The sequence below is a fragment of the Micromonospora sp. D93 genome (assembly GCF_018070365.1).
In the GTDB taxonomy this organism is placed as follows: Bacteria; Actinomycetota; Actinomycetes; order Mycobacteriales; family Micromonosporaceae; genus Micromonospora; species Micromonospora ureilytica.
The window spans coordinates 54,569-165,665 of the sequence record NZ_JAGPXW010000011.1; the positions used below are offsets into that span (position 1 = coordinate 54,569).

Genomic DNA, 111,097 nt, shown 5'->3' on the forward strand with positions numbered 1-111,097 from the left:
AGTGCGGCTGGCCCCGGGCGAGACCTGCCTGCTCTACAGCGACGGCGTGACCGAGGCCCGGGGCGGCCGGCGCGGCGGCGAGCAGTTCGGGCCCGAGCGGCTGATCACGGCGCTGACCGGCTGTCAGCGGATGCCCGCGCCGGCGCTGGCCGAACGGGTCGAGCAGGTCACCTGCGACTGGCTGGCACAGGGCGACCACGACGACATCGCCGTGCTGGCGCTGCGGGCGGTCGGCCTGAGCGGGCGCGGGGCGCGGCACCTGCACTCGGTGCCCGCCGGCATCGGGGAGACAGAGGGAGCTGACGCGTGACCGCCGCCACGGCCACCACCGACCTCGGCGACGCGTACTCCGGCTATCTGGACCACCTCGCCGACGCCGACGAGTACGCCGCGACCGACCTGGCGATCGGCCTGCTCGACGCGGGCGTCCCGGCGGAACGGGTGCTGCTCGACCTGGTCGCGCCCGCCCAGGCCGAGGTGGGCGAACGGTGGGCACGCAACGAGTGGAGCGTCGCCCAGGAGCACGCGGCCACCCACATCAGCGAGCAGGTGGTGGCGGCGGTGTCCGCGCACGTCAAACCGCGGCCGACCGGCGGCCGGGTCGTGGTCGCCTGCATGGACGGCGAGTGGCACGCGCTTCCGCCCCGGCTGGTGGCCGAGGTGTTGCGGTTACGCGGGTGGCAGGTGACCTTCCTGGGCGCCAGCGTGCCCGCGGCGCACCTCGTGTCGTACCTGCACCGCTACGACGCGCACGCGGTCGCGCTGGCGTGCGCGCTGCCGATGCGCCTGCCGTACGCCCATCGGATGATCGAGGCATGCCGCCGCTCGGACGTGCCGGTGGTGGTCGGCGGGCGCGGCTTTGGCGCGGATGGCCGGTGGGCGCGCCGGCTCGGGGTGGCGTGGGCGCCGGACGCGCCCTCGGCGGCCGAGCTGATCGCCGACGAGCGGGCGCTGCGCGGGGTGCCGCCGGCGCGACTGGCCCACCTGACCGACGACGAGTACGCCAGCCTGGTGCGCCGTCGCGGTGAGCTGATCGACAGCGCGTTGGCGGAGCTGCGGGAGCGGGTGCCGGCGGCACGCGCGTACACCGCCGCGCAGCTCGATGCGACAGTCAGCGACCTGGGCCACATAGTGGATTTTCTGGCCGCGGCGGTCTACGTCGACGACGCCTCCTTGTTCAGCGAGTTCGTGGAGTGGCTGTCGGGGATTCTGAGCAGTCGTGGGGTGCCTGTCGGGGCGATCGCCCTGCCGCTGGAGCACTACGCTGCCGCGTTGCGGGATTTCCCCCGGGCGGCTCGGACGCTTGCGCTGGGAAGCGCGGCCCTGCTCGGCATGCACCGCTGACCGACCCGCCGGTGGCACCCGGATCGATCACCGCGCTCGGCGGCGGCGCGGTCAGCTCTGCGTATACTTGCCGGACTGCAAACGTCCCACCCAAGGGTGGAGCGAGGGGGAGAACGGTGACGTTCAGCGTCAGCTACGTCGAGTTCGACGGTGGTGGCGCCGCCTGCCTGCGGCTCGCGGGTGAGCTGGACCTGGGCACCGCCCCCGAGCTGACCGCCGCGATCGACCGGCTCACCGCGGCGGGCGAGACCCGGGTGCTGCTCGACCTCACCGACCTCACGTTCTGCGACTCCACCGGGATGGCCGTGTTCGTCCGGGGCGACAACCAGGCGGCTGCCGACGGGGGGTGGCTCCGCCTCACCGGCGCCAACGGGCGGGTCGAGCGGGTCCTGCGGGTGACCGGCCTCGCCGACGTGTTGCGCTACGAACCGGAGTCGGTCGACCCCGCGTCCCGCAGTGCGTCCTGATGGGCTAGATTTCCCCGCCAGCATTTCCCCGCCAACGCGGTGACCGTCAGGGTCCCGTCCCCGCCGACTCCGAGGCAGGTAGTGATGGGCGCAGACAGCCCCCAGCCGGTACGCATCCTGGTGGTCGACGACGACCCCGGCGACGTGCTGATGATCGAGGAGGCGTTGGCGGACTCCGACGTCGACAAGATCATCGACGTGGTCAGCGACGGCGAGGAGGCGATGGAGTTTCTCCGCGCCGAGGGCCGGCACGAGCAGGCCCGCCGACCGGACGTGATCCTGCTGGATCTGAACATGCCGCGGATGGACGGCCGGCAGGTACTCGGGGCGGTCAAGCAGGACGAGGATCTGCGGACCATCCCGATCGTCGTGCTGACCACCTCCAACGCCGACACCGACATCGTCGGGAGCTACACGTTGCAGGCCAACGCGTACGTCACCAAGCCGATCGACCTGGACGACTTCAACGACGTGGTCCGCCGCATCGACGAGTTCTTCGGCCGGGTCGTGGTGCTGCCCAAGCGGGGCTGACGCCGGCGCCGCCCGCGCGCATGCTGAACATTTTTCCCGAACCCCCTCGGCGCGAGCGGTCGCGGCCGAGGATCCAGGTGGGGAAGTAACAGCAGCTGCCTGGGGGGCGACAGTATGAGGTTCTCCGTCGTGGAAACCGGTTACGACCAGCGGCAGGTGGATTACTGCCTGGACGAGTTGGGGATCCGGTTGTCCCGGCTCGCGGCGCGGGCCGAGGGCGCGGCCGGGGCGGCCCGGGAATGGGACGAGATCCGCCAGGAGGCCGCCTGGCTCGGCGGGCTGCTGCAACGGCTCGACCTGGGCGACGCCGCCGTCGGCCGGCACGCCGATGACGCGGTGCGGCGCGAGGCCGCCGACATCCTGGCCCAGGCCCGCGTCGAACTCGACGAGGCCCGCGAGGAGGCACGGCGGGTGCGGGAGCGGGCGTACGCGGAGGCCGTGCGGGCCCGACGTGACTTCGAGGCGGCGTTGGACGCCCGTCGACGGCGCGAGGTGCGGGTGGACGAGATCCTCAGCCAGGTGACTGTCGACCAGGTGCCCGCCGACACCCCGACCGCGGCTGCCGGCGTACCGGGTGGTCGCGTCGGAGTCGGCGGCCCGGACGCGGGCGCGGAGCCGCCGCCCGGCCGTCGCTGAGACGCGCGGGCACCGGCGCCCGGCTCAGACGGTGAGCGCCGCCGCGACGGTGGTCGCCCGGTCCTCGTGCTGGGCGTACGCGTCGGGGTAGGCGGAGATCTGCACGGCCTGGGCGGCGCCGGTGACGCTCATGTCCTGCCAGCCGGGGATCTCGTTGAGCGCGCTGTAGAAGGCCCGCGCGGCGTACGAGGGGCGCATCAGTTGGGCCACGGTGCCCCAGCCGCTGCTCGGCCGCTGCTGGAACAGCCCCACCGAGTCGTGGTCGGAGCCGCTGCCCTGGTTCGGGTACTCCGCCGACTCCGGAAGGACGTCGCTGGCCAGGTTGTAGAGGTTGCTCTCCTGCATGGCGGTGGACAGTGCCACCACCAGGGCGCGCCGCGGCATCTTCATCTCCACGCCGACGTCCACGATGATCTTCGCGTTGTCCATCTGTGCCTGGTCGAGGCCGGCGACCGGCCGGGGGCGGCGGGGCTTGACCGGCTTCTTGGGCGCCTTGCGGACGGCGGTGGGAGTCGGCGTGGGCTTCGCCGTCGGGCTGGGCAGGATCCGGGCGGGGGCGGCGTCGCGGTCCAGCGACCGGGAGGCGCGCTCGTCGGCGATGGCGGCACGGTCGGCCAGCGCCTCGGCGAGCGGCTCGACCGTACGGGGGGTGTCGTCGTTGCCCCGCGCGGTGGCGACCGCGACGAGGCTGAGGCAGCAGGTGACACCGGTTGCCAGCGCCACCCGCACCGGGGTCGAGCGCAGCAGGGCCCGCCGGGGCGGTTCGGGAACGCGGTGACGGCCGATCGTCCGTTCGGTTGATGCGGCGTCGTCCGAGAGGGTGGTCGGGCGCGCGTCGGTCAGCTTCTGGGCGGAGGGGTCGTCGGGGTGCACCTGACGAGGCTAAAGAGCTGAATGCCCGATGCCACCAGCCCGTAGGGTGGCATGCGCCACAATTTGCCCTGATCATGCCGACTTTAATGGGCAAAACCTGAGCGAAGCTGATCAACCTCGCGGATCACACCAGACGGTTATTCCCGACTTGCCGGGATAATGCGCTCGCACCGCCGTCGGCCGCCCACAAACCCGCCCACCTTCTAGCCTCACCCGAACAGCCGACCCCGAACTCCGCCGAACACCCCCCAGGTCCACTCGTCTAACCGTCCCCGCACCTCTTGCCCCGCGATCTTGCACTTTCTGCCCCGACACATCGGGCTATCCCGCCGATATCGACAACCGAAACCGCAAGATCGGCGAGGTGGGGGCGGGTGAGGTGGGCAGGCGGCGTTAGTGTCGGCCGTTCTCGGCCGGGGTGACGGTCAGTCGGTGTCGGCTGGCGTCGCTGCTGGAGAACGGCCAGAGCCGGTCGGCGTACTCGACCAGGTCGGCCAGTTGATCCCGGCTCAGGCCGGCTGAGGAGATCTCCGCGTGCACGTCGGCCCGGTATCGGCCGTCGTTGTCCCGCCCCAGCTTCGCCTCCGCCCGGACCTGCACGGTGTGCGCCTCGTCGGTGATCTCCCCGGCCACCTCCACCGCGGCGTGGTGCAGGCAGGAGGCGAAGGCCGCGGCCAGCAACTGTTCCGGGGTCAGCCCGGTGCAGTGCGGCGCCAGCGGTGAGGCCAGCGCGGTGGAGAGCCCGCCATCGTCGGTGCGTACGTGACCGCCCTCGGCGGTCGCTGTGGCCTCACGCAGCCAGGAACTCTGATCCGGCATCGCGTTTCTCCCGTCGCTCACCAGGCCGGCTACCCCTTCGCCGCCCGGCGAAACGCCGTTGGCCGCCCGGCGAAACGGCCGAGGGCGGCACGGTCAGCGCCCGGAGGGCAGCTTCGGCTCGTGGGCCACCGCCACCGCCTCGGTGGCCTCCGCGGCGGCCCGTTCGGTCCACGGCGAGGTCGGGGCCGGCCGGCGGGTCGTCGGGATCGTCATCGGCACGTACACCCGGGCGTCCACGGCCTCGGCCAGCAGCAGCGCGGCGACCAGGCTGGTCGGACGCTGCTCGGGGTCGTCGGCGAGGCAGGAGTGGCACAGCTCGGCGACCTCCGGCGGGAGCCCGGCGATGTCGGGCAGCGGCTCCGGTGGTTGACGGCGGCGTACGAGCAGCAGTTCGCTGGCGGTCGCCGCGCGGTAGGGCAGGCGGGCGGTGAGGCTGTAGTAGAGCAGCACGCCGAGGGCGTACATGTCGGCGGCCGGGGTGGCCGGCACCTCGTCCAACTGTTCGGGGGCCAGGTACGCCGGGGTGCCGAGCACCATCCCGGTCGGCATCGGGTCCGGTTCCCCGGCGGCGATGGCGATGCCGAAGTCGAGCACCTTCACCCCGGCCGGGGTGAGCATGACGTTGGCGGGTTTGACGTCCCGGTGCACGATGCCCTCGGCGTGCGCGGCGGCCAGCGCGGCGGCGACCTCCGCGCAGACCCGCACCGCGATCCGCCAGTCCAGCGGCCCGGCGCGCAGGTGCACGGCGAGCGTCTCACCCTCGGCCAACTCCATCACGATGTAGGGCACCGGCCGACCGGGCCACGTCGAGGAGGTGCCGAAGTCGTGCACGCTCGCCACGTTCGGGTGTTCCAGGCGGGCCGCCGACCGGGCCTCGGCGCGGATCCGGTCCACCGGGCCGTCCCGGTCGCCGCGACCGGGCGAGATGAGCTTCACCGCGACCGGCCGTTCCAGCACCTGGTCGTACGCCCGCCACACCTCGGACATCCCACCCACACCGATGCGCTGTTCGAGCCGATACCGCCCGTCCAGCGTCCGCATCGACCACTCCTCGCCCTCGCCCCGCCGACGGCCGGGTGCACCGATCGCGGTACCCGCCCTCCGAGCTGGGCAAACCGGAGCCCGACTCGGGGGCGGACGGCGCTGCGCACCTCGCTGCGCCGGGGCGGTGGGTGCGGTAGCTTGCGAGCCAGAGCCGGTGTCACCGATTGTGCCGGCACGGTCACCCGAGGGGACGCCCCGATGAGCGAGGTCACCGTACGCTTCGTCGGCGGGCCCGCGGACGGCCTGGTCCGGCTGCTGCCGGCCGGGTCGGACGGCGCCCCACCCCCACGTTGGATCATGCGGCACCCGGACGGCACGGGCCCGGTGCAGCCCGGCCCCGATCACCTCTACGAACGCGACAGACCCGACGAGGCGGGCGGCTGGAGCATGCGTTTCGTGCGCACCGACGCGTACGGGGTGTCCGAGTGACCACGAGGCGGGGCTGACCGGTGGCGACGCCGGCGTCGCGTCGGCCCGACCGCACAGCTGGCGCACAGCTTTCCCAGGGGCGTGGCACAGGCGTCGCGGCCACGATGGGGCGCATGGTCATGAACGGGCAGGCCGCGCCGAGCCGGATCGAGCTGCGTCGCCCCGACGGTGAACCCGTCCGGGTGCTGGTGGTCGACGACGAACCCACGCTCACCGACCTGCTGTCGATGGCCCTGCGCTACGAGGGCTGGCAGGTCCGTACCGCCGGCAACGGCATGGCGGCGTTGAGCACCGCCCGACAGTTCCAGCCGGACGCTGTGGTCCTCGACGTGATGTTGCCCGACCTGGACGGTTTCCAGGTGCTGCGCCGGCTGCGCGAACACGCCCCCACCGTGCCGGTGCTCTTCCTGACCGCCCGCGACGCGGTCGAGGAACGCATCGCCGGGTTGACCGTCGGCGGCGACGACTACGTCACCAAACCGTTCAGCCTGGAGGAGGTGATCGCCCGGCTGCGCGCGCTGCTGCGCCGCTCCGGGCTCGCGATCGCCGCCCGGGAGGAGGCGGTGCTGACCGTCGGTGACCTCAGCCTCGACGAGGACAGCCACGAGGTCCGCCGGGCCGGCCAGCTCGTCACCCTCACCGCGACCGAGTTCGAGCTGCTGCGCTATCTGATGCGCAACCCGCGTCGGGTGCTCAGCAAGGCGCAGATCCTCGACCGGGTGTGGAACTACGACTTCGGTGGCCAGGCCAACGTGGTGGAGCTGTACATCTCGTACCTGCGCAAGAAGATCGACGCCGGCCGGGCACCGATGATCCACACGCTGCGTGGTGCGGGCTATGTCCTCAAACCCGCCGAGTAGGCGCCGCCCGCTGCGCGCCGCCCGGGGGTGGCTGGCCGGGCGCTCCCTGCGTACCCGACTGGTGTTTGCCCTGCTCGCGCTGCTGGCGTTGGTCAGCGTCGCGATCGGTGGCCTGACCACCGTGGCGCTGCGGCACTTCCTGATCGACCGGCTCGACGCGCAGTTGGCCCCGGCAACGGGCATGCGGGGCGAGCGGCCGGGACGGCCGGCCTTCCCCGGTGACGGACCGGGCATCCCACCCGGGCTGCCGTCCGGCACGGTGGTCGCCGAGATCAGCGACGGCCGCGTGACCAGCGCCCGGACCCTGACCAACAGCGTCTCCAACGCGTTCCCCGACCCGCAGCCCGTCCAGGTGGGAGAGGTCGCCGCGTTGGCGGACCTGCCGGTCGACGGCAGAACGCGGACCGTCGACCTCGGCGACCGCGGCGACTACCGGGCCGTCGCCCGGCAGTACAGGGACGGCCCGGTACGCGTCGTCGCCATTCCCCTCTCCGGCGTGCAGGAGACCATCTGGGCGCTGGTCGCCGCGCAGGCCGGGGTGGCCGCGGTCGGGCTGCTGCTCGCCGGTGTGGCGGGCGCGCTGATCGTGCGGGCGACCCTGCGACCGCTCAACCGGGTCGCCGCCACCGCCACCCGGGTGACCGAGCTGCCCCTGGACCGGGGGGAGGTGGCGCTCGCCGTCCGGGTCCCGACCGCCGACACTGACCCACGTACCGAGGTCGGTCAGGTCGGCGCGGCCCTGAACCGGATGCTGGGCCACGTCGCCGACGCGCTCTCCGCCCGGCAGGCCAGCGAGACCCGGGTACGCCAGTTCGTCGCCGACGCCAGCCACGAGTTGCGGACACCTCTCGCGGCGATCCGCGGCTACGCCGAGGTGGCCCGGCGGGGCCGCGACGAGGTTCCCACCGACGTGGCACACGCGCTGCGCCGGGTGGAGTCGGAGAGCACCCGGATGACCAGCCTCGTGGACGACCTGCTGCTGCTGGCCCGCCTCGACACCGGCCGGCCGCTCGCTGTCGAACCGGTCGACCTGACCGCCCTGGTGGTGGACGCGGTCAGTGACGCGCACGTCGCCGGTCCCGAGCACCGCTGGCAGCTCGAACTGCCCGAGGTGGCGATCCGGGTGCCCGGCGACGCCGCCCGGCTGCACCAGGTGGTGGCGAACCTGCTCACCAACGCCCGGGTGCACACGCCGCCCGGCAGCACTGTCACCACCACGCTGGCCGTCGACGCCGTCAGCGCCGTGCTCACCGTCGCCGACGACGGGCCGGGGGTGCCGGTGGAGCTGCAACCAGAGATGTTCGAGCGGTTCGCCCGGGGCGACAGCTCCCGGTCCCGCGCGCACGGCAGCACCGGCCTCGGCCTCGCGATCGTCGCGGCCGTGGTGGAGGCCCACCACGGCACGGTCGGCGTGCAGAGCCGTCCAGGCCGGACAATGGTCACCGTCCGGCTGCCGAATCCCACAGCTGACGCATAGTCGGCGCACGGCGTCGCGCCAGCCCCGCCGCCGAGGCTGGCCGCATGGACAGAACAGAGACCCTGCCGACGGCACCCGCCGCACCCGAGCCGCCAACTGCCACACGCCCCGACGAGCACTCGCCGCCGACGCCCCGCTCGCCGGCCTGGGCCCGGCCCGCACTGGCGGTCCTGCTGCTCGCCACCGGCCTGCTCTACCTGTGGGGCCTGGGCGCGTCCGGCTGGGCGAACTCGTTCTACGCGGCGGCCGTGCAGGCCGGCTCGGTGAGCTGGAAGGCGTTCCTCTACGGCTCGTCCGACGCCGCCAACTCCATCACCGTCGACAAGACACCCGCGTCGCTGTGGCTGATGGCCCTGTCCGTGCGCGTCTTCGGGCTGAACAGTTGGGCGATGCTCGTGCCGCAGGCGCTCTGCGGGGTCGCCTCGGTCGGCGTGCTGCACGCGACGGTGAAGCGCTGGTACGGGCCGGCCGCCGGTCTGATCGCCGGCGCGGTCCTCGCGGTCACCCCGGTGGCGACGCTGATGTTCCGGTTCAACAACCCGGACGCGCTGCTGGTCCTGCTGCTGGTCGCCGGGGCGTACGCCACAGTGCGCGCCCTGGAGACGGCCAGCACCCGGTGGATCGTGCTGGTCGGCGTGCTTGTCGGCTTCGGCTTCCTCACCAAGATGTTGCAGGCGTTCCTGGTGGTGCCGGTCTTCGCCGGCGTCTACCTGCTGGCCGCGCCGACCGGGCTGTGGCGACGGGTCCGGCAGCTACTGCTGGCCGGGCTGGCGGTGGTGGTCTCGGCCGGCTGGTGGGTGGCGCTCGTCGAGCTGGTTCCGGCCAGCGCCCGCCCGTACATCGGCGGCTCGCAGGGCAACAGCATCCTGGAACTCACCCTCGGCTACAACGGCCTCGGCCGGATCACCGGCGAGGAGATCGGCAGCGTCGGCGGCGGTGGCGCGCGGCCCGGCGGCGCTGGCGGCGGCCCGTTCTCCGGGCAGAGCGGTGTGCTGCGGATGTTCGGCGGCGAGATCGGTGGTCAGGTCTCCTGGCTGCTGCCGGCCGCGCTGATCCTGCTGGTCGCCGGCCTGCTGCTGGCCGGGCGGGCGGCCCGCACCGACCGTACCCGGGCCGGGCTGCTGCTCTGGGGCGGCTGGCTGCTGGTCACCGGCCTGATCTTCAGCTTCATGTCCGGGATCTTCCACGCCTACTACACGGTGGCGCTCGCACCGGCGATCGGCGCGCTGGTCGGCATCGGCGTGACGCTGCTCTGGCGCGAGCGACGACCGGCCGTGGAGTCGGCTTCGGCCGTGGCGCCGGCTTCGGCCGCGGTCGCCGGGACACCAGTCGGCGATCCGTTGCCCGCGTCCGCCGACGGTGCCGCTGTCGGCACACGTTGGCAGCGGTGGCGCCCACTGGCCGCCACGGCGACGCTCGCCGGCACACTCGCGGTCACCGTCTGGTGGGCGTGGGTGCTGCTCGGACGCAGTCCCGACTGGTACCCGTGGCTGCGGACCACGGTGCTCGTCGCCGGCCTGGTCGGCGCGGCGCTGTTCCTGCTGGTCACCCGACTGCCCCACCGGTTGGTGCCGGTGGTGCTGGGCCTTGGCGCGGCGGCGGCACTCGCGGGCCCGGTGGCGTATGCGGTGCAGACCGCCGCGACCCCGCACACCGGGTCGATCCCGAGCGCCGGACCGTTCGTGGTGGGCGGGTTCGGCCGGGGCGGCTTCCCCGGCGGGCGACCGCCCGCCGGTATGGAACTGCCGGGCGGCGGTCAACTCCCCGGCGGCGGCCAGTTCCCGGGTGGCGGCCAGTTCCCGGGCGGGGGCCAGAACGGCGGTGGTCAGAACGGTGGTCAGGGGCCCGGCTTCCCCGGCGGGGGTCGAAACGGCGCCACCGGCGGCCAGGGACGCCCGGCCGGTGGGGGAATGGGCGGGCTGCTCGACGCCCGTGAGCCCAGCGCCGCGCTACGCGAGCTGCTGGAGCGCGACGGCGCCGACTACACCTGGGTGGCGGCGACCATCGGCTCGAACAACGCCTCCGGCTATCAGCTCGCCACCGGCGAACCGGTGATGCCGATCGGCGGGTTCAACGGCAGCGACCCGTCGCCGACGCTCGCGCAGTTCCAGCGGTACGTGGCCGACGGGAAGATCCACTACTTCGTCGGTGGCGGTGGCTTCCGGGCCAACGGCGGCAGCTCGGCGTCCCAGGAGATCGCCGCCTGGGTCGCGGAGACGTTCACGGCGCAGACCGTCGACGGGGTCACCCTCTACGACCTCAGCACCGGTACGGAGGCGTCGTGACCGTGCTGGGCGGCCCCCGGGCCGCCGTCCAGGCCCGACCCACCGCCACCGTGCTGGACGTGGTGATCCCGGTCTACAACGAGGAGGCTGACCTCGGGCCGTGCGTACGGCGGCTGCACGCCCACCTGAGCGCCCACTTCCCGTACCCGTTCCAGATCACCATCGCCGACAACGCCAGTGTCGACGACACCCTGAAGGTGGCCGACGGCCTCGCCGGCGAGTTGCCCGGCGTCGAGGTGCTGCACCTGGACGCCAAGGGGCGGGGGAGGGCGCTCTCCGCCGCCTGGTCGGCGTCGTCCGCGCCGGTGCTCGCCTACATGGACGTGGACCTCTCCACCGACCTGGCGGCGTTGCTGCCACTTGTCGCGCCACTCATCTCCGGCCACTCCGACCTGGCGATCGGCACCCGGCTGGCGCGTACCTCCCGGGTGGTGCGCGGCGCCAAACGGGAGGTGATCTCGCGGGCCTACAACCTGCTGCTGCGCGGCGCGTTGGCGGCGCGGTTCTCCGACGCGCAGTGCGGGTTCAAGGCGATCCGCGCCGACGTGGCCGCGGAGTTGCTGCCGTTGGTGCGGGACACCGGCTGGTTCTTCGACACCGAGCTGCTGGTGCTGGCCCAGCGGGCCGGGCTGCGCATCCACGAGGTGCCGGTGGACTGGGTCGACGACCCGGACAGCCGCGTCGACATCGTCGCCACGGCCCTGGCCGACCTACGCGGCGTGGGCCGGCTGGGCCGGGCGTTGCTGACCGGCGCGCTGCCCCTGGCCGACCTGCGCGCACAGCTCGGCCGGGCACCGCTCACCGGGCCGCGTGCCCAGCCGGGGGAGACGCCGCCGATCGGGCCGGGTGCCCCGCCCGGCCAGGCGCTGCGGGGGCAGGTGCCGGTCGGGTTGCCCCGGCAGCTGGTCCGGTTCGCGGCGGTGGGGGTGGCGAGCACGCTCGCGTACCTGCTGCTGTTCGTGGCCACCCGGGGCCTGCTCGGCGCGCAGCCGGCGAACCTGCTGGCGTTGCTGGTGACCGCGGTGGCGAACACGGCCGCGAACCGGCGGCTCACGTTCGGCATCAGCGGACGCCGGCACGCCGCCCGACATCACGCGCAGGGGCTGCTGGCCTTCGCCCTCGGTCTGGCGTTGACAAGCGGCGCGTTGGCAGTGCTGCACGCCGTCTCCGCCGTACCGGCCCGGCCGGTGGAGCTGGCCGTGCTGGTGGCCGCGAACCTGGCCGCCACCGTGCTGAGGTTCGTGCTGCTGCGCCTCGGCATGCATCACAGGCGTACCTGAGGCACCGACCGGTCAGCCGACCAGGATCTCGGTGAGGACCTCGACGACGCGGCGCGTGTGCCGCCCGTCGGGGTCCTCGTCGGTGTTCAGGTCGGTCACGCTCATCCCGAGCAGCCGGTCGGCGCGGGCCAACGGCGTGACCAGCGCGATCAGGTCCGCCCAGCGCGGCCCGTCCGGCTCGGGATAGGTCACCGCGGGCAGGTCTCGCGGGTCCACCACGTCCAGGTCGAGATGCAGCCAGGCCGGCCCGTCCCCGTCGGCGGCGAGGCCCGCTCCGACCGTCGCCGCGCCCCGGCATAGCAGCTCGGCGACGTTGATCTGGCGGATCGCCGGGTCGATCCGGGCCGCCTCGACCCGGCTGCTCTCGTCGGTGGCCGGGCGGTGCCCGAGCAGGTGGACGCGGCTCGGCTCGATCAGCGTGCCGGTCGGGCCGACGGCGGCGGCGGGGCCGTTCCCGGTGACCACCGAGAGGTCCATGTCGGCGGCCTCACCGGTCGGGGAGGTCGTGCCGTCGAGGAAGTCCGGGTGGGCGTCGACGAACCACAGGTCGGTCGCTGCGGGCAGGGCGCGGCAGATGCCGGGCAGGATCGCGCAGTCCCCACCGAGCACCAGTGGTCGGTGGCCGTCCGCGATGAGCGCGCCGATCCGCGCGGCGATGGCGCCGCCGGCCCGGACCAGGCCCGCCGCGCCGATCACCCCACTCGCCGGGTCACGGTTCGGGTCGCGCAACCGCGCCTCGTCGATCTGCCCGTCGTCGTCGGCGGACAGGGCCTCACGCAGGCCGGCCCGGCGCAGCGCGGCCGGGGCCCGCTCCTCGCCGCGCCCGGCGCCGGAGGAGTCCAGCGGCGCGTCCACGATCATCCAGCGCACGTCCGCAGCGTACCGGCGCGACCCGCCGTCCCGGCCGCATTCTGTGGTGAGGCTGGGAGTACGCCGATGTGCCCGCGACGGCGACAGGGTCCGGCGTACGGTGATGGACAAGTCCGGCTTTCTGGGTTAAAAGCCTCATCGGTGTACGCCTGGGACGCCGGTGTCGAGGCGGCGAGGCAAGGAGCGATCGGTGGAACATCTGGCCTACCTGGATGCGGGGTCCGGCAGCCTGATCGTGCAGGCGGTCGTCGGCGGGGTGGCCGGCGTAGCGGTCGCCGCGAAGCTCTACTGGCGACGGCTGGTCGACAGGTTCCGCCGGCAACCCACCGACCCGCGCTGAGCTGGCCAGTCCGACGATGGCGATCTCACCCATCGAGGCGCGGCCCGAGCCGGCCTCCTTCCGCGACCCGGCCAACCGGGTCTTCCACGTCGGCGACGAGGTGCTGCGCGGGCTGGACTCCCAGGCCGCCGAGCACTGGCGGGCACTGACCGGCAGCACGTTCTTCCCGGCGCTCGTCGCCGCGCGCAAGGTCTGCGCCACCGAGGACGCCCCGCCCGCCCTGGTGCCCGCCGCGACCGGGACGCCGTGGGCCGCCGTGCTGCGCCACGAGCGCATCCCGTTCGTCTCCCACCCGTACGAGTGGTCGTTCAGCATGCTGCGCGACGCCGCCCTGCTGCACCTGGAGATCCTGAACGCCGCGCTCGGCGAGGGTTTCACCACCAAGGACGGCTCGGCGTACAACCTGCAGTGGCGCGGCGCCGAACCGGTCTTCATCGACATCGGCTCCTTCGAGCCGGTCCGCGACGGCGAACCGTGGGCCGGCTACCGGCAGTTCTGCCAGACCGTGCTCTACCCGCTGATGCTCACCGCCCACCTGGGCGTCGACTTCCAACCGTGGTTGCGCGCCCGGGTCGACGGCATCGAGGCCGACGAGCTACGGCCGCTGTTCAACGGGGCCCGCCGACTGCGCCCCGGCGTGCTGACCCACCTGCACCTGCACGGGGCCATGCAGCAACGCAACGCCGCCGCCAGCACCAGCGACGTACGCGACCAACTGCGGGCCGCCGGCTTCTCCCGGGAGTTGCTGCTCGCCACCGTCCGCGGCATCGAGAAACTGGTCCGCAAGCTGGACCGCCGCCCGCCCGAGAGCCACTGGTCGGACTACCAGCGCACCTGCGGCTACTCGGCCCGCGACCGGGTGGCGAAGGAGCAGTTCGTGGCCGTCGCGGTGGCCGCCGGCACCCGTCCCCGCCTGGTGCTCGACCTCGGCGCCAACGACGGCCGGTACTCCCGGCTGGCGGCCGGGCACGCCGACTACGTGGTCGCCGTCGAGCAGGACCCGACAGTCGTCGACGAGCTGTACCGACAGCTGCGCTCCGAGGGGCAGCGCCGCATCCTCCCGCTGGTACTGGACCTGGCCGACCCCTCGCCGGGTGGCGGCTGGCGGGGCGTCGAGCGGGCCGGCTTCGCCGAGCGGGCGTCCGCCGACGTCGTCCTCGCCCTGGCCGTGGTGCACCACCTGGCGATCGGGCGCAACGTGCCGCTGCCGGAGGTCATCGACTGGCTGGCCGGGCTGACCGCGCCGGGCGGGGCGGTGGTGGTGGAGTTCGTCCACCCGGAGGACCCGATGGCGACCCGGCTGCTGGCCAACAAGCCCGCCGGTCTCTTCCCGGACTACCGACGCGACACCTTCGAGGCGTTGCTCGCCGCCCGGGGCCGGATCACCGACCGGCTGGAACTTCCCTCGGGCACCCGCACGCTCTACCGGACGGTGATGGGTGGCTGAACGGCGATGGTTCCACGGCTGGCGCGGCGAGCTGGGGCGGGTGCTGGAGATCGTCGCGCTGGTCGGCCTCGTGGTCACCCAGCCGCTGCTGGACGTGCTCGGCCGCAGCCCCGACTTCTTCCTCTTCCACCGCGCCGACCCGGCCCAGATCCTGCTGTTGGTCGCCCTGGTGACGGTGGTCCCCACGGCCGGGGTGGCGCTGCTCGGCGCGCTCAGCCGCCTCGCCGGCCGGACCGCCCGCGCCATCACCCACACCGGGCTGGTCGGGCTGCTGATCGCCGCACTCGCCGTGCAGGTGGGCCGGCACGTGACGCCACTTCGGGGCGTACCGCTGCTGCTGGTGGCCGTGCTGGCCGGAGCCGCCGGCGCGGCCGCACACCGGCGGTGGCGGGCGCCGGGCCGGGTGCTGCGACTGGCCGCCGCCGGCCCGGTGGCCTTCGTGATGCTCTTCCTGCTCGTCTCACCCACCTCGGCGGTGGTCCTGCCGCGCGGCGACGGCGGTGCGGCCGGCACCGCGCAGGGCGCGGCCGTGCACCCGCCGGTGGTCATGCTGATCCTCGACGAGCTGCCGCTGGTCAGCCTGCTCGGCGCGGACGGAAAGATCGACGCCGGGCGGTACCCGCACTTCGCCGAGCTGGCCGGCGGCTCCACCTGGTACCGCAACTCCACAGGCGTCAGCGGGTGGACGCCCAACGCGCTGCCGGCGATGCTCACCGGCCGCTACCCGGCGCGGTCGGTCGCCCCGCACTACTCGCAGTACCCGGACAACATCTTCACCGCCTTCGGCGGCCTGTACGACATCCGCGCCGAGGAGAGCATCACCCGACTCTGCCCACCGAGCCGTTGCGAGCAGCCGGTCACCCCGGAGCAGGGGCTCGGCGTGCTGGTCCGGGAGACCGGCAAACTACTCGGCCGGGTCGCCGGGCCGACGGAGAGCGCCGTCGACCCGGAAGACTCCTACCGCGAGCAGACCCGGGCCGAGGCCGGCCTGGACGCCGCCGAACCGGTGCCGGCCGACCCGAAGTTCCGCTGGGACAGCCTGGACGACAACCAACCCGCCCGGTTCACCAGCTTCCTGGCCGGGCTGAAACCGACAAACCGGCCCACGCTGCACTTCCTGCACCTGCTGATGCCGCACTCACCGTGGGCGTACCTGCCGTCCGGGGCGCGCTACGACGCCCCCGAGGACCTGCCCAACGACGGCGCCGGGTGGGTCGACCTGGCCCGGCAGCGGCACCTCGCCCAACTCGGCTACACCGACCGGCTGATCGGCGAGACGCTGCGGACGCTGCGCGCCAACGGCCTCTACGACCAGGCCCTCGTCGTGGTGACCGCCGACCACGGGGTCAGCTTCCGCCCCGGCGCCCAGGGCCGGGGCATGGACGCCATCAAGGCCGCCGCCGGCGAGGTCGCCTGGGTGCCGACGTTCGTGAAGGAGCCCCGACAGCAGGCCGGCCGGGTGGACGACCGCAACTGGGAACACGTCGACCTGCTGCCGACAGTGGCCGACGAGGCCGGCGTCCGGCTGCCCTGGCGTGTCGACGGGCGCTCCGCCCGACAGGCCCCCCGCACCGACGGCACGAAGCACTTCTACGACCGCCCCGGCGAACCCGTCACCTTCCCCGGTGGCGTGCCCGCCCCGCCGCCCCTGCCGACACCGCACCCCCTGGTCGGCACCGAGGTGAGCGCCGCCCCGGCCGCCGGAAGCGCCCGGGTCGCCGATTTGGCCGCGTTCACCGCCACGGACCCGGACACCGGCACCCTCCCGGCGCTCGTCTGGGGCGACGTCCCGGACCGGATCCCGGACGGCACACTGCTCGCCGTCGCCGTGAACGGCCGCATCGGGGCCGTCGTCCCGGTGGTGCCGGCCGACCCCGGCGGACGCCGCTTCGCCGCGCTGCTCGCCGACGACAAGCTGTTCCACGCCGGCACCAACAAGCTCGACGTCTTCCAGGTCGCGACGGACGGTACGCTGCGACGCCTCGCCCTGTCCTGACCTGGCTTCCGGGTTGGGTCCGGCCTGGCTTGCCTGGTCGGTCTGGTCTGGTCCCGGCTGGCGGGATGCCGGGTTTCCCGGGCGCCCGGTCGGGAATCGGGTGACGCATACCTCACCGCCGAACCACGGCGGGCGTTGTCCCCCGAGCCGCAATTACGGTAGAAGCGAAGGCAATTCAACGTAGATCTGCCGGCGAAGCGAGGAACCACATGACGGAAGTCAAGCTCGATCACCCCGGTGGGCAGCTGTCGATGCCGGTGCATCCTGCGGTCGAGGGCCCCGCCGGTATCGGGGTGAGCAAGCTGCTGAAGGAAACCGGGATGACCACGTACGACCCCGGTTTCGTCAACACCGCCGCTGCCTCATCCGCGATCACCTACATCGACGGCGACGCGGGGATCCTGCGTTACCGGGGGTACCCGATCGAGCAGCTGGCCGAGAAGTCCTCCTTCCTGGAGGTCTCCTACCTGCTCATCTACGGTGAGCTGCCGACCGAGCAGCAGCTGACCGAGTTCACCGAGTGGATTCGGCGGCACTCGCTGCTGCACGAGGAGATGCGCCGCTTCTTCGACGGCTTCCCCCGGGACGCCCACCCGATGGCGGTGCTCTCGTCCGCGGTGAGCGCCCTGTCCACCTTTTACCAGGACAGCCTGGACCCGTTCGACTCCGAGCACGTGGAGATCTCCACGGTCCGGCTGATGGCGAAGGTCCCCACCATCGCGTCGTACGCGTACAAGAAGTCCATCGGTCAGCCACTGCTGTACCCGGACAACTCGCTGGGGTACGTGGACAACCTGCTGCGGATGACGTTCGGCGTGCCGGCGGAGCCGTACGAGGTCGACCCGGTGATGTCGAAGGTGCTGGACATGCTCTTCGTCCTGCACGCCGACCACGAGCAGAACTGCTCCACGTCGACAGTCCGTCTGGTCGGCTCCAGCAACGCCAACCTGTTCGCCTCGGTCTCGGCCGGCGTGAACGCGCTGTTCGGCCCCCTGCACGGTGGCGCCAACCAGGCGGTGCTGGAGATGCTCCAGCAGATCCACGCCGGCGACGGCGACGTCCGGTCCTTCGTCCGCAAGGTCAAGGACAAGCAGGACGGCGTCAAGCTGATGGGCTTCGGCCACCGGGTCTACAAGAACTACGACCCGCGGGCGGCGATCGTCAAGAAGGCCGCGCAGGACGTGCTGGGCCGGATGGCCAAGCCCGACCCGCTGCTGGACATCGCCATGGAGCTGGAGGAGATCGCCCTCGCCGACGACTTCTTCGTCTCCCGTCGGCTCTACCCGAACGTGGACTTCTACACCGGCCTGATCTACAAGGCCATGGGTTTCCCGACCAAGATGTTCACGGTGCTCTTCGCGCTCGGCCGGCTCCCCGGCTGGATCGCCCAGTGGCGCGAGATGATCAGCGACCCGGAGACCAAGATCGGCCGTCCGCGGCAGGTCTACGTCGGCTCCGCCGAGCGGGACTACGTCCCCTTCGGCGAGCGCTGACCCGCTCCTCGCTTCACCAGCAGGCCGTCGACCCGACCGGGGTCGGCGGCCTGCGTCGTTCCCGCCCCGCGATCCCTGATGAGGGTGATGCCTGTGAGTCATGACGATGACTCACAGGCATCAGGCTCACCAGGACGAGGCCCGCTGGCCGGGGAGGGCTGTTCCGGCTCCGAAGGCGGCGTCAGCGCGCGGCGTGCACCTCAGCGCAGGCCGGCGGCGGCGAGCAGGTTGCCCTCGGGGAGTGCCGGGAGCGCGCGACCCTGCGACATCCGCTGTTCGGCGCGCTCGGCGGTGAACGCGGTGTCGTGGTGGATGGCGGCGGCGTAGCTGGCGGCGGTGCGCTGGGCGATGGCGGCCCAGCCGTACTGGTCGTGAACCATCCGGCGGGCGCGGCGGGCCATGACGCGGGCGCGGTCGGGGTCCGACAGCAGCGCGTCCACGGCGTCGGTCAGGCTCTCCGGGTCGTGCGGGCGGAAGGTCATCCCGGCGACGCCCGGTTCGACGATCTCGCCGAGGCCACCGGTGGCGGCGACGGCGAGGGGAGCGCCGGCTGCGGCGCCTTCGAGGGCGACCATGCCGAACGGCTCGTAGATGCTCGGCACGGCGAAGCAGTCGGACGCGGCCATCAGCGCGGGCAGGTCGGTGCCGCCGAGGAAGCCCGGCATGGTGACCATGCCCCCGAGGCCGTGACGGTGCACCTCGGCCTCCAGTTCGGCACGGTACGGGCCGTCGCCGGCGATCACGGCACGCAGCCCGGGGTGCCGCTCGCGCAGCCGGGGCAGCGCGGCGATCAGGTGCTGCACGCCCTTCTCGTACACGAGGCGGCCGGCGAAGGTGACGAGCGGGCCGTCCGCGGCGAAGCGGGCGCGGGCGGCGGCCACGGCGCGCGCGGGCACCTGCCAGCGGTGCGGCTCCACGCCGTTGGCGACCACGTCGACCCGCCCGGCCGGTACGCCGAACAGCGCGTTCACCTCGTCGCGCATGTACCCGGAGCAGACGATCACCCGGTTGGACTCGCTGCTGAGCCACTGCTCGACGCCGTGGATGGTGCGGTTCATCTCCTCCGGCAGCCAGCCCTGGTGCCGACCGGCCTCGGTGGCGTGGATCGTGCTGACCAGCGGGATGTCCAGGTGGTCGCGCAACGTCATAGCGGTGTGCGCGACGAGCCAGTCGTGGGCGTGGATGACGTCGTACGAGCCGGCCTGGGTGGCGCGCAGCGCGGTGCGGGTGAGGCTGTGGTTGAAGGCCATCGTCCAGGCCAGCAGCGAGCCGGTGGCGAGCGGGAAGGTGACCGGGTCCTCGGGGGCGCGCAGGATGCGCACGCCGTCGGCGTACTCCTCCAGGGGTGCGCCTTCGCAGTGGCGGGTGACGACGGTGACCTCGTGGCCGGCGGCGGCGAGGGCGACGGAGAGGGCGTGCACGTGTCGACCGAGGCCGCCGACGAGCACCGGCGGGTACTCCCAGGACAGCATGAGGATGCGGCGGGTCTGCGGGGGCACCCCGGGGCCCGGCTGCGCCGGCACGGGCGTGCCGGGCTGCGCGGTGGGACCGGACGGTGCCGTGGGACCGGGCTGCGCGGGGGGCCGGGAGGTCAGTGTGGGCCGGTGGGCCCGGTCCTTGGTGGCAGCGAGCTGCTCGTCGACCCGCAGTGTCACATCAATCTCCGTCCATGCATGGTGGCGCGCGCCGGCATCAGTGGCGGCGGAGCGAGAGGTGTAAGGGGTGGCCGAGGGCCTGGCGGGCACACGCGAACGCTTGTCCCCGATCAAGGAAAGTCCATCGGACCCAAGAACGCATCTTGAAAAGGGCCATCGTGACGGAGGACACCCGAGTGGTGTAGCGCGCATCAGACAGGTGGTTTCCGGGCGGTGCTGCAAGGATGGATTGGCGTGCCCGGTCGGGGGGCAATACCCGCGTGCGCGCGGGCGGAAATCGGCCGGGGCGCACATGACCATGGTCTGAAGGAGCGACATGCAGGTCTGGCCGGGCGAGCGGTACCCCCTTGGTGCCACCTACGACGGGATGGGCACCAACTTCGCCATCTTCTCCGAGGTAGCCGAGCGGATCGAGCTGTGCCTCTTCGACGAGTGGGACACCGGCGCGGAGCGCCGCGTCGAGCTGCGCGAGGTGGACGCGTACGTGTGGCACGCGTACCTGCCGGGCATCGAGCCGGGCCAACGGTACGGCTACCGGGTGTACGGCCCGTACGACCAGGCGAACGGGTTGCGCTGCAACCCGCACAAGCTCCTGATCGACCCGTACGCGAAGGCCATCGACGGTGACGTGGAGTGGGACCCGGCGGTCTACGACTACGACCTGAACGAGCCGGAGCGGATGTCGGAGACCGACTCGGCGCCGTTCATGCCGAAGTCGGTGGTGGTCAACCCGTACTTCGACTGGGGCAACGACCGGCCGCCGCGCACTCCTTACCACCACTCGGTGATCTACGAGGCGCACGTGCGCGGGCTGACCATGCGCCACCCGGACATCCCGGAGGAGCTGCGCGGCACGTACGCGGGCATCGCCTCCCCGCCGATGATCGACTATCTGACCCGGCTCGGGGTGACGGCGATCGAGCTGATGCCGGTGCACCAGTTCATCCACGACAACCGCCTCGTCGACCTGGGGCTGAAGAACTACTGGGGTTACAACAGCATCGGCTTCTTCGCCCCGCACCACGGCTACTCGGCGCTGGGCCGGACCGGCCAGCAGGTGCAGGAGTTCCGGGGCATGGTGAAGGCCCTGCACGCGGCCGGCATCGAGGTCATCCTCGACGTGGTCTACAACCACACCGCCGAGGGCAACCACCTCGGGCCGACGCTGAGCTTCAAGGGCGTGGACGCGCCGAGCTACTACCGGCTCAGCGAGGAGGACCGCCGCTACTTCGTCGACTACACCGGCACCGGCAACAGCCTCAACGTGCGCAGCCCGCACTCACTGCAACTGATCATGGATTCGCTGCGGTACTGGGTGACCGAGATGCACGTCGACGGCTTCCGGTTCGACCTGGCGGCCACCCTGGCCCGCGAGTTCTACGAGGTGGATCGGCTCTCCACGTTCTTCGAGGTGGTGCAGCAGGACCCGGTGGTCAGCCAGGTGAAGCTGATCGCCGAACCGTGGGACGTCGGCCCCGGCGGCTACCAGGTGGGCAACTTCCCGCCGCTGTGGACGGAGTGGAACGGCAAGTACCGCGACACCGTTCGGGACTTCTGGCGCGGTGAGCCGGCCACCCTCGCCGAGTTCGCGTCCCGGATCTCCGGCTCCGCCGACCTCTACCAGGACGACGGCCGCCGCCCCTTCCACAGCATCAACTTCGTCACCGTGCACGACGGGTTCACCCTCAACGACCTGGTGTCGTACAACGACAAGCACAACGAGGCCAACGGCGAGGAGAACCGCGACGGCGAGAGCCACAACCGGTCCTGGAACTGCGGGGTCGAGGGCGACACCGCCGACGAGGCGGTCCTCGCCCTGCGGGCCAAGCAGCGGCGTAACTTCCTGGCCACCCTGATGCTGTCGCAGGGCGTGCCGATGATCGGTCACGGTGACGAGCTGGGCCGCACCCAGCACGGCAACAACAACGTCTACTGCCAGGACAGCGAGCTGGCCTGGGTCGACTGGGACAACGCCGACGAGCAGCTGCTGGAGTTCGTGCAGACGCTCACCGCGTTTCGCAAACGTCACCAGGTGTTCCGGCGTCGCCGCTTCTTCACCGGCCTGCCGGTCAACGGGCGCGGCATCGACGAGCCGCTGCCCGACCTGGCCTGGCACACCCCGGACGGGCGGGAGATGACCGGCGAAGACTGGGGCAATGACTTCGGCCGCTCGGTGGCGCTGTTCGTCAACGGCGAGGGCATCCGCGAGCGCGGCCAGTACGGCCAGAAGCACCACGACGCGTCGTTCCTGCTCTGCTTCAACGCCCACGACGCGCCGCTGGACTTCATCCTGCCCGGCAGCGAGTACGGCCAGAAGTGGGAACGGGTGATCAGCACCGCCGAACCCGAGCCGGGCGACGCCACGGTGATCAGCGCGGGCGGCACCATCCGGGTGCCGGACCGCTCCCTCGTCGTGCTGGAGAGGACGATCTGACATGCCGGCCACCCCTCCCAAGGCCACCTACCGCATCCAGGTCCGTCCCGGCTTCGACCTGGACGCCACGGCCGCGATCGTCGACTACCTGGACGACCTCGGCGTCAGCCACCTCTACAGCGCCCCGCTGCTGACCGCCACCCCCGGCTCCCAGCACGGCTACGACGTGGTCGACCACCGGGCCGTCAACCCGGAACTGGGCGGGGAGGCCGCCCGGCAGCGGCTGCTGCGCGCGCTACGCGACAGGCAGCTCGGCCTCGTCGTCGACATCGTGCCCAACCACGCCGGGGTCGCCGTTCCGGCCGCCAACCCGGCCTGGTGGGACGTGCTGCGCCGGGGGCGCGACTCGGCGTACGCCGACTGGTTCGACATCGACTGGGACCGGGGCCGGCTGCTGCTGCCGGTGCTGGGCGACGACCCGGCCGCCCTCGACGACCTCAAGCTCGTCGACGGGGAACTGCGCTACCACGAGCACCGCTTCCCGGTCGCCGACGGCACCGGCGACGGCAGCGCCCGGGAGGTGCACGACCGGCAGCACTACGAGCTGGTCTCCTGGCGGCGCGGTGACGCCGAGCTGACGTACCGCCGATTCTTCGCCATCGCGGGCCTGGCGGGCCTGCGCGTGGAGGACCCGGCGGTCTTCGCCGCCACCCACGAGCTGATCCTGCGCTGGGCCGCCGCCGGGGAGGTCGACGGCATCCGCGTCGACCACCCGGACGGCCTGCGCGACCCGGCCGGCTACCTGGCCCGGTTGCGGGCCGCCGCACCCGACGCCTGGCTCGTGGTGGAGAAGATCCTGGAGTACGGCGAGGAGCTGCCGGACTGGCCGGTGGACGGCACCACCGGCTACGACGCTCTGGCCGCGGTCGGCGGGCTCTTCGTCGACACCGACGCCGAGGGTGACTTCACCGCGTTGGACAACCGCATCACCGGGCAGCACACCTCCTGGGAGGACCTGACCCACACCACGAAGCTGGCCGCCGCCACCCAACTGCTCGCCGCCGAGCTGACCCGGCTGGCCGCCCTCGCCCCCGAGGTGCCCACCGAGCAGGCCCGCGCGGCGCTCGCCGAGCTGGCCGCCGCGTTCGCCGTCTACCGGGGCTACCCGCCGCACGGCGCCCGGCACCTCGCCGCCGCCCGTTCCGAGGCCGGCCGCCGCCGCCCCCACCTGGCCGCCGCCCTGGACGCTGTCACCCGCCGACTGCGTAACCCCGACGACGAGCTGGCCCGACGGTTCCCGCAGCTCACCGGCGCGGTGATGGCCAAGGGCGTGGAGGACACCGCGTTCTACCGGTGGAGCCGGTTCGTGGCACTCAACGAGGTCGGCGACAACCCCGCCCACTTCGGGGTGCCGCCGGCGGAGTTCCACCGCTTCGCCACGGCCCAACAGGTCCGCTGGCCCGCCAGCATGACCACCCTCTCCACCCACGACACCAAACGCGGCGAGGACGTCCGCGCCCGCCTCGCCGTGCTCAGCGAACTGCCGGGCCGCTGGGCCGAGCAGGTCAAGACCTGGATGGAGTACGCGCCGCTGCCCGACCCGGCCTTCGCCCACCTGCTCTGGCAGACCGCCGTCGGCGCGTGGCCGATCGAACGGGAACGGCTGCACGCGTACGTCGAGAAGGCCGCCCGGGAGGCCGGGGCCTCGACCAGTTGGGCGGACCCCGACCCGGCCTTCGAGCAGGCAGTGCACGCCGTGGTCGACCTGATGTACGACGACCCGAGCCTGCACGACGAGCTGACCGAACTCGCCGCCGCCATCGCCCCGGCCGGCTGGTGCAACTCCCTCGGGCAGAAGCTGATCCAACTCACCATGCCCGGGGTGCCGGACACCTACCAGGGCACCGAGCTGTGGGACAACTCCCTCGTCGACCCGGACAACCGCCGCCCGGTCGACTTCGACGTACGCCGAGAAATGCTGGCACGCATCGACGGCGGCTGGCGTCCCCCGGTCGACACCGACGGAGCGGCGAAGCTGCTCGTCGTGTCGCGGACCCTGCGGTTGCGGCGGGCGCACCCGGAGCTGTTCACCACCTACCGCCCGGTGCCCGCGCACGGGCCGGTGGGCCGACACGTGGTGGCCTTCGACCGCGGCGGCGTGATCGCCGTGGCGACCCGACTGCCGCTCGGGCTGGCACGCGCCGGTGGGTGGTGCGACACAGCCCTGTCACTTCCCGTTAACGAGGTGAAGGACCTGTTCACCGGCCGGGTCTACAGTGGCGGGGAGACCGCACTGGACGACCTTCTGGCCGACTATCCCGTGGCTCTGCTGGCTCCTCTCACCGCTGCCGAGGAGGCCCTCTCATGACCGAATTCTCCGTCTGGGCACCGGACGCCACCCGGGTACGGCTGCGCCTGGCCGGCGACACAGACCACGAGATGCGCGCCGCCGCCGACGGCTGGTGGCGGGTCGACGTGCCCGACGCCGGCCTCGACTACTCCTTTCTGCTGAACGACGACGAAACCCCACTGCCCGACCCCCGGTCACCGTGGCAGCCTGCGGGAGTGCACGGGCCCAGCCGCCGCTACGACCATCTTGCGTTCCAGTGGAGTGATTCCTCGTGGACGGGCCGGCAGCTGCCCGGGAGCATCCTCTACGAGCTGCACATCGGCACCTTCACCCCGGAAGGCACCTTCGACGCGGCCATCGACCGCCTCGACCACCTCGTGTCCCTGGGCATCGACCTGATCGAGCTGCTCCCGATCAACGCCTTCAACGGCGAACACAACTGGGGGTACGACGGTGTCTGCTGGTACGCCCCACACGAGCCCTACGGTGGCCCCGACGGCCTGAAACGGTTCGTCGACGCCGCCCACGCTCGCGGTCTGGGGGTGATCCTCGACGTTGTCTACAACCATTTCGGGCCCTCCGGGGCCTACGCGCCGCAGTTCGGGCCCTACCTCGCCGAGCAGAGCAACAGTTGGGGCCGCTCGGTCAACCTGGACGGCCCGCACTCCGACGAGGTACGCCGCTACATCATCGACAGCGTGCTCATGTGGCTGCGCGACTACCACGTCGACGGGCTGCGGTTGGATGCTGTGCACGCCCTGCCGGACTCGCGGGCGGTTCCTCTGCTCGAAGAGATGGCGGTTTCCGTCGAGTCCCTGTCGACGCACCTGGGGCGGCCGTTGTCGCTCATCGCCGAATCGGACCTCAACGACCCGCGGCTCATCACGCCGCGCGAGGCGGGCGGGTTCGGACTGCACGCGCAGTGGAACGACGACGCGCACCACGCCCTGCACACGTTGCTGACGGGGGAGCGGCAGGGGTACTACGGGGACTTCGGCTCTTTGGAGACGTTGTCTGATGTGCTGACCGGGGGGTTCTTCCACGCGGGGACCTGGTCCAGCTTCCGGAATCGGCATCATGGGCGGCCTCTGGATTCCCGCGTCCCTGGTCATCGGCTCGTGGCTTATTTGCAGAACCACGACCAGATCGGGAACCGGGCTACCGGGGATCGGATCTCGGCTTCGCTGTCGCCTTCGCTGCTGCGCGTTGGGGCTACGTTGCTGCTGACGGCACCGTTCACTCCCATGCTGTTCATGGGAGAGGAGTGGGCTGCCTCAACGCCGTGGCAGTTCTTCACCTCGCACCCGGAGCCGGAGCTGGCCTCTGCGGTGCGGACCGGGCGGCGGCGGGAGTTCGCGTCGCACGGGTGGCCGGAGGGGGACGTGCCCGATCCGCAGGACCCGGAGACGTTCGTGCGGTCGCGGTTGGACTGGGCGGAGCTGGACAAGCCTGAGCATGCTTCGATGCTGGCGTTTTACCAGCGGTTGATCTCCTTGCGCCGGTCGTTGCCTGACCTGTCTGATCCTCGGTTGAACGCTGTCTCTGTGCAGCATGGGGATCAGTTCCTGGTGATGCGGCGGGGGGACACGCTTGTGGTGGCGAACCTGGCTGGGCGGGGGCAGGGAGTGTCGCTGCCTGGGGTGGCTCGGCGGGTGCTGCTGGCTACGGGGGAGGGGGTCACCGTGATGCGGGACCGGATCCAGTTGCCGGCAGAAACTGCGGCGATTGTGGCACTCTGAAGCCCTTCGACTTGACGATCTTGGAGATGTCACTCAGGCGGCACGCGATCTGTTGCTGGCGAGCCCTCGCTTGACGGTACTTTGAACTCTTTTAGGCTGACATCCAGCTGCCAATGATGCTCACCATGGCGGTTTCTTCGACGGTTCGTCGATGCGCCAGTATTGTGCTGGCGAAGCGCTATTTTATCGATAAACTTCTGCATCTCGAATATCGAGGGCTGGCCGGAACGCCGGGTGTACGGTGAATCCTGTTACTGACCGAAGATTGCTGATGTGATCCGGGAAGCTTGGGTCATCGTAATTGTAAATTGCCGGGTCGTCGACCATTACGGTCGGGTCGTATGTATCGGGGTTCGAAACGATACAGCCAATGAAGCCGAGGTTGTGTAGCAGTCGAACAAGCCCCTGGCAGGCTATGGTTGGATCGTCTGATGACGACGCAAGATACATGGGCTCGCTAATACTCTCTAGCCACGCCCTGCCGATGTATTCCTGATCGGCAATGAGAAGCGCGCACTCGACCAAACGTGCTTCCATCTCCTTCCAGTCAAGGGTGTGGGGAGATCCCGAGAACTTCTTGAAAACCTGATCGATGCCCGGGAAGGTTGGTTTCCATTCATCTCGGAGAGCAAGTAGCCGATCTTTTGAGTACTCTGATTCAGCCGTTTTGATCCCGTTCCAGGTCAATTTTTCCTTCCCATTGGCCCTTTCGAAACATTTATTTAAGAAGATGATGGCGTCACGGGGTCGGAGTAGTGTGCGATTCAAGACATAGTCCAGAGGGTCCTTCCTCTTGTCGTTCATCCGGGGCAGCAGATCGGCCACCGAGCTGATGTTCCCCAAGCCGTGCCGGCCGGCGGCAAGAACAGCCCGGTTGTCAAGTAATTCTCGAAGCTCGTGCTTCGTCCATTTGATGTGGTGGCTGACGTCCCGGAACTTCTCCTCCTGGCCGCCGGTGCGCCCGAAGTCGAGAGCTTCGAAGATGTTCGTCCGCAGTGCTACGATGATCTTGAGGTTAGCAACTCTATTCAGGTCGGATACGGCTCGGAACAGGCAGCGGATTAGATCGTTGATAACCTCCTGGTCCGCCCAGTCTCGATCTAGATCATCGATAACTATATATGTATAGTGCTGTACATTGTCAAGGATGTCTTCGTTTAGTACGCGCTCCATTTTATTGAGGCGCGGTATTTGTGTTTCATTAATTAAGCGTTGAAATCGATTTACAAGCTCAGAGCGTCTCTCTGTCGATTCTGTCGATGAATCCCCTCCATTAAGTGAAAGTGCGCCGATGCCTGCTGCGAGCTTGCCGCCTGCCTCAGCCTTCACTTGGCTTTCAAACTTCTCTATTATTTCGGTAACTCTCTTATCCGTCTCCTGCCAGAACTTACCTTCAAATTCTTCAAGGTATTTCAGCGCTTCTTGCTTGCTTCGGTCGCGCTTTATCTTCTCCATTAGAAGTGCCATAAATCGCTGCTTGGCGTCGAGAGAGTCGACTCTGTAGCGGTGTTTGATGATCTCAATAATCAGAACGTGCTTCCAGAGTGCTATGAAGAGTGAGTCCAAATGGACGTTCAGTGCCTTGAGGAATTGAATGGCTTGCGTCTCGGTGATGTATGTCAGTGCCAGGTCTTCTGGGATGAGGCGAATCAGGTGTTCCCGTTGATCGATTTCTAGCTGACGGAAGAGCGCTGACTTGCCGCTGCCGGTACGGCCAATAATAAAGCATCGTTCGTCCTCTTTTGAGAGGATTGCCCGATACAGCCAGGTTTCATAAAAGGCGTCGAGAAACTGACCGTCGTGTTCGGCGGCGCCCCGGCCCAAGGTGAAGTCGTTGCGGATGCGTTGCTTCGGGTGTCGACTAGGCATAAGGGCTCCTTCTGGTCAGGGGCCAAATAGAAGGGCTCACCCTATACAAGGACATTGCCTAAGGGGGCCAGGCTGGGAGCTAAGGTCAACATTCAGACAACCGCCTTGCGCCGCCCGGCCCCGTAGGGCACTGCAAGGACGTTTGGCGAGAGGCGCGACCCTCTCGAGCTGGGGCCTGGGCGCCCTGCTGCTCACCCCGGCATCGTCGAAGTTGGCCCACGGGTGCCAAATGAGTTGAGGTAGTACTTGTTGATCTATGTTTCGATACCACGGTGGTTGCCGCGAGTCCTGAAGGCCGGCCGGTGCTAGTCGTAGCGGCCGGTCACCCGCTGCTGCCTTAAGGCGCCCGCGCCTGTAGGGACTCGTCCGAAATGGTCACGTGTCCGGCCAGTAGACGGATAGCCCGGACGCAAGCAGTTGAAATAGCATGCTGAGTTTGGTGATAAGCATTCCAGCTGTCCGAACATCGATGGCTGCTGGGGTTGTCCGAGAGTCATTTTCGCGCGTATAGTGCGTTGCTTGTGGATGAACTCAGCAACATTGCTCTTGCACTTGCCATTGGCGTGCTGGCAGCACTGCTACCGTCAGTTTCCGTAGTCTTAGATCGCATCCGAGGAAAAGTATCTGCACCTCTGCCGGAGTTGACGCTAGAAAGGCGCTTGGCTGATCTGGGCGAGCTAATGCGATCTTCTTCGGTTTTGTTGGAAGAGGTTCAAGCTGAGATTCAGGCTCGGATTAGCCTCGCCGATAAAGCTAAGCGTGATGCAGCAGAAGCCGAGAGTTTGGCTCAGATGAACGACGCCCAACGGATTGCTGTGGCCCGGTTGGTTAGGGCAGAATTGGCGGTTGAGGTTAGGAAAAGCTCTACCCGATCTTTCTGGCAGGGATTCGCCGCGAATTTCGTTTTCTTCGCTCTGGGTGTAATCGCGAGCATCGTCACCACGATGTACTTGGAAAAATGATCTTGCGCCTGGCCATCAGGTGTACCTTGCTAGCATTCCGGAGGTCAAGACTTGGTCTTGTTGCATGGGTGTTGCGGGGCTAGCCGGAGCGGCCTCTTGTGGTCGATCGAGTATTGATGACGGCGGCTGTGACGGCGCGAAAGGCGCCAGGGGGCGCGAGGCATCGGAATCGGCCCACGTCATGCCAAGGAGGGTAGTCGTGCCGACACAGCAGATTGGACGTGCGCCAGGGGCCACGGTGGAGCTTCATCGGTGTACCGTCCCAAACTGCGGGGACAGCAGAACATGGCCGCTGTCCTGGTCCTCTACCTTCAGGTTGGCGAAGGCATGGTGATGAAGCCGGATACCATCGGTGCCAGGATCCGGTACTGGCGGATGCGCCGTGGCGGCATGACTCAGGCCGTCCTCGCTGGGCTTGCTGGTGTTACTCAGTCATACGTGTCGCAGGTCGAGTCGGGTCGGAAGACCATCGACCGCCGCTCCACTCTGGTCGCTTTCGCGGCAGCCCTCCAGGTCACAGTGGCCGACCTGCTCGGCCAGGGCACCGAACCCGGTGATCCGGCCCGCGAGAGCGCTGCCGAGTGTGTGCCTGCGATCTGGTCGGCCTTGATCGAGATCGAGGACGGCGAGCGCCGTCCGTCGACCTACACAACGGAACACCTGACAGCCGAGATCGCCCGAGCCGAGCAGCTTCGTACCTCGTGCAACTACCCGCGCATGGCCTGCATGCTTCCGGGCCTACTGCTCGAAGCCGCCGCAGTAGGCGGCAGCGTGCTCGTCCAGGTCGCCTACCAAGCAGCCACCTGCCTGCGGAACCTCGGCTACCGCCACCTGGCCCTCAACGCCGCCCGGCTCGCTGGGGCGGTCGCCGAAGACACCGAGGATCCGGCATGGATCGCAGCCTCTCGCTTCGCCTATGCGCAAAGCCTTCCGATCGAGTCCGCATCGGTCGCGGCCCGTGCCGCCGACCGGTCGCTGACCGAGCTGCAAGCCGCCGCCGACGACGAGCGAGTGCGACAGATGCTCGGACAGCTCCATCTTTCGGCAGCGTTGACGTCGACGGTAGGCGGTCGTTTGGACGTGGCTCGCGATCACCTCGCCGAGGCAGCCCGCGAGGCGGCAACGCTCGGGGATCCGGTCGACGGCGCCGGCTTCAACGGCTGCGGGTTCGGTCCGACCAACGTCGGGCTCTGGGAAATGTCCATCGCCGCCGAGCAGGGCGAGTCCGGCCGGGTCATCGAGCTGTCTCGGAAGGTTCGACCGCAGGTGCTCGCAGCGTCGATCCGCCAGCAGTCCTACTGGCTCGACCTCGGTCGGGCCCTGGCCGACGGCGGTCGCCGAGATGTTGAGGCCCTGGCTGCATTCGTACAGGCCGAGCGGGCCGCCCCGATTCCGTTCGCCATCAACCCCCTCGCCCGCGACGCCGTGGTGACACTGGCGCAGCGCGCCCAGCGCCGAGCCATCCCCGACGACCTGCGGCTGCTCGCCGGCCGCATCGGCATCAACCTGGCCGCATAACTTCCAGTAATCACCGCATCACTAATCCGCTCTACTGTCCGGTTTGGGACGTGAGCACGTCCTGGCCTGGGAGGGCAGCGAGCCTCCCGGAACTATGACGGAGGAGGCGGGGATGAGCGGGCAGGACGACAACGCTCCGGATAACAAGGGTGAGGCGGCCGAGCGGGAGGCCGCCAAGCAGCGTCTCCTGGCGCAGGCCGAGGCGGAGCGCGTACCGGTGGAGGACACGACCCGCGCGGTCCCGGACCGGCGGTGGCGGCGTGACCAACGATGACCTTCCAATTGGCCGGCGAGTGGCGCGGTGGCGGGTGCGGCGGTCGATGACGCAGCAGATGCTCGCCGACCGGCTGCGCAGGTCGAAGAGTTGGGTGGACAAGGTGGAGCGGGGTGTACGCGCCCTGGACCGGTACTCGGTGATCCAGGAGTTGGCTGATGTCCTGCGGGTCGACCCGGAGGTGCTGCTCGGCCAGCAGCGCAGCGCCTCGGCGGGCACGCCGGACTGGGTGGACGACATCCGGGCCGCTCTCGCCCGCTACGAGACCCCGCAAGTCCCAGCGCAGACGGACGAGCTGCGGAGGCAGGTCGGGTATGCCTGGCTGAGCTACCAGCACGCGCACTACGGGCAGTTGGTGCGGGTGGTGCCGGGTCTGCTCGACGCCGTCCAGGGCGCCCGGACACCGGAGTTGCTGGTGCAGGCGAACCGGATCACCTCGTCGTTGCTGGTGAAGCTCGGCGAGGCCGACCTCGCCTGGCTGGCCGCCGACCGGGCGATGTCCGCCGCCGCCGACGACCCGATCCTGGCGGCAACGGCGGCCATCTCGGTAGCCCAAGCGATCCGCGCGTCGGGCCGCGACCGCCTCGCACTGACCGCGACGCTCGCCGCCGCGAACCGCATCCTCCCGGCCCCCTCCCACCTGACTGATCATGAGGTTGACGGGCCGCGTGGAGATCAAACCGCCCGTCAACCTCATGATCAACGGGGCGAGGGTGCGCTTGCGCGGCAGCGGTCGGTGGGGGAGTGGGCCGTGGGTGGGACGTTGCTGCTCCAGGCCGCACTGGCCGCCGCCGGCTGCGGCGACACTCGCCGCGCCGATGAGCTGATCGATCGGGCCGCGGGGGTCGCCGCCGGGCTCAGGGGGTACGACGATGTGTACCGGACCAGCTTTGGGCCGGTCGCCGTCGAGTTGGCGCGGGTGCTGGTGGCGGCGCAACGGGGTGATGCCGTCGAGGCGCTCCAAAGGCATTCGACAGTTGTGCGGCGGGAGTCGTGGCGGCGGTTGCCGGCCGAGTATCGGGGTGCGTACCTGGTGGACGTCGCACGGGCGTACCTCCAGGTGGGTGACCTGCGCGGGGCGGCACGGGCCCTGGTGGACGCGGACAGTGTCGCGCCGGCCGAGGTTCGGTGTCGGCCTCTGGCGCGTACGGTGATCGCCGATGTTGCCCGCGCGCAGCCGGCGCCGGCCGGCGTGGCGCGACTGGCGGCGCTGGTCGGCCTCACCCGCTGACTGGACTGTCTCGACCCGGTGTTGCCTGCCTTCCATACCGTGTCTCCCAGCGGGCGTAGTCACCTGGCGACAGTGAGGGCAGACTCATGTCCACGATGCGATGGCGGACAGGCGGTCGGAATATGCGCGTCATCCCGATGCGTGACATGGATGATCTGCACCGCTATGTGCACGAACACGGGACGACCGACCTGATCCTGGATGTGGAACCGTGGCTCGTCCACTGGTCCGAACCGACCGAGGCGCTGGTTCCCCGCTTGGCCAGTTGGCATAACCCGGCCTTTCCGCAGTGCACCGTCCGGCTGTGTACCAACTCGACTCGCTTCAGGTCGCTGGATGTACCCGTGCGTCTGATCAGTGCGGCCCGCAAACCCCGCACCGCTCGATGTCACCTCGACCGGCTGGGCGAGCGCCCGTTGGTGGCCGGTGATCTGCTACTACTCGACGGCCTGCTGGCCCGCCGGGTGCCGGCCGACTTCGCCTGGCTGCAGTGGCGCGGCGTGAGCCCGCCATGGCCGCGTGCGCTGCGGGTTGCGGACCGGTTGGCGGCGTCGCTGTTGCTCGTGGGCAGGTGACCGGGTGTCGATGCCAAGCCGCACGCTGGACGCCCTGATGCTGGACTACAGCGAGGCCCGCGACGACGAACGGAGTTTCGCTGCCGTACAGGGGTCGGTGGTTGCCCTCGCCCTGACGGGCGTGGCCCTGCTCGGAGCGCTCGCGAACGAGGTCGCCGACGGGAAGCGTGTACCGCCCCCGCTGGTCGCCGGAGCGCCACTGATCATCTTGTGCATTCTGGCGTACGGCCAGGCGATGGGTGCGCTGGCTGTGCTGCGCAGCTTCTACCTGCGCTCGCTGGAGCGGGAGATTCGCGGCCAGCTGGAACTGCGCGACCTGGCCGGCTACCCAGCGCTGCAACCGCTGAGTTATGCCGAGCTGACGGTCTCGTACACCACCTTGGCCAGGGGCCGGGGATTCGGCAGATTCATGGCACTGATGATCTTTGTGTCCCTGTGGTTGGTGTTCGGTGGCCTAACCCTGTTCCTTGCTCTCTGGCTTACCCCGCCCTGGCAGATCGCCATGGCGGTCGTGTACGGCGGCGGGGCGCTGACCATCTTCACCGACACGGTTCAGACAAACATGCGCGGGCGCTCCTTCTTTCACAGGCAAGTCGCGCTGACCAGCCGACGACAAAGCGGCTCGATGCTGCCCAGCGGCTCGCCGACGCCAGCCCTCAGCAAGAAACTCCTCCGGTACTTGGTCTTGCCCCGCCCCGACGACCTCGTCAAGGCGCTGTTCGTGGTGGCCGGCATCGCCGTAGCGCTGACCGTCGGTCGAGACGGGCGGCCGGCCCCGACTGCCGGCGCATTGGTGCTCTTCGTCATCGCCGTGGAATGGCTCGTCTACCAATCTCGGTACCAGTGGAACGACATACGGGGCATCGCCGAAGATGCTCAGGCGCCAAGCAGTGCCCAGCGGGGCCGACTGCCGGGCGGTGCGGCAAGCGTCCCGGCGTCGCTACTGACAATGCTGCTGCGCATGATCGCGATGAGCTGGGTCGTAGCGCTCGGCTGGCCGGGCGAGCCGCGGGTGTCCCGCGCGGATCTTGTGCTGCTGATCGCAGTGCCCTTGATCTATGGCGTGGGCATCGCGTACGAGACGATTCGGCACACCGCCCGACTTGCCAAAGACTCGAGGTGGTCGAATCTGCTGTTGACACTCGGGGTGGTCGGTATCGGATACCCGGTTCGGTTCGCGCTCGGGTGGTGGGCCGCGGGTGGGCCGACGTGGAACCTGTCGCTCGGCTGGCTGTTGGTCGCCTGCTGGGGCCTCGGCCTGCTCTTCGTGTCGCTCACCTGGATCTTGGAATTCGCCGACCACATTAACTCGTACGTCGACGGAGACCGCTCTGCCTATCGCGTGAGCCCAACGATTCTGAGTAAGCCCCACCTGCTTCGCCTCGCGACGCTGTGTGGCATTCGATCCGAAACCTCGGACCTGACTGGCTCGGACCCGGTCGACGGCGGCGACTTGCGCATCATCTCGCGTACCAGGTTCCGGCCATGGTGCCCGTGGAGGTTCGGCGGCGCGGTCTGGTACATCGCGGTATCGCTGTCCCTGAGCGACCTTCTCGACGCCGCCGAGTTGCGACTGTGGCCGTGGGGTCTCGCCGCCGCCGTGATGCTCGCGCTCCCCATCAACAGGAGAGGCGGCCTCCTGTCCAACCTGGCCGCGAGCCTGGTCCTCACCACCGGGGTGGTGTGGTCTCTGTGGATCACCGCACCGACCGGCGGCCTCGCGGACCGGCCAGCAGCCGTCGTCACCCTGTTCGTGGTTGCCCTCCTACCGTCGGTGCTGTATCTCAACTTCTACTTCTCGACCTACCGAAGCACTCGTGCGGTAGCAGAACGAGTGATCCTCACGGCCGTTGGCGTCCTGCGGTGGCTGGCGCTGTGGTTCGTCGGCGCACCACGCCGCGCCACAGCTCCTTCGATGGACGTCCGAACAGATCCGAAGCCCTCGACTCCCACGACTCCACCGGACAGCGGGAGTGCCGCAGGGGCTATGGCTGATACGGCGGCGCCCGCAGATGATCAGCCGGTTGGCGACGCCGTTCCCGTGCCACGGCAGGCCGGGAACCAATCGCTGGATTAGCGGATCAACGATGCGATCCGTCAGCTCAGCACTTGGCGGGCCTCACCCGCTGACTGGACGGCTGCGCGACAATACTCTCACAGGCCGTGCTTGTGATCATCCCGCCAACGGGCACCGAGACCACCACCATGCTTGATGCGCATCCTCTTACCCGAGGGCGGATCCTGATGATGCGCTGATGCGCGGTCCTGACCCCGATGCCCGGCATCGCGGTCAGGACCGCAGCCCGGTTCCTGCTCGACCGGCGACGGAAGCAGCTTCGCCGCCCCGGCCACCTTGCCCACTGTAGGGCCCGCCCCGGTGATCCCACGGCCCTGCCACCGGTTCAGGCCTCGGCGGGTCAATCCCGCCGCGGACTCACAGAATCGTTGTCAGCACGCCTCCATCGACGCGTACCGCCGATCCGTTGATTGCGGACGCGGCGGGACTGGCGAGGAAGGTCACGGTGTTTGCGATCTCACTCGGCTCGATGAAGCGTCCCAGCAGGGAGGTCTGGTTGGCGCCGATGATCGCCACTTTCAGGTCGTCCTCCAGCAGGGATTGGGCATCGGCCAATGACCTGACCGTTTCGGCGACGCCGGCGGAATATGTGGGGCCGCCCAGCACCGAGTTGACTGTCACCGCAGTGCCCTTCGTGAGCTTCGCCAGGCCGTTGCCCACTGCGAGCATCGCCGTCTTGGACGTGCCGTAGTGGAGCATGTCGGCGGGAATGTTGACGCCCGACTCGCTGCTCACGAACACGATCCGGCCCCACCCCCGATCGAGCATTGCCGGCATGAGGTGCCGCGCGAGCCGGACCCCGCTGAGCACGTTCACCTCGAAGTAGAGCCGCCACTCCTCGTCGGAGATGAGTTCGAAAGGTTTGAGCTCGAAGAGCCCGACGTTGTTGATGAGAATGTCGACGCTGGGCAGTTCGTCGCACAGCCTGTCGACGTCATCGACAACCGAGAAGTCGGCTTGGATGCCAGTGACGGATACGTGGGGCGCCTCCCGACGCAACACGTCGACAGCCTCGGCCAGCTTTGCCGGGTCGCGGCCGTTGAGGACCACGTTGACACCCTCGCCGGCCAGGGCCTTCGCGGTTGCGAAACCGATGCCTTGACTGGATCCGCTGATGAATGCGGTCTTGCCACTGAGCTGTAGGTCCACGTGCTGTTCTCCTAGTGAGTGGTCGCCGATCGGTGCACCTGCCGGACGTCGGCAGGCGTTCCTCTCGACCTTGCCGCAGACCGATGAGCATCTGATGAGCACCGCGTCAGTGGCTGACGCTCATGTGGTCGGACCGTTGGTACCTGCGGCCACGGCCGATTGATCTGACTGCGAGGAAAGTCCCGCCTCGGGGTTCCTGGGTCTTTCGTGCCGGTCCGTGGTGTTGACCCACCCCAACCGGGCGCTTCGCACGGCGGCCGTGGATACCGCCACCGCACTCCACATTCTGGGTCGGAGCCGCTGTGCACGACGCCGGTTCGGCCGGATCGATCATCGCTGGCCGCTGCCGGCGGCGACCCGATCCTGGCGGCAACGGCAACCATCTCGGTAGCCCAGGCATTTACGCGCCTCCGCCTGGGACCGGCGATCGTGGCGGTGGTCGCCGCACCCTGATGGGAGATGCATAAAGAACTAATATAAATCTGCTATGCTTCAGCCGTGAGTCGCCGAGACGCCGCGTACGGCGCTTCCGATGCCATCGGGTCAGCCCTCTACGGTCTGGCCACCAGGGCGGTGAGACGCCTTCCCCGCGACATGAGCCTGACGTCCGCCGCCACCCTGGCCACCCTGGACAAGACCGGACCCCGACGGATCACCGATCTGGCGGTGGCCGAGGGCGTCACCCAGCCCGCGATGACCGTCCTGGTCCGGGTGATGGAGGAATCCGGGCTGGTCGAGCGAAAGGGCGATCCGTCCGACAAACGGGTCACGCTGGTGTGCCTGACCGAGGCCGGCGCGTCGTACGTCCGGGCGCGACGCCAGGCGGGCGTCGACGCGTACGCGCGGTTGATCGACGAGCTAACCGGTGACGAGGTCGAGGCGTTGGCAGCAGCCCTTCCGGCGCTGCTGCATCTGGCGGAGCTGGAAAGCCGCGCCGGAGAGGAGTCGGAACGGTGACCGCGGCCGCGCCCCATGACCAGCCCATGAGCACTGCCCTGAAACGTTCCGAGGCACGTCTGCTGGTTCCCGCCTTGATGTTCATCGCCCTGGTCGTTGCGGCGGTCGCCAGCCTCGGGACGCCGCTCATCACCAGCGTGGCGACCACGTTCCACGTCTCCCTCGACAGCGCGCAGTGGACGCTGACCATCGCCCTGCTCAGCGGCGCCGTCGCCACACCCGTCCTCGGCCGGCTCGGAGCCGGTCCGCACCGCCGGGCCACGATTCTCGCCACGCTGGCGATCGTCGTCGTCGGCAGCGCGCTCACCGTGCTGCCGCTGCCGTTCGCCTGGTTGCTCGTGGGCAGAGCAGCCCAAGGCGTCGGACTCGGTCTCACCGCGCTGATGATGGGCGTGGCCCGCGACCATCTTCCCGAGGAGCGCAGCGCCGCCACGATCGCCCTGATCTCAGTGGTCTCCATCATTGGAGCCGGCGTCGGCTACCCGCTGGCCGCACTGTTCGCCGAGTTCGGCGGAGTGCGGGCCGCCTACGGCCTCGGCCTGCTCGTCACCGCCATCGCCTTCGTGACCGCGTGGCGCTCCATGCCCGCAGCTCCCGAAGGCCGCTCCGCTCACGTGAACCTGGCCGGCGCGCTCGTCCTGGCGGGCGGACTGCTCATCGTCCTGTTCCTGGCCGGCGAGAGGAGCCTGTGGAGCCGACACCTCGCCGTGGCGGTGACCCTTGCCGTCGCCGCCGTCCTCCTGCTCTGCGTCTGGACCGTTTCCGAACTGCGAACCAAGACGCCTCTGGTCGACGTCCGGGCGGTACGGCACCCGGCGGTCGCCGGCGCGAACATCGCCATGTTCGTCGGCGGGTGCGGCATGTACCTCCTGCTCACGCTCATCACCCGCTACGCGCAGACGCCGCACAGCGCCGGCTACGGCTTCGGACTGACCACCTTCGTGGCGGGGCTGGTCCTCATCCCGTTCTCCGTCCTGGGGTTCGTCGCCGGCAAGCTCACGCCGTGGGTCCGCGAACGGATCGACGGCCCCCTGCTCCTGGCCGGCAGCGCCGCCATCGTCGGCGGCGGGTTCGTCCTGTTCGCCACCGCCCGGTCCAACCTGGCCGAACTGCTCGCGGCCATGGGCGTGCTGGGCTTCGGCGTCGGCAGCTTCTCGGCCGCCATGCCCGGCGTCATCCTGGCCGTCACCCCCAAGAGCGAGACGTCGAGCGCCATGAGCTTCAACTACGTCGTCCGCAGCGTCGGGTACTCCCTGGGCAGCGCCATCGGCGGTCTGGTCCTGGCCGCCGGCACCGCCACGGGCCGCCTCTTTCCGAACGACGACGCCTACACGACCGCGGCGCTGGTCGGCGTCGCCGCGATGGCGATCACGACGATGGCCAGCCTCGCCCTCGCCCGCCGACGCTCACCCGAGACCAATCCGAGCACAGCCCCAGTCGGTGTGCCGGGCCTGGGCCGGTCGAATCGAACCGGAACCTGAGGATCGAAGCCGTCCGACTTCGACACCGTCCTCGTCGGCTCGCTGACCCACAGCGTGCCGGCCATCGGATCCGAGCATATTCCTGAGCATCAATTCCCAACACAGGAGGTACCGTGGCCAAGGGCTACTGGGTCAGCGCCTACCGCACCATTTCCGACCCCGAGAAGCTAGCCGCCTACAACAAGCTGGCCCCTGCGGCCGTCAAGGCCGGGGGCGGGCGGGTGCTTGCCCGCGACGGTCGCGTCGTCGCACACGACGCCGGAATCGCCGGGCGCACCATCCTGATCGAGTTCGACAGCTTCGAACAGGCGGTCGCCGCACATGCGAGTGCGGCCTACCAGGAGGCGCTGGCCGCACTTGCTGACGGCGTCGAGCGCGACTTCCGCATCATCGAAGGCCTCGACTGACGATCGAGGCTGCATCGGTGATGCCGGATCACCTCGTCGCTGCTGGTGAAGCTCGGCGAGGCTGACCTCGGGTGGCTGGCCGCCGACCGGGCGACGTCCGCCGCCTGACCCTGGCCGCAACGCTCGCCGCCGCGATCCACATCCTCCCAGCCCCCTCCTACCCGGGTGATCATGAGGTTGGCGGGCTTCGTGGAGATCAAAGCGTCCGTCAACCTCATGATCACCGGGGCGGGGGCAGGGTTGCGGCTGAGGTTCGGTGTCGGCCTCCGGCGCGTACCGTGATCGCCGATGTTGCCCGCGCGCAGCCGGCGCCGGGCGGTGTGGCGCGACCGGCGACGTTGGTCGGCCCCACCCGCTGACGGCCGCTGGCCTCGGCACCGGCCTCGCTCTGGGACTACCGGGCGTTGCGCCGAAGGCGTGCCCGCTCGAAATCGGCGACATTCGACATCCAGGGACCGTGCTGTTCGAGTGCGGCGCAGCCGCCGCCGACGAAGGCGCTCACCAGGTTCCGGTATCCGCCGATCCCGTCAACCAGGCTGTACTCGACCTGGTACTGCGGATCCGACCCGGCTTCCCGGTGTCGCACCGTCGTGATCCGGGCGATGGAGTCCGCGGAGAAGTGCAGCTGAATCCCCTCGCCCATCTCCTCGTCCTCAATGGTGAACACCTCGTTGTCTCCGGCAGAGCGATCGGCGACTGCTATCAGCTGTTCTACAACGGCTGGGCGCCACAGCGCGGGGAGTGTTTCCGCTACGGCGGGCCGCACGTTCCGGACCCGGGCGCGTTCCACTTCGCCATCCCCGTCTCCAGCTACCAATAGTCCTCCGTGGTGCCGCGGTCGTACCGCCGGTTTGCTTCGGCCTGAGCCGACAACTACTCGGCTTCGACCTCGGTGCGGTAGACAGTTATGCCGCGTCGCTGATAGTTGCGTGGAGCATTCGGATGGTCCAACGAGCAGGTGTGCAGCCACCCCCTGCGCACGGCCGGAGAGCCCAGGGCCTCAGTGTCCCAGGCTTGCCGGATGGTCAGCGTCAGCGCATGGCCGCCGAGACCCTTTCCGACATGTTCCGGCATCAGTCCGAAGGCGGTGATCTCCACCTCTCCGTCCGGGTGGGGTTCCACATTCGCCACCCCCACGGTCTCGTCCCTGAGGGTGATGAACCGGTACTGGCGCAGCGGACGAGACTGCATCAGCTCCTGCCACTCTTCGCTCGTGCGAGCCGCGCAACGCCACCCGTGGGGCGCCCATCGACGTGCCCGATGGCGTCGCTTCGACACCATCCCGCGACCGGTCGAGGCCGGAGCGGGGTTTCCGGGAACGTGAGATTCGGGCATGTACCTGGGCACTGCTGGAGGGGAGACACAGCAATGCTGGTAACTGGTTATCTCGGCGCGGTGCTCATCGGTGCCCTCGTCGGCCTGCTCGGCCGACTCATCCTGCCGGGGCGGCAACGGATCGGCTTCTTCGCCACGTTCGTCATCGGCGTCGGCTCGGCCGTGCTGGGCACAGTGGTCGCCAGGGCGCTTGATATCGACGACGGCGCCGGCGTGGAGGTGTGGGTGCTGCGCTGGGACTGGGTCGTGCTCGCGATCCAGGTCGGCGTCGCGATCATCGCCGTGGCGCTGGCGAACATGCTCACCTTCACCCGGCTTGCCGGCGGCGACGACAAGCCCCGTCGGCGGGCCCGTCGCAGCCAGGCCAAGAGCTGAAGAAGCCCCCGGCTGGAACACGTCAGGTGCCCAGACTGGACAGGATCTCCGCTATGGCTTGTTGGGAATCGCGGCGGCCGGTGCTGTCATGCAGTTGGAGGGCGCGAGTGAGGTCGGCACGGGAGCGGGCTGGGGACGCTGATAGGCCCCACCCGCTGACCGACGGGTGTCTCTAGACTGTCCCTGATGCTTCCCCTGAATGACTGCGGGCCGCTTGGCCGCCGGCCGTCCGAGTCCGGGCCGAACTGCCGCCTGAATATGGTGCGCGATGAGTGCTGTGAGGGCTGACGTGGAGATCGTTTCATTGGAGGCCGCGACGGCGGTTGGCGTCGAAACGGTGGGCGGCAAGGCTTTCGCCCTCGCCAGGTTGATGCAGCACGAAGTTCGGGTACCGCCGGGGTTCTGCGTCACCGTGCGGGGTATGGAGCGCTTGGAGTCCGCCCAGGTCGCGGCCGAGCTTGCCGAGGCCCTCACCGCGCTCGGCGAGGGCAAGGTCGCCGTGCGTTCGTCCGCCGTCGCGGAGGACGGCAAGCACGAGTCGTACGCAGGGGTGTTCCGCACCGTTCTCGACGTGGCACCGGAGCCGGACGGCGTCCGCCAGGCGTTGCACGCGGTGTACCGGTCGCTGAATGAGGGACCTGCCAACTCCTACCGCCAGGCCATGGGCCTCGCGCCATCGAGGATGTCCGCGATCGTCCAGCCCATGATCCGTGGTGAGTGTGCCGGCGTCATGTTCACCCGTGACCCGGTGACCGGTGACCGACAAGTCGTCATCGAAGCTGTCGTGCCCGGTGCCGGGGCCGGTCCGGCCGACTACGTCGTTCTGGAGCCGAGCGGAGCCCTCGTCACCCCCGACGTCGAGGACGTGTCGCCCGCCCTTGCGCCGCTGCTCCCCGAGCTCGCCAGCGTGGCGCGAACCTGCGACGAGGTTCTCGGTGAGGGGCAGGACATCGAGTGGGCCGCGCGCGACGGCGACCTGTGGATCCTGCAGAGCAGACCCATCTCATTCCTCAGCTGACACCGGCTCGCCGCCCTCACTCGCTGAGGAGGCGGATGAACACCGACGAGAAGAGCAGCGCGAGCAGCATCGCCGCGAGGAAGAAGTAGACCAGCGAGATCAGATCCATGATTCCGTACGCGGTATAGCGCTGTGGATCCGGAGTGACAGTGGACAGCAGGGTGTAGTGCAGTGTGCGTCCGTACTGGACGTTCGGCTTACCGATGTCCACGACGGATGGTGCCGTTTGCGGCGCCGCGACCCGGGCGGCTGCGGTCACCGCCGGGCGGGTGGGCGTCGTGTAGAGCACCCCATTCGAGCTAGACGTGGCTCCGATGATGGTGGTGGCGATGGTGAAGATCAGCCACAGCACAACAAGATTGCGTACGATCCTGCCGGGCCGCACACCGTACCCGCTGATCACCTCGGCGAGGTATGCCCCGGCGGTGCGGACGGCCGTCTTCACCATGCTCTCTCGAAAGCGACCCAGTGTCAGGGGACTGAGCCGGTAGTAGGAGCGGGTCAGCCAGTACCGCTCCTGGTAGAGACAATGCAGGGCGGCTTCGCCGTTCTGATTCTCCCGGTACAGCCGCTTGAGGCGGTTGTAGACCTGCGATTTCTGGAGTGCCGCTTCCTGCGGTTCCAACTCTGTGAACGTGTGTCGATAGTTGCCAACCTGGTAGTCCTGCTGACACAGATCCGCCGTCGGGCCGATCTGCTGACCGAAGGCGATGGCCCTGATGTAGTCGGGGTGGGTTTCGCTGACGATGACCGTCCGCCTCCGCTCCTCAATGGAGAAGTTCAGGAGCTGGGCGTACGTGACGTTGGCGGTGGAGTTCAGCAGCCATCCGTAGATGAAGCTGTGCGTGAAGTTGGCCCGGGTCAGGTTGGCGTTGTCCAACTCGGCGGCGTACAGCACGGAGCGCGAGAAGTTACATCGATAGAGGTCGGCCCCGGTGAAGTTGGCATGGCTGAGGTCGCTGTTCGAGAAGTCGCAGTCCTTGAGAACTGCCTCCGTGAAGTCGACGCCTACCAGACATCGGTTGGAGAAGTCCACGCCGACGAGTGTCTTGCCGCGGAACTGGTCGGGCGACCAGGTGCCGGTATAGGGGTGTGTCGTCACGCTGTCAGGTCCCCCACCTGTGTTGGGTGGTGTAGCGGAAATCGCCGACGATAATCCATTGGGTTTGGTGCCTTGCGGGGCGAGGAGAGGCGGTACAGGAGAAGGAAGCAGTATGGCGTAGTGGGGGAGAAGCCCCGTGTCAGTTTCTTGACAGAGATCTCGAAGACAAGCGGTGCCTCGCCGGTGGAGCCGAAACCGGGGACGACGAAGTTCGACGACCCCAGCAGCTCCAGCCCGAGCCGCGCGTAGCGCGACCGGGTGTGCAACGACGCGGCGAGGCCGCCGCCGAGAACAAACCTCTCCCTCGTGATGCCGAGATAGAAGGACCCCGGATCGAGGCAGAGATCGGTGGGATCCAGCGGGTCGGACGACGCCGCATTCGTGTCACGCAGATCGACCTCGTCGGTGAGCCGGTGAATATCCGCGATGTGCAGTCCGAGTCGGTGTTCGTCGAGGAAAACCGGCTCGACGCCGTCGGGCGTCGACAGGCTCAGCTCACCGGATTGCCTCAGCCGTGCGAAGTCCTCCCGGCTGCACAGGTGCATGGACGTCTCCTCGCCGCTGGGCTCCTTCGGGTCTGTCTATCGAATGATATGGATCAGGGCAGCACCCGGACCAGCCCGGCGTCCGCATTGACTTCGATCATCGCGCCGTCAGGAATGATCTCCGTTGCGTTGGTGGTGCCGACAACGCATGGAATGGCCAGCTCACGGCACACGATCGAGGCGTGGCTCAACACCCCGCCACGGTCGGCTACCAACCCACCGGCTTTGGCGAGGAGGGGCACCATGTCCGGGGTGGGTTCGACGCAGACGAGCACTTCCCCGGGGGTGAGCTGGGCCGAAGCGACGTCCTCGAACACCACGACCCGCGCCCTTCCGGTGACGCTGCCCCGACTGGCGGTCCGGCCGCGAACGTCACCGCCGCTGCCGCCCTGGTCCATCATGAGGTGCACGAACGCCGCGGGGACCTGGTCGCCGAGGGAGATGTTGTAGTCGATGAACCTGATGTCGCCATCCGGGGTGACGATCGCCTCGAAGTATCCACACAGGTGAAGATCGCGGGCGAACTCGCAGTTCAATGTGCTTTGCAGTCGCGCGCGAACGTCGGCGTCGGGCACCGTCGTGTACGCCACCGCGGCGGCAGCTGTCTGCAGCCACTCCGGGGTCGGTGCCTCCATCTTCCAGTTCTGGAAGTCGTGGACGTAGCTGACCGACGGCGCCGTGCCGGGGCCACCCTGAGTCAGCTGGCGCAGACTGCCCCGGACGATCTCGCCGATCACCCCGTCGCTGTTGACCACAAAAATGGTGGCCCAATGGTTGGGTAGGTGCTGACTGATCTCGATCTCGTAGGAGTTGAGGTCGAGGTCCTGCTGGGTCAGCCAGTCGACGAGCGCGGGCAAAGGGAGGTTGCGGTTCCGGTGCACCTGCCCGCCATCCTCCCGCCGCGGGAAGGCACGCACGGCGTAGCGGCCCTGGGCGGAGCCGGCGAAGCTCGTGAACCTCTCGGACCTGCTCGCCACCTCGCTGCCGTCGAACGTGATCGCCTCGATGATGGGCAACCCCATGAGCTGAGAAAGCAACTCGAGGCGGCCGGAGCGGGTGGAGTCCTCGGCGAGGATGGTGTTTCGCGCCTCGGCGCGAACAGCTCTCAACCAGTCCGCCAGTGCCGAGTGTTGGCGAAAGTATTCCACCGGCCGGTTCGAGGTCACTGGGCTCTCCTGTCGATTGTTGGCAGTGCTGCCGCGTGGCCCGCCTGCCTGGCGGTTATGAATTCTTTGTCGAAGATGCAACCGATTGTGCAATCTGCGGCTTCGGCCGACCTCGGAAGAGTCTCGTTCACGAATGAGACGGCGGGGCAGTGCCCCGATGGCCCGGCGGTCAGGCGGTAGCGTTGACGGAAATCTTCGTTGCGAATCAGGGCACCGTCGCTCCACCGGTGCGCATTGCCGTCGGGAAGGCCCACGAACATTGTGCAGGAGTAGACCCGTTGGTCCGGGAAGAGCATCAGCATCGACTCTTGTTCGGCCGCGCAGGTGAGGGGACGGCCAGCCGGTCGGAAGGTCCCTTCGAAACGCACGTCAGGGAGCCCTGGCGAACCGACGATCTCGTCTCGCAGGTGACGCCACTCTTCTGGGCTCGCGAGCATGTCCGCTGTGGCGAACCCACGGTCTGTGACGTAGTGGACGTTGACGTGATCGACGTCGAGGCTGCCCAGCAGGAGCAAGGTGTCGAGTGCTTGGTCGAGGTTGTGCCGCCCCACCGAGAGGATCGCGGACACCCGGCGCCCCTGTTGACGTCCAACAATGATGGACTCCACCGCCGTGCGGAAGGAGCCGGGCCGCCGCAGCGCGTCGTGTCGGGCCTGTGTGGCGGCGTCCAGGCTCACCGCCAGATCGAAATCCTCCGCGCCGTGACGCCTCATGAGACGGAGCAGCGAGGACCCTCCATTTGACACGAGCCTGATGTGATAGCCCAATTCGAGGCCGAGCTTAATAGCCAGATCAACATGGGGATAGAGCGTTGGTTCCCCTCCCAGGAAAGAGATCTCGCGGGTGTCCCACTGCGAGCGTGCGGTTTGCAGAAAGCTGATCAGGGCGGACTTCGGAAGATCTGTGCCCTGATCGAGGGCAGGCCCCACAAAGCAATGTCGACATCGCATGTTGCATCGGTAGGTCAGGTAGATGTCTGCGGCCGGAACATGCACGACGTCAGGATACAGATGATCGACTAACTGTCAGCCCTCTCCGCGCCGTCACGACAAGTCGTCCCAACGGCTGGGGAGGCAGCCGACTGGGCTTCTCCGCTGTCACGGCGTCGCCCCCGGCGCAGGAGCACCTCGCGCACGTCCCGGAGCGGCTCCTCGCTGCGGCGGAGGGCTTCGTCCCGGCCCCGGTTCCCCGGCCGCCCCCACCACGCCGATCGCAGGGGCCGGGGACACTGTCAGGCGACCACCGAGACGCGCGCGGCGCTCCACAGTGGCGACTCGCGCTCCGCTGTTCTGGGGCGGTGGTGCAGGCGTGGTCCGGTGGCGAGTAATTCGCGGTGCCCGGCCACTCGTGCGGCCGGTGATGTCGTAAACGGAATAGCGACATAGGACGCGACCAACGCCCCGCCAGTGAGCGGCGGCCTGCCCGTTCGGCGGAGGCCCGCGCCGTCCTGCACGCCGGCCCCGACGCACCCTAGTGCTGGCTTCGGTGCACCGGGTAGGCCCCGCCTCGCCTGGTACACGGGACGGCGCGGAGGGACCACCCGTCCGAGTGGTCCCTCCGCTGATTTGCCGCTGAGTGGCTAAACTTCAGGTTGGCAGTTCACCTGTGCTCTGCTGCGGCGGGCGCAGCCTCGGGAGGGTGTTCGAGCACCCTCTCGAGGGCCCGTCCCATCACGGCGCCTACTCGCAGAAGACCCGCACTGTGGCATCGGGTGAGTCCACCTCCACGGTCACCTCGTCGAGGTGCTCCACGAGCGCCTCCAACTGCTCGGGCTTGAGCTGCGTCAGGTCGATCGGCACACCCGAGTCGCTGAGTGAGGCATTGGCCTTGACCAGAGCCTGCGGCGGGATCAGCGCCGCCAGCCGTACACCGGCCCGCAGCAGTTGCAGTGGCACCCGCACGTTGACCCGCGACGGCTCGCCGTTGTCGGTGGCGTCCACCACCACCCGCAGGTACTTCACCTTGCCCTTCGGGCGGGCGTCGTGACTCGCCGTCGCTGGTGCCTGGTCCCGTTCGAGTGCGGCGATCAGCTGCTCTGCCTCCTCCGCGGTGATCTTGCCGGCGACCAGCATGTCGAGGATGTCCTTGCGTTGTTCGGTCATTCGAACTCTCCTTATCGGATAGCCACGAGCACGGCCGTGCGGCCCTGCTCGATGTCGAAGCGGGCGCCGGGCAGCGCCGAGATGACACGCCAAGCGGCGCCGAGTGCCCGCACCACACCGATGCGGAACACGACGCAGGCCACGATCGCCGCCACCACGACCAGGACCACGACCGGGAAGAGCACGATCGCCACGGTGAGCACCGGAACCCAGACGCGGACGGGCCGGCGGTCCGGGCGGTTGACCTTGACGGTCACCAACTGCGGCATCACGTCCGGCCGTCCAGCTCGGCCAGCGCCTCCTGTGCGGTGATCTCACCGCGGCGCAACCGGTCGATGACGTCGGCTCGCGAGGGTGCCGGGTCGGTCTCGACGAAGTCGAGCATCTGCGTGATCCGGTTGAGTCGTGACTTGATCGTCGGGTAGCTCACCCCGAAGATGCGTTCCATCTCCTTGATCGAACCGTGGCACCGCACGAACGCCGTGACGAAGACCTGATCATCGACGTTGAGCTGAGCCAGTTGCGGTGGCTCGAACTCGCCCTCGATCGCGACGCCGTTGCTCACCAGGCGCACCCGCTCGACGACGAACGGCTGCCCCCGCGTCAGGCTGGTCAGGTCCTGCCAGTCCATCGCCTGTTCTGTCATACCTGAATTTGTAGCTCAAAGAAGTTAAACTTCCAAGACGTTGATCTTAATTTTCTTAATATCGCGCCTGGGGCGGACGGCTCATTGGCACGAGCGGGCCGGGTCGCATCAGCGCGCGCCCCACCTCACGGCCACCGCTGTGGCCGGCCGATGCGAAAGGCTTGTTGCGAACACAGGTCAGGAGGACGTATAAACGAAAGGAGTCTTTCGATAAGGGGTACCCATGGAGCTGAACGAGCCAGAACGCCGGGTGCGCGTCCAGGACGCCACCAAGCTGCGGGCCCTCGCGCACCCGCTGCGCCTGCGGCTGCTGCGCTACCTGCTGGCCGCCGGCCCGAGAACCGCCGCGCAGTGCGCCCAGGCCCTGGACGACACCGGGTCGAACTGCAGCTACCACCTGCACCAACTGGCCCGGCACGGCCTCATCGAGCGGGTCCCCGCCGAGGGCACCAACCGGCGAGACCGACCGTGGCGCGCCGCCGCCACCGGGTTCGAACTCTTCCCGGACCCCGATGATGCCGAGGGGCAGCAGCTCAACGACGCGCTGACCGCCCTGGAGCTCGACGAGGTGTTCCGATCGTTGCAGCGCTACCAGCATCAGCAGCACAAACTGACCGACGAGTGGCGGGAGAGCGCCACCTTCCACAGCTACACCCTGTCGCTCACCCCGGAGGAGTTGCGACACCTAGCCCTGACCCTGGACGCCGTCATCCGGCCGTACCTGCGCCCGTTGCGCACCGCGCCCCCGAGCGGCGCTCGGCCGGTCAGCCTCAACCTTCAGGCGTACCCCACGCCGGAGTTCCTCTGAGATGCTGACGCTACTGCGACACCGCGGATTCGTCCTGATCTGGGCTGCCGGGCTCTTCTCCAGCGTGGCGAGCTGGCTGCTGCTCACCGGGCTGCCGATCTACGTGTTCGGGGTGACCGGCTCGGCGCTCACCACCTCGGCCGTCTTCCTCGTCGAGCTGCTGTGCGGCATCACGCTGGGGTCGTTCGCCGGTGCTCTCGCCGATCGTTTCGACAGGTTCCGGCTCATGGGCGGCGTCGCCGTGCTGCAGGCCGCGGTGGTGATCCCCCTGCTCGGTCAACCCGACCACCACCTGTGGATCATCTCCCTGGTCGCCGGTGCCCAGGCGGTGCTGACGCAGACGTTCGACTCCGCCCGCAACGCCGCCTTGCCGCGCCTCGTCGAGCCCGCGCACCTGGTGCGCGCCAACAGCGTGATAGCGCTCAACATGAGCGTCGGACGCCTCATCGGAGGTTCGCTGGGCGGCTTCGCGATCACCCGCGACGGCACCCGCTACCTGGCCGTCGGCGCCGCCGTGGCCTTCGTGACCACGGCAGCACTGATCGCCGCCGGCCGCGGGGCCGCCCACCACGCCGCCGCGGCGCCGACGAGCCCGGACCGTACGTCGTCGTTCCTCACCGCCTGGCGAGCCGGCCTCACGACGATGCTGCGCAACCGCACCGTACGGCTGACGCTCGTGAGTGTGGCGTTGGGCGGCGTCGCGCAGGGCCTGTTCGTCGTGCTCTTCGTGGTCTTCGTCAGCCGCGCGCTACACGCCGACGGCACCCTCACCGGTGTGCTGCGCGGCGTCCAGGCGATCGGCGGCGTGGCGGGTGGGCTCATCGTCGGCCTGCTCGGCGCGCGGCTCAGCCCTCGCCTGCTGATGAGCCTCGGGGCGACCACCTTCGCCCTGATCAGCCTGGTCATCTGGAACGGGCCGGCGGTCACCCGTCAACCCGAGTGGTACATCGGGTTGTTCATCCTGGTCGGCGCGCCGGGCATCGCGTACGCCAGCGGAGCTTTCGCGCAGATCCAGCAGAGCGTGCCCGACACCGAGCTGGGCCGCGCCTTCGGCGTCTACTTCGCCATCTTCAACGCGGCGCAGGGGCTGGGCATGGCGGCTGCCGGCCTGCTCGGAGACGTGCTCAACGTCGTACTCGTGCTCAACGTGCAGGCCCTGCTGTACCTGGCTTCCGGCGCGGTCGCCTACGTGGGCCTGCGTTCCGTACGGCAGCAGCGTCCCGCCGTACGGCAGCGGGCCACCGTCGACGTCGGGTAGGCCATGCCGTCGGCGGCTCGGCAACGGCCGCCGACGGCAGCAGCGCCTAGGCGGCCGAGATGGCCTTGAGTGCCGTGTCGAGTGCCTGGTCAGCCGGGACGGGCACGTCGGGCACCACTCCGACGCCTTCCCAGTTTGTGCCGGTGACGCTGTTGATGGTCCGGGCGGTCGGCACGGTCACCAGGATGTGTTCGGTGACCGGGTGGCGGGCCGTCGGGTGCGCGCCGCCACGCGTCGTCTCACCGACGACGACGGCCCGGCCGTGCGCCTGGAGGGTGTAGGCCACGTCCTCGCCTCCAGAGAACGTCATCGCGCTGGTGAGCACGTAGACGGGGCGGTCCGCGTAGCGCGGTGCGGGCAGGTATGGCGTTGTCCAAAACTGGCGGGTGGCGCCGGTGGACCGCTCGTAGAAGTCGTTGAGGTGCACCTGGTCGTCGCGGAAGAAGTAGCTGCACCACATCGCGGCTCCCTCCGGTGCTCCGCCGGAGCAGGCGCGCAGGTCCAGGATGAGCGCGGAGCTGAGAGCCACAAGTTGCATGGCCGCCCCGATCGCGGCGGCGCCTTCGTCGGCGTACGCGATGCGCCGCACGTCGATGAGCCCGACGTTGCCGTCCAGGTGCTCGACCCGGCGGACACCCTGGTTCTCCGTCCTGAGCAGCGCGAGAAACGCGGCCCGCCCGCCGTCCTCGTCAGCTGGATCCAGCGACTGCGGCTGGTCCGACCACAGCAGCCGCAGATGCTTGTCCGGGCACACCTGCTGAAGGTGGGTGGTCACCGTCTCGCAGAGCGCCGGCCCGTCCAGGTCGTCGTACTCGCCTGCCGCGAGCCGGCGCCGGATCGCGGCGTCGACGTCCGCGACCTTTTCAGGAAAGACGTACCCGGCATCGATGCGGTCCAGGGCCTGTCCGATTATCTGTTCGTTGGAGAGCACGGCGGGCCACGCTAGACCGCAAACAGCCCCATGGCCACCGAGTTTCGCGCAGCGACTCAGGAGCGCGGCAGCATGCCCACGAGCGAGGTGATGATGGCGACCCGCAGGGCTGTCCGTAGGTCGACATGGTGGACCGCGAGCGCCGGCTCGGACTCGTAGACGGCAAGCAGGCTCGGCGGCGGCGAGGTGTAGGCGGACAGCGCGCCGCCCATGATCAGGGCGTTCAGGCAGAACAGCTCGGCGTGGTCGCCGACCTCTGGCAGGTGCCGTCGGACGAGGCCGGCCATCACCGCGAGCTTGCCCAGTGAGGCCCGCTTGTGCCGGCGGGCCACCTCGACCGAGACGTTGTGCTCGAGTACTCCGCCCTGCGCGCCGAAGAGATCACAGAGCACCGTCTGGGCGGCGAGCGACCGGCTGAGCACGTCTGCCGTCTGCTCTGCCCGTTCCAGCGCGGACCGACTCAGGTCGACACCGTGGGCCAACTCCTGCTCCAGCTCGGCCAGCCAGGTCGTCGTCCGGTCGTCCAGCAGGTCGAGCAGGATCGCCTCGCGGGACTCGAAATAGCGCAGCACCGCCGTCTTGGCCAGGCCGACCCGCCGGCTCAGCTCGTTCAGGGTCACCTCGGCCACCGGCATCTCGTCGAGCATCGCCGAGGTCGTCTCCAGGATCGCCCGGCGCCGGACCGCACGCTGCTCCTCGCTGCGCGCCCGCTGGAACGTCATACCGCCAACCCTAGCTTAGGTACCGCCGGTCCCTTGACAGCGTACCGCCGGTACCTTACCGTTTTGGCATAAGTTACCGGCGGTACATAAGGAGCCTGAGATGAAGTGGACCGAGCAGCAGATTCCGCGCCAGGACGGGCGAGTGGCCGTGGTCACCGGCGCCAACACCGGGCTGGGCTTCGAGACCGCCCGGCGGCTCGCCGAGCGTGGAGCGTCGGTCGTGCTGGCCGTGCGCGACACCGAGAAGGGCAAACTGGCCGCCGCCCGGATCAACGGCGATGTCTCCGTACACGAACTGGATCTGGCCTCGCTGGAATCGGTGCGCGCCGCCGCTGCCGGCCTGCGCGCCACCCACCCGCGGATCGACCTGCTGATCAACAACGCCGGTGTGATGTACGCCCCGAGGCAGACCACCCGCGACGGCTTCGAGTTGCAGTTCGGCACCAACCACCTGGGCCACTTCGCGCTCACCGGCCTGCTGCTCGACCTGCTGCTGCCCGTGCCCGGCTCCCGGGTGGTCACGGTCAGCAGCAACGGCCACCGCATCCGCGCCGCCATCCACTTCGACGACCTGCAGTGGGAACGTTCCTACGGCCGGGTGGCTGCCTACGGCCAGTCGAAGCTCGCCAACCTGATGTTCACCTACGAGTTGCAGCGTCGGCTCGCCGCGCACGGCACCACCGTCGCGGTGGCCGCACACCCCGGCATCTCCAACACCGAACTGCCCCGCAACGTCCCGGCGGTCGTCCGCCGACCGCTCACCTGGCTCGCCCCCGCGATCACCCAGCCCGCGACGGCGGGCGCGTTGCCCACCCTGCGGGCCGCCACCGACCCGTCCGTCCTCGGTGGGCAATACTACGGCCCCGACGGCCTGGCCGAGTCGCGCGGCTACCCGCGGCTTGTCACGTCCAGCCCCGAGTCCTATGACGTAAGCGTGCAGCAACGCCTCTGGGCCATCTCGGAAGACCTCACCGGCGTGCGGTTCCCGGCGGGCCAGGCGGCCGCCACGGTGTGACCGCGCCAAGGGCGGGCGGGTGATTTTGGGTTGCGGCGGGACCGGGAGAGGTCCCGCCGCGGTTGAAGGGCGTACCCGGCAACCCTTTGCAGGGCGCGGATATCCTCTCGGCCATGGCTGAGTACCGCAACCTCACAGGTGTCTCGGCGATGCGGGCCGCACTGACGGCAGTCATGTGCGGAATCCTGCTGACCGGTCTCGGCGTCACCATCATCTGGGACCATCGAGGTTGGCCGGGGGAGGTCTACACGACCGCCACGCTGATCAGCTCAGCTGAGACGCCATCACTCGCGAAGCGCCAGGGGACGTACTACGAATTCCAGTACGCCGTACCCGGTGGACGGCAGGTCGTTCTCAGCGAGATGGTCACCCGCAGCGGCTCCCTCTACCGGGACGGTGACTCCGTCACGGTCCTCTACGCGCCGGATGCCCCGGAGCAGGGCCGGCTGTGGGTGTCCCGAGGCGGGGCGGAGTTTCTGCCCACGCTCGGCGGGATCGCGCTCGCGTTCGTCGGGCTGTGGGGCGTCATCCATGAGCTTCTCAAACGGCGCCGCCGACGGCAGGCGACCCGCGCCTAGTTCGGGCTGCTCAAGATTCGGTTAGTCGCGGCCGACCCAGGTAGCGACGCACGCCTCGTTGCCCTCGGCGTCGGCCAGGACCCACCACATGGGTGCGTGCGCGTCGGAGACCAGGTGGCCGCCGGCGGCCAGGGCGGCGGCGATGCGAGCCTCTGCCTGATCGTGCGGGACGGCTACGTCGAGGTGCATGCGGTTGCGTTGTGGGCGCGCCTCGTCCATTGGCTGCAACCCGAAGCCCGGGCCGCGGCGTGACGGGTCGAACAGGTAGTCGTCGCCGATCTGGCGATAGCCGAGCAGCGCCCGCCAGAACGGGAGCACGTCCGCGCCGGCGAGTGCGTCGAGGGTGATGTTGATGAGTTGTACGGCGGTCGGGTCGGCGTGGATGTCCAGCTCCTTCGCGGCGGCCGAGATCCGCCGGGCCAACGTGATGTCGCGCCGAGTCAGGCTCACCGTGACGCCGGTGCCGCGCAGGTCGACGCTGAGGTGTTGCTGCTGGGCCTCGTCGGCGAGCCGGCCGATCTCCTCGACGAGCGCGATGCCCTCGGCCAGCGAGCCGGTCGGGAAGTAGGCCGAGACCAGGTGGTAGAGGCAGCGCCAGTCCTCGACTCCGTCGGCCGCGTGGAACTCTGCGGCCCTGATCTGCGCAGTCATGGCAGCGAACCTAACATCGGTGCTGTTGCGCCCTCAGCGCCGCGACGGCCCGGCCAGCTGGGATGCGGGGGTGAACGGGGCCAGGAGCAGGTCGGTGAGGCGTCGCCTGGCGTCCTCGTCGCCGCTCAACCGCAGCGCGCCCGACTCCACCGCCGCCGTCAGGGTGATCTCCTGGCCACAGACGGCCCGAAGGGTGTCGATGTCGGTGCTGAGCGCCGCATCGGGCTCGGACGCCGTGCCGCGCCGGATCCGCACCGTCTCGTCGGCGACATCGGCGAGGTACGTGTCGGCGTCGATGTGGAACGCATAGGTGCCGGCGAGTTCCGGGGCTCGTGCCGGATCGAAGGCGGCCTTGATGCTGAGCAGCAGGGAGTCGATGCCGAGAGCGCCGTCGGGGAGCTGGGGGGACTGGCTTCCCCAGCGGCCGAACTGAAGGAGGATCGGCTCCAGGGCGCGGCCCCATTCGGTCAGTTCGTAGAGGTGGACCCGCGTCGGCGGGCCCAGGTCCCGCCGGTGCACCACGCCGTGCTCGGTCAACTGGCGCAGCCGCTGGCTCAGCACGTTGGGGCTCACGCCGGGCAGGCCGCCGAGCAGATCGTTGAAACGCCGGGGGCCGAGCAGAAGGTCGCGTACCACCAGCAGCGCCCACCGCTCGCCGATGATGTCCAGTCCACGCGCGACACCGCACGGATCTCCGTAACTACGCATGCCGCTCATAGCGTCCACCCTACCCGGATCCTAATTCAGGAGTATCACTTGTTCTTTAGGAGTTAGACCCTTAGCGTGGCTCACATGAGCCTGCCGCAAGGTGACGTGAAGCTGCTGGACACCCCGTTGGCGCAGCGTCTGCTCGCTGCGTCCCTGGTGGCGCGCCTCGCCTACACCAGCAGGGACGGCACGCCGCGGCTGATCCCGGTGAACTTCCTCTGGACCGGTGACGAGCTGGTCGTCGGCGCGTTCGCCGGCACGTACAAGATCCGTGACCTGAGCGCCCGGCCGGACGTGGCGGTCTGCATCGACACCGCGGAAGGCCTCCCGGAGGTGCTCATGCTGCGCGGCAAGGTCACCCTGATCGAGGTCGCGGGCGTCCTGCCGGAGTACGCCACCATCCAGCGCGCGGGGATGGGCGACGAGATGGGCGACGCCTACCTGGCGGCGATAGATCAGCCGGGCCTGCGGATGGTCCGGATCGGCCTGCGCCCCAGCTGGGTCGGAGTCGTCGACTTCCAGGAGCGGTTCCCGGCTCGCACACCGCAACCCGTCCGAGCCGCGCTCGGCGGCGGCCAGTAACCAGCACGCCGAGGCTCCGGATCCCCCGGGGCTCACCACACCATGAGGGCGAGGACGACGTTGCGCAAGATTGTCGTGTCGATGTGGACCACACTGGACGGATTCGTCGCCGGCCCGGACGACGAGATGGACTGGCTCCTGGTCGACGACCACCTGCAAAAATACGAGCGGGCCCTGGTGGACAACGCCGGCAGCCTGATGCTGGGCCGGATCACGCACGCCGACTTCGCCGGCCACTGGCCGTCGACCGCCCAGAACCCCGACCAGCCGGACGACGTACGGGGGTACGCCCAACGCCTCGACGCGCTGGAGAAGATCGTCGTCTCCGCCTCGGGAAACATCGCCACCTGGACGAACACCCGGCGGCTCACCCACCTCAACGCCGATGAGATCACCGAACTCAAGCGTGGGCCCGGCGGCGACATCGTGGTCTACGGCAGTCTCACAGTGATCCGGTCCCTCGCCGATCTCCGGCTCATCGACGAGCTGCACCTCCTGGTGCATCCCGTCTTCCTCTGCCGGGGCAGGGCGCTGTTCGACGGCGGTCAGCCGCCGGCACGGCTGGAGTTGGTGTCCGCCGAACCCTTCGCCTCCGGGGTCGTCCTCCTGAAGTACCACCCCGCCTAGCTGCTCACAGTCAGGGCAGGATCTCGACGTACCCGTCACTGCCGTGTACGCGGATCCGCTGCCCGTCGCGGATCAGCCGGGTGGCGTCCAACACGCTGACGACGGCCGGCAGGCCATACTCCCTCGCGATCACCGCGCCGTGCGTCATGGCCCCTCCGACCTCCGTCACCAGGCCGGCGATGCCGACGAACAGCGGCGTCCAGCTCGGGTCGGTGTGGGCCGTGACGAGGATGTCACCGGCTTCGAGGTCGGCCTGCGCCATGTCCAGGATGACGCGGGCGCGTCCTTCGACGGTCCCGGCGGACACCGGCACACCGGCCAGGGCGCCGGCCGGCACGTCGTCGCGTCGGTACGCCCCGGTGATGACCTCACCGTCCGAGGTCAGCACCCGGGGCGGGGTGAGCGCCTGGTACGACCGGAACGCGTCCCGACGCTGCCGGATCAGTTCGTCGTCCACCCGGTGCGAGCGCACGACCTCGTGGAACTCCTGGAACGTGAGGTAGAAGACGTCTTCGGTCTCGGTGAGCACGCCCGCCCGCACCAGGCGCTCGGCCTCCGCCAGCAGGGCCTGCTTGTAGATGAAGTAGCGGATGATGATGCCGTACTTCGGGTACTCCCGATAGCCGATGAAGGTCCGCACCCGGTCGATCATCCGCGCGGTCTCGTCGGCCTTCCGCTCCCCGTCCGGCAGCGCCCGCAGGCGCGTCAACACCTCCTGCGCCTTCTGCTGCGCCTGCTGCCGGCCCTGCTCGAAGCGCCGCCCGGCCGCGCCCGGCTCGAAGAGCCTGACGTTGTCGAGGAGCACGGGCACGAGCGTGCTGGGCCGTTCACTCCACCGTGGCCTGGTGATGTCGATCTCGCCGACGCAGCGCATGCCGTACCTGTCGAGGTACGCCTCGATGGCGGCGCGCGCCTCGGCCCCGCCCGCGACCTTCGGCAGCTCGTCGAGGAAGTCGTCGTGCGTGACGCCCTGCAGGAACGCCACCACCTCCGGATGCGGACGGATCACGTCGGCGACGTCGAGCAGCGCCAGCCCCATCTCGGACGTGACGTTGCCGGGTGCGGACAGGGTGAGGGTGTCCGCGGCGTTCTTCTCGCCCAGCCACTCGTGCAGCCGGTCGTTGAGCCACCAGGTGGCCTCCATGCCAGCCATGATCGCCTGCATGTTCAGCGGCTCACCGAGGATCCGCTTATGCTCCTGGAACGCCTCCAACAGGAAGTCGAACAGCGCCGTACCGGTCACCGTCGCGATGTCGCGGCGCAGGGCGGTGATGGACGCCTCGCTGCGCCCGATCAACTCGGTCACGACGGCCGGGTCGGTCTCGATCGAGGTGGACGCGCCGCCGGTCGTCGGCCTGCCCGGACCGCCCGCGTCCGGGAGCGTCGGAACGAAGTCCCCGCGGTCGATGAGCGTCTCCAGCGCGTCCCTCATCAGCGGATCGTCGCGCCCCGCCATCGTGAGGAAGCCGGCGCGGCTCGTCGGCGAGGCCAGCAGCCGGATGGCGTCGACGAACAACCTGCCGCCGGCCGCGCGCATCGGGGCGATGGCCGTCAACTGCCACATGGAGAGCCCCAGCGGCCGCATGGCGTCGGTCATCATCTGCTGGTGACCGACCGAGAGATAGACGTGGTTCTCCTGGTCATCGGCCGCCGGGATGGGGAACAGCGTGGTGATCGGCCGGCTCTGCACGATCTGGAAGTCGTCGTCGACCAGGCACCACTCGATGTCCTGCGGGCGGCCGAAGTGCGCCTCGATCCGTCGCCCGAGCCGCACGAGTCGCACGACCTGCGCCTGCGTCAGCGCCGGCTGCTCCTGCCGCTGCTCCTCGATCGTCACCTCCCGCGTCCCACCGCCCGGCACGGCGACGACGGCACGCTGCTTGGCGGCGACCGTCCCGGCGACGACCTCCCCATCGCGCACCCGGAAGACGTCCGGGTTCACCAGGCCGGACACCAGGGCCTCGCCGAGGCCGAAGCTGGCGTCCACTGTCGCGACCTTCCGGTTGCCCGTCACCGGGTCGGCAGTGAAAAGGATGCCTGCCGCATCCGGAAAAACCATCCGCTGTACGACGACAGCCATCTGGGCCGTGCGGTGGTCGATGCCGTTGCGCAGGCGGTAGATGACGGCCCGTTCGGTGAACAGCGACGCCCAGCAGCGGCTGACGTGCCGCCGGATCGCCTCCGGCCCCACCACGTTCAGGTACGTGTCCTGCTGGCCGGCGAAGGACGCCGTGGGCGTGTCCTCCGCCGTCGCGCTGGACCGCACGGCGTAGGCGGCCCGCTCGCCGAGCCGGACGAGCGCGTCGGTGATCGCGGCCGCCAGGTCGTCCGGAATCGGGGTCGCCTCGATGCTGTGGCGGATCTCCGTGCTGAGTGTGCGGATCGCCTCCCGGTCATCCGGGCTCAGGCGCGACAGCTGATCGAGCCGCCCATCGATCGACGGCGTCTGCGCCAGAACCTGCCGGAAGGCCGCCGTCGTCACGCAGAATCCGGCCGGCACCCGGATGCCGTCGATCCGGGACAGCGCGCCCAGATTCGCAGCCTTGCCACCGACGACCGACACCTGCGACCCGTCGACCTCTCGAAGATCCAACAGCGGTACCCGTTCGCCGCGGCCCCCGTCCATCGACACCACACCCACGTCGCGCCCCCGTTACCTCGTTTGTGCTGGTCCGGCCGCCGATTGTGCGCCACGACCGGGGTCTTGCCGCAAGCCCCCGGGTGCGCTATAAGTTAGAAGTGGCAGGGAGAGTGATCTCCTTGCCGCTTGTTTTTCCGGGGTGACAGCTGTCAGTCGTCGGGGAGCCGGCGCGGCTCGAAGCGCAGCCCTCGGCCGAGCTGCCAGGAGGCGGTGGGCCAGGCCGCGAGGAAGCCGGCTATCAGCCCGATCTGGCCCGTGAACCAGAACGTCGGGCTGTCGGGTCGCAGGGGTGGATCCGGAAGGACCACGCGATGCGCGAGCGTCAGCCACGCGAACAACGCCACCTCGAAGGCCGTGATGGTCAGCAGTTCGATCTTGCCGACGGTCGTCACCGCACGCCAGATCTTTGCCAGGCTGCGACCCGACCCGGCGAAGTACCGAAAGAGAACAGCGATCGTCACGGCCATCAGGTAGTCGCCGGCGTAGTCCACCCACAGTGGGTCCTCGGCCGGGTCGAATCTCACGGCGTACAGGGCGACCTCGGCGACGATGAAGCCGAGAGCGCAGTGGGCGCCGCAGCGGGACACGTGGGTGACGACGATGCCCCGGCGGGGCCTTCGCGGTTGACCCTCCTGCCGCCGGCGGCTGAATGCCGCGGGCCTACCCCAGTTCCAGTAGAGGCGGACGGCGGCCGGGCCGACGTAGAGGACGGTCACCAGCCAGACGATCTCCATGACTCTGACCGGCTGACGGTGTCCGCGAAGATAGGTGTCGGCAAGGACGATCGCGCAGCTCACGACGCCGACCGCGAGCGAGGCCCACGAGAGCGCCAAGAGCCAGGTTGGCTGCATTCCCGTCCCTTCCGCCAGCCGGGCGAGTCTTTCATGTCGTACTCGTTCGGATCGGCGGATCGGGCGTTCCCGCCTGCCGGTGCGAACGGGTTCACCCGCCCGCCGTCGCCGGGACGGTGGAGTGGCCCGCCTGGCCGCTGCACTACGGTGCGAGGGTGACGAGTGCCCCTCGGGAAGCGGAAGCGCGCGTCGGACCGGTGGGCGCGCTGCTCTCCCGGCTCCTCTTCCTGGCGATCTGCCTGCCCGGACCGGTCCTCCTGGCCACCGCCGTGACGTTGGACCCACCACGCTCATCCGCGGATTTCTGGGGCCTTCTCGCCGGTGGCGTGTTGGCGACGATCATCGGTGTCGGGTTCGGCGTCTTCGGCTGGCGGGTGGTGGGCCGCTCGCGCCGCGACGCGCGTCGGCTGTCCGCCGCCGGTGTCGCCGCGACGGCGGAGATCCTCGCGGTGGCGAATCACCTGGCTGGAGAGAATCCCGAGCTGGAACTCCACCTGCGCGTCAGCGGGCCGGGGTTCGCCACCTTCGAGGCGGACACGATCCGCGCGACCGACCCGGCCCTCGTGCCCGGCGCGGTGTTGGCCGCCGTCGTGGAACCGGCTGACCGCCTCTTCTTGATCATCTGAGTCCGGTCGAGGAGCGGACGCCGGCGAGATTGACCTGTTCCCGGTGATGTTCGCCCTTCTCGATCAGGTCGACGAACCCGAGCGCGTAGTCCGCGGCGGTGACCCGGTGACCGCGCGCAGCGGCCTCCGCGACGATTGCCGAACCGGCGTAGCCGGTGCCGCCGATGACGGTGACGCGAGACACGAGGTGCCTTTCCACGGAACCGTTGGCGTCGGATGACGTGCCGCGATTACCGTACGAGTGCAACTCTCCAACGGGAAGAAGGCACTTTGTGGTAACCACCGAGGCCGAGACGGTGCTGCACGGCAGCCCCTACCGCGCGGACTGCCCGACCCGCCACATCCTCGATCGCATCGGCGACCGTTGGACGGTGCTCATCGTGGGCGCCCTCTGGGACGGCAGTGCCCGCTTCTCCGAGCTGCGTCGGCGCGTCGAGGGCATCTCGCAGAAGATGCTCACCCAGACCCTCCGTGGCCTCGAACGCGACGGACTCGTGCGCCGCACCGTCCACCCGGAAGTCCCGGTACGCGTCGAGTACGCGCTCACCGAGGCGGGCCGTACCCTGCGCGAGCCCCTGCGTGCGTTGCAGCAATGGTCGATCGCGCACCTCGCCGACGTGTCGACGGCGCAGGAGACCTACGACCAAGCGAATCGGCCTCCGACGGACTCCACCCATCGCGGGAGCTGACTTATAGCATAATTCGTGACGTGCCTCCCAAAAGGGATACTTCACGGCTTACGCGTAGTCCGGGACGCCTGCTGGCCTTCAGCGACGGTGTCTTCGCGATCGCCGTGACGCTTCTCGTGCTGGAGATCCAACCGCCCCACGACTTCGGGCACCTCCCGCAGGGACTCGGTGCGCTGTGGCCGTCCTACCTGGCATACGCGCTGAGCTTCCTGCTCATCGGCCAGGTGTGGGTGAATCACCACGTCATGTTCGACCGCGTCCGACATGTCGACCGAGCGGTCCTGTTCCTCAACACCTTGCTCCTGATGGTCATCGCGTTCCTTCCGTTCTCCACGTCACTGCTCGCCGACGCGTTGCGCGCGGAGCAGGGGCTGCGCGCATCGGTCGTCGTCTACGGCGGCACACTGTGGACGGCGGCGGCCCTCTTCAACATCGTCTGGGCCCATCTCCGCCGCGCCAAACTGCTGGACCCCGGCCTTCGCCCCTTCGGTGCTCGGGCCATCGCCCGTCGGTTCGCGCTCGCGCTGGTCTGGATCGGCTCCGGCATCCTCGTCGGCGCGTTCGTCCCGATCGCCGGCGTCGCCATCATCGCCGCGTTCCTACCCGCCTACTACCTGCCCATCCGCGGCGAGTACGGCGAGGACGACACCGCCGCCGACTAACTAGAGTCGGTGCCATGCGGATCCGGATCGACGGCAGCGACCTCCCCGGTCGGCGTCCCGGTGCGGAGGCCGACGCGCTGCGGCTGGGCAACGTACACGTCGGGGTTCAGCGCAAGGCCGAGGTGGTCGATCAGGTGCCGGCCGACGCGGCCGGCGCCACCTGGTCCTTCGAGGTGTCCAGCCGCGAGGTCGACGGGGCGCTCGATGTCGGCGGCCCCTGGGTGCACGGCCGCCCCGGAGCACGGTTTCTGTACCTGAGCTGGGGCGCGGTGACCGAGGACGGCTTCGCCATGTTCCGGCGAGCGAAGTTGATGTTCACCGACGTTCCGACCGAGCTGCTGCGCGCCGCCCACGAGGGCAGCGGCACGCTGGTCGGCCGGGCCGGGCTGACCGATGCCGCCGGTGGGCCGATCTGCGCTCGGGTGCACCCTCCCGCCGTCGCCTGGACGGTGGAGTGAGCGTCTTCAACTCACAGCCAGTCAGTCTCCGGAGCCGCCGCCCGCAGCACCTCGCCCGCGTCCTTCAACACCGGCTCGCCGTGCGGGACGCACAGCGCTTCCACCTCCAGCGACGCCAACCGCCGGAAGGAGGCGATCGCCTGATTTCTGTCCACGTTGAACGGACCGAGGATCGCCCGGCCCTCCATGGTGGCGACGATGTCGCCCGGGAACAGCACGCCGCTGGAGGCGAGGTGGAGTGCGATGCTTCCCGGGGTGTGTCCGGGCACGTGCAGGACGTGGACGGGCTCGCTCCAGTCATCAACTGTGTCTCCGTCGTGCAGTTCCACATCCACCGCCACGTGTTGTAGCGGCCGGACGTCCGCTTCGGCGAAGCCCGCCATGATCTGCTCGTGGAGCGCACGTTCCGGGGCGGTGTACGCCGGCTCGAGTTCGGCTGCCGTACCGCTTATGACCGGAGCGTCCAGGGCCCCAGCCAGGACCCGAGCGCCGGTGGCCTCGACGAGATCTGCGGCAGAGCCCATGTGGTCGATGTGGGAGTGAGTCAGCACTATCTGCCGCAGGTTTCGCGAGCGGCCGCCAAGCCGCGTCAGGGCATTGAGGATCGTGGGGGTCGACCCCGGAACGGCGGTGTCGATCAGCGCATAACCGTCCGCCAGGCGCACAAAGTAGACGTGCCCGACCGGGAAAGCCAGCTGCCAGACGGTGGGGCTGACCTGGGTGAGATCCATGAGGCGACGCTAGCGAGTGGCCGGTGAGTGGCAGGGTCATTCTGCTGACAGCGATTAGGCTCAGCGTGAACGAGGGACCCGGACCCATGGCTGAACAATGAGGAGTGCGGATGACCATCAAGTTGTTCAACCCGGACGGCTTGCCGAAGCCCGACGTGTACCGGCAGGTCGCGATCGCCGAAGGGTCTCGGCTCGTCATGGTCGAGGTCGAGGCGACCGCGGTCCTGGACTGAAGCGGCCCCTTTCCACCTCGTCAACTGCCGAAGTCGACACCGCTGAGGGGGATGGAACGGTGCGCGGCGAGGTGTTCGGCCTGCGTGGTGATGGCCTTACGCGTGACGTCCGGCAGCCGGTGCCACGGCTGGACGGCGACCGTGAACGTTCTGCCGGACTTGCGGGGGCGCCAGGTGCCGACCAGTTCGCCGTCGACCAGGACGGCGCCGGGGCGACCCAACACCGGCCACAGCTCCTTGGCGTGGGCGGCCTCCGGCACCAGCGTTGTTCGGTCCTTGGCCTGCAGGAACAGGTCGAACGGGCCGAGGAGCCGGGTGCCCTTTCCGTCGGCCGACTCCAGCGCCTCCTCGTCGGCGGCCAGCAGTGAGCGTGCCTCGCCGTCGACCGACACCTCGACCACATCATCGGGCCAGCGTGCCTTGACGTCCTTCACCGGGGCGTCGAGATAGTCGGCCACCTGTTTCGGGGTTGCCGGACCGAGGAGGCGAAGGTACGCGCGGATGAGATCGAAGCGGTCACCCGGAGCGGATGCTCTCCTGAACCCGGTGATGCGCCGCAGGACCGGCGGTGAGGTGTCGAGCTGCAACTCCAGCCCGGCCCGCACGGCGGCGAGCCGGAACGGCATCTCGTAGAGGTGCGTGGCGTCGCACGGCCGGCAGGACCGCAGATACGGTTCGGGTAGCACGGCGGCCAGGCGGCCGGAGACGTCCCCCTTCACCGTCGGCCTGGTGACGATGGCTCGCATCCGGGCGGCGATCTCGTCGAGGGCCGCGAGGTTGTCGATGCCGGCCGCCTTCAACGGCTTGGCCGCGTCGTAGACGCGCCTGCCCGCGTCGACGTCGGAGAACGGTTCGACCGCGGCCGCGACCTCCGCGGCGTCGGCTCGCCGGTAGAGGTGAGGGGCGCCCCGGACGGTCCACAGCAGAACCACGTCCGCGTCGGACAACCCGGTCACGTCCACCCCGCGCACGGCCAGCGCCCACCGGGCGCCGTCCGGACCGGTGTTCTGCACCCCGATGTCCAGGACGGCGGTGTCGGCGAGCGTTCCCTCGTTCCGGTCGAGCTGCTGGGCTCGGACCCGGAAGTTCATCACCTGGTGCCGATCGACCATGTCTGCACCCTAGTTCCGGCGGCGCTCCCGGTGGGTCCAGGCACGCAGCGCCCATTCGACCGGCCCCTGTCCCCGGGCAGGGGGAGGCGACTCCCTCCGGTCGGCGATCCGCTGGTCTCGCCGTTCGGCGACGGTGATCTCGGATGTGCCAACACCCGCCGCCGATACGGAGATGACCCCGTGACTCGAACACCAGATGCGAAGACCATGCCCGCCCCGCCACCGCCGTCCTGGGCCCGCAGGGCCGGTCACGTGGCGTGGATCGCCCCCGTACTGGGGTTCATCCCGCTGCACGTGCCATGGATCCTCGGCATCCCGCTGTTCGCCAACCCCGGTCCGTTCCGCGAGTGGTACCACGGCCGCGGGCCCGGGGTGGGGGAACACCCGGTAGACGGTTTCCTGGGCCTGCCGGCCGGTGCGTTCTACCTGGGCCTCCTGTGCGTCCTCGCCGGGCTCGGCGGCGTTCTGGCGCTGGCGCTCATCAGGGACTGGGGATTGGTCTTTCCCCGGTGGGTGCCGTGGCTGCGCGGACGCCGGGTGCCACCGTGGTTGCCGCTGACGCCAACGGTGCTGGGATCCGCCCTGATGATCGGCTACTCGGCGACCCTGCCCTGGCAGTTCGCCGCGGACCTGCCGGATTCCGGCGCCGAGGACATCTTCACCCCGACCGGCGTCCTCATCGGCCTCCCGCTCCTGCTGGCCTGGACGGTCGCGTTGCCGCTGGCGGGTTGGTCCTACTACCGCCGTACCCGTCTGCCGCGACGCGACCGGCGACGCTGGTCGGCGTCGGTGAATGACCGACCAGCGTCGCCGATCGGGTGGCCCAGGATTAGGTGACGGCCTCAGGCCACCAGCGAGACTCGCCCGTTGTCCAGGTCGTAGCGGGCGCCCACCACGCGCAGCGCGCCCTCGTGCACCTTCTCGGCGATGATCGTGCTGCGGGCGCTGAGCGCTCGCACCTGGGCGGCGATGTTGGCGCGCACCCCGTTCTCCACCGGGTCGCCGGGTTGGTCCAGCACCGGCTCGACGATCGGGCGCAGGGCGTCCACGATGGTGCCGATGTGCCCGGGCGCCGTCCCGCCGGTGTGGATGGCGTCGATGGTGGCGGTGATCGCGCCGCAGCGTTCGTGGCCGAGGACGACGATCAGCAGGCTGCCGAACTCCTCCACGGCGAACTCGACGCTGCCGAGCAGCAGGTCGTCGACGATGTTGCCGGCGACCCGGTTGTCGAACAGGTCGCCGAGCCCCTGATCGAAGAGCACCTCGGGGGCGACCCGGGAGTCCGCGCAGCCGACGGTGACGGCGAACGGGTGCTGGCCGGCGGCGAGCCGGTGCAGGTCGGTCAGCCCTTGGTGCGGGTGACGGCCGTGGCCGGAGGTGAAGCGCCGATTACCGGCCAGCAGCCGGCGCAACGCCTCCGTCGGCGTGTCGATCGGGTTGTCGGCTGATGCGGAGGCAGCGGCGGACGGGCTGGCTGCGGACGTGCCGAGCGCGACGGCGGCGGCGCCACCGGCGGTCAGCAGCGAACGGCGGGACAGGTGGGAACGTGCCACGATCATCTCCCTGAGGTGAGGCAACTCGCCTCTTCCTACCAGCCCGACGTCCACATAGGTGGGTGTTGCCCGATGGGGTGGTCCTCCGTAGAGATGAACCTCACGTCGGACTCGTCGGTCATCAGATCTCGAGCCTGAGGCGATAGCCGCCGTTGCGCTGGTCGGGAGCGATCTTGGCTGCGAGGCTGATAGCGGACGGGTTGACCTTGACACGGTGGCAAGGTCTTCACTGGGGCGGAAAGGGGGATTCCGATGACCACGCCGAAACAGGATATGAACGCGATGGGGGTTCTCCGCGGGCTGGAGAGCATCGACTCGTCCGTGCGGCTGCGCGCGGCACTGACGATCGGCACGACCCCTGACTCGCAGCTCATCGACACGCTCATCGAGCGATGCGCGGTCGAGCCCGAGTTCTCCGTACGCGAGATGCTCACCTGGGCGCTCCTGCGCCACCCACCCGCACTGACCGTTGCGAAGCTCACCGATGAGCTCCGCTCGGAGCGCGCGCAGGCCCGAAGTCAGGCGTTGCACACGCTGTCCAAGATCGGGGACCGGCGAGCCTGGCCGGCGATCACCCGGGCGCTACTGACCGACGCCGACGACGAGGTGGCGCGGAGCGCCTGGCGTGCCGCGGTCGTGCTCGTACCCCCCGGTGGGGAGCCCGCGTTGGCCACTGTGTTGTCGACACAGTTCGGGCGGGGCGGGCGTGAGATGCAGTTGAGCCTCAGCCGGGCGCTTATCGCGCTCGGTGAGGCGGTCATGCCGATCGTGCGCGCCGCGATGGACGATCTCGACCCTCGCGTACGCGCGCACGCGGTCGCCACCCAACGGCTGGCGCAGGACCCGGATGCCGGGTTCGAGTTCGCGATCGAGGCGGCGAAGCGTGTCGTCGCCCTCGGCCCGACGGACGAGAAGGGATGACGCCAGGTGTTGATCGGTGAGGTGGCGCGACGCTCCGGGGTGAGCGCCCGCATGCTCAGGCATTACGACGCGCTCGGGCTGATCCGGCCCACTGGTCGCACCGGCTCCGGCTATCGCGAGTACACCAGCGAGGACATCCGGCTGATCTTCCACGTCGAGAGCCTGCGGTCGTTGGGCCTGTCGCTACGCGACGTCCGCCGCGCGCTCGACGATCGGGACTTCACACCCGCCGAACTCGTCAACGACCTCATTCGGCGGACGCGACTCCGCATCGCGGACGAGATGGAGTTGCTCACCCGACTCCGTCGGATCGCTGCCGCGGACCCCTCCGACTGGGAGGACGTCCTCCAGGTCGTCACACTCCTGCGGGCGCTGGGCTCGGAGAGCGCGGGCACCCGCCAGCGCGCCGCCCTGTCCTCGGTCGGTGAGGGGCCGGTGCCGGTGGAGGCACTTGTCGAGGCGGTGCTGGGTGAGTCGGACCCGAACGTCGCCGGAGCCCTGCGCTGGGCGCTGGCGCAGTCCGGCGACGGCGGGTTGGCGCTGCTGGTCGAGGGCCTCGGCTCACCGGAAGCCGAGGTACGCAAGCGTGCGGTGCAGGCCGTCGCCGAGATTCCGCACGCTGCGGCGACCGACGTGCTGCGGGACGCTCTCGCGCACGCCGACAGCGTGGTCCGCGGGTACGCGGCTCTGGCGCTCGGGGCGCGCGGAGTGGTGGACGCGCTTCCGACGTTGATCGGCATGGTCGCCGAGGAGTTCAAGGATGTCGACGCCGCCGACGCGTTGAGCCTGCTGGCGGCCGACCCCGCGCTGGCAGACCAGATTGCGAACCGGCTCGTTGCCTGCCTCGGGCAGAGCGGCGTCGCACCGTCTGCACGACGGCGGCTCACCGAGGCGTTGGCGGACATCCCGGGAAGCGCCGCCGTACGCGCCCTCACGGACCTGTCGCACGACGAGGACCGCGCTGTCGCACTGACGGCGACCGCCATCCTCGCGCTCCGTGACGCGGCTTCACCATGACCAGACACTGCGGAGCTGTCCGCCGTGGGCGAGGCACCGAGCGAATTGATCATCGTTTGGGCTTCGACTATCGTCCGCGTCCGTGAAATCTTCCCGTCTTGCCTCTGCCATGTTGATCCTTGCCGCTACGACAGCCCTCGCCGCCTGTGGCGACGGTGACAAGGCGACGACCGCCGGATCGACCACGCCCGCTCCCACCTCCGCGGCCCCGTCCGCGGTGGCCACCTCCGCTGCCGCCACGCCGACCTCGTCAGCCGTGGCGGGCGCCGCCAGCGACAAGAAGCTCTGCGAGGCGGTGAAGAAGGCCAGCGACGAGATGAGGGCCGAGATGGTGAAGGTCGTCACGACGGGCGATGCGTCGCCGGCGGACTTCAAGAAGATCTTGACTGGGCTGGAGCAGAAGGTGACCACTGTCGCCTCGACCGGCGACGGCAAGCTGGCCGATGCGCTCCGGACGTTCGCCGCCGAGGCTGGCAAGGCCGCGGCCGCGGCGGACCCGGCGACCGCCGCCGACAACCCGGCCTTCGAGAAGGCCGGCAAGGACGTCAGCGCCGCGTGCAAGGCCACCGGGGTCACCATGGTTCTCTGACCATCGCGCCCGATTGACGGGTGCGATGACGGACGGCCCCCACGCTCAGGCGTGGGGGCCGTCCGTCGACAACGGAGGTGGTGCTCAGCCGCCGGCGAAGGTCGTGTCGACGCCGCACTTGGCGTTCTGGTTGAGGCAGGACTTCACCAGGTCGCCGAGACGCTCCGGCTCCCAGGCGTTCATGAAGTCACCGTGCATGGATGACGGCTTGCCGGAGGAGAGGCTGAGGCCGTCACCGCCCAGCGACTCGTAGTTGACCATGAAGGAGAGATCCGGCACGGCCACCGGGTACGTGCCGGTGCAGACGCCGTTCACCGGGTCGCCCATGTGCGACTTGTGATCGGGTGAGTCGATGTTCTTGCCGTCCCAGCAGTCCTTGAACACGAGCTGGAAGATCAGGTTGCCGCCGGGGGCGCACTTCGGCCAGTTGCCGTCGGCGCTGCGGCCGATCTCGGCGCTGCCCGCGCACCAGAACTGGTTGCTACCGGCGTTCTTCGGTGTGTCCACCTGCCGCTTGGCGTCGCCCTCGACCACCACCAGGCCCGGCGGGAAGGGCTTGACCGTCGACGGGTCCTTGACCCGCGAGCCGTAGTAGATGCGCATGCTCTTGATCGGCACGGCCTTGCCGTCCTTGCGCAGCTCCGGGGTCCAGTAGGCGCTCTTGTCCCCGGGGGCGTTGCAGGTGTTCGCCGCGGCGAACAGCTTGTCCGTCGTGGTGAAGGCGTCGATCTTCGGGCCGAAGAAGGTGTGCATGTGTGAGGCGCCCGAGAGACCCGGCAGGACGATCGGGTCGTCCGGCGCCGAGTTCGCGACGCCGCAGTCGGTGTGGAACTCGGGAACCCGGGTGGTGCCCGGCGGCACCGCCTTCGGCTTGATGGCGTTGAACGCGGCCAGTTCCCTGCTCCACTTGGCCTGGTCGACAGGCACCCAGCCGCCGGCCGGCGCGCTCGGCGGGACGGACGTCGACGGCGACGCGGACGCGGTGGAACTCGGCGTGGCCGAAGGCGCGGCCGACGTGCTGGGCGCGGCCGACGTGCTCGGCGACGTGCCCGCCGCGGGGCCGAACGTGAACCAGTTCAGGTTCACGAAGTCCGACGTGGAGGTGCTCTTCAGGACGACGAAGACGGTCTGCGCGCCCGCCGGCACGGCGGAAGCCTTCGCGGTGACGGTCTTCCACTGCTGCCAGCCGCCGGTCTGGGCGATCGGGAAGCTGGCCAGCAGTTGACCGTTCTGCGCGCCGAGGTGCAGCTCGACAGTGCCGCCGGCGGCGTTGTGCGAGGCGACCCGGGCCGTCAGGTCGACGCCCGTTATCGATACCCCGTCGTAGCGCAGCCAGTCGCCGCTGGCCAGCCAGCCGACGTTCCGGCCGCCGTCGGCGTCGCCGGTGCCCTCGGTCTGCGCCCCGGACTGCGCGGCGAAGGCCTCTGCCTGCACCCGGCCGGGCACGGCGACCTCTTCGGCCTGGGCGCCGGCGATGTAGATGCCGCTGCCGGCCAGTGCGGCGACGACCGCGGAGGCGAGCGTGATGCGAGTGACGCGACGACGCTTTCGCGCCCGGTCCGGCGGTGCGACATGCGCGGGGGGAGTCCGCATTACCAGTGGTTTCCTTCGAGTCGACGACAAAGCTCCTGTCGGAAGGAGTATGTGCACGTCAGGGGGCTGCATCAACTCGCGGGGAAAGAATTAAGGAGGCCGGCCGGCAAGTGTCCTGGCAGCCAGCGCGGCCTCTTGGGATGACAATTTTTCGCTCGTCCAGTCTTAAGTTTGTTTTAAATCCTGGTCGCTCGCTTCTGGTCCGGTGATTACGAATTTCGAGTAACGAATTGTGGTCGAATTCTCGGCCTCAGTCCCGGACCGTCTCGACGGAGATGACCGGCGACAGCGCGCGCAGGAAGTCGGGCGCGTCGAACATCTCGCCGGCGGAGGCGACGCCGCTCGTCCTCGACTGACCATTGAGGATGCGCTGGACCGCCTCCACGGCCAGGGGCGCGCTGACGGCGTAGATGTCGCGGCCACTTGCCACGACACGGCGATGCGTGTCGCCGCGACGCACGATGACGTCGACAATGAACGTCTGCGCTGACCGGCCCCGCTCGTCGACCGCTACCGGCGCGTTCCCGGCGACGAGATCCGTGGCGGCGTCGACGGTCATGTACGTGCGGACCTCGGGGATGGCCAGGTGACGGGGGATGGTGACGATGTCGGCCATGGTGAAGTCACCGAGGACGTTGCGCCGGCCCAGCGGAACGGGGAAGTCCCAGTCCGACCTCGGCAGGTCCCGCTCACCGGAGTGGTACTCCAACCGGCCGCCCGTGTAGCGGACCCGACGACCGGCGCGGCGCTCGCGAGAGACGGCGCCCGCCGCGACCGTCCCGGCCGTCGGGTGCCAGCTGCTCAGTCCGTACGCGACGTGCGCCTCGTCGGCCGACGTCCAGTCGCCCATCGCCGTCGTCGCGAGCAGGTCGCCGAGCCCACCGAAGAAGGCCATCGCCGGGACCACCGCGACACCGGCCGCCCGGGCGCGTTCGGTGAAGTGCGTGAACGTGTCGACGTTGGCCTCGATCTCGGCCGCCACGTCCACGTACGGGATGCCGGCGCGCAGCGCAGCCTCGATCACACCGGCGGCGGTCGACGCGAACGGGCCGGCGCAGTTGATGACCGCGTCCACGCCGGTCAGTGCCGCGTCGAGCGAGACCGGATCGTGCACCGACGCCACCCGGTAGGGGAGTCCGAACGCGTCCAGCTGGCGCGCGTCGCGGCCCACCGGCAGCGCACCGAACCCGCGCTCGCGCAACTCCGTCACCACGAACCGACCGGTGTGCCCGTACGCCCCGAACACCGCCACGCTGTGCCCCATCGCTGCCCCCTCGAAAGATCGACTGGGACCAGCCTCCAGCAGTGGTCGGCGACCGACCAGTGTCGGGAACGCCAACACCCGTACACTTTCGGACATGGCAGTTGTCGCGATCGCAGCCACCGACGGGATGCTGCACTTCGAGCTGGCCCTGGCCTGCGAGGTCTTCGCCCGCGACCCCTCCGGCCTGGCAGACCCCTGGTACGACGTGGTGGTCTGCGGCACCGGCCCGGTGCGGATCGGCCGATTCCTGGTCGAGCCCGACGACGGGTTGGACCGCCTTTCCCGCGCCGACGCCGTGATCATCCCGTCGATCGAGGATGTCGACGTGGACGTACCCCCCGACCTGCTCGACGCCGTCCGCGCTGCCCACCGTGCGGGCGCCCGGATGGTCTCGCTGTGCACCGGCGCGTTCGTGCTGGCCGGCGCCGGTGTGCTCGACGGACTGCGGGCCACCACGCACTGGGCGCACACCGAGGCACTGGCCGCCCGCTATCCCCGGGTACGGGTCGACCCGGACGTGCTCTACGTCGACAACGGCACCGTGCTCGCCTCCGCCGGCAAGGCCGCCGCGATCGACCTGTGCCTGCACCTGATCCGCCGCGACCACGGCTCGACGGTCGCCAACGCCGTCGCCCGCCGCCTGGTCGTGCCACCGCATCGTGCCGGCGGTCAGGCCCAGTACGTCACCACCCCGGTGCCCGCCCGCGACGACCACCCGCTCGCCACCCTGTTCCCCTGGGTGCTGGCCCGCCTGGACCGGCCACTGACCGTCGAGGACCTGGCCCGGCAGGCGAACATGAGCTCACGCAACCTGGCCCGCCACTTCCGGTCGGCCACCGGCAGCACCCCACTGCTGTGGCTGTCGACGCAGCGCATCCGCCGGGCCCAGGAGCTGTTGGAGAACAGCGACGACAGCATCGACGCCATCGCCGAGGCGGCCGGCATGGGCACCGCCACGACGCTGCGTCGACACTTCCACCGCACCGTCGGTGTGGCGCCGGACGCGTACCGGCGCACGTTCCGCAGCGCCTGATCGCGCGCTGCCTTCCCCGGTCACCCCGAGGGCGGGGCGGCCGGGGGAGGCGACAGTCAGGCCAGCGGAGGCGCTGACTCGCTCAGACGGCCGTGCGGCCACCGTCGGCGTCCAGAACCACGCCGGTGACGAACCGTGCCTCGTCGCTGACGAGGAATGCGATGACGGCGGCGATGTCCTCCGGATCAGCGACGAAACCCAGCGGGGCCTGTGCCGCGAGCTGCCCCAGGGCGTCGCCCAGGGCGGCGGATCCCGGAGTGCGGGTCGGGCCGGGGCGCACGGAGTTCACGCGCACTCCCGCCGGGCCGAACTCGGCTGCCCAGCTCTTGGTCAGCAGGTCCAGGGCGGCTTTGCTGGCGCCGTAGACCGAAAGGCCCGGAAGGGCGACTTCGGCGGCGAGCGTGGAGACGTTGACGATCGCTCCACCGCCTCGTGCCGCCATGGCGGGTGCGAGGTTCGCGACCAGGTAGAACGGTGCCTTCAGGTTGGTGCCCAGCACCGCGTCGAAGGTCGACTCCTCGGTGCCCGCGGTCGGTCCACCGGCCCCGATCGCCGCATTGTTGACCAGGATGTCGAGGGTTCCGCCCGCCGATTCGGCAGCCCGGGTGGCCTTGGCCGCGAGTTCCGCCGCGGATCGGGCGTCACGGAGGTCGGAGGCGACGAAGTCGGCCTCTCCGCCCTCGGCGCGGATCTCCTCCACCACTTTCAGTCCTCGTTCGACATCGCGGCCGGAGGCGATGACATGGACGCCGCCGCGGGCGAGCTTGAGTGCGGTGGCGCGACCGATTCCGCTCGTCGAGCCGGTGATGAGGGCAGTCTTGGTTCCCACGGGATCTCCTTGCTGAGTGGTTGCAGATGGGCCTGGCGGGTGCGACCAGGTGGCGTCGGTGCGGCTCGACCGTGGACGCGTCACAGGTTCTTCAGGAAGGCGACGCGGTCGGCCATCGCGCCGCGTGCCACCCGGGACTCGGGTGCGAACTGGTCGAATCCGTGGACCGCGCCGGGGCGCACCGGGTTCGCCGGCTTGTACAGACGCAGCGCAATGGTGTGCCCGTCCGCGGACGGCACGGTGACGTCGACGACCTCGGCACGGTTGTCGGGTTTCACGGTGGCCGCCAACCCGCCATATACGGCGTCGATGGTGGCCCGTCGAGTCCTCCAGTCACCGACGGCCGGTGGTGTCGGTGGAGCGGCGGCGGCGATCGCGCCGACGGCCTCGAGAAGTTCGTTGTCGATGCTGAGCACTGCTGACCCTCAACGTCTCGTGATTGTGTAGCCTCGAATACGTACGACGTACGTAAGAGTTGCTCGCGTACGCTGTACGTGTCAAGTGACATGGGGCACGTCGTCAGGGGAGCCAGCATGAGAGCCCGTTTCACCCTCGCGGACATCCAGCAACACGCGCTGGTGATCGTCGACCGGGATGGGTTGGCCGGGCTCACCATGCGCTCCCTCGCGGCGTCCCTGAAAACCGGCGCCATGACCCTCTACAACTACGTCGACAGCCGCGAAGCCCTTGAGGAACTCGTGGTCGACGCCGTCTCGTCCCGCGTTCAGATACCGGAGCCAACCGACGACTGGCGGGCCGACACTCGTGCCGTGGCCACCGCCATGTGGCGGACCTTCCGGGCGCACCCGGCGGTCATCCCGCTCATACTCACCCGTCGCACCTCCTCCCGGGCCAGCCTCGCTCCGGCCGAGGCGCTCGCGGCAGCCCTCGCCCGTGGAGGTCTGGACGGCGTCGACCTGTTCGTCGCGTTCCGCGCCGTCTCGGCGTTTGTCACGGGTATTGCGCAGAACGAGTTGGCCGGTGCGCTCTCGCGTGAGAAGGATCCGGCCTCTGCCGCCAACCGCGTCGAAGCGCTTGCGCGAGGTGCTCTGCCGACCCTCGCCGAACTGGCCCCGGTCGGGGCGGTGTTCAGCGGGCAGGAGTTCGAGCGTGGACTCACGCTCGTCCTCAACGGCATCACGCACACTCCCCGCCCGTTCAGCCCTCACGATCAGGCAGGCCACTAGCGTCGAACTCACGGTGGGCGGACGTCGTGGTGGGACGCCGAGGCGGGCTACGCGCGGAGGACGTCGCTGGTGGGAGTTCGGCAGAATGCCAAGCTCCTGCTCTGCCGGCGGTCGGGGGTTCCAATGGGCTACAGCTTCGAGCACGTTGATTTGCCCGAACCCGCCGCGACCGCGCGCGCCCACGCCGAAACGTGCATGGATCTGGACGCGTCGTGCGGCAACTGGCCACAGTGCTACGAGGAGTACTCATGGCTCGCCGCCGCCTACCGGTTCGCTCTGAACGCGGCCGCCATGGAGTTCTGTCGGGAACGCCTGCGGTCAGCCGGCATGACCTATCAGGCAACGCCGCAGCCCTTTCCGGACTGGCCGTTCGACAGCATGGACGACTGGCGCAACGATCAGCGCCGACGCGACGCCTACAACGCGGCCGAACGGGCGGCAGCCGCGCAGACGAGCCCCGGCAAGGTGGGGATCCCCGAGTTCAAGCTGACGAGCAACGGCCCCTGGGTGGTGGGCGAGACCGAGATCGAGCAGGCGTTGATTCTCTACGAGGCGTCGCCGACGAGCCTGCGCGCCGAGTGGGAGACCGACGAGCTGTGGGTCACCTGGCTCGACTGGCTGAGGGAGACGCGTACCCACGGCGGCTTCACCGTCAGCTGACCGTGTCGCTAGCGCTGGTCGGGGCGTTGCCGGGCGAACGCGTCGCGCTTGCCCCAACGGCCGGGGATGTCCAGAAGCGCGATCTGCCCGAAGGTGGTGGGCAGCGCCGGGTCCACGGCCAGGTGGTCCTCGTGCGGGTTGATACCGAGCATGGTGCGGATCAGCAGCATGCAGGCTCCGCTGGACCATGCCTGCGGGCTGCCTGCGGTCGGGTACCGAATCGGAAACCTGGTGGTCTCGCGGTCGAACCCGCCGAACGCCTCGGGTAGCCGACCCTCGAAGTAGGTGGCGGCGGAGAGGATGCCCTCGGCGATGCGGGCCGCCTCATTGCTGAACCCGTAACGGCGGAGGCCCCAGGCGATGAACGAGTTGTCGAACGGCCAGACCGTGCCGTTGTGGTAGCCGAGCGGGTTGTAGCGGCGCTGCCCCTCGGCGAACGTCCGCACCCCCCAACCGGAGAAAAGCGCCGGGCCCATCAGGTGCTCGACCACCCGGGGAGCCCGTTCCGGTGGCACGATGCCGCTCCACAACAGGTGCCCGATGTTGGACGACAGGCTGTCCACGGGAGTGCCGTCGTGGTCGAGCGCGAGGGCGTAGAAGCCGCGGTCCTCCAGCCAGAAGTCCCGGTTGAACCGCTCGTACAGCGCCGCCGCCTCGCGCTCCAGCCGCTCGGCGAAGGCAGGATCACCCCAGAAGGTGCGGGCCAGCCGTGCTCCTCGGATCTTCGCGTCGTAGGCGTACCCCTGGGTTTCGCAGGTGGCCCTCGGGAAGCCCGGCAGCCTGCCGTCGGCGTAGGAGATGCTGTCCCAGGAGTCCTTCCAGCACTGGTTGTCCAGTCCGGTGGCGCGGTTGCGTCGCTGGTACCAGACGTAGCCGGTGGAGGTCAGGTCCGCGTACCTGTCGATCCAGGCGAGGGCCGCGCGGGCCTCCTGCTCCAACTCGATCACCAGCGCGGTGTCGCCGCTCCACCGCTCGTACTCGTCGAGCAGCACCACGAACAGCGGGGAGGCGTCCACCGTGCCGTAGTAGGGGGAGTGCGGCTGCTCCTCGAAGGCGGCCGACTCCCCGTAGCGCAGCTCGTGCAGGATCCGGCCCGGGTCCTCCTCCAGCACGTCATCGGTCCGGGCCCCCTGTAGCGACGCGAGGATCCGCAGTGTCGGTGGGGTCAGCGACGGGGTGACGGGCAGGGTCTGCAGGCAGGTCAACAGGCTGTCGCGGCCGAAGAGGGTCATGAACCAGGGCAACCCGGCTGCGGGTACGCTCGCGCCGCCGAGCGAGAGCGGGGCGAAGCGCAGCGCCGCCAGGTCCACCAGGCTGCGGTGGTAGACCTGCTGGAGGCCGACGCTTTCGGTGTCCAGGGTCGGAGCCGCCGCGACCCAGGCCCGCACGCTCGTGGGCAGGGTGGAGTCGTCCGGCCGTAGGGCGCGCAGGGCGGAGCGCAGGTCGACACCGTCCGGACGCAGCGCCAGCATGACGGCCTGCAACCGGGTCGACCACTGCTGCCCGGGACGCAGGCGGACCGCGAACCGGAGGCCGCCGGGGTCGAACTCGGCGGGCTCGCTCGCCGACACGACAACCTCACGTCGGTACGTGCCGCGCCGGTAGCCCAGGCGCAACTCGTTCGAGCCGACGTTTGTGTAGTGGGCGCCGGCCTTGTCACCGATGTCGAACTTGATCTCGAAGATGTCGGCGAAGTCGGCGGCCACCTCCAGACGTACGTCGAGCGTCATGTCCCGCTCGCCGTAATTGAAGATCGTCAGCGACTCGGTGAGGTCCGGGCCGATGCGCCGGCGCCGAATGGCCGACACGTCGGCCTCCACGTAGTCCACCGCCGCGCCCGGTACCACGAAGAACGTGACCTCGAAGTACTGGCTGTCGTCCACCGACAGTGCGGTCATGCACTCGCCGTTGACGGTGAGCCTCCAGCGGGACAGGAAGCGCGTGTCGGCCGCGAAGAGGCCGACCGGGGTGCTCGGGGACGACTCCACGTCGCCGCTGGCGTCGGAGACCATGAAGGTGTTGCCGTCGATGCACGCCACGGTGCCCGCGATGTCCCTCATCGGTCACGTCCCACTGTCGGGCGTGTAGTGCTGCCGCGGCCCATGCTTTCGCGGAAACAGCCGCCCGATGCGCAACGCCAGGGCGAGGTCACCGTCGACCATGATCTCGCCCCGGGTGATCGCCGCCAGCCCGTTCACCTCGCCCCGCGCCATCGCGTTCGCGACCTGCGCGGACACCTGGATCACAGTGGTGGCGGGACCACCGCTTCGGGTCACCCGCATCCGGCCATGATCGATGTCCAGCCGCCACTGCTCCAGGTGGCCGTCGTCGCGGATGTCGAATCGCACGCTCCCGCAGACCTTGCTGAACCGCGGATCCTGGCCAGCGACCGTCAAATGCTCGAAGAAGGCGCTGGTCGCCGACATCCCACCTCCTCGGGCGCTAGTAACAGCGGATGCCGGCTACCCGGTACGGATCACTCCTAACACCGGCCGGCGCCCTCGTTCAGGGTGCGAGCGGGGTCCCGAGGTTGAAGTCCACCACGACCGGCGCCCGGCGGACCCGCACGGGAGTCGCGGCGTCGAAGCCGGCGGCGTCGCGGTGCCAGACCGGCAGGGCGTACGTGCAGTCGCAGCGCAGCTTCACCCGCTGCCCGGGGAGCAGGCGCAGGGCGTAACCGCTGCCCACGTCCGCCACGCCGGCCAGGTCCCCGGTGGTCGCGTCGAACGCGATCACCTGGCCGTAGGTGAGCAGCTCGTCGACCCGTACCGCCCCGGTGAGCGGTGTCCCGGCGGGCAGCGCCTGATTCAGGGTCGCCGTCTGGTTGGCGCGGACCCGCACCGGCCGCGCCTGCTGCCGACCACCCACCCCACCGGACCACACGGTGGCCAGCCCGGCAGCGACGAACTGCACCGGCCAGTGGTACGGGCCGAGACCGGTGATCGTGTAACGGCCGTCCTCGTCGGTGGTCGGGCCGTGGTCGTCGTACTTCGGGTGCGGCACGTAGGGCACCACCATCACCAGCGCACGGGGCACCGGTGCGCCCGTCGCCGCGTCGGTCACCACCCCGACGACGGTGCCCGGCGGGTCGAGCCGGATGGTCGGTGCCCTGGTCACCGCGCCGGGCCGCACCCGGATCACCTGTGCCCGCTCGCGTTCACCGGTGCCGCCGTGTCGGCCGACCCACTGCAAGCCGTACGCCGTCGCGTCGTAGGGGCTCACCAGCAGCCGGTACCTGCCCGGGGCGACGTCGCCGGTCACCAGGTTGCCCTGCTCGTCGGCGCAGCCCCCATACCGCCCGTCTTGGTCCTCGCCGAGGCCGACCGCCGACAACGCGGCGGCGTCCACCGGGACGAGCGCGGCGCAGGCCCGAGGGACCGGTGCGCCGGTCGCCGCGTCGCGCACCACGGTGCGGACGCTGCCGGGCGCGGTCGACCCTGGGGTACGCGCGTCGGCCGGCGCGGCGGTCTCCACGACGAGCAGTGCGACGGCGACGGTGGCGGTGAGGTAGCGCAGGAGAGCCCGGCTCATGGGGGTGTCCTTCCGGCGGCGCGGCGGGTTGGGCCGACGGTAACGGCTCTCAGTTGATCCAAATCGGTCAATGTCGCGATGCCGACCCACGCCTGGGGCGTTCCCACCCAAGCTGCCGCATCGGACGTTCTACCCCGAACCTGGCGCATGCGGCACCTGTACGACATAGCGTCACGGGGGCGGAAGCACCGCCGCCCCCGCCGGCGGACCGGCGGCGACGTCCACCGGAAGGGACCGGACATGAGTCGTGTCGACACTGTGCTCCTACCGGAGCTGGACGGGCCGGTGCCGGCGACACTGCCGAGCGCGCTCGGCCTGCTGAGCCTGGCCCTGGGAGTGGGCGCCCTGGTCGCGCCCGGACCCATCGCCCGGATGACGGGGGTGGACGACGCTCCGGCCGCGCGGTCCGTGCTACCGGCCATCGGCCTGCGCGAGCTGGGCAGCGCCGCCGGCCTGCTCAGCGGCCGCCGCCCGGCCGGCTGGGTCTGGAGCCGGGTGGCCGGCGACGCGATGGACCTCACAGTGCTCGGACGAGCCCTCGCCGACCGTGACGGTGAACGCCGCCGCCGGGTCGCGCTGACCACCCTCGCCATCGCCGGAATCACCGCCGTCGACCTGCTCGCCGCCGTACGCGTCGGCCGGGCTCGACGCGCCCGCGCCCGGGTGATCCGGATGGAGATCGCGGTGACCGTGAACCGGTCGCCCGCCGAGGCGTACCGGTTCTGGCGGGACATGGAGAACCTGCCCCGGTTCATGGCGCACCTGGAGTCCGTACGCGCCGACGACCTGCGCCGCTCGCACTGGATCGCCCGTGGTCCCGCCGGGCACCGGGTCGAGTGGGACGCCGAGATCATCGACGACCAGCCGAACAAGTCGATCACCTGGCGGTCCCTGCCGGGGACCCGGGTGCCCAACGCCGGGCGGGTCCGGTTCGTGCCCGCGCCCGGCGACCGGGGGACCGAGGTGCGGGTGGAGCTGCGCTACGCGCCGCCGGCCGGCGCGCTCGGCCGAGCGGTGGCGAAGCTCTTCGGCGAGGAACCCGAGCAGCAGGTCCGTGACGACCTGCGCCGGTTCAAGCAGGTGCTGGAGACCGGCGAGGTCGTCCGCTCCGAGGGCAGCCCCAACGGCATCTCCGTACGCCAACAGGCCATGCAGCGCCCCGCCCAGCCGCTGCCCGCGTCGCGCCGCTGACCGCCCACGCATCCGAAAGGGACCGACCATGAAGGCCACCGCCTGGATGGGCACCGACAGCGTCAAGGTGATCGACGTGCCCGACCCGAAGATCATGAATGCGCGGGACGCGATCGTCCGGATCACCACCACAGCGATCTGCGGCTCCGACCTGCACCTCTACCACGGCTACATCCCCGCGATGCGCAAGGGCGACATCCTCGGCCACGAGTTCATGGGCGAGGTCGTGGAGGTGGGCCCGCAGGTCCGCAACCTCAGCCCCGGCGACCGGGTGGTGGTGCCCTTCCCGATCGCCTGCGGGCACTGCTCCTCCTGCCAGCGTGGCCTCTACTCGGTCTGCGAGAACTCCAACCCGAACGCCGGCATCGCCGAGAAGATCATGGGGCACTCGCCGGCCGGCATCTACGGCTACTCCCACCTGCTCGGCGGCTACGCCGGCGGTCAGGCCGAGTACGCCCGGGTGCCGTTCGCCGACATCGGCCCGCTCAAGGTGCCCGACGAGGTCAGCGACGACCAGGCGGTCATGCTCGCCGACGTGTTCCCGACCGGCTACATGGGCGCCGAGATGTGCGACATCAAACCCGGCCAGGTGATCGCGGTCTGGGGCGCCGGGCCGGTGGGGTTGTTCGCCGCGGCCAGCGCCCGGCTGCTCGGCGCGGAGCGGGTGATCGTCATCGACCGGTTCCCGTACCGGCTGCGGCTGGCCGAGGAGCACGTCGACGCCGAGACGATCAACTACGAGGAAGCCGACGTGCTGGACACCCTCAATGAGATGACCGCCGGCCGTGGCCCCGACGCGTGCATCGACGCGGTGGGCCTGGAGGGCCACCACGGCAACGCCGCCATGTACGCGTACGACCGGGCCAAGCAGGTCGCGCGGGTCGAGACCGAACGGCCGTTCGCGCTGCGGCAGGCGATCCTGGCCTGCCGCAGCGGAGGGGTGGTCTCGGTCGTCGGCGCGTACGGCGGCTTCGTCGACAAGTTCCCGATGGGCGCGTTCATGAACCGGTCGCTGATCATGCGGACCGGCCAGTGCCACGTCCAGCGCTACACCCGGCCGCTGCTGGAGCGCATCCGGCGCGGCGAGATCGACCCGAGTTTCATCGTCAGCCATCGGATGCCGCTGCGCGACGCCCCGAAGGGCTACAAGATCTTCCAGAAGAAGCAGGACGACTGTACGAAGGTGCTGCTCAAGGTGTGACTGGCGGCCAGGTCTGCCGGCCGGGGATGCCTAACGCGCTGCCTTTGGAGCTGATGTCGCAAACGAATCAGCCCGGCTGGCTTTCGCTGCCTCGGCCGGGAGGCCGGCGGCCGGGGCGGGACGGGTTGGCCCGGCGTGGCCCGGGGTGGGGCCGAGGTTGGCCCGGCGTGGCCCGGCGTGGCCCGGCGTGGGGCCGAGGTTGGCCCGGGGAGAGATGATGTCGTATGCGATTCAGCTCCAAAGGAGCCGACCAGCACCTCAGCCACCCACGCCTGTCGCTCTGCGTGAACGGGGCACCGGGCCCGGCCTTCGCTCGGCGCGAGCTGGCGTGTCGCCATGGAGAGTGCTGACACGTCGGTGACTGTCTCGGCCGACCTCACTGTCCGACTGCGACCGGTTGCCGAGCCCACCCAACGATGCTCCGGCCGCTCTGCACCGAGCCGGGCCTGATCGGGTTGGACTGGGCCGGCTTCCGGGACGCCGGGCATTGTGCCGGCCAGCGAGTTTCGGGCTGGCCAGTGGCGCGACGGTTACCTGTACAGCCGGCTGCGCGACGACCCGTCCCCCTGGGACCCGACGCCGCACTAGCGCGAGCGGACTCCCGGCTCCACCGTCAGGGTCCCCGCCGAGGCGTCGATCGTTGCCCGCGCGCCGAGCGGAACGGTGAGCTGCCCGTTGCCGTGGCCCAGTCGTAGCCCGCCCAGGACCGGCACACCAAGGTCGGACAGGCGGTCCTTCAGCACCGCCGCCGCGTCCCACTCACCGGGTTCACCGACGCTGTTGGTGATCTGGCCGATGACCACCCCGGCGACCCTGGACAGCACACCGACCCTGCGCAGCTCGGTCAGCATCATGTCGATGCTGTACGGAGCCTCGTCCACATCCTCGAAGAACAGGATCGCGTCGTTGAACCTCGGTGAGTCCGCCGCGCCGAGCGATGTCGAGATCAGTGTCAGGCAGCCGCCGAGCAGGGGCCCCGACGCCCGACCCGGCACCACCACGGAAGCGGCTGTCTCGGCCGGGTCCCTGACGATCGTGACGGGCGCGGTGGTCATCACCGCCCTGCGGAGCGCCTCGGCCGACTCGGCGCCGGTGCGGTCGTCACTCCAGTTGACCATGGGGCCGTAGAAGGTGACCAGGCCGGTATCGCGCCAGAGCTTGCCGTGGATGCTGGTGATGTCGCTGAAGCCGACGACCACCCTGGGGTCCCGACGGAGAACGGAGACGTCGATCTGGTCGACGATCCGCTGCGTGCCGTAACCGCCGCGGGCGGCGAAGACGGCACGGATTCCCGGGTCGGTGAGGGCCGCGTTCAGGTCGGCCAGCCGTTGCGCGTCGGTGCCGGCCAGATAGCCGTACTTGGTGAAGACGTGCCTGCCCAGCTCGACCTCCAGGCCCCAGCTCCGCAGGATCTCGATGCCGCGAGCCATGTTCGTGGGGTCGGGCGTGCTGCCCGGCGAGACGACCCGAACCCGGTCACCGGGTGCCAGCGCCGGTGCCCGCAGGACCCGCTTCGCGGCGACCGGCGCGGCCTGCGCGGACGCGGCCTGCGCCGTGCCGACGAGCATCGCGCCGCCGGCGGCCGCCGCTCCCATCCGCAGCATGTGGCGACGGGACAGAGGCACCCGCGTTGGCCTCTGGGTCGGAGCTGGGTCTGGTCCAGACGTGGCCATCGGCGTCCCCGTTCATCGTGATAAGACGATGTGTGAGCCGCCACAGCCTACGACAGTCTTCGATGGCGATGGGGGTCCACAAGGGACATCGCCCGGGGTCGGCCTCCACGCAGACCGGCACTGTCGGACCGGGGGCGACGTGACTGGCGGTTTTGTGAGGCCCCGCCCGCCGATGGCGGGGAGTCCGGATCCGCGCGTGACCCCGTTTGTGGCCAGGGAGCCTGGGAACTCGCCCCGTTCGTCCGCAGGCAGCCCTGACGGCATGTCGAGGAGAAGCGAAGGAGCGGGTCATGGAGTACGAGCAGATGATCGCCACGGTACGACAGCGCGCCGGCCTCGGTGAGAACGAGGCCGTGCGGTCCATCCAGGCAGTCCTGTCGGTGCTCGGTGAACGGCTCGCCGGACAGGAGGCGGACAACCTGGCGGCGCAGCTACCGGATCGGCTGGACGCGTCGGTCACCCGTAATCCGCAGGGCCGCCGGTGGGACATTGGTGAGTTCCTGAAGCACGTCGGCGACCGCGAACAGGTCGCGAACGCGGACCACGTGCGTCAACACGCCCAAGCGGTGTTGCGTACCGTCGCCGAGGCGCTCAACGACGACGAACGGCACGACCTGCTCGCCCAGCTTCCCGGCGGCATCACCGATCTCTTCGGTGTTCCCACCCCGCGAGGCTGAGCCCCCCGCCGATCGGACTACCCGGGGCGCTCACGGGATCGGCCACTCGTGCACCGGGCGGTTGCTGTGCATCAGGTCCACGTAGTGCCGGACCACCTCGCGCAACGCCTCCGGCCGGTCCAGGTGGTCGGCCGACTCCAACCGGTGCAGCGTCTCCACCTGCCAGCTCGCCCCGTTGCGGCTGGTCAGGCACCGCTGCTCGATGATGCCGAGCAACCGGTCCCGCTCGGTGGGGTCGAGCCCCCACCGGTCCAGGCCGTGATGCGCCATCGGCAGCAACCGGCGCAACACCAACTCGGTGACGGGCAGGTAGCCGAGACCCGGCCAGAAGACCTGCGCGTCGATGCCGTGCCGGGCGCAGCTGGTGAAGTTCTCCTCGGCGGCGCTGAACGACATCTGCGACCACAGTGGCCGGTCCGATTCGGCGAGGGCGCGCACCAACCCGAAGTAGAAGGCGCCGTTGGCGATGGTGTCCAGCACGGTCGGGCCGGCAGGCAACACCCGATTTTCCACCCGCAGGTGCGGGCGGCCACGCGACACGTCGTACACCGGGCGGTTCCACCGGTAGACGGTGCCGTTGTGCAGGCGCAACTCGGCCAGATTGGGCACCTCGCCAGCAGCCAGGGCCTGCGCCGGATCCTCCGGGTCGCAGACCGGCAGCAGCGCCGGGAAGTAGCGCACGTTCTCCTCGAACAGGTCGAACACGCTGGTGATCCACCGTTCCCCGAACCAGACCCGGGGGCGTACCCCCTGGGCTTTGATCTCTTCCGACCGGGTGTCGGTGGCCTGCTGGAACAGCGGGATGCGGGTCTCGCGCCACAGCTCCCGGCCGAAGAACAGCGGCGAGTTCGCGCCGACCGCGACCTGGATGCCGGCGACCGCCTGGGCGGCGTTCCAGTAGTCGGCGAAGTGGGCGGGGCTGACCTGGAGGTGGAACTGGGTGCTGGTGCAGGCCGCCTCAGGGGTGATCGTGTCGGCGGTGACCGCCAGCCGTTCCACCCCGCTGATGGCGATCGGCAGATCCTCACCGCGGGCCGCGAAGATCTGCTCGTTGAGCAGCTTGTAGCGGGGATTGGCCGACAACGTCTCGGCGGTCAGGTGCTCGGGGCGCAACGTCGGCAGGATGCCGATCATGACCATGTGCGCGCCGATCGCCCGGGCCTTCACCTCGGCGGCGTTCAGGCTGGCCCGCACGTACTCCTCGAAGTCGGCCGTGCCGGTGCCGGTCAGCCGGCGCGGCGGCACGTTGATCTCGACGTTGAACTGGCCCAACTCGGTCTGGAAGCTCGGGTCGGCGATGGCCGCCAACACGTCGGCGTTGCGCATCGCCGGGTTCGACGCCTCGTCGACCAGGTTCAGCTCGATCTCCACGCCGGTCATCGGCCGGTCGACGTCGAAGCGGGACTCCCGCAGCATCTCGGCGAAGACATCCAGGCAGCGGCGGACCTTGTCGCGATAGCGGGCCCGATCCTCTCGACTGAAGGTTCGCACGCCGACGTCCTCGCCCATGGTCACCACCCCGTCACCGCTGGTCCCCCTAACCTCGCACGTGATCGGCGGGCGGGGGAAGACCCGATGCTTCTTTCCTACCCAGCTGCCGGTCCCGCCACCCCGGCCAGAGCGGACCGATAGCATTGCGGCCCGAGAGGTGGTGGCGTGCGAATGCGCGAGAAGGTGACCCGGCTGTTCGTCGTGGCGGCGATCGCCGAGGCCTGCTCCTGGCTGGCCCTGCTGGTCGGCATGCTTGTCAAGTACGGCCCGCCGGACAACGAGCTGGGCGTCAAGATCTTCGGGCCGATCCACGGCGGCCTGTTCGTCGCGTACGTCCTGCTGGTGCTGGCCGTGGCCCGGCTGCACCGGTGGAGCCCGCTGACCACGGTGGTGGCCCTGGCCAGCGCGGTGCCGCCGTTCGCCACTCTGGCCTTCGAGCGCTGGGCCCGCCGCCGGGGAATGCTCGGCGTCGAGCGGCAACCGGTCCGCGAGCCCGCCCCGGTCGGCTGACCCGCCGGCCCACCTCGGTCGCTGACCCGCCGGCCCACCCGCTGGCCCGGCGGACCGATCAGGTCAGCGCGGAGCAGGCCGCGATGCCGGCCAGCAGCAGTGCGCCCAGGAACGCCTGCAACAGCAGCGGCGGCCCTAGATGCGACCAGAGCGTCGCGGTACGCGGGGTCAGCAGCTGCCCGGTGGTGAGGTTGACGATCCGCTCGATCCGGGGCGGCAGCTCCGGGTCGCGTTGCGGGCGCACTGTGAGCTGCACCTGATCCGCCGGGTGCAGGGCGCTCTGCGGCAGGTGACCGTGCAGCTCCACCTCGCAGAGCTGGCCCGCGGTGTTGCGCAGCCGCACCGGGGTCACCAGGTATTCCGGGCCCTGCTTCAGCTCCTTCCAGCGACGGCGGGTGCCGCCACCTCCGAAGGAGAAGAGCGAGCGCAGCAGCAGGGCGGGCAGCCGGGCGAAGGCCGCCGCGGCGAGCACCGCCACCAGCACCGGCTGACCGATGCGTACCTCGCGGGTGTAACCGTCGAGCAGGCGGATCAGCCGCCCGGTGACGATTCGTTCCGTCGGGTGCACGATCCGTCGGGTATCGAGTCCACTGTCCATCTCCACCACCGAGAGTCCGCATGTGTTCACAGATCGTAGCGACGTCTCCAGTTGAACGACGTGAATGAAACCTGGTCACGGGCTCACGGCCGCGAGGTGACATCCCCGGCGACCCGGGTAAGCGGGGGGCCGAGCTGGAAAGGGGTCGAGCATGCAGCTGTCCTTCCTGCGCCCGCTCTACGACCGTCCCGGGCCGTGGTGCTCGGTGTATCTGGACGCCTCCGCCGACACGGAGGACGCCAAACCCGCGTTGGACCTACGCTGGCGTGCCCTGGAGCGCAGCCTGGCCGAACAGGGTGCGGACGAGGCGAACATCGCCGCATTGGACCGGGTGGTCCGAGGTCACGACCCGATGGTCGGGGACTACGGCCTGGCGGTCTTCGCCAGTCACGGCCGGGTGGTGCTCTCCGAGTACCTGTCCGCGCCACCACTGCGGGACCTGGCCAACGTCGGGCCGTTGCCGCACGTGATGCCGCTGCTCGCCCAGCGCGGGGAGCAGGTGGCCTGGGTACGTGTGATCGCCGACCGACTCGGCGCCGACGCGATGGCGGTCAGCGCCGGCGGGGTGCCCCGGCGGGCACACGTCGCCGGCCGGGACGAGTACCCGCTGCGACGGACGAAGCCCGGCGGCTGGTCCCAGTCCCGCTACCAGCGGGCGGCCATGGAGGCGTGGCACCAGAACGCCGGTGATGTCACCGCGGCGACCGTGCAGCTGGCGGACCGGGTCGGCGCGGACGTGGTGGTGGTCGCCGGCGACGTCCGGGCCACCGGAATGATCGCCGCCCAGATGCCGGAGCGCTGGCAGGACCTGGTGGTCCGTACCGATGCCGGGTCGCGGGCCGGCGGCGCCGACCAGACGATGCTGGACGACCTCACCGTGCAGACCATCGCGGAGATCGCCGACCAGCGGATCAATGCCGCGTTGGACAAGTTCGGCGTGCAGGAGGACGTGGGCGGCGGCCTCGACGCGGTCGTCTCGGCCCTGCAACGCAACCAGGTGGACATGATGCTCATCGTGGACGACCCGTCGGCCAACGGTGAGCTGTGGATCGGCGCGGAACCCACCGAGATCGCCGTCGACCCGGGGCAGCTGGCCGCCATGTCGGTGGCCGACCCGCAGCGGGTACGCGCCGACGCTGCGCTGGTCCGGGCGCTCGTCGGCACCGACGCGGCACTCACCGTGCTCGGACCCGACGAGGCGCCCGACCTGACCGACGGCGTCGGCGCGGTACTGCGCTACGTAGACCCCAGCACACCGGGGCGCGGCAATGGTTGACCGCACGGTCGCGGACATCGTTGTGGAACGGCTCCTGGCCTGGCGGGTGCCCCGCGCCTTCGGGTACCCGGGCGAGGCGATCGCCCCACTGGTCGAGGCGCTGGACCGCACCGGCGGGGAGCCGGCGTTCATCCCGGCCCGACACGAGGAAACCGCCTCGTTCATGGCCACCGGGCACGCCAAGTTCACCGGCGGCCTCGGGGTCTGCCTCGCCACCCAGGGGCCCAGCGCCGTCCAGCTGCTCAACGGTCTCTACGACGCCAAGCTGGACAGCAAGCCGGTGGTGGCCATCGTCGGGGAGGACATCTCCGGGCCGCTGGGCGGCGCGCACCAGGAGATCGGGCTGAGCCGGCTCTTCGGGGACGTGTGCAACCAGTTCGTCAGGTACGGCCGCAGGCCCGAGGAGGTGGGGGCGCTGCTGGACCAGGCGTTCCGGACGGCGGCGGCGACCCGCAGCCCGACCTGCGTGGTGCTGCCCCGCCAGTTGCAGGAGGCGCTGGTGCCCGAGCCGCAGACGTACGCCGCCGGGGTGATCACCGCGACCCCCGGCGAGCCGCTGGCCCGGGTCCTGCCGCACGAGGCGGACCTCGACGCCGCCGCGCAGCTGCTCAGCGGCGGCCAGCGGGTCGCGATCCTGGTGGGCCAGGGCGGTCGGGACGCGGCCGCCGAGATCATCGAGATGGCCGACCGGCTGGGCGCCGGTGTGGCCACGTCGCTGCTGGGCAAGCCGGTGCTCGACGAGCGGCTGCCGTTTCACACCGGGGTGCTCGGCGAGGTCGGCACCCCGGCGGCGGCCGAGCTGATGGGTGGCTGCGACACGCTGCTGATGGTCGGCACCAACGACCCGTGGACCGACTACTTCCCGATGCCCGAGCAGGCGCGCACGGTGCAGATCGACATCGACGGCCGTCGGATCGGCACCCGCTACCCGGCCGACGTGCCGTTGGTCGGTGACGCCGCCGAGACCCTGCGGGCGCTGCTGGGCCGGCTGCGCGGTCGGCCCGAGCAGCAGTGGCGTGCCACCGTGGAGAGTTCGGTGGACCGCTGGCGGGAGGTCGCCGCCGAGCGGGCCGCAGCCGCCGCGGACCCGGTCAACCCGCAGCTCGTCCTCCAGGAGCTGTCCGCCCGGATGCCCGGCACCGGCGCGGTCGCGGTCGACGTGGGCTCGGTCCTCTACTGGTACGCCCGGCACCTCACGCTGCCACCCGGGGTCAACGCGCAGTTGTGCGGCACCCTCGGCTCGATGGGCTGCGCGTTGCCGTACGCGGTGGCGGCCAAGCTGGCCGCCCCCGACCAGCCGGTGATCGCGCTTGTCGGTGACGGGGCGATGCAGCTCAACGGACTCGCCGAACTGATCACCGTGTCGCACCTCTGGCAGCAGTGGCACGACCCACGGCTGGTGGTGCTGGTACTCAACAACCGCGACCAGAACGGCATGGGTGGCGGGCGGGAACCGTCGTCCGACCCGACCCACCGCCGCCCCGACGTGCCGTACGCCGGGTGGGCCCGACTGCTGGGGTTGCACGGGGTGCGGGTGGACCGCCCGGAGCTGGTCGGCGCGGCCTGGGACGAGGCCCTCGCCGCGGACCGCCCCTGCGTACTGGAGGCGGTCGTCGACCCGGCGGTGTCGCTGGCGCCACCGGAGCCCGCCTTCGCCGACCTGCGGGGCCTGTACGCCGAGGGCGCTCCGGCCCGGAAGGTCCGCGAGCAGGTGGAGGTCACCGCGAACGCCGACGATCTCGTTTAGCCGCCCTGGACCAGGGCATCAGTAGCGGCCCCGACGACGCTGGAGGTCCCATGTCCGAGCCCGCCGACCGCCGCTACGGTCCCGCGACTCTGCCGCGCGCGCGGGGCCCGTTCTCCGCGGCGGTCGTCGAGGCGCTGCGGCGCCCGCCGCACGACCTGCCGGCCGATCTCGGCGTCGATCTCGACCCGGCGGACCCGTTCACCGACGAGGACCTGCAGCTGACGCTGTTCCTCTGCTACGAGCTGCACTACCGGGGCTGGCTCGGGGTGGACGAGTCGTGGGAGTGGCAGCCGACGCTGCTGGCGCTGCGTGCCCGCTGCGAACGGGTCTTCGAGGCGGCGCTGCGTCGGCTGGTCGGCGCGCCCCCGGTGCCCGCCGCCGGGGTGGCGGCCGGCCTGGCCGAGCTGGTCGCGGCCGACAACGGTCCGGCGCTGGCCGCGACGCTGCAACGGCGCGCCGACCTCACCCAGTTCCGCGAGTTCGTCGCCCACCGCTCCGTCTACCACCTGCGTGAGGCGGACCCACACAGCTGGGCGCTGCCCCGCCTCGGTGGGCCGGCGAAGGCCGCGCTCGTGGAGATCCAGACCGACGAGTACGGCAACGGGCGGCTGGACCGGATGCACGCCGAGCTGTTCCGGCGCACCCTCGACCGGCTGGGCCTGGACACCGGCTACGGCGCCCACGTCGACGTGGCGCCGGCGGTGACGTTGGCGACCAACAACCTGATGTCGCTGTTCGGGCTGCACCGACGGCTGCGCGGCGCGCTGCTCGGGCACCTGGCCGCGTTCGAGATGACGTCCTCGCTGCCCAACCGTCGCTACGGCAACGGGCTGCGCCGGCTCGGCTTCGACGAGGTGGCCACCCGCTTCTACGACGAGCACGTCGAGGCCGACGCGGTGCACGAGCAGATCGCCGCGCACGACATGTGTGGCGGCCTGGTCCGCGCCGAGCCGGCCCTCGCCTCCGACGTGCTGTTCGGTGCGGCGGCGGGGCTCGCGGTGGACCGGCTGTTCGCCGCCCATCTGCTGGGCAGCTGGGCCGCCGGCCGCAGCTCGCTGCGCGCACCCGCCGCACCGGCCCTGCCGCCCAGGGTCTCGCTTGTCGCGTTGCCCGCGGTGGCCCCGCCGGCTCCGCCGGCGCTCGTCTGATTCAGACCGCCGGCTGTCTGGGTGGGGCGTGTAGCGCGGAATCCATCCTTTGCTCTGCACCCGCCCGCGCACCACACACGGTCCGTAACTGGCGCGTGGGCGGGTGCAGAGCAAAGGTGGCGTGTCTCTGGTGCGGCCCGTCCGTGCGCTCTCGCCGCTTGACGGCGCGACGCGACGCGGCGACGTGGGGTCAGCCCTCGCGGGTGGTGCCCGCGCGGAAGTTGATCGCCTTGTGGGTGCCGTCGCAGAACGGCTTGAGCGCCGACTTGCCGCACCGGCACAGCGCCACAGTGCCCCGCCGCGCGTCGATGCGCTCGCCATCCGGCGTGACCAACGCGAAGTCGCCGCGGATCAGCAGCGGTCCGTCCTCGTACGGGGTGATCGTGGCGGCGGCTGGCTCGCTGGTGTCGTCGGTGCGCATGGCCGCGGAAGTGCCCGCCCTGACCCTGGCGAAACCCGAACGACCGAACGCCGGTGATGACCGGGGCACCCCGCTGACCAGCGGAATGTGCCTCCGGGTGGGTGATGCCCCGTTTGAACCCCATCGGGACGGGAAGCCGGGCCGCGTGGTGAGCGAACGAGGCAAGGTGGGGCCGGTGCACAAGGTGCACGAGGGGCTCACGGCCGATGGCGCCGGTCTTTCCGGCGACCGGGTCGTGGCCGCGGGAAGCGCCGCCCGGGTGCTGGTCGCCGCCACCGCCCGGGCGTTGCGCGGGGCCGACTGCGCCGACCTCGGGCACACCGGGCCGACGTCGCGGTTCCCCGGCGCCCCCGAGCCGGTACGCCGCGCCGCGGTCACCCGCGCCGCCGGCCGGGTCGCGCTCACCGTGGCCCAGGTCGACGAGGTGGACGCCGCCCGGGTGGCGCGCTGGTTCGTCGACCAGTACCCCCGCCGGAGCTACCCGGGGGTGCTGATCGGCTCTCCGCACGGCGCGGCGGCACACCTCGCCGTGGCCCTCGGCGTGCCGTGGCTGCCGGCGGGCTTCGAGATGACCGTGCACTGGTCCGACGGCGGGGTGGACCGCCCGGCGGACGCCGTGGAGCACGGCGCGGCCCTCGCCACCCGGCTGCTCGCCGGCAACGCCGACCTGCACCTGCGCCAGGTGCACTGCCCGGCCAGCCGCGGCGCCCTGACCGGGGCGACCGTGTCGCTGACCGCCGCGTGGAGGGCCCTACCGGCCGCGTACGCGCAGTTCCTGGCCGACCGGCTGGTGCCGGGTGCACCGGTGCTGCTGGTCCGCGACGCGCGCACCTGGCCGGTGCTGGAGCGTGGGCCGGGGCACAGCTTCCAGGTCGGCTGCCCGAGCAGTGGGCTGGACCCGGTGGACTTCCACAGGGACAGCCACGCCCTGCGGCAGGTGCTGCGCTCCGCCGGCGGCGACGCGACCCGGTGGGACCCGCCGGAGGTGTCCGTACCGTCGGCTGACGCCGAGCACGGCGTCGACGCGGGCTTCGAGCTGGCCGCGCGGAACTGGTCCGCCACGCACCAGCACCCGCTGCACCGGATGCTGGTGCCCCGGCCGGCGGCGCTGAGCGCGGGCGTGGCCGACCTGTACCGGCGGTGGCTGCGGCGCGCCGGCAAGACCGGTGACCGGTTGGTGGTGGAGTGCGGCCGACTGCTCGACCCGTGGCAGGTGGTGCGGGCGGGGCTGGTGCCGTACTGGTGTGAGAACGCCACCCGCCGCAGCGTCGACGAGGCCGAGTGGTGGCTGGCCGGCAGCGAGGCGTTCAGCTCGGTGGACGTGTTGCCCGAGCCGCCCGGGGTGCGCTCGCCCGCGCTGGCCGGGCTGCCGCAGTGGCTGGCCGTCGCCGGGTTCGGCCGGCGCCGTCGGGCGCTGGACCGCACCACCGCCCGGGGGTACCCGGTCACCTCGGTGCCCACCCGCCGGGCCACCGAGGTTCTGCGCGCCCAACCGTACGACCTGCCCGCGCCGCCCCCACTGGGGGTCGCCGAGGCGCTGGCAGTGCTCCGCGACAGCGGCGGCCACCAGGGGTTGTTGGTCTCCTGAGACGGAGCACGCCGAAACATCCTCGCGAACCCGGGGTCCCGTGATTGAGTACCTACGGAGCGGGAACATCGCTGGCTGCGACGGCCTGATTGCGCTGCGTAGAAGCGGTGTCGCCCGCTGGCATCCCAGTCACTGACCCACTTTCCGGCCCGGTGCGTGGCTCGACCACGCGCACGACCGGTTTCCCGATCCGGGCGGGGGACCTTCCTGAGGGAGGCGCGGATGTTCGGACAGACGAGCACGACCACGACCACACCACCACCACCCAACGATCGAGGTCTGGAGGATCTCGACGCCGCGGCGATGGCGTACGCGGCCCGGATCGCCGGGTTGCCGCCGGAGCGGCGGGGGGAGGCTCGGGACGACCTGGTGCGCTTCGCGCTGCCGTTCGCCGGCCGGCTGGCCCGCCGGTACCGGGGGCGGGGGGAGCCGCTGGAGGACCTGGAGCAGGTGGCCCGGCTGGGGCTGGTCAACGCCGTCGACCGCTATGACCCGGAACGGGGCTCGTTCACCGCGTACGCCGCGATCACCATCGTGGGCGAGATCAAACGGCACTTCCGGGACCGCACCTGGGGCGTGCACGTGCCCCGGCGGCTGCGGGACCTGATCCTCGAGGTGGGGCAGGCCACCGCCGCCCTCACCAGCGAGCTGTCCCGGGCCCCGTCGGTGGCCGAGTTGTCGGCCCGGCTGGAGACCCCGCAGGAGGAGATCCTCGCCGCCCTGGAGTCGGCGGCCGGCTACAGCCCGGCGTCCCTCAACGCGCCGGTGGGTGGGGAGAGCTCCGCCGAGTTCGGGGACCTGGTCGGCGAGTCGGACAACGCCCTCGAATCGGTCGACGACCGGGTGACGGTGAGCGGTCTGCTGCACCGACTGCCCTGGCGTGAACGCCGGATCCTCGCGATGCGCTTCTACGGCAACCAGACCCAGGCGGAGATCGCCGCCCGGTTCGGCATCTCGCAGATGCACGTGTCCCGGCTGCTGTCGCGGGCGCTCACCTGGCTGCGTCAGGCGATGCTCGCCGACGCGCCGCCGCCGCCGTGGCAGAACGGCGCCGCCGAACCCGACCCCGGCAAGACCCGGATCTCGGTCAAGCAGAACGGCGACTCGGTGGTGGTCGAGGTCGGCGGCGAGATCGACCGCGACGGCGCGGACCAGCTGCGCCGGGCCATGCTGGAGGCGGTCACCGGCCAACCCAGCGAGGTCGTCGTCGACCTGGTCGGCGCGGGTGGCTTCGACGCCGGTGGCATCGCCGCGCTGATGGCCGGTCGGGACGCGGCGGAGCGGACCGGGGTGCCGCTGCGGCTGACCCGGGTCCAGCCCGCGGTACGCCGTTCGCTCACCGCCGCCGGCCTGGCGCCGCCCCGGGACTGACCAAACCCGGACAGGTGGAGGGCCGACACCCGAGCGGGTGTCGGCCCTCCTGCGCGCGTACCCCTGGTCAGTGCTCTTCGGGGTTGCCGTCGCTGTGCGGGTGCCGCCAGCGCTCGTGCGGCTTCGGCGCGTCCTCGGCGTCCTTCGGCGGGTCGCTCTGCTCGAAGCTCGGCCGGCGGACGCCCTCGGGCTCCGGCACGTCCACCGGCCGGGCGCCGGAGCGCGGCGCCGGCTGGTAGTCGGTCGCGTCACGGGCGCCGTGCGCGCCCTCGGCGGACGGCGACTCCGGGGCGTGGTGCTCCATGCGCAGCTCCTCGGCGAAGTGCTGCGGCGGCTTCGTGGTGCGCTGCGGCAGGTCGCGGCCCAGATCGGCGACGAGCGGGCCGTACTTCAGGTCGAAGGCGGGGCGCTCGGACCGGATCCGGGGCATCCGGTCGAAGTTGCGCAGCGGCGGCGGGCAACTGGTTGCCCATTCGAGGGAGTTGCCGAAGCCCCACGGGTCGTCCACCGTCACCATCGCCCCGTAGCGCCAGGACTTCCAGGCGTTGTAGATGAAGAAGAGGGTGGACAGGCCGAGGATGAACGCGAAGATGCTGGAGACCGTGTTCAGCGTGGTGAAGCCGTCGGTGGGCAGGTAGTCGGCGTACCGGCGCGGCATGCCCTCGGCGCCCAGCCAGTGGTGCACCAGGAAGGTGCCGTGGAAGCCGATGAACATGGTCCAGAAGTGCGCCTTGCCGAGCCGTTCGTCGAGCAGTCGGCCGGTCATCTTGGGCCACCAGAAGTAGTAGCCGCCGAAGAGGGCGAAGACCACGGTGCCGAACACCACGTAGTGGAAGTGCGCCACCACGAAGTAGCTGTCGTGGGTGTGCCAGTCGACCGGCGGGCTGGCCAGCAGGACGCCGGTGAGGCCGCCGAGCAGGAACGTGACCAGGAAGCCGATGGCGAACAGCATCGGCGTCTCGAAGGTGAGCTGGCCCTTCCACATGGTGCCGATCCAGTTGAAGAACTTCACACCGGTGGGCACCGCGATCAGGTAGCTCAGGATGCTGAAGAACGGCAGCAGCACCTGGCCGGTGGCGAACATGTGGTGCGCCCAGACCGTCATGGACAGCACGGTGATGGCGATGGTGGCCAGCACGATGCCGGTGTAGCCGAAGAGCGGCTTGCGGGAGAAGACCGGGATGATCTCGGTGATGATGCCGAAGAACGGCAACGCGATGATGTAGACCTCGGGATGGCCGAAGAACCAGAACAGGTGCTGCCAGAGCATCGGGCCGCCGGTGGCCGCGTCGTACACGTGTGCGTTGAGCAACCGGTCGGCGGAGAGCGCCAGCAGCGCGGCGGCCAGCAGCGGGAAGACGAGGATCACCAGCACGCTGGTGAACAGCATGTTCCAGGTGAAGATCGGCATCCGGAACATGGTCATGCCGGGCGCGCGCAGGGTGAGGATCGTGGTGATCAGGTTGACCGCGCCGAGGATGGTGCCGAGCCCGGAGACGACCAGGCCGAGCACCCACATGTTCGCGCCCACGCCGGGGCTGTTCTCGACGCTGCTGAGCGGGCTGTACGCGGTCCAGCCGAAGTCCGCCGAGCCCCCCGGGGCGATGAACCCGCCGATCACCATGAGGCCGCCGAACAGGTACAACCAGTAGGCGAGCGCGTTGAGGCGGGGGAACGACACGTCCGGTGCGCCGATCTGGATCGGCACGATGTAGTTGGCGAACCCGAACGCCGCTGGCGTGGCGAACAGCAGCAGCATCACCGCGCCGTGCGAGGTGAAGAGCTGGTTGTACTGCTCGGAGGAGAGGAACTGCATCCCCGGGCGGGCCAACTCGGCCCGCATCACCATCGCCTGCAGCCCCGCCACCAGGAAGAACCCGAAGGAGGTCAGCAGATACAGCAGGCCGATCTGCTTGTGGTCGGTCGTGGCGAGGAACTTGATCAACGAGTTGCCGGGGATCGGCGCCCGTACCGCTCCCGGAAACCCCCCGAAGCGGGCCGGTGCCAGGATCGCCGGGCCCCGATCGCGACCGGGTTCCGTGGTTACCCGCTTGGGCATGGCTGCTCACCCCGTCGTGACGGCAGAAAGGACGAGCGTGCCTACCCGACCCTCGCACCATGTAACCAGGCCAGAGCGGTAATTTCGGTCAGAACGCTGGTACCGGGCGCAAGCGTCTCGAACGCTCAGGTTGCCGGCAGCATCGCCCAGACGGCCTTGCCCTGACCGGCCGGCACACTGCCCCACCGCTGCGTCAGCTCCCGGACCAGCATCAACCCTCGCCCACCCTCGGCGTGCAGGTCCGTCCCACCGGCCCGAGCCTGGGCGCTGCTGCCGTCCACCACGGCCAGGTGCAGATACGGTCGGCGCAGGGTCACCGTCACCTGCATCGGCGTGCCGGCGTGGCGCACCACGTTGCCCACCAACTCGCTGAGCACCAAGGCGGCCGGGCCGGACGCGACCGGCAGGTTCCACCGCGCGCACGCCTCCGTGACCATCTCCCGGGCCCGCCGGCAGGCCCCGGCCACCGGCTCCAGCCGGGTCCGCATCCGCAACGTGGACGTCGTGCCGGCCAACCGGGTCGCCTCCGCGCAGTCCGCGGACACCGGCAGCACCCGGCACGTGGTCGACTCGGCCAGCCATCGTGCGGCGACCGGCGACGGGGAGCAGAGCAGCACCGGCACGGCCGGCCACTCCTCGGCCCGGCGGGCGGTCGCGGCGAAGACGGACAGCGCCAAGCGGTCCTCCACGTTCACCCCGGCCATGTCGACCACCAGCGCCTCCGGCTGGTCGACAAGCGCGTCGCTGAGCGCCCGGTGCACCGAGCGCATCGTGCCGAGGTGCAACGGGCCGGTGAGCCTGACGACCGCCACCGGTGCCGTGGCGCGCACCTCGCAGGTGATCCGGCTCGACATCGCATGCCTCAATTCGCTGCTGGGTCGGGATCTGCCAACTACCCGAGGCCGTTCCCGATCAAACCGGACCGCCGGCGGGGCGACGCAGGTCACGCCCCACAACGCCAGGTCAGGGGCGGGTCCGGCCGGTCAGGACGCCAAGTGCGATCAGGGCGACGCCGAGCCCCAGGTGCAGCCAGCCGTCGGCGTCGTTGACCGGCAGCACGTTCGCCCCGGTGTCGCGGTCCACCGCCAGCCCGTAGAGCCAGAGCACCAGGTAGACCGCCCCGCCGCCGATCAGGAACGCCCGAGCGCCGGTGACCGTCCGCGCCAGCAGCAGCCCCGCCACGCCGAACGCCAGGTGCACCAGGTTGTGCAGCACCGACACCTGGAAGACGCCGAACAGGTACGCGCCGGAGTCGTGGCCGGCGAAGCGCAGCGCGTCCATGCCGCTGGTGATCCCCGGCACGAAGCCGAGCACGCCGAGCAGCAGCAACAGCACTCCCACAGTCGCCGCCGCGCGACGGACCGGCGGTTTGCCGTCGGCCGGGTTGGGTCGGGCCCGGGAGTGCGCCATCGATCCGACCATTCCCGGCTCCTCGTCGCGCGGCGGGTATGAGCGCTGCCGGCTACCCGCTGCCGCGACCGGCAAACTGGCCGGCCCCGCCGTCGGTCAGGCCGGCAGCAACCTCGGCGCGCGGGCCGACTGCCGGACCCGCTCGTACAGCTCGACGTAACGCGCGGCCATCACCGCCGGCGTGAAGCGCTGCGCGGCCACCCGCCGGCACTCGTCCGGGTCGAGCAACTCGGCGGCGAGGACGAGGTCGCCCAACTCCTCCTCGTCGGTGGTGAGCAGCCCGGTGCGGCCGTGCTCGATCAGCTCCGGCAGGCAACCCCGGGCGGTGGCCACCACCGGCGTACCCAGGGCGAGCGACTCGACCACCGCCGTACCGCCCGGCTCCTCCCACCGCAGCGGGAACAGCGACGCGCGGGCGCTGGCGAGCAGGTCGTCCCGTTCCTGGCCGGCCACGGTGCCGACCCAGCGCACCAGGTCACCGTCGACGTGCGGTGCCACCTCGTCGAGGAAGAACCGCACGTCCGGGTTCTGCCGGGCCTCGTCGCCGGCCGCGGCCAGGTCGGCCGGCCGATGGTACGGGCCGACGGGGCCGGCCAGCACCAGCGGAATACCGACCCGGTGCGCGAGCCGGGCGCCCACGTCCTGCCCCTTGCCGGGGTTGATCCGGCCCAGGATGAGCAGGTGCTCGCCCTTGTCCGGTCGGGGCCGCCGGTCGGCGTCGACAGCCAGCGGCGTGGACAGGTGCACGTGCCCCACCGAGTGCTCCCGCAGCGCCAGCGGGGCGCGGGCCAGTTGCGACGCGGAGACCCCGTTGACCCGGACCCGGTCGCCGCCGTCCAGGCTGCCGTAGAGCGCCGGGTGCTTGGCCAGGTCCCAGTGCAGGGTGTGCAGGGTTGGTGGGCCGGCCGGCCCCATCGCGGCGAGGGTGGCCAGCCCGACCGCCTCGACGTGATCGTGCACCAGGTCGATGTCGTCGCGGGAGTGCAGCTCCCGGACCACACCGGCCAGGTGCGCCTGGGCGATCCCGCAAACCTGGTTGTACGGCCTCTGCAACGCGGCGAACTGCCCGTCGGCGAAGACCGAGATCTGCTCGTCCACCGGCAGTGTGCTGCTGCCCACCGAGGCGAGCACCACCCGTACGCCGAGTCGACGCAGCTCCGGCACCAGCGTGGCGATGACGTTCTCGATGCCGCCGTAGCCGGGCGGTGGCACCGACAGCCACGGGCCGGCGTTCATCAGCACGGTGAGGCTCGTCGCGCTCACGCGGCTGCCACCCGGCGGCGGGGCACCCGGTGGCGCAGTTCGGCCAACGGCGGGCGCTCCTCGATGGACACGTCGCTGACCACGATCTCGCGGTCCAGGTTCGGCAGGGCGTCCGAACCACCGCGACGGAACTGGGTCAGCAACGCCTCCGGCGCCAACCCGGGGGTCGCCCAGCCGCGCCGTTGCAGCCGGGACCAGGCGGTCAACATGATCTGCGCGGACATTCGGCCGAGGGCCGCCGTGTCCTGGTGGCGGTGCTTGCGCTCACCGAGGTCGACCTGCGCCAGCGCGTCCAGGCCGACCAGGTCGAGCAGGTCGATCATCATGGCCGTCTCCACCCCGTACCCGGAGACGAACGGCACCTGGGCCAGCACGTCCCGGCGACCCGCGTACTCGCCGGCGAGCGGCTGCACGAAGCCGGCCAGCTCGGGCCAGAAGAGGTTGAGCAGCGGTCGGGCCATCAACTCGGTCACCCGGCCACCGCCGTCCTGCTCCACGCTGGCGGTGCCCACCAGGGGCCGGTGGTAGAAGCCCTTCACGAAGTCGACCGACGGGTCGGTCAACAGCGGGCCGAGCAGCCCGCTCACGAAGTGCGGCCGGAACTCGCGCAGGTCGGCGTCGATGAACGCCACCACGTCTCCCTCGGCGGCGGCCAGCCCGGCCCAGAGCGCGTCGCCCTTGCCGGTGAGCCGGGGCAGCCCCCGGGTCATCGCGTCCTGACTGACCACCTCCGCGCCGGCGGCGCGTGCCACCTGGGCGGTCCGGTCCGTCGAGCGGGAATCCACCACGATCAACTCGTCGACCAGGGCCACCCGATCCATCAGGTGCTCCCGTATCGTCGACACGATCGCGCCGACGGTGGCCTCCTCGTTGCGGGCCGGCAGCACCACGCTGACCCGGGTCCCACCCTTGGCGCGCATCAGCCGACGGGTCGGCCAGTCGGCCGCCGACGTCGTCCGGTACGTGGCCCATGCCTCCACCACCGGCGACACGCTCGATGTCATATCCCGCACGGGCACCCCTCCGTTCGTGCGTGGAAAAACCGAATTTGGTTGTTCCCATTCCTCGTCACGCGCTAACCGCATTCTCGGCAACATCTTGATCACGCAGGTGACGACAATTCGTTCCCGGGGGATGAACGTTTGATTGCGCACAGCCCAGGGGACTGCTCCCATCGCACATGAAACGTCTTCGAAGGGGTGTCGGGATGCGGAACTGCCGGGTGGGTCTGGTCGGAGCCGGCGGGGTGGCACAACGTCACGCGCGGGTGCTGGCCGGGTTCGACGACGTCGAGCTGGTCGGCGTCACCGACGTCGCGCCGGAGGCCGCGTCCGCGCTGGCCGCACAGCACGGCGGGCGGGCCTACGTCGACGTCACCGAGCTGCTGGCCACCGATCTGGACGCCGTGTACGTCTGCGTGCCACCGTTCGCGCACGGTTCCGCCGAGGAGGCGGTGATCGAGGCCGGGGTGCCGATGTTCGTGGAGAAGCCCGTCGCTGTCGACCTGAGCACCGCCGAGCGGATCGCCGACCTGGTCGCCCAGCGTGGGCTGCGCACCGCCGTCGGCCACCACTGGCGTTACCTGAGTGTGCTCGACCAGGCCCGTGACCTGCTCGCCGACCGCCCGGTGCGGATGGTCAGCGGCGCCTGGCTGGACAAGGTGCCCCCGGTGGCGTGGTGGTCACGGCGGGACCGCTCCGGCGGCCCGGTGGTCGAACAGGCCGCCCACGTGCTCGACCTGATCCGCGTGCTGGCCGGCGAGGTCACCGAGGTCACCGCGTACGGCAACGGCACCCCGCCACCGGTCGACGGCGCCGACATCGACTCGGTGACCACCGCCACGATGCGCTTCGCCGACGGCGCGGTCGGCACGCTCAGCGCCGCCTGCGTTCTCGGCTGGAAGCACCGCGCCGGCCTGGAGATCCTCGCCGACGGTCTGGCCCTCGCGATCACCGAGGACGGGCTGTCGATCCGCGACGCCGACGGCCAACGACACGTCCCCGCCGACCCGGAAGCCGCCCGGGTGGCGGTGGACCGCGCCTTCGTCGACGCCGTCCGCGGCATCGACGACGACGTCCGCGTCCCGTACGCCGAGGCTCTCGCGACCCAGCGCCTGGCCCTCGCGGTGGCCGACTCGGCCCGTACCGGCACCACAGTGCGGCTCGCCACCGCTACCGCGCCGACGGTGCTCGCCACCGGGGTGACAGTCGATGCGTGACAAGGTCGTGGTGGTCACCGGCCCCGGCCGGGTCGATCTGGTCGAGCAGGACGCCGCGCCGCTGCGCCCCGGCACGTTCCGGGTCGAGACGCTGTTCAGCGGTGTCTCCGCCGGCACCGAACTGAGCTACGTCAAGGGCACGAACCCCTACCTGAACGTCACCTGGAACGCCGACCTTGGGCTGTTCCAGCCGGGCGCGGCCAGCACGCCCTACCCGGTGACCCGACTCGGCTACATGCAGGTCGGCCGGGTGGTGGAGAGCGAGACCCCGGCCATCGCGGTGGGCACGGTCGGCGCGATGACGTACGGGCACCGCACCGGCTGGCTGGCCGACCCGGTCGCCGAACGGTTCGTGGCGCTGCCCGACGACCTGGACCCGCTGCTCGGCGTCTACGTCGCGCACATGGGCCCGATCTGCGCCAACGGGCTGCTGCACGCCGCCGCCGACCTGCACGGCGCCGACGTCCGCTCTCTCGGTGACGGGGTACGCGGCCGGCGGGTCGCCGTCGTCGGCGCCGGCGTCGTGGCGCTGCTGACGGCGTTGTTCGCCCGGCGCAACGGCGCCACGTCGGTGGTGGTGCTCGACCCCACCCCGCACCGTCGCCAGGTCGCCGAGGCGCTCGGCCTGGAAACCCTCGACCCCGACGCGGACGATCCGGCGGTCGTGCTCAAGACCCGCTGGGCGCACACCGCCGGCGACCGGGGCGCCGACGTGGTGTTCCAGTGCCGGGGCCAGGCGTGGGCGCTGCACCTCGCCCTGCGGCTGCTGCGGCCTCAGGGCACCGTCATCGACCTCGCCTTCTACCAGGGCGGCGCGGACGCGGTCCGCCTCGGTGAGGAGTTCCACCACCACGGGCTGTCGCTGCGCTGCGCCCAGATCGGCCGGGTGCCGCGCGGGCTCGCGCCCACCTGGGACCGGGAACGGCTCTCCGCCGAGACCGTCGACCTGCTCAGGACGTACGGCGACACGATCCGCAAGCACCTCGTCTCGGCGGTGGTGCCGTTCGACGAGGCGCCCGCCCTCCTCACCGACCTGGCCGACCGTCGCCGCCAGGAGCTTCAGGTGGTGCTCACCGCCTGACCCGCCGTCGCCGCGTGCCAGGGACGGCTACCGTTCGCGACATGAGCACCGTGCAGGACCGGCCGGTTCCCGGCGACACCTCGACCGATCGGCCGGACGGCGGCAGCGCCGGGGGCCGGTCGGTCGGCCTGGCCGCGTTGCTGCCGTACCTGCGGGAGCACCGCGGCACCCTGGTCGTGGTGGGCGTGCTGTCGCTGACCGGCTCGGCGGCGTCGCTGGCGCAGCCGCTGCTCACCCGGTCCGTGCTCGAGCGGATCGGCGCCGAGCAGGGGGTGTCCCGGCTGGTGGCGGTGTTGGTGGCCCTCGTGGTGCTCGGCGCGGCGATCGGCGGGCTGCGCGACTACCTGCTGCAACGCACCGCCGAGGGGTTGGTGCTGGGCACCCGCCGCCGGCTGGCCGGCCACCTGCTGCGGCTGCCCATCGCCGAGTACGACCGCCGACGCACCGGCGACCTGCTCTCCCGGGTCGGCTCGGACACCACGCTGCTGCGCGCGGTCGTCACCTCCGGGCTCTTCGAGACGGTCACCGGGGCGGTGACGGTGGTCGGCGCCGGCACGGCCATGGTGCTGCTCGACCCGCTGCTGTTCGGCGTCACCCTGCTCGGGGTGGCACTGGGGCTGGTCTTCGCCGCCACCTTCGCCCGCCGGGTCCGGGCGCTGGCCCGGGTCGCCCAGGAGCGGATCGGTGAGATGACCTCCGCGGTGGAGCGGTCCATCTCGGCGGCCCGGACCATCCGCGCCAGCCGCGCCGAGACCCGGGAGACGGAGACCGTCACCGGCAGCGCCCGGGAGGCGTACGAGGCGGGGTTGCGGGTGGCCCGGGTGCAGGCGTTGGTCGGCCCGATCGGCTCGGTCACCGTGCAGGGCGCGTTCCTGCTGGTGCTCGGCATCGGTGGGGCGCGGGTCGCCGCAGGGGCGATCTCCGTCGGCGACCTGGTCGCGTTCGTGATGTACCTCTTCCTCCTGGCGCTGCCGCTGGGCCAGGTGCTGCGGGCGTACACCCAGTTGCAGTCCGGCCTGGGCGCCCTCCAGCGGATCGAGGAGATCCTCGCCGTGCCCGCGGAGGGCGCGGCCGACCGGCCGACGCCGGCCGCCGCGACGGCGACCCCGCGCCGCCCGACCCCGATGATCGAGTTCGAGCGGGTGGGTTTCGGCTACCCGGGCGGCGAGCCGGTGCTGCGCGAGGTCAGCTTCGCGGTTCCCGCCGGCACCCGGACCGCCCTGGTCGGCCCGTCCGGCGCCGGAAAGTCCACACTGCTGGCCCTGGTCGAGCGCTTCTACGAGGTGAGCGCCGGCGCGGTCCGCCTCGACGGCACCGACGTCCGGGACCTGCCCCGCGACGCGCTGCGGGCCCGACTGGGCTACGTCGAGCAGGAGGCCCCCGTGCTGGCCGGCACGCTGCGGGAGAACCTGCTGATCACCACCCCGGACGCCACCGACGACCGGCTGCGCGACGTCCTCGACGAGGTCAACCTGGGCCACCTGGCGCAGCGCACCCCGCAGGGCCTCGACGTGCAGGTGGGGGAGGGCGGCGTCCTGCTCTCCGGAGGCGAGCGGCAGCGACTGGCCATCGCCCGCGCGCTGCTCGCCGGCCCGCCGGTGCTGCTGCTCGACGAACCGACGAGCAACCTCGACTCCCGCAACGAGGTCGCGCTGCGCCGCGCCATCGACGCCGTGGCCATCCGCCGGACGCTGTTGATCGTGGCGCACCGGCTCGCCACGGTGGTCGACGCCGACCAGATCGTCGTCCTCGACGGCGGCCGGGTGGTGGCCGTGGGCACCCACTCCGAACTGACCGCCACCGACCCGCTGTACCGGGAACTCGCCAGCCACCAGCTGCTGGTCGGCTGACTCCGCCGCAGGAAGGCCGACTTACCGGGCGGCCGGGCCCCGCGCGCCGCCCGGAATCGCGTACCGTTGCCGCTCATGGGTGTGTCGCAACGGTTCAAGAGCAAGTTCCGGCGGTTCCTCCAGCGCCCCGGCTCGACCGTGGATCTTGCTCCGCTGGAGAAACTGCTCCCGGCGATCGAGGCGCGCGAGGCTGAGCTCGCCGCGCTCGACGACGCCGAGCTGACCCAGGCCGCGGGCGCCGCCGCCGGTTACGAGGAGATCTGCGCCGTCGGCCGCGAGGCCGCCCGTCGTGGCCTCGACCAGCGGCCGTACGACGTGCAGCTGCTCGGCGCGATGTCGCTGCTCTCCGGCAAGGTCGCCGAAATGGCCACCGGTGAGGGCAAGACACTGACCGCCACGATCGCCGCGTACGGGCACGTCCGCCTCGGCAACGGCCCGGTGCACGTGCTCACCATCAACGACTACCTGGCCCGCCGCGACGCCCAGTGGATGGAGCCGGTCTACACCCTGCTCGGTCTCACCGTCGGCTGGGTCAACGAGGCATCCACCCCGCAGGAGCGGCGCGACGCGTACGCCTGCGACGTCACCTACGTCTCGGTCAGCGAGGCGGGCTTCGACTACCTGCGCGACCAGTTGGTCACCGACGCGGAAGACCGCGTGCAGCCCGCGCTGACCACCGCCATCGTCGACGAGGCCGACTCGATCATGATCGACGAGGCCCGGGTGCCGATGGTCCTGGCCGGCGCGGTGCCGGGCGAGCAGGACCCGGTGCACGCCGCCGCCGGGCAGGTCCGCGGCCTGCGCAAGGGCAAGCACTACACGGTCGCGGAGGACGGGCGGAGCGTGGCGTTCACCTCCGCCGGCCTGGCCGCCATCGAGGCCAAGCTCGGCATCGACCTGTACGACGAGGAGCACGTCGCGCAGCTCTCCGCGGTCAACGTGGCGCTGCACGCGCACGCCCTGCTGCACCGTGACGTGGATTACATCGTGCGGGACGGCTCGGTCGAGCTGGTCGACGAGATGCGCGGCCGGGTGGCCCAGCGCCGCCGCTGGCCGGACGGTCTCCAGGCCGCCGTCGAGGCCAAGGAGGGGCTGGACGCCACCGCCGAGGGCGAGGTGCTCGGCACCATCGCCATGCAGGCGTACATCGCGCTCTACCCGAAGGTCTGCGGGATGACCGCCACGGCGGTGCTGGTCGGCGACCAGCTGCGGGAGTTCTTCGGCCTCGAGGTCGCGGTGATCCCGCCGAACACCCCGTGCATCCGCGAGGACGAGCCGGACCGCATCTACGCCACCCGGGCGGAGAAGGACGAGGCGCTGATCGACGAGATCCAGCGCTGGCACGCCAAGGGGCGGCCGATGCTGATCGGCACCCTGGACGTCAAGGAGTCCGAAGGGTTGGCCGCCGGGCTGAACGCCGCCGGGGTGCCCTGCGTCGTGCTGAACGCCAAGAACGACGACGAGGAAGCGGCGATCATCGCCGAGGCCGGCGCGTACGGCGCGGTGACCGTCTCTACCCAGATGGCCGGCCGGGGCGTCGACATCCGCCTCGGCGGCAGCGACCAGGCCGACCAGGAGCGGGTCGCCGCGCTGGGCGGGCTCTACGTGATCGGCAGCGGCCGGCACGACAGCCGCCGGGTGGACGACCAGCTGCGCGGTCGGGCCGGCCGGCAGGGCGACCCGGGCGGCTCGGTCTTCCTGGTCAGCCTGGAGGACGACCTCGTCGTCCGGCACGCCGCCGACTCGGTGCCGGCCTCGCCGCGGATGAACGCCGACGGTCTGGTGACCGACGAGCAGGTCGACTACGCGGTGGAGCACGCCCAGCGGGTCGCCGAGGGCGTCAACCACGAGATCCACCGCAACACCTGGCGCTACAGCGTGGTGATCGAGCAGCAGCGCAAGGCCCTCGCCGCGCGCCGGGAGCGGCTGCTGACCAGCGACGTGGCCGCGGTGATGCTGCTGGAGAAGGAGCCCGAGAGGGCCGGCGAGATGGACGAGGACCTGCTCGCCCGCGCCGCCCGGTCGATCGCGCTCTACCACCTGGACCGGCTCTGGGCCGAGCACCTGGCCGAGCTGTCGGAGGTCCGCGAGGGCGTGCACCTGCGCGCGCTGGGCCGCCTCGACCCGCTGGACGAGTTCCACCGGGCCGCGGTGCCGGCGTTCAACGACCTGATCCCGGAGATCGAGGCCCGCACCATCGCCACCTTCACCGAGACCGAATTCGATGAGGACTGGCAGCCCGACGACGGCACCCTGGTCCGGCCCACCGCCACCTGGACGTACCTGGTGCACGACAACCCGTTCGGGTCCGAGCTCGACCGTCTGATCGCGTCGATCGGGCGGCGGCTCAGCGGCGCCCCGCGCTGACGCGGACCGTCGGGGCCTCGGTCGCGCCTCCGGGCGCGACCGGGGCCCCGATTTACGCCGTTTCGACCCTGGTTTCCGAGGGTAGTAGTGCTGGTCGGTCGAGTCGGGAGAGAGCAGACGATGACACAGGTGACGACGCTTGCCGGGCAGGCGAGAGACGGCACGGAGGCTGCGAACCGGTGAACCTCGACACGCGGGAACCGGTGGTGCAGACCCTCGGCGTCCTGGAAGCAGCCGCGCTGTTACGGGAACTGACCGCCGGGCTGATCTCCCTGACCGACTTTGACGAGGCGCTGCTGGCGCTGGTCCGGGTCACCCGGGACGCCGTCGCCGGGGTGCGCTGGTGCGGTTTCACCGCCCTGCGAGCCGGCGAGCCGGCCGGGGTGGCCGCCTCCGACGAGGGGCTGGCCGGGCTGGACGACCTGCGACACGGACCGGACTCGCCGGCGATGAGCGCGATCCACCGCCGCGAGATGATCCTCGCCGCCGATCTGGCCGGTGAGCCCCGCTGGCCGGCCTGGACGGCGCGCGCCCGCGACCTCGGCGTACGCGGGGTGATCTCCGCACCGGTCGACATCGACGATCAGGTGATCGGCGCGATCAACCTGTACGCCGCCGCGCCGGACCTGTTGACCCCGCAACACCAGTTGACCGCGATGCTGCTCGCCGAACACGCCGGCCTGCTCCTCGCCGCCGTCCGCGACCGCGGCCGGCAACTCACCCTCGCCGGTGAACGGGACGCCTCACTCCTGCAGGACGGGGTGGTGGGCCAGGCCGTCGGCGTGATCATGACGCAGCGTGGGTGCCCGCCGGCCGAGGCCCTCGACGTGCTGCGGACCGCCGCCTCGTCCCTGGACATCCCGCTGCGCGAGGTGGCCGAGCGCCTGGTCCGGACGGTCTCCCGCCCGCGCGACAACTGACCCGGCCGCGCCGGCGGCCGATCTGACGGCCTGATCGTCGCGTCGGGCCGTTATCTACTCGGTTTCCCTGAAGTCGGGGTGTCATGGGCTCGCGGACGCCCCGCTTTCCTGAAGCCCGGGTCGATCATCCGCGGTCTGGCCGTCCAGCGTCGACGGGCGGCGGCCACGGTGCCCGTTCTCCCTATCACCGGAGAGTCGGGCGGCATCGTTTCGCCTCTACCGGCCCCGGGTAGCACTCTGGTCAGGTGAGCTGCGCCGACCCGGGGGAGGACCGATGCAGAGCCGGCTGCGGGTGCAGGGGCAACCGATCCAACCGATGCTTGTGACGTTCCCGCTCGGGCTCTTCGTCAGCGCCACCGTCTTCGACCTCATCGACGTGGTCGGCGGGCCCGCGTTCCTCGGCGAGGTCGGCTACTGGACGGGCGTCGCCGCTCTCGTCGCCGCCGCGCTGACCGCCGTGGCCGGCATGGTCGACCTGTGGGACGTGCCGGGTGACCGCACCCGCCGTACCGCTGTCGCCTTCAACCTGGTGAACGCGGTGATGGCCGCGATGTTCCTGCTCACCTGCCTGGTCCGGTCACACTCCCCACAGCGCGGCGCGTCGGTCGCGATCCTGGTCACCGAGTTGGTCGCGCTGGTCGTCGGCGGAGTCGGCGTGCACCTGGGCGCCCGGCTGATGCGACAGTTCGACAGCGGTCGCGCCGAGGCCGGCGGCCTGGACGCGCTGGCCGGCTCCACCGGCGAGATCGCCCGCCCCTGACCCGCTCTGCGAGCCGGGCCGCTCGACCTGCGAGCCGGGCGGCCCTGGTGGGCGGGGCCGGCATACGCGCGGCTGGTCGGTCTACCATCCGCGGATGACTGCATCCCTGGACACGCTCCCGAAGATCGGTGCGCCCGCCACCCGGGCCCTGCATGGCGCCGGCTACACCGCGCTGCGCCAGCTCGCGGGCGTCCCCAGGGCGGACCTGGCGAAGCTGCACGGCATGGGGCCGAAGGCGCTCGGAATCCTCCAGGCCGCCCTCGAAGAGCACAAACTCGGCCTCGGCTGAGATTCACCACGGCACCCCGACCGGGCGGCGGCAATTGGGTTGCCGGCCGGGTGACGGGCCGCGAGGCTGACCACCATGACCGCGGAGCGTGAAGCCGAGGACTTGATCGCGGAGGCCGTGGCCCAACCCGTCGATGGTTGGGGTTTCGGCTGGCTGGCTGGCCGGGCCACCGAGGAGCGACCACCCTGGGGGTACGCCCAGCTCGTCGCCGACCGGATGGCGCACGCCGACGCGGCACTGGACGTGGACACCGGCGGCGGGGAGGTGCTCGCCGAGGTGCCGCGTCCGCCGAAGCTGCTGACGGCCACCGAGGCGTGGCCGCCGAACGTCGAGGTCGCCCGGCGAACACTGCGTCGGGTCGGCGCGTCGGTGGTGGCGGTCGCGCCGGACGGGCCGCTGCCGTTCCGCGACGCCTCGTTCGACCTGGTGGTCAGTCGACATCCGGTGCGTACCGACTGGGTTCAGACGGCGCGGGTGCTGCGGCCAGGCGGGACCTTCCTGTCGCAGCAGATCGGGGCCGGCACCATGCGGGAGCTGAGTGAGGCGATCCTCGGGCCGTTGCCGCCGCCGGCCCGGCGGCACCCTGAGCAGGCGGCCGCCGCCGCCGAGGCCGCTGGCCTGCGGGTGGTCGACCTGCGTCGCGCCACCCTGCGGGCGACCTTCGCCGACATCGGCGCGGTGGTCTGGTTCCTGCGCAAGGTGATCTGGACCGTGCCCGGGTTCACTGTCGACCGCTACCGCGCACCACTACGCGACCTGCACCACCGCATCGCCAACGAGGGTCCCTTCGTGGCCCACGCCCAACGCTTCCTCATCGAGGCCACCCGCCCCTGACTCTCGCTCACGTCGATCATGGAGTTGTGGTGCCCCACAAAAGCCCAACACCGGGGCAATTCACCCACCACAACTCCGTGATCGACGCGGGCCGGGCGCGGAGGTTAATGGGGGTGGGTTTGGTGGTGGGTTGCTAGGACGTCGGCGCCGAAGTCGCTGGCGGGGCGGCGCAGCACGGTGTGAGCGTGGTTGCCGTCGGCGCTCGTGTTGTCGTACTCGATCAGCAGGTCGTCGCCCTGGATCCGGTAGTAGTGACGCCGCCCGGGGTGGGTCGGGCCGGCCCAGGCGAAGTGCAGTGGACCGGCGTCCAGTCGAGCCGCCTCTCGGATGGCCAGCTCGGGCGGCAGCCGGTCGAGGTAGAGGGCGACCACCTGGTCGAGCAGCGCGCGGCCGGTCGGTCCCAGCCGCTGCGCCGGTACGCCGAGCGGCTCCAGCGGCGCGTCGACCCGCCCACGGGTGGCGCTGATGATGTCCGCCGGCGCCTCGTCGGCGATGATCGCGCCGGCCCGCTCGGCCGGGCCCAGCGCGTCGAGCAGGGCACGGGCCAGGTCCTCCTCGACGCCGAGCGGGCGGGAGACCGGCCGGCCGGCGTAGCGGACCGCGGCCGGGTTGGCGCCGAAGAAGATCGGCGCGGGGGAGACCTGACCGTCCACCACTGTCATGTTCACCGACAGGTGGTGTCCTTCGAGTCGCCACGCCCAGCGGTCGTCGCGCGCCGGGTCGCCGAACACGGCCACCCAGTAGTCGCCGCTGTGCCGTCCGCGCTGCCAGCCCTCGGCCCGGTCCAGCACCTCCTCCAGCGAGATGATGGCCATGGCCTGCGCGTACGCCGAGGGGCTGAGCGCGGTGGCCAGCAGCCGGTGCGCGGCCTTGCGGGCGGCGACGTCGAGCTCGGCGAGGCTGACGCCCGGTCGGGGTCGGGGCCGGTACTCCAGCCAGCGTCGGGCCGCCTCGTCGTCGAACGAGTGCACGGCGCTCTCGCGGGCGGCGGGGTCGAGCGCGGTCAGTAGCGCGGTGCTCGCGGCCCGCATCTGCTCCGGCAGAGGATCTTCCACCGACCCTGTATACCGGTCGGCAGTTCCGGTGTCAGCCGACGCGCAGCAGCTCAGTCATCTCCGGCAGGTCGAAGAACTGCGCGGTCTCGATGGCCGACGGGTTGCCGTGTGCCGGGTCAGCGCCGGCGGCGAGGAGCGCGCGGACCGCTTCGGTGCTGCTGCGGAAGACCGCCGCGGCCAACGCGGTCTGACCCCGGTCGTTGGCCCGGGTGTGGTCGGCGCCGCGGCTGAGCAGGGCGGCCACCGTGGCCGGGTGGGCGTGGTACGCGGCCAGGATGAGCAGCGTGTCGCCCTTGTCGTTGGTGAGGTTGACCGGCAGACCGGCGTCGAGCTGTGCCGCCAGTTCGTCGGTGGCGCCGGCTCGGGCCAGGTCGAACATCCGGTGTGCGAACGCCAGCGTCTCGGCGTCGAGTTCCTCGGTCACCGTCCCAGGCTAGTGCACCGGTCCTGATAGGTTGCTCGGCCGGCGCGCTGGGGAGGGTCCGATGGATGAGACGGTGTACGTGGGCAACGCGGGCCTCGACGGCGCCACCAACGCCGGCTGGCTGCTCGGGCACTTCGCGCCGCCGGGGGAGATCCGGCACAGCACCGACGTCGAGGTGAAGTGGGGCGTGCATCCGCCCGGGCAGGCCCGGTCGCGGTGGGCGACCGGCGAGGTGCGCACCACTCTGCTCGTACTCGTCGAGGGTTGTTTTCGGGTGGAGTTGCCGGACCGGACGGTACGGCTGGCCGCGCCGGGCGACTACGTGGTGTGGGCGCGTGGGGTTGACCATTCCTGGTTCGCCGAGCGCGCGTCGGTGGTGTTGACAGTGCGCTGGCCCTCGCTGCCGGGCTACCGGGTGGACCCGCCAGTGCTGCGCTGATTCACCCGTGCGGCTGACCCGCGTCCCAACAGACGGAATTACCTACTAAACCTATAGGCTTTACCGTCTAGAGTACGAGGGCACCCCGCCGAACGACCCGCGAGGAACCGCCATGACGCAGCACCGTCCGGAGCCCGACCTGCTCACAGTTGCCGCCGGGTGGGCCGACCTGGCCGGCTGGCCGGTCGCGCTGCGTTTCGATCTCGGCCCCCGGCACGTGCACCAGGTGACCAACCTGGGCGTCGATCCGGCGGTCAGCGTGCACCTCTACCGGCCGGCGCTGCCGCGGATGACCCGCTACCACCTCGTGGACGGGCGGCTGCGGGTCGCGGAGGTCGCCGAGGCCGGCCGGTCCTGGTAGCCGCGCACCGAAGATCCCCTGTCACCGGAAGGAACCGAGAATGCAGATAACCGCCGAGCACTGTCCCGTCCCCGTGCCGCCGCCGGGTTCTCGGGGCATCGACGCGATCCTGGCCGAGGCGCGGGCCCGGCTGCGCCGACTGGACCCGGAGCGGGCGCACCTGGCGTACCGGGCCGGAGCGCTGCTGGTCGACATCCGCCCCGCCGCGCAGCGGGCCGCGCACGGCGTGGTGCCGGGCTCGCTCATCGTCGAGCGCAACGTGCTGGAGTGGCGCTTCGACCCCCACTGCCCGGCCCGGCTGCCGCAGACCGTCGACTACGACGTGCCTGTGGTGATCCTCTGCCAGGAGGGCTACACCTCGTCGCTGGCCGCCGCCGCGTTGCAGGACGTCGGCCTGCACCGGGCCACCGATGTGGTCGGTGGCTTCGCGGCCTGGCGGATCGCCGGCCTGCCGGCCCTCGGCCCGACCCCACTGCACCATCCCTCTCCCCTCGCGTCCCCGGTCAACGCCGGGTGGGCGCGCCACTGACCGTCACGCCACACCCGGCTTGGCCTGCGTACCGCCACACAGGAGGCACCATGTCCGTCGTCGCCATCCCCACGCGCCGCCACCCCGGGGTGCGCCCGGCCCGCCCGCGTACCGGCCCGACCCTGACCATCACCCTCGACCTCGTCCCGGGGCCGCTGAGCCCCCGGCTGGCCCGCCTGGTGCAGCTGCTCGGCGAGCTGGCCGAATCGGGGGAGGGTCAACTGCGTCCCGTGCAGGACGTCGCGTCGGAGCCGCGACCGGCCCCACGTCCGGCCACCGTCGAGCCGCCCGCCGAGTCGCCCGCCAAGGCCGACCAGGTCCGCATCCTGGCCGGCTCGCGGATCGTCCGCCAGGGCGACCAGGTCATCGCGCTGACCCGCATCGAGTACGAGCTGCTGCTGTTCCTGGCCGAGCGGCCCCGCCGGGTCTTCACGCGCCTGCAACTGCTCTCCAGCGTCTGGGGCTACGAACACGCGGTGGCCCGGACCGTGGACGTGCACGTCCGGCGTCTGCGCGCCAAGCTGGCCGGCTCGGAGGTGGTCACCACCGTCTACGGAGTCGGTTACCGGCTGGCCGACGAGGCCCCGATCAGCGTGGATCACCGCAGCTGAGCCCCGGTCCGGCGGTGCTGTGACCGGCCTGGTGAACCGGTCGGGGACCCCCGTAACGGGGCAACTCGACGACTCTGCTGTAATCATCAGGCTCGTACGCAGAGCGAGCATCTGGCTCCGATGTGTTCGTCAATTGTCACATTCATGCAACGCAGCCGCCTCTTGACCCTCGCCCAGGCGCCGGGAAGCATCGATGAAGCGGCGTCCCGGGCCGTGGGGAGATACCCGGACCAGCCCAAGGAGGACCATGTCGGTCAGCCCCGCCTCGTCGCGCGCCGGATGGCATACGTCCCAACCCGCGGTGCCCGGTCGACCTCCCGGCGGCCAGCGTCGCCCGGCGAACACCGCCGCGCCCGTGCTCACCGTGACGCTGTCCATCCCGCTGGCCTGTGAGGAGTCGCTGACCCCGGCGGCACGTCGGCTCCTGGAGGCCGCTCGCGAAATGCTGGAACGGGGCGAAGGCGTGATCATCGGCTCGGTACCGGCCGAACGCCGCCCCGACCAGCCGCCCGCCAGCCGGTCGCCGGCCCGCTCGGTCAGCCCGACCATTCCCGCCCTGCACATCCTCGCCTCGTCG

At 70.4% G+C, this 111,097-nt stretch carries 111 protein-coding genes and 1 pseudogene (2 of these 112 cut by a window edge); 68 read left to right on the top strand and 44 right to left on the bottom strand.

Features of this window, described 5'->3' with window-relative positions; all coding sequences use genetic code 11:
* The 5 genes from KBX71_RS14945 to KBX71_RS14965 all read left to right on the top strand — a co-directional run.
* A protein-coding gene (locus tag KBX71_RS14945; protein WP_210818482.1) for a PP2C family protein-serine/threonine phosphatase crosses the window boundary here: on the top strand, positions 1 to 310 show its final stretch. Its footprint begins 1,448 nt before the window's first position; only the last 310 of its 1,758 coding nucleotides appear in the window; its start codon lies beyond the left edge, outside the window; it ends in the stop codon at positions 308 to 310.
* Positions 307 to 1,344, top strand: a complete 1,038-nt coding sequence (locus KBX71_RS14950; protein ID WP_210818483.1) for a B12-binding domain-containing protein — start codon at positions 307 to 309, stop codon at positions 1,342 to 1,344. The genes KBX71_RS14945 and KBX71_RS14950 overlap by 4 nt, the downstream gene beginning before the upstream one ends.
* 116 nt (positions 1,345 to 1,460) lie before the next feature.
* Positions 1,461 to 1,811, top strand: a complete 351-nt coding sequence (locus tag KBX71_RS14955) for an STAS domain-containing protein (protein ID WP_210818484.1) — start codon at positions 1,461 to 1,463, stop codon at positions 1,809 to 1,811.
* Between the two features lie 84 nt (positions 1,812 to 1,895).
* Positions 1,896 to 2,342 (top strand): response regulator, encoded by a 447-nt coding sequence (locus KBX71_RS14960; RefSeq protein ID WP_210818485.1) that lies wholly within the window; start codon positions 1,896 to 1,898, stop codon positions 2,340 to 2,342.
* A 114-nt stretch (positions 2,343 to 2,456) separates the two neighbouring features.
* Complete coding sequence (locus KBX71_RS14965) at positions 2,457 to 2,978, top strand: ATPase (RefSeq protein ID WP_210818486.1); 522 nt, start codon at positions 2,457 to 2,459, stop codon at positions 2,976 to 2,978.
* Positions 2,979 to 3,002: 24 nt separating this feature from the next.
* Here the strand turns inward: KBX71_RS14965 and KBX71_RS14970 are convergent, their stop codons facing one another.
* The 3 genes from KBX71_RS14970 to KBX71_RS14980 form a co-directional block, all read right to left on the bottom strand.
* The gene (locus KBX71_RS14970) at positions 3,003 to 3,851 is read right to left on the bottom strand and encodes a hypothetical protein (protein WP_210818487.1); all 849 of its coding nucleotides are present in this window, start codon (positions 3,849 to 3,851) and stop codon (positions 3,003 to 3,005) included.
* Positions 3,852 to 4,244: 393 nt separating this feature from the next.
* Entirely contained in the window at positions 4,245 to 4,670 is a 426-nt protein-coding gene (locus tag KBX71_RS14975) for an OsmC family protein (protein ID WP_124819422.1), read from the bottom strand.
* A gap of 93 nt (positions 4,671 to 4,763) precedes the next feature.
* Positions 4,764 to 5,711: a serine/threonine-protein kinase gene (locus KBX71_RS14980; RefSeq protein ID WP_210818488.1), complete on the bottom strand. Its 948-nt coding sequence runs from the start codon at positions 5,709 to 5,711 to the stop codon at positions 4,764 to 4,766.
* 201 nt (positions 5,712 to 5,912) lie between these two features.
* On the opposite strand from KBX71_RS14980, the gene KBX71_RS14985 reads away from it, so the two are divergent.
* The 5 genes from KBX71_RS14985 (at position 5,913) to KBX71_RS15005 (ending at position 12,045) form a co-directional block, all read left to right on the top strand.
* Positions 5,913 to 6,143, top strand: a complete 231-nt coding sequence (locus KBX71_RS14985; RefSeq protein ID WP_179778827.1) for a hypothetical protein — start codon at positions 5,913 to 5,915, stop codon at positions 6,141 to 6,143.
* Between the two features lie 119 nt (positions 6,144 to 6,262).
* Positions 6,263 to 7,003, top strand: coding sequence for a response regulator transcription factor (locus KBX71_RS14990; RefSeq protein ID WP_372433046.1), 741 nt, complete (start codon positions 6,263 to 6,265; stop codon positions 7,001 to 7,003).
* Positions 7,004 to 7,034: 31 nt separating this feature from the next.
* Complete coding sequence (locus tag KBX71_RS14995; RefSeq protein WP_247683525.1) at positions 7,035 to 8,480, top strand: cell wall metabolism sensor histidine kinase WalK; 1,446 nt, start codon at positions 7,035 to 7,037, stop codon at positions 8,478 to 8,480.
* Between the two features lie 44 nt (positions 8,481 to 8,524).
* Positions 8,525 to 10,765, top strand: a complete 2,241-nt coding sequence (locus tag KBX71_RS15000) for a glycosyltransferase family 39 protein (protein WP_210818490.1) — start codon at positions 8,525 to 8,527, stop codon at positions 10,763 to 10,765.
* 2 nt (positions 10,766 to 10,767) lie between these two features.
* Complete coding sequence (locus tag KBX71_RS15005) at positions 10,768 to 12,045, top strand: glycosyltransferase (RefSeq protein WP_374102603.1); 1,278 nt, start codon at positions 10,768 to 10,770, stop codon at positions 12,043 to 12,045.
* Positions 12,046 to 12,057: 12 nt separating this feature from the next.
* On the opposite strand, the gene KBX71_RS15010 is transcribed toward KBX71_RS15005, so the two are convergent.
* The gene (locus tag KBX71_RS15010; RefSeq protein ID WP_247683527.1) at positions 12,058 to 12,906 is read right to left on the bottom strand and encodes an arginase family protein; all 849 of its coding nucleotides are present in this window, start codon (positions 12,904 to 12,906) and stop codon (positions 12,058 to 12,060) included.
* Between the two features lie 199 nt (positions 12,907 to 13,105).
* Between KBX71_RS15010 and KBX71_RS15015 the strand changes: the two genes are divergently transcribed.
* The 4 genes from KBX71_RS15015 (at position 13,106) to KBX71_RS15030 (ending at position 18,191) form a co-directional block, all read left to right on the top strand.
* On the top strand, positions 13,106 to 13,255 hold the full coding sequence (locus KBX71_RS15015; protein ID WP_167492911.1) for a hypothetical protein: 150 nt from the start codon (positions 13,106 to 13,108) through the stop codon (positions 13,253 to 13,255).
* 16 nt (positions 13,256 to 13,271) lie between these two features.
* A complete protein-coding gene (locus KBX71_RS15020; RefSeq protein WP_210818493.1) occupies positions 13,272 to 14,702 on the top strand; it encodes a bifunctional 2-polyprenyl-6-hydroxyphenol methylase/3-demethylubiquinol 3-O-methyltransferase UbiG in 1,431 nt (476 codons plus the stop codon).
* Positions 14,695 to 16,698, top strand: a complete 2,004-nt coding sequence (locus tag KBX71_RS15025; RefSeq protein WP_210818494.1) for a sulfatase-like hydrolase/transferase — start codon at positions 14,695 to 14,697, stop codon at positions 16,696 to 16,698. Before KBX71_RS15020 ends, KBX71_RS15025 begins: the two co-directional genes overlap by 8 nt.
* Positions 16,699 to 16,907: 209 nt before the next feature.
* Positions 16,908 to 18,191, top strand: coding sequence for a citrate synthase (locus tag KBX71_RS15030; protein ID WP_091408199.1), 1,284 nt, complete (start codon positions 16,908 to 16,910; stop codon positions 18,189 to 18,191).
* A gap of 200 nt (positions 18,192 to 18,391) precedes the next feature.
* On the opposite strand, the gene KBX71_RS15035 is transcribed toward KBX71_RS15030, so the two are convergent.
* On the bottom strand, positions 18,392 to 19,663 hold the full coding sequence (locus tag KBX71_RS15035) for a glycosyltransferase family 4 protein (protein WP_247683528.1): 1,272 nt from the start codon (positions 19,661 to 19,663) through the stop codon (positions 18,392 to 18,394).
* A gap of 499 nt (positions 19,664 to 20,162) precedes the next feature.
* Here KBX71_RS15035 and glgX point away from each other — a divergent pair, with 499 nt between their 5' ends.
* From glgX to treZ, 3 genes are read left to right on the top strand one after another with little or no spacing between them, the layout of a single operon-like run.
* Positions 20,163 to 22,280: a glycogen debranching protein GlgX gene (gene glgX, locus KBX71_RS15040; RefSeq protein ID WP_210818496.1), complete on the top strand. Its 2,118-nt coding sequence runs from the start codon at positions 20,163 to 20,165 to the stop codon at positions 22,278 to 22,280.
* Position 22,281: 1 nt separating this feature from the next.
* Positions 22,282 to 24,588, top strand: coding sequence for a malto-oligosyltrehalose synthase (gene treY, locus KBX71_RS15045; protein ID WP_210818497.1), 2,307 nt, complete (start codon positions 22,282 to 22,284; stop codon positions 24,586 to 24,588).
* Positions 24,585 to 26,309, top strand: coding sequence for a malto-oligosyltrehalose trehalohydrolase (gene treZ / locus KBX71_RS15050; RefSeq protein ID WP_210818498.1), 1,725 nt, complete (start codon positions 24,585 to 24,587; stop codon positions 26,307 to 26,309). The genes treY and treZ overlap by 4 nt, the downstream gene beginning before the upstream one ends.
* 183 nt (positions 26,310 to 26,492) lie before the next feature.
* Here treZ and KBX71_RS15055 read toward each other — a convergent pair whose 3' ends face one another.
* Positions 26,493 to 28,178, bottom strand: a complete 1,686-nt coding sequence (locus tag KBX71_RS15055; RefSeq protein WP_210818499.1) for a P-loop ATPase, Sll1717 family — start codon at positions 28,176 to 28,178, stop codon at positions 26,493 to 26,495.
* Between the two features lie 521 nt (positions 28,179 to 28,699).
* Between KBX71_RS15055 and KBX71_RS15060 the strand changes: the two genes are divergently transcribed.
* The 6 genes from KBX71_RS15060 to KBX71_RS15085 all read left to right on the top strand — a co-directional run bounded on the left by KBX71_RS15060 (position 28,700) and on the right by KBX71_RS15085 (position 34,815).
* Positions 28,700 to 29,140: a hypothetical protein gene (locus KBX71_RS15060; protein ID WP_210818500.1), complete on the top strand. Its 441-nt coding sequence runs from the start codon at positions 28,700 to 28,702 to the stop codon at positions 29,138 to 29,140.
* Between the two features lie 333 nt (positions 29,141 to 29,473).
* Positions 29,474 to 30,658, top strand: a complete 1,185-nt coding sequence (locus KBX71_RS15065) for a helix-turn-helix domain-containing protein (protein WP_210818746.1) — start codon at positions 29,474 to 29,476, stop codon at positions 30,656 to 30,658.
* Between the two features lie 112 nt (positions 30,659 to 30,770).
* A complete protein-coding gene (locus tag KBX71_RS15070; protein ID WP_210818501.1) occupies positions 30,771 to 30,932 on the top strand; it encodes a hypothetical protein in 162 nt (53 codons plus the stop codon).
* A 19-nt stretch (positions 30,933 to 30,951) separates the two neighbouring features.
* Positions 30,952 to 32,163, top strand: coding sequence for a helix-turn-helix transcriptional regulator (locus KBX71_RS15075; protein ID WP_307847095.1), 1,212 nt, complete (start codon positions 30,952 to 30,954; stop codon positions 32,161 to 32,163).
* Between the two features lie 146 nt (positions 32,164 to 32,309).
* Complete coding sequence (locus KBX71_RS15080; RefSeq protein WP_210818503.1) at positions 32,310 to 32,738, top strand: hypothetical protein; 429 nt, start codon at positions 32,310 to 32,312, stop codon at positions 32,736 to 32,738.
* A gap of 4 nt (positions 32,739 to 32,742) precedes the next feature.
* Positions 32,743 to 34,815 carry a hypothetical protein gene (locus KBX71_RS15085; protein ID WP_210818504.1) on the top strand — a complete coding sequence of 691 codons (2,073 nt, stop codon included), beginning with the start codon at positions 32,743 to 32,745 and terminating at the stop codon, positions 34,813 to 34,815.
* A 357-nt stretch (positions 34,816 to 35,172) separates the two neighbouring features.
* Here KBX71_RS15085 and KBX71_RS15090 read toward each other — a convergent pair whose 3' ends face one another.
* Entirely contained in the window at positions 35,173 to 35,964 is a 792-nt protein-coding gene (locus tag KBX71_RS15090) for an SDR family NAD(P)-dependent oxidoreductase (protein ID WP_210818505.1), read from the bottom strand.
* A gap of 498 nt (positions 35,965 to 36,462) precedes the next feature.
* Here KBX71_RS15090 and KBX71_RS15095 point away from each other — a divergent pair, with 498 nt between their 5' ends.
* The 3 genes from KBX71_RS15095 to KBX71_RS15105 all read left to right on the top strand — a co-directional run bounded on the left by KBX71_RS15095 (position 36,463) and on the right by KBX71_RS15105 (position 38,809).
* On the top strand, positions 36,463 to 36,921 hold the full coding sequence (locus KBX71_RS15095; RefSeq protein WP_307847079.1) for a MarR family transcriptional regulator: 459 nt from the start codon (positions 36,463 to 36,465) through the stop codon (positions 36,919 to 36,921).
* Positions 36,922 to 36,947: 26 nt separating this feature from the next.
* A complete protein-coding gene (locus KBX71_RS15100; RefSeq protein WP_210818506.1) occupies positions 36,948 to 38,402 on the top strand; it encodes an MFS transporter in 1,455 nt (484 codons plus the stop codon).
* A 113-nt stretch (positions 38,403 to 38,515) separates the two neighbouring features.
* A complete protein-coding gene (locus KBX71_RS15105; protein ID WP_210818508.1) occupies positions 38,516 to 38,809 on the top strand; it encodes a DUF1330 domain-containing protein in 294 nt (97 codons plus the stop codon).
* 394 nt (positions 38,810 to 39,203) lie between these two features.
* Here the strand turns inward: KBX71_RS15105 and KBX71_RS15110 are convergent, their stop codons facing one another.
* Positions 39,204 to 39,599, bottom strand: coding sequence for a DUF6357 family protein (locus KBX71_RS15110; protein ID WP_210818515.1), 396 nt, complete (start codon positions 39,597 to 39,599; stop codon positions 39,204 to 39,206).
* 83 nt (positions 39,600 to 39,682) lie between these two features.
* Entirely contained in the window at positions 39,683 to 40,144 is a 462-nt protein-coding gene (locus tag KBX71_RS15115) for a GNAT family N-acetyltransferase (protein WP_374102602.1), read from the bottom strand.
* A gap of 33 nt (positions 40,145 to 40,177) precedes the next feature.
* On the opposite strand from KBX71_RS15115, the gene KBX71_RS15120 reads away from it, so the two are divergent.
* Together KBX71_RS15120 and KBX71_RS15125 are read left to right on the top strand one after the other, a co-directional pair.
* On the top strand, positions 40,178 to 40,519 hold the full coding sequence (locus tag KBX71_RS15120; protein ID WP_210818518.1) for a GlsB/YeaQ/YmgE family stress response membrane protein: 342 nt from the start codon (positions 40,178 to 40,180) through the stop codon (positions 40,517 to 40,519).
* A 421-nt stretch (positions 40,520 to 40,940) separates the two neighbouring features.
* A complete protein-coding gene (locus KBX71_RS15125; protein WP_210818519.1) occupies positions 40,941 to 41,537 on the top strand; it encodes a PEP/pyruvate-binding domain-containing protein in 597 nt (198 codons plus the stop codon).
* Positions 41,538 to 41,553: 16 nt separating this feature from the next.
* Here KBX71_RS15125 and KBX71_RS15130 read toward each other — a convergent pair whose 3' ends face one another.
* The 7 genes from KBX71_RS15130 to KBX71_RS15160 all read right to left on the bottom strand — a co-directional run bounded on the left by KBX71_RS15130 (position 41,554) and on the right by KBX71_RS15160 (position 47,098).
* A complete protein-coding gene (locus tag KBX71_RS15130) occupies positions 41,554 to 42,639 on the bottom strand; it encodes a pentapeptide repeat-containing protein (protein WP_210818521.1) in 1,086 nt (361 codons plus the stop codon).
* Positions 42,636 to 43,184 (bottom strand): hypothetical protein, encoded by a 549-nt coding sequence (locus KBX71_RS15135; RefSeq protein WP_210818523.1) that lies wholly within the window; start codon positions 43,182 to 43,184, stop codon positions 42,636 to 42,638. Before KBX71_RS15135 ends, KBX71_RS15130 begins: the two co-directional genes overlap by 4 nt.
* 53 nt (positions 43,185 to 43,237) lie before the next feature.
* The gene (locus KBX71_RS15140) at positions 43,238 to 44,350 is read right to left on the bottom strand and encodes a PEP-utilizing enzyme (RefSeq protein WP_307847082.1); all 1,113 of its coding nucleotides are present in this window, start codon (positions 44,348 to 44,350) and stop codon (positions 43,238 to 43,240) included.
* A complete protein-coding gene (locus tag KBX71_RS15145; RefSeq protein WP_210818525.1) occupies positions 44,347 to 45,345 on the bottom strand; it encodes a radical SAM protein in 999 nt (332 codons plus the stop codon). The genes KBX71_RS15140 and KBX71_RS15145 overlap by 4 nt, the downstream gene beginning before the upstream one ends.
* Positions 45,346 to 46,029: 684 nt before the next feature.
* Positions 46,030 to 46,452 carry a hypothetical protein gene (locus tag KBX71_RS15150; protein WP_210818530.1) on the bottom strand — a complete coding sequence of 141 codons (423 nt, stop codon included), beginning with the start codon at positions 46,450 to 46,452 and terminating at the stop codon, positions 46,030 to 46,032.
* Between the two features lie 11 nt (positions 46,453 to 46,463).
* On the bottom strand, positions 46,464 to 46,721 hold the full coding sequence (locus tag KBX71_RS15155; RefSeq protein WP_210818532.1) for a hypothetical protein: 258 nt from the start codon (positions 46,719 to 46,721) through the stop codon (positions 46,464 to 46,466).
* The gene (locus KBX71_RS15160; RefSeq protein WP_210818534.1) at positions 46,721 to 47,098 is read right to left on the bottom strand and encodes a DUF2089 domain-containing protein; all 378 of its coding nucleotides are present in this window, start codon (positions 47,096 to 47,098) and stop codon (positions 46,721 to 46,723) included. The genes KBX71_RS15155 and KBX71_RS15160 overlap by 1 nt, the downstream gene beginning before the upstream one ends.
* Before the next feature lie 223 nt (positions 47,099 to 47,321).
* On the opposite strand from KBX71_RS15160, the gene KBX71_RS15165 reads away from it, so the two are divergent.
* Together KBX71_RS15165 and KBX71_RS15170 are read left to right on the top strand one after the other, a co-directional pair.
* A complete protein-coding gene (locus KBX71_RS15165) occupies positions 47,322 to 47,906 on the top strand; it encodes a winged helix-turn-helix domain-containing protein (protein WP_210818536.1) in 585 nt (194 codons plus the stop codon).
* Position 47,907: 1 nt separating this feature from the next.
* Positions 47,908 to 49,164, top strand: a complete 1,257-nt coding sequence (locus KBX71_RS15170; RefSeq protein ID WP_210818538.1) for an MFS transporter — start codon at positions 47,908 to 47,910, stop codon at positions 49,162 to 49,164.
* Between the two features lie 46 nt (positions 49,165 to 49,210).
* Here KBX71_RS15170 and KBX71_RS15175 read toward each other — a convergent pair whose 3' ends face one another.
* On the bottom strand, positions 49,211 to 50,095 hold the full coding sequence (locus KBX71_RS15175) for a S41 family peptidase (protein ID WP_210818541.1): 885 nt from the start codon (positions 50,093 to 50,095) through the stop codon (positions 49,211 to 49,213).
* A gap of 56 nt (positions 50,096 to 50,151) precedes the next feature.
* On the bottom strand, positions 50,152 to 50,817 hold the full coding sequence (locus KBX71_RS15180; protein WP_210818543.1) for a TetR/AcrR family transcriptional regulator: 666 nt from the start codon (positions 50,815 to 50,817) through the stop codon (positions 50,152 to 50,154).
* 100 nt (positions 50,818 to 50,917) lie between these two features.
* On the opposite strand from KBX71_RS15180, the gene KBX71_RS15185 reads away from it, so the two are divergent.
* On the top strand, positions 50,918 to 51,832 hold the full coding sequence (locus KBX71_RS15185; RefSeq protein WP_210818545.1) for an SDR family NAD(P)-dependent oxidoreductase: 915 nt from the start codon (positions 50,918 to 50,920) through the stop codon (positions 51,830 to 51,832).
* Positions 51,833 to 51,945: 113 nt separating this feature from the next.
* Entirely contained in the window at positions 51,946 to 52,410 is a 465-nt protein-coding gene (locus tag KBX71_RS15190; protein ID WP_210818546.1) for a DUF3592 domain-containing protein, read from the top strand.
* 21 nt (positions 52,411 to 52,431) lie between these two features.
* Here the strand turns inward: KBX71_RS15190 and KBX71_RS15195 are convergent, their stop codons facing one another.
* Both KBX71_RS15195 and KBX71_RS15200 read right to left on the bottom strand, forming a co-directional pair.
* A complete protein-coding gene (locus tag KBX71_RS15195; protein WP_210818548.1) occupies positions 52,432 to 53,061 on the bottom strand; it encodes a VOC family protein in 630 nt (209 codons plus the stop codon).
* 33 nt (positions 53,062 to 53,094) lie between these two features.
* Positions 53,095 to 53,778, bottom strand: a complete 684-nt coding sequence (locus tag KBX71_RS15200) for a winged helix-turn-helix transcriptional regulator (protein ID WP_210818550.1) — start codon at positions 53,776 to 53,778, stop codon at positions 53,095 to 53,097.
* Positions 53,779 to 53,853: 75 nt separating this feature from the next.
* Here KBX71_RS15200 and KBX71_RS15205 point away from each other — a divergent pair, with 75 nt between their 5' ends.
* Both KBX71_RS15205 and KBX71_RS15210 read left to right on the top strand, forming a co-directional pair.
* Positions 53,854 to 54,351, top strand: a complete 498-nt coding sequence (locus KBX71_RS15205) for a pyridoxamine 5'-phosphate oxidase family protein (RefSeq protein ID WP_247683498.1) — start codon at positions 53,854 to 53,856, stop codon at positions 54,349 to 54,351.
* 42 nt (positions 54,352 to 54,393) lie between these two features.
* Complete coding sequence (locus tag KBX71_RS15210; protein ID WP_256442044.1) at positions 54,394 to 54,978, top strand: dihydrofolate reductase family protein; 585 nt, start codon at positions 54,394 to 54,396, stop codon at positions 54,976 to 54,978.
* 10 nt (positions 54,979 to 54,988) lie between these two features.
* Here KBX71_RS15210 and rph read toward each other — a convergent pair whose 3' ends face one another.
* Entirely contained in the window at positions 54,989 to 57,604 is a 2,616-nt protein-coding gene (gene rph / locus KBX71_RS15215) for a rifamycin-inactivating phosphotransferase (protein ID WP_210818557.1), read from the bottom strand.
* A 164-nt stretch (positions 57,605 to 57,768) separates the two neighbouring features.
* Positions 57,769 to 58,353 (bottom strand): DUF4396 domain-containing protein, encoded by a 585-nt coding sequence (locus KBX71_RS15220; protein ID WP_210818559.1) that lies wholly within the window; start codon positions 58,351 to 58,353, stop codon positions 57,769 to 57,771.
* Between the two features lie 272 nt (positions 58,354 to 58,625).
* Here KBX71_RS15220 and KBX71_RS15225 point away from each other — a divergent pair, with 272 nt between their 5' ends.
* Positions 58,626 to 59,096, top strand: coding sequence for a hypothetical protein (locus tag KBX71_RS15225; RefSeq protein ID WP_210818560.1), 471 nt, complete (start codon positions 58,626 to 58,628; stop codon positions 59,094 to 59,096).
* Here KBX71_RS15225 and KBX71_RS15230 read toward each other — a convergent pair.
* Positions 59,089 to 59,280 carry a hypothetical protein gene (locus KBX71_RS15230; RefSeq protein WP_210818565.1) on the bottom strand — a complete coding sequence of 64 codons (192 nt, stop codon included), beginning with the start codon at positions 59,278 to 59,280 and terminating at the stop codon, positions 59,089 to 59,091. The two genes, KBX71_RS15225 and KBX71_RS15230, sit on opposite strands and share 8 nt — an antisense overlap.
* Positions 59,281 to 59,368: 88 nt before the next feature.
* Here KBX71_RS15230 and KBX71_RS15235 point away from each other — a divergent pair, with 88 nt between their 5' ends.
* The 3 genes from KBX71_RS15235 to KBX71_RS15245 are packed head-to-tail and all read left to right on the top strand — an operon-like array spanning position 59,369 to position 60,905.
* On the top strand, positions 59,369 to 59,785 hold the full coding sequence (locus KBX71_RS15235) for a helix-turn-helix domain-containing protein (protein WP_307847086.1): 417 nt from the start codon (positions 59,369 to 59,371) through the stop codon (positions 59,783 to 59,785).
* 20 nt (positions 59,786 to 59,805) lie between these two features.
* A complete protein-coding gene (locus tag KBX71_RS15240; protein ID WP_307847087.1) occupies positions 59,806 to 60,447 on the top strand; it encodes a TMEM175 family protein in 642 nt (213 codons plus the stop codon).
* Between the two features lie 14 nt (positions 60,448 to 60,461).
* Positions 60,462 to 60,905: a DUF5990 family protein gene (locus KBX71_RS15245; RefSeq protein ID WP_210818576.1), complete on the top strand. Its 444-nt coding sequence runs from the start codon at positions 60,462 to 60,464 to the stop codon at positions 60,903 to 60,905.
* Between the two features lie 11 nt (positions 60,906 to 60,916).
* Here the strand turns inward: KBX71_RS15245 and KBX71_RS15250 are convergent, their stop codons facing one another.
* On the bottom strand, positions 60,917 to 61,636 hold the full coding sequence (locus tag KBX71_RS15250; RefSeq protein ID WP_210818578.1) for an MBL fold metallo-hydrolase: 720 nt from the start codon (positions 61,634 to 61,636) through the stop codon (positions 60,917 to 60,919).
* 110 nt (positions 61,637 to 61,746) lie between these two features.
* Here KBX71_RS15250 and KBX71_RS15255 point away from each other — a divergent pair.
* Positions 61,747 to 61,839: pseudogene (locus KBX71_RS15255) on the top strand (RidA family protein); the annotation flags it as partial.
* A gap of 50 nt (positions 61,840 to 61,889) precedes the next feature.
* Here the strand turns inward: KBX71_RS15255 and KBX71_RS15260 are convergent.
* A complete protein-coding gene (locus KBX71_RS15260; RefSeq protein WP_210818580.1) occupies positions 61,890 to 62,981 on the bottom strand; it encodes a winged helix DNA-binding domain-containing protein in 1,092 nt (363 codons plus the stop codon).
* A gap of 180 nt (positions 62,982 to 63,161) precedes the next feature.
* Between KBX71_RS15260 and KBX71_RS15265 the strand changes: the two genes are divergently transcribed.
* Positions 63,162 to 63,818, top strand: a complete 657-nt coding sequence (locus tag KBX71_RS15265; protein ID WP_210818582.1) for a hypothetical protein — start codon at positions 63,162 to 63,164, stop codon at positions 63,816 to 63,818.
* A gap of 5 nt (positions 63,819 to 63,823) precedes the next feature.
* On the opposite strand, the gene KBX71_RS15270 is transcribed toward KBX71_RS15265, so the two are convergent.
* A complete protein-coding gene (locus KBX71_RS15270) occupies positions 63,824 to 64,534 on the bottom strand; it encodes a carbonic anhydrase (protein WP_210818584.1) in 711 nt (236 codons plus the stop codon).
* Between the two features lie 273 nt (positions 64,535 to 64,807).
* Between KBX71_RS15270 and KBX71_RS15275 the strand changes: the two genes are divergently transcribed.
* From KBX71_RS15275 to KBX71_RS15285, 3 genes are all read left to right on the top strand, one after another.
* Positions 64,808 to 65,455 (top strand): HEAT repeat domain-containing protein, encoded by a 648-nt coding sequence (locus tag KBX71_RS15275; RefSeq protein ID WP_210818752.1) that lies wholly within the window; start codon positions 64,808 to 64,810, stop codon positions 65,453 to 65,455.
* Positions 65,456 to 65,461: 6 nt separating this feature from the next.
* Positions 65,462 to 66,472: a HEAT repeat domain-containing protein gene (locus tag KBX71_RS15280; RefSeq protein WP_210818586.1), complete on the top strand. Its 1,011-nt coding sequence runs from the start codon at positions 65,462 to 65,464 to the stop codon at positions 66,470 to 66,472.
* An 82-nt stretch (positions 66,473 to 66,554) separates the two neighbouring features.
* Entirely contained in the window at positions 66,555 to 67,061 is a 507-nt protein-coding gene (locus tag KBX71_RS15285; protein WP_210818588.1) for a hypothetical protein, read from the top strand.
* Between the two features lie 84 nt (positions 67,062 to 67,145).
* On the opposite strand, the gene KBX71_RS15290 is transcribed toward KBX71_RS15285, so the two are convergent.
* Positions 67,146 to 68,654 (bottom strand): DUF1996 domain-containing protein, encoded by a 1,509-nt coding sequence (locus tag KBX71_RS15290; protein WP_210818590.1) that lies wholly within the window; start codon positions 68,652 to 68,654, stop codon positions 67,146 to 67,148.
* Positions 68,655 to 68,904: 250 nt separating this feature from the next.
* The gene (locus KBX71_RS15295) at positions 68,905 to 69,918 is read right to left on the bottom strand and encodes an NAD(P)H-binding protein (protein WP_210818599.1); all 1,014 of its coding nucleotides are present in this window, start codon (positions 69,916 to 69,918) and stop codon (positions 68,905 to 68,907) included.
* Between the two features lie 94 nt (positions 69,919 to 70,012).
* Between KBX71_RS15295 and KBX71_RS15300 the strand changes: the two genes are divergently transcribed.
* Positions 70,013 to 70,951: a helix-turn-helix domain-containing protein gene (locus KBX71_RS15300; protein WP_210818601.1), complete on the top strand. Its 939-nt coding sequence runs from the start codon at positions 70,013 to 70,015 to the stop codon at positions 70,949 to 70,951.
* An 82-nt stretch (positions 70,952 to 71,033) separates the two neighbouring features.
* Here KBX71_RS15300 and KBX71_RS15305 read toward each other — a convergent pair whose 3' ends face one another.
* Positions 71,034 to 71,780 (bottom strand): SDR family NAD(P)-dependent oxidoreductase, encoded by a 747-nt coding sequence (locus KBX71_RS15305; protein ID WP_210818603.1) that lies wholly within the window; start codon positions 71,778 to 71,780, stop codon positions 71,034 to 71,036.
* 80 nt (positions 71,781 to 71,860) lie between these two features.
* Positions 71,861 to 72,196: a hypothetical protein gene (locus KBX71_RS34585; protein ID WP_210818605.1), complete on the bottom strand. Its 336-nt coding sequence runs from the start codon at positions 72,194 to 72,196 to the stop codon at positions 71,861 to 71,863.
* 117 nt (positions 72,197 to 72,313) lie between these two features.
* Here KBX71_RS34585 and KBX71_RS15315 point away from each other — a divergent pair, with 117 nt between their 5' ends.
* Both KBX71_RS15315 and KBX71_RS33725 read left to right on the top strand, forming a co-directional pair.
* Entirely contained in the window at positions 72,314 to 72,967 is a 654-nt protein-coding gene (locus KBX71_RS15315) for a TetR/AcrR family transcriptional regulator (RefSeq protein WP_210818617.1), read from the top strand.
* A gap of 123 nt (positions 72,968 to 73,090) precedes the next feature.
* Complete coding sequence (locus KBX71_RS33725) at positions 73,091 to 73,627, top strand: hypothetical protein (RefSeq protein ID WP_247683501.1); 537 nt, start codon at positions 73,091 to 73,093, stop codon at positions 73,625 to 73,627.
* Between the two features lie 8 nt (positions 73,628 to 73,635).
* On the opposite strand, the gene KBX71_RS15325 is transcribed toward KBX71_RS33725, so the two are convergent.
* The 3 genes from KBX71_RS15325 to KBX71_RS15335 form a co-directional block, all read right to left on the bottom strand.
* On the bottom strand, positions 73,636 to 75,687 hold the full coding sequence (locus KBX71_RS15325) for a glycogen debranching N-terminal domain-containing protein (RefSeq protein ID WP_247683502.1): 2,052 nt from the start codon (positions 75,685 to 75,687) through the stop codon (positions 73,636 to 73,638).
* A 3-nt stretch (positions 75,688 to 75,690) separates the two neighbouring features.
* Positions 75,691 to 76,053 (bottom strand): SCP2 sterol-binding domain-containing protein, encoded by a 363-nt coding sequence (locus tag KBX71_RS15330; protein ID WP_210818619.1) that lies wholly within the window; start codon positions 76,051 to 76,053, stop codon positions 75,691 to 75,693.
* 79 nt (positions 76,054 to 76,132) lie between these two features.
* Positions 76,133 to 77,158 carry a carboxypeptidase-like regulatory domain-containing protein gene (locus KBX71_RS15335; protein ID WP_210818621.1) on the bottom strand — a complete coding sequence of 342 codons (1,026 nt, stop codon included), beginning with the start codon at positions 77,156 to 77,158 and terminating at the stop codon, positions 76,133 to 76,135.
* 240 nt (positions 77,159 to 77,398) lie between these two features.
* Here KBX71_RS15335 and KBX71_RS15340 point away from each other — a divergent pair, with 240 nt between their 5' ends.
* Entirely contained in the window at positions 77,399 to 78,349 is a 951-nt protein-coding gene (locus tag KBX71_RS15340) for an SRPBCC family protein (RefSeq protein WP_210818622.1), read from the top strand.
* 28 nt (positions 78,350 to 78,377) lie between these two features.
* Entirely contained in the window at positions 78,378 to 79,550 is a 1,173-nt protein-coding gene (locus tag KBX71_RS15345; RefSeq protein ID WP_210818624.1) for a zinc-dependent alcohol dehydrogenase, read from the top strand.
* A 584-nt stretch (positions 79,551 to 80,134) separates the two neighbouring features.
* Here the strand turns inward: KBX71_RS15345 and KBX71_RS15350 are convergent.
* Positions 80,135 to 81,118: an LD-carboxypeptidase gene (locus KBX71_RS15350; RefSeq protein WP_210818769.1), complete on the bottom strand. Its 984-nt coding sequence runs from the start codon at positions 81,116 to 81,118 to the stop codon at positions 80,135 to 80,137.
* Between the two features lie 395 nt (positions 81,119 to 81,513).
* On the opposite strand from KBX71_RS15350, the gene KBX71_RS15355 reads away from it, so the two are divergent.
* Complete coding sequence (locus tag KBX71_RS15355) at positions 81,514 to 81,900, top strand: DUF2267 domain-containing protein (RefSeq protein WP_210818626.1); 387 nt, start codon at positions 81,514 to 81,516, stop codon at positions 81,898 to 81,900.
* A 30-nt stretch (positions 81,901 to 81,930) separates the two neighbouring features.
* Here KBX71_RS15355 and KBX71_RS15360 read toward each other — a convergent pair whose 3' ends face one another.
* Positions 81,931 to 83,409: a glutamate--cysteine ligase gene (locus tag KBX71_RS15360; RefSeq protein WP_210818628.1), complete on the bottom strand. Its 1,479-nt coding sequence runs from the start codon at positions 83,407 to 83,409 to the stop codon at positions 81,931 to 81,933.
* A 153-nt stretch (positions 83,410 to 83,562) separates the two neighbouring features.
* Between KBX71_RS15360 and KBX71_RS15365 the strand changes: the two genes are divergently transcribed.
* On the top strand, positions 83,563 to 83,901 hold the full coding sequence (locus KBX71_RS15365; protein WP_210818771.1) for a DUF3817 domain-containing protein: 339 nt from the start codon (positions 83,563 to 83,565) through the stop codon (positions 83,899 to 83,901).
* Positions 83,902 to 83,959: 58 nt separating this feature from the next.
* Here the strand turns inward: KBX71_RS15365 and KBX71_RS15370 are convergent, their stop codons facing one another.
* Positions 83,960 to 84,508, bottom strand: a complete 549-nt coding sequence (locus KBX71_RS15370) for a hypothetical protein (RefSeq protein WP_210818631.1) — start codon at positions 84,506 to 84,508, stop codon at positions 83,960 to 83,962.
* Between the two features lie 142 nt (positions 84,509 to 84,650).
* Here KBX71_RS15370 and KBX71_RS15375 point away from each other — a divergent pair, with 142 nt between their 5' ends.
* The 3 genes from KBX71_RS15375 to KBX71_RS15385 are packed head-to-tail and all read left to right on the top strand — an operon-like array spanning position 84,651 to position 88,670.
* Positions 84,651 to 85,775 carry a Vms1/Ankzf1 family peptidyl-tRNA hydrolase gene (locus KBX71_RS15375; RefSeq protein ID WP_124822372.1) on the top strand — a complete coding sequence of 375 codons (1,125 nt, stop codon included), beginning with the start codon at positions 84,651 to 84,653 and terminating at the stop codon, positions 85,773 to 85,775.
* Positions 85,768 to 87,522 (top strand): thiamine pyrophosphate-binding protein, encoded by a 1,755-nt coding sequence (locus KBX71_RS15380; protein WP_210818633.1) that lies wholly within the window; start codon positions 85,768 to 85,770, stop codon positions 87,520 to 87,522. Before KBX71_RS15375 ends, KBX71_RS15380 begins: the two co-directional genes overlap by 8 nt.
* A 50-nt stretch (positions 87,523 to 87,572) precedes the next feature.
* Positions 87,573 to 88,670 (top strand): iron-containing redox enzyme family protein, encoded by a 1,098-nt coding sequence (locus KBX71_RS15385; protein ID WP_210818635.1) that lies wholly within the window; start codon positions 87,573 to 87,575, stop codon positions 88,668 to 88,670.
* 190 nt (positions 88,671 to 88,860) lie between these two features.
* Here KBX71_RS15385 and KBX71_RS15390 read toward each other — a convergent pair whose 3' ends face one another.
* Positions 88,861 to 89,091, bottom strand: a complete 231-nt coding sequence (locus KBX71_RS15390) for a CDGSH iron-sulfur domain-containing protein (protein ID WP_210818637.1) — start codon at positions 89,089 to 89,091, stop codon at positions 88,861 to 88,863.
* Between the two features lie 145 nt (positions 89,092 to 89,236).
* On the opposite strand from KBX71_RS15390, the gene KBX71_RS15395 reads away from it, so the two are divergent.
* Both KBX71_RS15395 and KBX71_RS15400 read left to right on the top strand, forming a co-directional pair.
* Positions 89,237 to 90,679 carry a hypothetical protein gene (locus KBX71_RS15395; RefSeq protein WP_307847090.1) on the top strand — a complete coding sequence of 481 codons (1,443 nt, stop codon included), beginning with the start codon at positions 89,237 to 89,239 and terminating at the stop codon, positions 90,677 to 90,679.
* Positions 90,680 to 90,901: 222 nt separating this feature from the next.
* Positions 90,902 to 92,050: a SigB/SigF/SigG family RNA polymerase sigma factor gene (locus tag KBX71_RS15400; protein ID WP_210818643.1), complete on the top strand. Its 1,149-nt coding sequence runs from the start codon at positions 90,902 to 90,904 to the stop codon at positions 92,048 to 92,050.
* Between the two features lie 67 nt (positions 92,051 to 92,117).
* Here KBX71_RS15400 and ctaD read toward each other — a convergent pair whose 3' ends face one another.
* From ctaD to KBX71_RS15425, 5 genes are all read right to left on the bottom strand, one after another.
* On the bottom strand, positions 92,118 to 94,109 hold the full coding sequence (ctaD, locus tag KBX71_RS15405) for a cytochrome c oxidase subunit I (RefSeq protein ID WP_210818645.1): 1,992 nt from the start codon (positions 94,107 to 94,109) through the stop codon (positions 92,118 to 92,120).
* Between the two features lie 125 nt (positions 94,110 to 94,234).
* Entirely contained in the window at positions 94,235 to 94,963 is a 729-nt protein-coding gene (locus KBX71_RS15410; protein WP_210818653.1) for an ATP-binding protein, read from the bottom strand.
* A 109-nt stretch (positions 94,964 to 95,072) separates the two neighbouring features.
* Positions 95,073 to 95,531 (bottom strand): DUF4383 domain-containing protein, encoded by a 459-nt coding sequence (locus KBX71_RS15415; RefSeq protein ID WP_124822380.1) that lies wholly within the window; start codon positions 95,529 to 95,531, stop codon positions 95,073 to 95,075.
* Positions 95,532 to 95,615: 84 nt separating this feature from the next.
* Positions 95,616 to 96,755 carry a glycosyltransferase gene (locus KBX71_RS15420; RefSeq protein ID WP_210818775.1) on the bottom strand — a complete coding sequence of 380 codons (1,140 nt, stop codon included), beginning with the start codon at positions 96,753 to 96,755 and terminating at the stop codon, positions 95,616 to 95,618.
* 23 nt (positions 96,756 to 96,778) lie between these two features.
* On the bottom strand, positions 96,779 to 97,786 hold the full coding sequence (locus tag KBX71_RS15425) for a glucosyl-3-phosphoglycerate synthase (RefSeq protein WP_210818655.1): 1,008 nt from the start codon (positions 97,784 to 97,786) through the stop codon (positions 96,779 to 96,781).
* 203 nt (positions 97,787 to 97,989) lie between these two features.
* On the opposite strand from KBX71_RS15425, the gene KBX71_RS15430 reads away from it, so the two are divergent.
* The 8 genes from KBX71_RS15430 (at position 97,990) to KBX71_RS15465 (ending at position 107,101) form a co-directional block, all read left to right on the top strand.
* Positions 97,990 to 99,000: a Gfo/Idh/MocA family protein gene (locus tag KBX71_RS15430; protein ID WP_210818657.1), complete on the top strand. Its 1,011-nt coding sequence runs from the start codon at positions 97,990 to 97,992 to the stop codon at positions 98,998 to 99,000.
* Positions 98,993 to 100,081: a zinc-binding alcohol dehydrogenase gene (locus KBX71_RS15435; protein WP_210818659.1), complete on the top strand. Its 1,089-nt coding sequence runs from the start codon at positions 98,993 to 98,995 to the stop codon at positions 100,079 to 100,081. Before KBX71_RS15430 ends, KBX71_RS15435 begins: the two co-directional genes overlap by 8 nt.
* A 41-nt stretch (positions 100,082 to 100,122) precedes the next feature.
* On the top strand, positions 100,123 to 101,931 hold the full coding sequence (locus tag KBX71_RS15440; protein WP_210818661.1) for an ABC transporter ATP-binding protein: 1,809 nt from the start codon (positions 100,123 to 100,125) through the stop codon (positions 101,929 to 101,931).
* A gap of 75 nt (positions 101,932 to 102,006) precedes the next feature.
* On the top strand, positions 102,007 to 104,298 hold the full coding sequence (gene secA2 / locus KBX71_RS15445) for an accessory Sec system translocase SecA2 (protein WP_210818663.1): 2,292 nt from the start codon (positions 102,007 to 102,009) through the stop codon (positions 104,296 to 104,298).
* Between the two features lie 179 nt (positions 104,299 to 104,477).
* Positions 104,478 to 105,218, top strand: coding sequence for a GAF and ANTAR domain-containing protein (locus KBX71_RS15450; RefSeq protein ID WP_210818665.1), 741 nt, complete (start codon positions 104,478 to 104,480; stop codon positions 105,216 to 105,218).
* A gap of 274 nt (positions 105,219 to 105,492) precedes the next feature.
* A complete protein-coding gene (locus KBX71_RS15455; protein ID WP_210818667.1) occupies positions 105,493 to 105,978 on the top strand; it encodes a DUF2231 domain-containing protein in 486 nt (161 codons plus the stop codon).
* Between the two features lie 94 nt (positions 105,979 to 106,072).
* Positions 106,073 to 106,267, top strand: a complete 195-nt coding sequence (locus tag KBX71_RS15460) for a helix-hairpin-helix domain-containing protein (RefSeq protein WP_210818668.1) — start codon at positions 106,073 to 106,075, stop codon at positions 106,265 to 106,267.
* 75 nt (positions 106,268 to 106,342) lie between these two features.
* Entirely contained in the window at positions 106,343 to 107,101 is a 759-nt protein-coding gene (locus KBX71_RS15465) for a class I SAM-dependent methyltransferase (protein WP_210818675.1), read from the top strand.
* 104 nt (positions 107,102 to 107,205) lie between these two features.
* On the opposite strand, the gene KBX71_RS15470 is transcribed toward KBX71_RS15465, so the two are convergent.
* Positions 107,206 to 108,156: a DUF3500 domain-containing protein gene (locus tag KBX71_RS15470; protein WP_210818677.1), complete on the bottom strand. Its 951-nt coding sequence runs from the start codon at positions 108,154 to 108,156 to the stop codon at positions 107,206 to 107,208.
* 31 nt (positions 108,157 to 108,187) lie between these two features.
* Entirely contained in the window at positions 108,188 to 108,580 is a 393-nt protein-coding gene (locus KBX71_RS15475) for an ankyrin repeat domain-containing protein (protein ID WP_124821954.1), read from the bottom strand.
* Between the two features lie 61 nt (positions 108,581 to 108,641).
* On the opposite strand from KBX71_RS15475, the gene KBX71_RS15480 reads away from it, so the two are divergent.
* The 5 genes from KBX71_RS15480 to KBX71_RS15500 all read left to right on the top strand — a co-directional run.
* Positions 108,642 to 109,019 (top strand): signal peptidase I, encoded by a 378-nt coding sequence (locus KBX71_RS15480; protein ID WP_210818679.1) that lies wholly within the window; start codon positions 108,642 to 108,644, stop codon positions 109,017 to 109,019.
* Positions 109,020 to 109,131: 112 nt separating this feature from the next.
* On the top strand, positions 109,132 to 109,380 hold the full coding sequence (locus tag KBX71_RS15485; RefSeq protein WP_210818681.1) for a hypothetical protein: 249 nt from the start codon (positions 109,132 to 109,134) through the stop codon (positions 109,378 to 109,380).
* Positions 109,381 to 109,420: 40 nt separating this feature from the next.
* Positions 109,421 to 109,909 (top strand): rhodanese-like domain-containing protein, encoded by a 489-nt coding sequence (locus KBX71_RS15490; protein WP_210818683.1) that lies wholly within the window; start codon positions 109,421 to 109,423, stop codon positions 109,907 to 109,909.
* Positions 109,910 to 109,959: 50 nt separating this feature from the next.
* Positions 109,960 to 110,520 carry a winged helix-turn-helix domain-containing protein gene (locus KBX71_RS15495; RefSeq protein WP_210818684.1) on the top strand — a complete coding sequence of 187 codons (561 nt, stop codon included), beginning with the start codon at positions 109,960 to 109,962 and terminating at the stop codon, positions 110,518 to 110,520.
* A 247-nt stretch (positions 110,521 to 110,767) separates the two neighbouring features.
* On the top strand, positions 110,768 to 111,097 hold the 5' portion of the coding sequence (locus KBX71_RS15500; protein WP_124821949.1) for a winged helix-turn-helix domain-containing protein. It continues 276 nt past the right edge of the window; only the first 330 of its 606 coding nucleotides appear in the window; it begins with the start codon at positions 110,768 to 110,770; its stop codon lies off the right edge, out of view.

What these genes read in the sequence shown, in the direction of transcription:
- KBX71_RS14960 (WP_210818485.1), top strand. Translation starts at nt 1,896, where the DNA reads ATGGGCGCAGACAGCCCCCAGCCGGTACGCATCCTGGTGGTCGACGAC.
- KBX71_RS14965 (WP_210818486.1), top strand. Translation starts at nt 2,457, where the DNA reads ATGAGGTTCTCCGTCGTGGAAACCGGTTACGACCAGCGGCAGGTGGAT.
- KBX71_RS14975 (WP_124819422.1), bottom strand. Translation starts at nt 4,670, where the DNA reads ATGCCGGATCAGAGTTCCTGGCTGCGTGAGGCCACAGCGACCGCCGAG.
- KBX71_RS14980 (WP_210818488.1), bottom strand. Translation starts at nt 5,711, where the DNA reads ATGCGGACGCTGGACGGGCGGTATCGGCTCGAACAGCGCATCGGTGTG.
- KBX71_RS14985 (WP_179778827.1), top strand. Translation starts at nt 5,913, where the DNA reads ATGAGCGAGGTCACCGTACGCTTCGTCGGCGGGCCCGCGGACGGCCTG.
- KBX71_RS14990 (WP_372433046.1), top strand. Translation starts at nt 6,263, where the DNA reads ATGAACGGGCAGGCCGCGCCGAGCCGGATCGAGCTGCGTCGCCCCGAC.
- KBX71_RS15000 (WP_210818490.1), top strand. Translation starts at nt 8,525, where the DNA reads ATGGACAGAACAGAGACCCTGCCGACGGCACCCGCCGCACCCGAGCCG.
- KBX71_RS15010 (WP_247683527.1), bottom strand. Translation starts at nt 12,906, where the DNA reads ATGATCGTGGACGCGCCGCTGGACTCCTCCGGCGCCGGGCGCGGCGAG.
- KBX71_RS15020 (WP_210818493.1), top strand. Translation starts at nt 13,272, where the DNA reads ATGGCGATCTCACCCATCGAGGCGCGGCCCGAGCCGGCCTCCTTCCGC.
- KBX71_RS15030 (WP_091408199.1), top strand. Translation starts at nt 16,908, where the DNA reads ATGACGGAAGTCAAGCTCGATCACCCCGGTGGGCAGCTGTCGATGCCG.
- KBX71_RS15035 (WP_247683528.1), bottom strand. Translation starts at nt 19,663, where the DNA reads ATGCTGTCCTGGGAGTACCCGCCGGTGCTCGTCGGCGGCCTCGGTCGA.
- glgX (WP_210818496.1), top strand. Translation starts at nt 20,163, where the DNA reads ATGCAGGTCTGGCCGGGCGAGCGGTACCCCCTTGGTGCCACCTACGAC.
- treY (WP_210818497.1), top strand. Translation starts at nt 22,282, where the DNA reads ATGCCGGCCACCCCTCCCAAGGCCACCTACCGCATCCAGGTCCGTCCC.
- treZ (WP_210818498.1), top strand. Translation starts at nt 24,585, where the DNA reads ATGACCGAATTCTCCGTCTGGGCACCGGACGCCACCCGGGTACGGCTG.
- KBX71_RS15055 (WP_210818499.1), bottom strand. Translation starts at nt 28,178, where the DNA reads ATGCCTAGTCGACACCCGAAGCAACGCATCCGCAACGACTTCACCTTG.
- KBX71_RS15065 (WP_210818746.1), top strand. Translation starts at nt 29,474, where the DNA reads ATGAAGCCGGATACCATCGGTGCCAGGATCCGGTACTGGCGGATGCGC.
- KBX71_RS15070 (WP_210818501.1), top strand. Translation starts at nt 30,771, where the DNA reads ATGAGCGGGCAGGACGACAACGCTCCGGATAACAAGGGTGAGGCGGCC.
- KBX71_RS15080 (WP_210818503.1), top strand. Translation starts at nt 32,310, where the DNA reads ATGGATGATCTGCACCGCTATGTGCACGAACACGGGACGACCGACCTG.
- KBX71_RS15100 (WP_210818506.1), top strand. Translation starts at nt 36,948, where the DNA reads ATGAGCACTGCCCTGAAACGTTCCGAGGCACGTCTGCTGGTTCCCGCC.
- KBX71_RS15115 (WP_374102602.1), bottom strand. Translation starts at nt 40,144, where the DNA reads ATGCCCGAATCTCACGTTCCCGGAAACCCCGCTCCGGCCTCGACCGGT.
- KBX71_RS15120 (WP_210818518.1), top strand. Translation starts at nt 40,178, where the DNA reads ATGCTGGTAACTGGTTATCTCGGCGCGGTGCTCATCGGTGCCCTCGTC.
- KBX71_RS15125 (WP_210818519.1), top strand. Translation starts at nt 40,941, where the DNA reads ATGGAGCGCTTGGAGTCCGCCCAGGTCGCGGCCGAGCTTGCCGAGGCC.
- KBX71_RS15135 (WP_210818523.1), bottom strand. Translation starts at nt 43,184, where the DNA reads ATGCACCTGTGCAGCCGGGAGGACTTCGCACGGCTGAGGCAATCCGGT.
- KBX71_RS15150 (WP_210818530.1), bottom strand. Translation starts at nt 46,452, where the DNA reads ATGACCGAACAACGCAAGGACATCCTCGACATGCTGGTCGCCGGCAAG.
- KBX71_RS15155 (WP_210818532.1), bottom strand. Translation starts at nt 46,721, where the DNA reads ATGCCGCAGTTGGTGACCGTCAAGGTCAACCGCCCGGACCGCCGGCCC.
- KBX71_RS15160 (WP_210818534.1), bottom strand. Translation starts at nt 47,098, where the DNA reads ATGACAGAACAGGCGATGGACTGGCAGGACCTGACCAGCCTGACGCGG.
- KBX71_RS15165 (WP_210818536.1), top strand. Translation starts at nt 47,322, where the DNA reads ATGGAGCTGAACGAGCCAGAACGCCGGGTGCGCGTCCAGGACGCCACC.
- KBX71_RS15170 (WP_210818538.1), top strand. Translation starts at nt 47,908, where the DNA reads ATGCTGACGCTACTGCGACACCGCGGATTCGTCCTGATCTGGGCTGCC.
- KBX71_RS15180 (WP_210818543.1), bottom strand. Translation starts at nt 50,817, where the DNA reads ATGACGTTCCAGCGGGCGCGCAGCGAGGAGCAGCGTGCGGTCCGGCGC.
- KBX71_RS15185 (WP_210818545.1), top strand. Translation starts at nt 50,918, where the DNA reads ATGAAGTGGACCGAGCAGCAGATTCCGCGCCAGGACGGGCGAGTGGCC.
- KBX71_RS15190 (WP_210818546.1), top strand. Translation starts at nt 51,946, where the DNA reads ATGGCTGAGTACCGCAACCTCACAGGTGTCTCGGCGATGCGGGCCGCA.
- KBX71_RS15195 (WP_210818548.1), bottom strand. Translation starts at nt 53,061, where the DNA reads ATGACTGCGCAGATCAGGGCCGCAGAGTTCCACGCGGCCGACGGAGTC.
- KBX71_RS15200 (WP_210818550.1), bottom strand. Translation starts at nt 53,778, where the DNA reads ATGAGCGGCATGCGTAGTTACGGAGATCCGTGCGGTGTCGCGCGTGGA.
- KBX71_RS15205 (WP_247683498.1), top strand. Translation starts at nt 53,854, where the DNA reads ATGAGCCTGCCGCAAGGTGACGTGAAGCTGCTGGACACCCCGTTGGCG.
- KBX71_RS15210 (WP_256442044.1), top strand. Translation starts at nt 54,394, where the DNA reads ATGAGGGCGAGGACGACGTTGCGCAAGATTGTCGTGTCGATGTGGACC.
- rph (WP_210818557.1), bottom strand. Translation starts at nt 57,604, where the DNA reads ATGGACGGGGGCCGCGGCGAACGGGTACCGCTGTTGGATCTTCGAGAG.
- KBX71_RS15220 (WP_210818559.1), bottom strand. Translation starts at nt 58,353, where the DNA reads ATGGAGATCGTCTGGCTGGTGACCGTCCTCTACGTCGGCCCGGCCGCC.
- KBX71_RS15245 (WP_210818576.1), top strand. Translation starts at nt 60,462, where the DNA reads ATGCGGATCCGGATCGACGGCAGCGACCTCCCCGGTCGGCGTCCCGGT.
- KBX71_RS15250 (WP_210818578.1), bottom strand. Translation starts at nt 61,636, where the DNA reads ATGGATCTCACCCAGGTCAGCCCCACCGTCTGGCAGCTGGCTTTCCCG.
- KBX71_RS15260 (WP_210818580.1), bottom strand. Translation starts at nt 62,981, where the DNA reads ATGGTCGATCGGCACCAGGTGATGAACTTCCGGGTCCGAGCCCAGCAG.
- KBX71_RS15275 (WP_210818752.1), top strand. Translation starts at nt 64,808, where the DNA reads ATGAACGCGATGGGGGTTCTCCGCGGGCTGGAGAGCATCGACTCGTCC.
- KBX71_RS15290 (WP_210818590.1), bottom strand. Translation starts at nt 68,654, where the DNA reads ATGCGGACTCCCCCCGCGCATGTCGCACCGCCGGACCGGGCGCGAAAG.
- KBX71_RS15295 (WP_210818599.1), bottom strand. Translation starts at nt 69,918, where the DNA reads ATGGGGCACAGCGTGGCGGTGTTCGGGGCGTACGGGCACACCGGTCGG.
- KBX71_RS15300 (WP_210818601.1), top strand. Translation starts at nt 70,013, where the DNA reads ATGGCAGTTGTCGCGATCGCAGCCACCGACGGGATGCTGCACTTCGAG.
- KBX71_RS15315 (WP_210818617.1), top strand. Translation starts at nt 72,314, where the DNA reads ATGAGAGCCCGTTTCACCCTCGCGGACATCCAGCAACACGCGCTGGTG.
- KBX71_RS33725 (WP_247683501.1), top strand. Translation starts at nt 73,091, where the DNA reads ATGGGCTACAGCTTCGAGCACGTTGATTTGCCCGAACCCGCCGCGACC.
- KBX71_RS15325 (WP_247683502.1), bottom strand. Translation starts at nt 75,687, where the DNA reads ATGAGGGACATCGCGGGCACCGTGGCGTGCATCGACGGCAACACCTTC.
- KBX71_RS15330 (WP_210818619.1), bottom strand. Translation starts at nt 76,053, where the DNA reads ATGTCGGCGACCAGCGCCTTCTTCGAGCATTTGACGGTCGCTGGCCAG.
- KBX71_RS15335 (WP_210818621.1), bottom strand. Translation starts at nt 77,158, where the DNA reads ATGAGCCGGGCTCTCCTGCGCTACCTCACCGCCACCGTCGCCGTCGCA.
- KBX71_RS15340 (WP_210818622.1), top strand. Translation starts at nt 77,399, where the DNA reads ATGAGTCGTGTCGACACTGTGCTCCTACCGGAGCTGGACGGGCCGGTG.
- KBX71_RS15345 (WP_210818624.1), top strand. Translation starts at nt 78,378, where the DNA reads ATGAAGGCCACCGCCTGGATGGGCACCGACAGCGTCAAGGTGATCGAC.
- KBX71_RS15350 (WP_210818769.1), bottom strand. Translation starts at nt 81,118, where the DNA reads ATGCTCGTCGGCACGGCGCAGGCCGCGTCCGCGCAGGCCGCGCCGGTC.
- KBX71_RS15355 (WP_210818626.1), top strand. Translation starts at nt 81,514, where the DNA reads ATGGAGTACGAGCAGATGATCGCCACGGTACGACAGCGCGCCGGCCTC.
- KBX71_RS15360 (WP_210818628.1), bottom strand. Translation starts at nt 83,409, where the DNA reads ATGGGCGAGGACGTCGGCGTGCGAACCTTCAGTCGAGAGGATCGGGCC.
- KBX71_RS15365 (WP_210818771.1), top strand. Translation starts at nt 83,563, where the DNA reads ATGCGCGAGAAGGTGACCCGGCTGTTCGTCGTGGCGGCGATCGCCGAG.
- KBX71_RS15375 (WP_124822372.1), top strand. Translation starts at nt 84,651, where the DNA reads ATGCAGCTGTCCTTCCTGCGCCCGCTCTACGACCGTCCCGGGCCGTGG.
- KBX71_RS15380 (WP_210818633.1), top strand. Translation starts at nt 85,768, where the DNA reads ATGGTTGACCGCACGGTCGCGGACATCGTTGTGGAACGGCTCCTGGCC.
- KBX71_RS15385 (WP_210818635.1), top strand. Translation starts at nt 87,573, where the DNA reads ATGTCCGAGCCCGCCGACCGCCGCTACGGTCCCGCGACTCTGCCGCGC.
- KBX71_RS15390 (WP_210818637.1), bottom strand. Translation starts at nt 89,091, where the DNA reads ATGCGCACCGACGACACCAGCGAGCCAGCCGCCGCCACGATCACCCCG.
- KBX71_RS15400 (WP_210818643.1), top strand. Translation starts at nt 90,902, where the DNA reads ATGTTCGGACAGACGAGCACGACCACGACCACACCACCACCACCCAAC.
- ctaD (WP_210818645.1), bottom strand. Translation starts at nt 94,109, where the DNA reads ATGCCCAAGCGGGTAACCACGGAACCCGGTCGCGATCGGGGCCCGGCG.
- KBX71_RS15410 (WP_210818653.1), bottom strand. Translation starts at nt 94,963, where the DNA reads ATGTCGAGCCGGATCACCTGCGAGGTGCGCGCCACGGCACCGGTGGCG.
- KBX71_RS15415 (WP_124822380.1), bottom strand. Translation starts at nt 95,531, where the DNA reads ATGGTCGGATCGATGGCGCACTCCCGGGCCCGACCCAACCCGGCCGAC.
- KBX71_RS15420 (WP_210818775.1), bottom strand. Translation starts at nt 96,755, where the DNA reads ATGAACGCCGGCCCGTGGCTGTCGGTGCCACCGCCCGGCTACGGCGGC.
- KBX71_RS15425 (WP_210818655.1), bottom strand. Translation starts at nt 97,786, where the DNA reads ATGACATCGAGCGTGTCGCCGGTGGTGGAGGCATGGGCCACGTACCGG.
- KBX71_RS15430 (WP_210818657.1), top strand. Translation starts at nt 97,990, where the DNA reads ATGCGGAACTGCCGGGTGGGTCTGGTCGGAGCCGGCGGGGTGGCACAA.
- KBX71_RS15435 (WP_210818659.1), top strand. Translation starts at nt 98,993, where the DNA reads ATGCGTGACAAGGTCGTGGTGGTCACCGGCCCCGGCCGGGTCGATCTG.
- KBX71_RS15440 (WP_210818661.1), top strand. Translation starts at nt 100,123, where the DNA reads ATGAGCACCGTGCAGGACCGGCCGGTTCCCGGCGACACCTCGACCGAT.
- secA2 (WP_210818663.1), top strand. Translation starts at nt 102,007, where the DNA reads ATGGGTGTGTCGCAACGGTTCAAGAGCAAGTTCCGGCGGTTCCTCCAG.
- KBX71_RS15455 (WP_210818667.1), top strand. Translation starts at nt 105,493, where the DNA reads ATGCAGAGCCGGCTGCGGGTGCAGGGGCAACCGATCCAACCGATGCTT.
- KBX71_RS15460 (WP_210818668.1), top strand. Translation starts at nt 106,073, where the DNA reads ATGACTGCATCCCTGGACACGCTCCCGAAGATCGGTGCGCCCGCCACC.
- KBX71_RS15465 (WP_210818675.1), top strand. Translation starts at nt 106,343, where the DNA reads ATGACCGCGGAGCGTGAAGCCGAGGACTTGATCGCGGAGGCCGTGGCC.
- KBX71_RS15480 (WP_210818679.1), top strand. Translation starts at nt 108,642, where the DNA reads ATGGATGAGACGGTGTACGTGGGCAACGCGGGCCTCGACGGCGCCACC.
- KBX71_RS15485 (WP_210818681.1), top strand. Translation starts at nt 109,132, where the DNA reads ATGACGCAGCACCGTCCGGAGCCCGACCTGCTCACAGTTGCCGCCGGG.
- KBX71_RS15490 (WP_210818683.1), top strand. Translation starts at nt 109,421, where the DNA reads ATGCAGATAACCGCCGAGCACTGTCCCGTCCCCGTGCCGCCGCCGGGT.
- KBX71_RS15495 (WP_210818684.1), top strand. Translation starts at nt 109,960, where the DNA reads ATGTCCGTCGTCGCCATCCCCACGCGCCGCCACCCCGGGGTGCGCCCG.